Here is a 115,343-nt window from a genome sequence, read left to right as displayed (position 1 = left end):
ATAATTCTAAGCACCTTAGCTAAACACCCTTTGGCAAACTCCTAAAATATATGTGGTTGCCGTCTGGATCGCAAAAGTGCATATTTTTTGCTCCCCATGGCTGTAATTGTGGAGTATCAATAATATGTATTCCTAAATTCAATAATCTTTTATATTCTTCATCTACATCATCAACAGTAAAAGCTAAGCTTATATTTTCATTTTGGCTATTCTTTGCTTTTCCGTTATTGTAAACACTCAAGGTAGTACCTTCTGTAATTATAAATTGATGTACTTCGTCTCTACAATCCGAAGAAATACCTAAGATATTTCTGTAGAAATCAGCAATTTTAATAACGTCATTTGTTTCTATGCAAACTTCTCCCAAATTCATTTTTCATCTTCCTTTACGTATATTTAAATTACACAGTATAGCTTGAATAATTATAACATTGAATGAATTAAATTAATATACATTAAATGCTGTATACATAATAACATGGAGATTTGAAATACAAATTAGCAAACCCGTAAGTGCAACACTCGGAACAATTATATATTTAGTGTATTTATCAAATATTATGTCTATCATTTTAAAATTTCTAAACAATAAAAGGACTAAATGACGATTATAAACATTTTTTGACTTTCACATTACGTAAACTACTCACAGAAAAGTTGTGTAAGCCGCAGTATTTAAAGATATGAAGGCAATATGAATTAAAACTCACATAATGGCAATAATTACGTAAGGGTGAATTATATTTCCTCAGGGCAAAAGTGCAAACCGGTCAGGTTAATATACCTACATAGCTGGGCTGAGACTATTTTCCATGTTAGTAAATTTTAATAACATTGACATGTATTTACACTTTTGATATAATGATTTTTGTGGGATATTCAAAAATTCTCCTCTAGAAAACGGAAGAAGTAGTTTGATTTTCTATAAAGATTTTCGTGAAAATATTTTCCTTACTTTTTAATGGTCTAAATAGTAAAAGATTTTATAAGGTGGTGAATTATGGACCAAATTAATTTACAGTCAAAAACGTTAGAAGATTTGAGATATATTGCAAAAATGCTGGGGATGAAAAATATATCCAAATATAAGAAGAATGAGTTAGTAGAACTGCTTAGTGAAAACTCCAAAAAACTTAAATCTGATGATATTGTGGAAGAAGTTGTTTCTGAAGAAATTAAAACGGCTGAACCAGCTGCGAATACAATAGAAACTCAAGCAAGCGAAGAAAGGTCCAAAGAAGCATCAGAGGAGGTTCCTGTCTTAAGAAAATCCCGGAGAGGAAGGCCGAGCAAGGCATCGAAATCAATGGACAAGCCGGATAATACCGGTGTATCAGATTTACTTACTAGCGTTACAGGTCAGGATAATCAGGTTCAAAATCCAATTTCCGTATCAGAACAAAGTGATAAACCAGACAGATTGTCTGACACATTAAAGCATCTGGAAACAAAAAATATCGAGAAAAAGCCTCATGGAAGAGGACGGAAAAAGGATGTTCAACCTTCTAGCGAACCCCCGGTTACTGAAAATAAGGTATTATCAAACACATCAGAAGTTTCATCACAAGACAAAGGAAACAATTCGGCAGATAACATTCCACACAGGAGAAACAGCAGAGTAAAGCCGGAGCAAACGATAGAACAGCCCAAAAACGTTTCTGATGAAAAGATACCCGGGAAAGCTGAAAAGGATTTGAAACCTCAGATATACAAAAAGGATGATCAGCCTTCAACAAGGCAGGATAATAGACAACAGCACAGGCAAATCAGACCGTATACAAACACAAACGGCAAGTCTGATATCTCACCAGAACCGCAGCGTATGCCATTAAATCAGCAGCCACAGCAGGTTCAGCCTCAGCAACCGGTACCATCCCAGCCTCAGGTTATTTCACCTCAGATTCAACAACCGCAGGGTAGTGAAAAGATAGAAAGTGATGATCCTGTAGAAGGAGTTCTTGAAGTATTACCAGACGGTTATGGTTTTTTAAGAAGTGAAAACTATCTGTCCGGCCCTAAAGATGTTTACGTTTCACCTTCACAAATAAGACGGTTTGGTCTTAAAACCGGTGATAAACTAAGGGGAAAAGGCAGGATTCCAAAAGAAGGCGAAAAATTTCAGGCATTATTGTATGTACAGTCAATTAACGGAGACACTCCGGACGTTGCGTCCAAGAGAGTTGCGTTTGAGTACTTAACACCTATATATCCTGATAACAGAATTACTCTTGAAACTTCACCTAGAGAATTTTCGACAAGACTTATAGATCTTATAGCTCCAATTGGAAAAGGCCAGAGAGGAATGATTGTATCCCCTCCAAAAGCGGGTAAAACGATACTTTTGAAAAAAATTGCAAATGCAATTACAATTAACTACCCCGAAGCCGAGCTAATAGTTCTGCTTATTGACGAAAGACCTGAAGAAGTAACCGATATGCAGCGTTCTATTAAGGGAGAGGTAATTTATTCTACCTTTGACGAGGTTCCCGAACATCATATAAAGGTTGCGGAAATGGTGCTGGAGAGAGCACAGCGTCTTGTAGAACAAAAGAAAGATGTTGTTATTCTTTTGGATAGTATAACAAGATTGGCAAGGGCATATAACCTTACTATTCCTCCAACAGGAAGAACCTTGTCAGGTGGTTTGGACCCGGGTGCACTTCATAAGCCAAAGAGATTTTTCGGAGCGGCAAGAAATATTGAAAATGGCGGCAGCTTGACAATTATGGCCACTGCGCTCATTGAAACAGGAAGCAGAATGGATGATGTTATCTTTGAAGAATTCAAAGGTACAGGTAACATGGAACTACATCTGGATAGAAAGTTATCTGAAAAGAGAATCTTCCCTGCAATCGATATTAATAAGTCAGGGACCAGACGTGAAGAGCTTCTTCTCAGCCAAAAAGAGCTTGAAAGTGTCTGGGCTATAAGGAAAGCAATGAGCAATATGGGAACTGCAGAGGTTACTGAGATTTTAATAAATAAACTTATGCAGACCAGAACAAACGATGATTTTGTAAATAGTATTAAAATATCTTTTTTAGATAAGAATTCGCAGGACAGATAGTAATCCAATATATGGTACTTATTGTAAGTACTAAAAAAGGTATTGCGGTGTATTTGATTTTATGTTAAAATATCACTTGCCTCTTTAATAAGCAACTAAGTACATTTTATTGTACGTTGAATATATAATAATAATGCTGTTCATTGAGGACATTGCAATTATGTTTTGAAAGAAGGTGAAAAGCAATGAAAGAAGGAATTCATCCAGAATATTCTGAAGCAGTAGTAAAGTGTGCTTGCGGTGAAACTTTTACAACTGGTTCTACAAAGAAAGCCCTTCACGTTGAAATTTGTTCAAAGTGTCATCCGTTCTATACAGGTAGACAGAAGCTCATTGATACTGGTGGACGTGTTGATAAGTTTAAGAAGAAATACGGTATTGTTGATAACGCATAATGAAGGTATTATAAAGACTGGGAATGTTTTTTCCCGGTCTTTTGTTTCATATCTGTAAACAAATTGCTATTAATCTTTTCATTTAGTAATATTCGAGTTATAATCTTTTTTAAGGGTTAAGTCATTATAGAGATAAGTCTGTGTATACGGTGGTTTTATCAACTCTGTTTTTTAATATAGGAGGAAAAATGAAAAAGACGACGATTGGTGGTCAAGCTCTACTTGAAGGCCTTCTCATGATAGGGCCGGAGTACAGGGCTACGGCAATTAGGAAGCCGGATGGAGAGATAATTGTTGAAAAACATCCGCAAAAGCCAAAAGGTAAGCTGTCCAAGATTCCAATAGTAAGAGGCGCTGTAAATTTATTTTCCCAAATGGTAATAGGAGTTAAGGCTCTTATGTATTCTGCCGAATTTATAGATATTGAAGATGATGATAAAAGCAATGAGCCTTCAAAATTCGAGCAATTTCTTGAACGAAAATTCGGGGACAAGATAACAGACATAGCCATATATTTTTCAGTAGTGCTATCCATTTTTTTGAGTGTGGGGCTATTTATATTGCTTCCAAACCTGATAGCAGGTTTTATACCTGTAGAAGGAGTTGTAATTAAGAACCTCATTGAAGGAGCCCTTAGAGTAGGTATATTTATAGGATATCTGGCCCTCGTTTCACTGCTGAAAGATATGAAAAGGGTGTGGGAATATCACGGTGCAGAGCATAAGACAATACACTGTTATGAGCACGGTGATGAGCTTACTGTTGATAATGTAAGAAAATATACTACAAAGCACCCCAGATGCGGTACATCACTATTTTTCACCATAATGATAATCAGTATTTTAATATTTTCATTTACCGGATGGCATAATATATTTCTAAATGCTGCAATCAGAATTCTTCTTGTGCCTGTTATAGCAGGAGTATCTCTGGAATTAATAAAATTTGCGGTTAGACATGACAACTGGCTGTTCAAGGTATTCAGTGCTCCCGGCCTTATGTTTCAGAAGTTTACTACCAGAGAGCCTGATGACAGTCAGATTGAAGTAGCAATAGCCGCTTTCAATGAAGTTATTCCAAACAGCGAAATTAGCGATGATTGGGGCAAAGACTAAAGAATATAACGGTGAAATATGAATATAAATGAATTCACACATTATGCGGAAGATAAATTAAAAAATGCAAATATTGAGACCCCGGTACAAGAAGCCGGGGTCATGCTTTGTCAGGTGCTTAACTGCGGGAGGGCATATCTCTATGCCCACGGCGACAGAGAATTAAGCTCTGATGAAAAAGCAATACTTGACCATATGCTGGCTCAACGCGCTAAGAATATCCCACTGCAATATATCATAGGGGATACTGAATTCATGTCATTAAGGTTTATGGTAACTCCAGCGGTGCTTATACCAAGACAGGACACCGAAATTTTAGTGGAAAAGGTTATTGAGTTGGCAAAAAAGCGAGTATTTGAAAGGAAGAATGAAGGTAGTAGTGCCAGATTAAATGTCTTGGATATGTGTACAGGCTCGGGCTGCATAGCTGTGAGTATAGCCTGTTTCTGCTCCCAATGTGACATTATAGCTTGTGATATATCAGAGGAAGCAATTAAGGTAGCAAAAGCTAACAGTGAGTTGAACGGAGTCCAAAACAGAGTGGAGTTTTTTGGAGGAGACTTGTTTAAAGCACTTGAAGCACTTGAAGGCAATTACAAATTTGATTTTATAGTCAGTAATCCGCCATATATAGAAACTGAAATAATTTCAGGGCTACAGAAGGAAGTCAGCAGTTATGAGCCGGGATTAGCACTTGACGGCGGTGCAGACGGACTTGATTTTTACAGAAGAATTACAGCTAAAGCCCCTGAATATCTTAATAAGCTTGGCTGGCTGGCCTTTGAAATCGGTTATAATCAAGGAGAAAGGGTTTCTGCACTAATGAAGGAGTCCTTTACCAATATACAAGTGCTTAAAGACTACGGCGGAAATGACAGAGTTGTAATTGGGCAGCTGTCGAATTAATCATTCCATAATCGCATTGCACCCGAATCCTGAAGCTTCTTTACCACGATAATGCTTATAGGGCCTACAAACATTCCTATTATTCCGAAGAACTTTAGACCTATATACATTGCAAGGAGGGTTACCAGAGGGTGCAGGCCTATCTGGCTGCCCACTATCTTGGGCTCCATTATCTGTCTTATAAGTATGCCGAGAACATATATTATACCAAGACCAAGGGCAAGAGGCATATCTCCCGATATTACGGTCCACAAAATCCACGGAACCATTACAACCCCCGTACCCATGATAGGAATTGCGTCTGATAGACCCACTACCAAAGCTATAAGAAATGCATATTTTACATTTAGAATAAACAAGCCTACGCTTACTTCTATAAAAGTAAAGCCCATAAGGATAAGGATAGCTTTAAAGTAACCCAGAAGTGCCTTAAAGGTATCTTTTTTTAAGCTGGCTATATTTTTTCTCCATGAAAAGGGAAGCTGTCTGTAAAAAAAGGAAGAAATATTTTTTTTGTCGCTGCTTATGAAATATGTACCCAGGATGGTTACGATTACAAAAACCGTCAACCTTGGAATTGAGGACACAGTATTTATTGCGTACTGAATAACTGAAGTTATCATTATTCCGATTTGTTCCGAAAAGGATGTAAGATTTTTGGTTATGGTGCTGGTTACCTGATCCGGAAGCCCGTTATAAAATATTGTTGCTTTGTCTATCAAACCGTTAATTTTAACGGATATATCGCTGGAATATGCGCTTAGATTATCTTGTAAAACAATTAATTCATTATATATTTTTATAATTCCAATGGTTAAACCAAGTCCAAGTACTGACATGGTAAATAACAGGGATATAGCAGCTGCGGCCTTTCTCGATATCTTAAATTTTTGGAGCAGCTTGATAACCGGTTCATTTATATAGGAGACAATTAAAGCTATAACAAATGGGGCAAAAAATGGCAAAAAGTACGATATAGATAGATAAATCACCGCAAAAATAAGCAAAATCAAAAGAATCTTTTTAATTGTAGATTGATACTTGCTCCATAACTCCATTTAGTTATACTCCTTACCTTGTTCCAGAATCCTTATATTTAATTTATACATTATAATAATACAAAAGTACATATTCAAGTTAATTTTATGGGAAATATATATGTACACGGTTGAGAAGCAGTAGAAGACGAGTATAAAACTATCCTGTAAAGGGAAATTGGAACACTATTAGAAGCTTTCTACAATTTTTGTATACAATACACAGCTATAACATATTCAAATGCCTTAAAACATAGGCTTTTAATAAATTTATTTTGAAAAAAATCTGTAAATTGATAAACGGAAGACATTGCAGGAGAATAAGAGACAAAAGTAATAATTGAATATTTTTTTTACCTAATAGCGAGATTGACTAAAGCACTATTTATAACTTATCATGGATAAGGGATTTAGTCTGACTTTATTATTTTTTTGTCTTTTTTAGAATTTTATTATGTAACTAATAATGAGATTCTTAAAAATATGAGGGTTAAAATTACATTTTGAAAGGAGAATAAGCTGTGGATTGGTATTTATTACTGGCAGCTATTCTGCTGCCTGCACTAAGTGCGGCATTATGCATGATTCTGAAAAATCAGAAGGTGCGTATTGCTGTAGTGAGCATTTCTACTCTGCTGCTTTTTGCAGTGGCAGGCGGCTTCATAGCACTTATGATTAACTCTCCTGAAGGAAAACTGGTTTTCCAGATGGATGAGCATGTACTCGAGATTGTCGGTGGGCTGATTAAAGGACTTGATTTTTTACTCTTCTGCTACATCGGGTATATAGGTATAAAGCATAAAAAAGCAATAGTACTTGTTTTAACAGTATTACAATTTATTCCTTGGGTTTTATTTGAGATATCTGGAGCGTTCGGCAAGGTTAACGAGCCTGAACAGGCATTTGTAATTGACCATTTGTCATTAATAATGATAATGCTTGTTTCAATTATCGGTCCGATTGTTACGTTTTTCGGACTTGGCTACATGAAGGAGCATGAACATCACTTGCACCTGAAAGTATCAAGGCAACCAAGATTCTTTATGATACTTTTCATATTCCTTGGTGCAATGAACGCATTGGTAATGACGGATAATCTATCCTGGATGTATTTCTTCTGGGAGGTAACAACACTTTGCTCATTCCTGCTCATATCACATGACGGGACTGAAATAGCCATTAAAAACGGTTTAAGAGCGTTGTGGATTAACTCAGTGGGCGGTGTAGCTTTTATCATCGCTATATTAATGGTAAACACAAGTCTGGATACACTTTCAATACAGGCTATATCAAATTCGGGAATGCAGGGCGCTTTTGCTGGAATGATGCCAGTAGCACTTGGTCTCCTGTGCATAGCAGGTTTTACAAAGTCGGCCCAGTTCCCATTCCAGAGCTGGCTGTTGGGAGCCATGGTTGCACCAACACCTGTATCTGCACTGCTTCACTCAAGTACAATGGTTAAGGCGGGCGTATATCTGGTTGTAAGAATCGCTCCTGCTTTCTCAGGTACAAGACTTGGACAATTGGTTGCTGTTGCAGGAGGATTTACTTTTGTAGCTGCCTCAGCCATAGCAATAAGCCAGAGTAATGCAAAGAAGGTTCTTGCTTATTCAACAATAGCAAACCTTGGATTGATAATATGCTGTGCAGGAATCGGCACGAGAATTTCTCTCGCCGCTGCTGTTCTGCTTATGATTTTCCATGCTGTATCAAAAGGATTGCTCTTCCTTTGCGTGGGTACTATCGAGCTTGGTATTGGCAGCCGTGATATCGAAGATATGCAGGGCTTATTCAAAAAGATGCCATTTACTACAGTTATTACAGTAATCGGTCAGATTTCAATGCTTTTACCACCTTTCGGTGTTTTGATAACAAAGTGGATGGCAATAGAAACTGCTGTACACAACCCGCTGGTATTGTTATTTATAATATTGGGAAGTGCACTTACAGTTGTATTCTGGTCAAAGTGGATTGGTATGATCCTAACAATGTCCTACAAACCTAAATATCATATGGAAAAGCTTGCTTTCTCAATCAAAGCTGCTTTGTCCGTGTTAATTGTTTTGGTAATGGCAGCAAGTATAGGAATCGCTCCTTTGTATAACCAGTTTGTAAAGCCTCAGATAATGGCATTCAATATTGCCGACAAGGAGATGCTTTCCGGAACCGGTATGGGAGTGTGGTTGGAGAAGGTTAATCAGGCTGTATATGGAGGGTTTGCTTCCATAATATTCTTCGGTGTGATTTTGATATTGATGGTTGCAATACCTATCATTGCAAACAAAATCAAGCCTGCAAGATTAAAGCCGCCATATCTTTGTGGCAGTAATGTAGATGAAGATTTAAGAGGGTTAGAGTTTATCAGCCCCGGTGATAAAGTTGAGAAGGTAGTTGTTAGAAACTATTACATGGAGTCTGTTTTTGGTGAAAACAAGCTGACTTTCTGGCTCAACCTTGCTGCAGGTGCAATTATAATAATTTTGTTAGGGGTGGTGATCGGATTATGAGCATAAACAATATTTTAACTGCTGTTATTGCCATAATAGCTGCTCCGATTTTGGGTGGATTACTTTTTGGTATTGACAGAAAGATTACTGCAAGAATGCAGAATAGATTTGGGCCTCCACTGCTTCAGCCTTTCTATGATTTCTTTAAATTGATTGGCAAGCAGGGAATTGCCGTTAACCAGACTCAAATGGTTTATGTCTTAGGACATTTGTTCTTTGCAATAGGTGCGCTGGTTATGCTGGTTTTAAAACAGGATTTGCTAATGCTGATGTTTATTCTGGCATTTTCAGGCATATCACTGATAATGGGTGCAATGAGTGTTCGTTCTCCATACAGTAAGATTGGTGCTCAGAGGGAAATTATGCAGATGATGGCATATGAACCTGTTTTGCTGTTGATGGTTGTTGGGGTGTACAAGGTAACTGGAAGCTTTATGATTTCTGATATTTTCAACCACGACAAACCTCTGTTGTACAGTTTGCCTCTTTTGTTCCTTGCATTCATTTATGTTTTGACAATAAAGCTGAGAAAGTCACCTTTTGACTTTGCAACTTCTCATCATGGTCATCAGGAATTGATAAAGGGTGTAACTACCGAGTTCTCAGGTACTCAGCTGGCATTGCTGGAATTGACAGACTGGATTGATTTGGTACTGCTCATGGGATTAATTTCATTGTTTTTTGCTAAACCTTTATGGGTAGGTATATTAATAGCATTAGTATGTTATTTCTTTGAAATAGTTATTGATAATATCAGTGCCAGAGTTACATGGCAGTGGATGGTTAAAATTACTTGGGTTGCAGGTATCGGTGCGGCTTTGGTAAATATTGTGTGGATGTATCTGATTCCTTAATAGGAACTACTAAATATATTGGAGGTTGCTTGCTGACAAAAGATATTTGCAAGCAGCCTATCCTGTAAGAAAGGTGAATTGTATGGGTATAATAAGCAAATCAAGGAAGAAATCACCCTGGATAATGCATTACGACTGTACAAGCTGCAACGGATGTGATATTGAGACACTTGCATGCCTCACTCCAATGTATGATGCAGAGCGTTTGGGTATTATAAATGTTGGTAACCCAAAACATGCTGACATATTGCTTGTAACCGGTTCTGTAAATAAGAGAAACGAACTTGTATTAAAGAATATATACAATCAAATGCCTGACCCTAAGTGCGTCGTTGCAATTGGAGCATGTGCTTGTACCGGAGGTATTTTTAAAGAATGTTACAATGTACTGGGCGGAGTTGAAAACGTAATTCCGGTTGATGTATTTGTTCCGGGCTGCTGTGCAAGACCTGAAGCCATTATAGACGGTATAGTTCAGGCTATAGGTAAACTTGACGAAAAGGCTGATGCAATGAAGAAGGTAGCTAAATAAGGGCTGTCAAGGCTCATGGAGGTAAGAATAGAATGATTGAAAATTTGGTGGAAATTACAAGTGATCAGCTACTTGCAGAAGTTCAGAAGTGCAAGTATGATGGATACAGATTCGTTACTACAACTAGTGTAGATAACGGTGATGACACTATAGATATTGTATATCATTTTGATATCGACTATAAAATGAAGAACTTAAAGATTACTGTTAAGAAGAACGAAGAAGTCCCAAGTATTTCCAGAATTTATATCAGTGCTTTACTGGTTGAAAATGAGATAAAGGAACTGTTTGGAGTTAATATCACCGGAATTGTAGTAGATTACGGCGGGCATATGCTCCTCTCAGAGGAAGAACTTGGTTCACCAATGTTAAGACAGCAAATAACTATTGAAAAAAGAGGGGGTAATTCATAATGAGTTCAACTATAGTTCCTTTTGGGCCACAGCATCCTGTGCTTCCGGAACCCCTTCACATCAAGCTAGTTATGGAAGATGAAAATATTGTAGATGCAATACCTGCTATTGGGTATGTTCACAGAGGGCTTGAAAAGCTAACTGAAACAAAAGAGTTTACTCAAAACACATTTGTTGTTGAAAGAGTTTGCGGTATATGCAGTGTTATGCATGCAATGGCTTACTGTCAGGGAATCGAAGAATTGATGAATATTGAGATTTCCGACAGAGCAAAGTTTTTGAGAGTTATCTGGGCAGAGCTTCACAGAATGCACAGTCACTTGCTTTGGTTGGGGCTTCTGGCGGATGCCTTTGGTTTCGAGAGTCTTTTCATGCAGACATGGAGAGACAGAGAAAAGGTAATGGATATAATGGAAGAAACAGCCGGAAGCAGGGTTGTTATTTCATGTAATACAATCGGGGGAACAAGAAGAGACCTGACTAAAGAACAAATGGCTAAGATTATTGCTACTGTTGATGATATAAAGCATGATTTGGAACAGGTTGAAGCAGTATTTCTCAACAATTATACAGTTAAGCACAGGTTGGTTGGAGTGGGTGTCCTCACGAAAGCTGATGCAATTGAATATTGTACAGTAGGACCTATGGCAAGAGCAAGCGGTATTGTTACCGATATGAGAACCACAGGATATTCTGCATACGGACAATTGGATTTTGAGCCTATTACTCATAATGATGGTGACTGCTATGCAAGAACTTACGTAAGACTCAAAGAGGTTTATCAGTCTATTGATCTTATAAAACAGGCTATAGCAAAGATACCTGAAGGAGAGCATGTTGTTCCTTTTAAGGGATTCCCGCCAAAGGGTGATGTAATTTCAAGAGTTGAGCAGCCAAGAGGGGAAGTTCTCTATTATTTAAGAGGAAATGGTACAAAGAATTTGGATAGATTGAGACTTAGAACTCCTACATTTGCAAATATTCCGTCACTTCTGAAGATGTTGCCGGGTAGCCAGCTTGCAGATGTTCCTATGCTTATTCTTACCATTGACCCATGTATATCCTGTACCGAGAGATAATAGAAATGTATTTGGTAGATAGGAGGTCATAAGAGATGTTTAAGATGATGGAAAATGTATTTAAGAATCTTGCGTCAAAGCCTGCAACCAGAATGTATCCTTTTGAAAAAAGAGAACCATTCAAGGATTCCAGAGGTCAGATTGAAGGTATTGAAATAGATAAATGTATTTTCTGCGGAATTTGCCAGAGAAAATGTCCGGCTAATGCCATAGTGGTAAATAAAGCTGAAAAGTCCTGGGAGATTAATCAGTTTAAGTGCGTAATATGCAATGCATGTGTTGAAGCTTGTCCAAAGAAATGTATTGTAGCAAGCCCTGAGCATAAAACTGCACAAAGCAAAAAAGAAAATTACAAAGCCGTTCAGCCTCCAAAGGAAGTTGAAAGCGATAACGGCAAGGTTACAGCTTAGGTTATTAATAAGTGAATTTATATATACTACTTAAAATTCAGAGGAAGATAAGGCATCCTCTGAATTTTAGTGTTTGTGGATATAATATTATGTGATAAAACATATATTGAGACACGGAGGTTATGGACGTGCATGAATATGCGGTAACCCAGTCATTGCTAAAGCTTGTTTTAGATGAAGCGAAACGGGTTGAGGCATCAAAAGTACTGGAAATACGGCTTGTAATAGGAGATTTGTCAACTATAGTTGATGACTCGGTACAAATGTATTTTGATATTATGAGCGAAGGCACCATTGCCCATGGAGCAAAACTTGTTTTCAGACGTGTGAAAGCTGAATTTAAGTGCAGAGAATGTGGCGAGGTATTTATAAAGCCCACCACAGGTTTTGACTGCCCCAAATGTGGTGGACTCGGTATGCCAACTGGTGTAGGCAGGGAGTTTTATATAGAAAGTCTTGAAATCGAATAACAAAAACACATTCTTTCAGCATTCTCATATTATAAAGTATAATATGCTGCCGGAGTGGGTTTTAATTTATGCTGAGAGGAAGCTTCATGTTGGTTTTGAGCATAGTTGATATAATAGGTACAGTAGCTTTTGCTGTATCCGGAGTTCTTGTAGGAATCAGGAACAAGCTTGATTTATTCGGTATATATGTGCTGGCTATGGCAACGGCCTCCGGCGGTGGAATTATACGGGATATAGTTATTGGAAGAGAGGTACCTGTTTTTTTTGTACAATGGAGGTATTTTGCTGCCATAACAGCAACGATGATTGCTACATGCCTGCTGTATACCATGGTTAACAGGGTTATGTCCTTTATAGTGTTGGCTGATGCAGTAGGGCTGGGAGTTTTCACCGTAACCGCTACATATAAGGCCATGGAATACGGCCTACCACTTCTCGGCATTGTTTTTGCGGGAGTTATAACCGGGGTTGGCGGAGGCATACTAAGAGATATAATGGTTAATGAGATTCCTTTGATATTTAGAAGTGAAATATATGCCATACCGTCAATTATAGGCTCTCTTTTGTTTTACTTCATGTATGGACGGATTAGCCTTAGTTTAAACATATATCTGTGTGTAGGCATAATTTTTGCCATCAGAATGATATCCGTTAAGCTAAGACTGCATCTGCCTGTTATAAGCAGGAACGATACAGGCAAACCGTCAGGGGGGAACAACCGAAAGAGCTTTAGAATGTGAATTTTGAAAAAACTTGGAGGTACTTATGGAAATAAAAGTAATGAAAAACATAATGCATGCCAATGACAGGCTTGCAGAGGAAAACAGAAATTATTTTAAAGGTAAGGGAATAAAGGCTGTTAATATAATGGCTTCACCGGGTTCGGGGAAAACCAGTACTATTATGAAGCTTATAGAAGCGTTTGGGGACAGAGCAAGTGTTGCTGTAGTTGAAGGTGATATTGCATCTTCTATTGATGCAGAAAAGATAGACAAGCTCGGTAATCCCGTTATTCAGATAAATACCGGCGGAGGATGCCACCTTGACGCAAACATGATAAAGACTGCTGCAGAGAGTCTACAACTAAAAGATGGAACAATCCTTTTTATAGAAAATGTAGGAAATCTTGTGTGTCCGTCTTCCTTTGATCTTGGTGAAGGTATAAAAATGGTTATTGCCAGTGTTCCTGAAGGACATGACAAGCCTTACAAATATACCTCAATGTTTGAACTTGCTGATATTGTGGTACTTAACAAGACAGATTTAATGCCTTATATCGACTTTGATAAGGACAGCTTTTACAAAGGCGTTAAGGCATTAAATGAAAATGCAAAAATTATTGAGGTATCATGTAAAACAGGTGAAGGAATTAGCGAGCTTGCAGATTGGATGCTTAATGTGCAAGTATCTCATAACCCGTCTGTGTAACAGCAATAGTATATTCCCACTGGGCAGATAAAGAACCATCTTTTGTAGTCACGGTCCAATTGTCTTTTCCAATCTGGACTCTATAACTGCCCTCATTTATCATTGGTTCTATTGTAAATACCATACCGGGAAGTATCAGGAATCCCATGTCTTTCCTCTGAAAATGATCGACATGGGGGTCCTCATGGAAGTGAACTCCCACACCATGGCCGCCTAAATCACGCACAACGCTATAGCCGTTTTTATTGGCAAAAGGCTCAATGGCTCTTCCTATATCATTTATTGAACCGAAAGGTTTAACCTGCTTTGTTCCGATATCAAGACACTCTTTTGTTACCTCTACAAGCTTCCTTGCATTGGGTGAAACATCGCCAATCATATACATTCTGCTTGCATCTGAAAAATATCCGTCTAATATGGTAGATACATCAATGTTGACAATATCTCCTGATTTGAGAACGGTTTTATCATTGGGAATTCCGTGGCAGACAACATTGTTTATAGAAGTACATACGCTTTTGGGAAATCCGTTGTAATTCAGTGGTGCAGGAATTGCATTTTGTGCAACTGTGTACTCATACACCATTTTATCTATTTCTGCAGTAGTTATTCCGGGCTTAACTTCCTTCTCCAATAAATCAAGTATCTGAGTAGTAATCTCACCGCTTTTACGGATACCTTCAATCTGCTGTGAATTTTTTAATAAGGATTTATGGGGTATTATATAGCCCATATTTTTAAAATTTTCCAGTTTTTGTGCAATATCATTGATACTCACTAAATACACTTCCTTAATAATGTTTTTAAGTCTTCTATTTAATTATAACAAATATAAACAATATTTATTTCATTTCCAGTAAAGCTATTGTGATATCATCCATAATATCGTGTATACTGCTGCCTGAGAAGGACAAAGCCTTGTCTACAAGCTTTGATATTATACTTGAGGGTTTTAAGTCTTTCCTTAAAAAATGCTCAACAATTCTGTCTTCCCCAAACTGCTCACTGGACTTGTTTTTGATCTCAATTATTCCATCTGTGTAGAACAACAATCTGTCCTTTGGATTAAGTTTTTGTGTTGCTTCAGTATATTCAGGATTATCTACCCAGTTGCTGATTGGTATTCCTCCGATTCTCAGCAGCTTGAAGTCGTCTCCTGAAAATAAAATTGGTGAAACGTTTAATCCCGCATTTGAGTAAGAAAAACTATAATCTGAAATATTTATAATTCCATAAAATACGGAAATATAAAGCTCGTCGTCAAAACCGTTCTTATTAAAGTCGTGATAGAGTTGAGTCAGCACCTTTGACGGTGAAAGAGAGGACTTGTCTATAGCAGCACGTAAAAACATTGTAAGCATGGACGCTGCTACTCCGTGACCGGATACGTCAGCGATATAAATACCTACGTGATCTTCGTCAATTTCAAAAATATCAAGGAAATCACCGCCAATCATTTCGCAGGGTTTATAAATATAGCTGAAATTTATCTTTTCTCCAACAGACTGCTGTTTTGGGAGAAGACTGCATTGCAGTTTCCTTGCTATGGAGAGATCCTCTTTAAGCTGTTCGTTCTGCCTTTCCAGTTCCTGACTTAACGCCTTGAGTTCAGTTATATCATGGAGCACTTCAATAACAGCTTCCACGTTATTTGATTGAAAACTTTTCAGAGGAGAGCTTGTGACTGAAAAAACACGTCCGTTTATTGCTTCTTCCTTAGAATTAGGAAGGTTTTCACCTCTGAGGCTTGATATACAATTTGGGCAAGGGGAGGAACGGCCAAGAACCTCAAAGCACTTTCTGCCCACAGCATCATAGCCCAGACCCTCACGCATTGGTTTATTGACAAATAAAACTTTGCCGTCTCTATCTATGACTCTGACCCAATCCTGCATTCCATCTATTATATCTTCTATGAAATTTGATTCTGATGATGCAAATTCTTTAACAATTTTATTTGACAATAAGTATCAACCTTTCGTATGTCACTGAAAACATACTTTTTTTATATTTACATATATTTTAACATAGTTTGTTAAGAACGTACTATTTAATCTTATTCTTGTCAATACTACTTAATAAATCATATAGAAGGGATTAGATGGTGGTAGCTGTATGAATTCAGGCAGCGTAGTTAAAAATTTAAAATATATTGACTCTAATAATGCAACTGCAATTTTGTCTTTCTCAGATGCTCTGTACCAGACTTTAACAAACTGTAAAACAGAAGGATACCGGGAAATTGTTATTATATGTATCGGAACAGACAGGTCAACCGGAGACAGCCTTGGGCCCATTGTCGGGTACAAACTGAGAGGAATGAATTATAGTAATGTATACGTTTATGGTGACTTGGAAAGCCCGGTTCACGCAAAGAATCTTCAGGAGACAATTGAAAGTATATACAAAAGATATGAAAAACCTTTTCTAATTGCTGTTGATGCGTCACTGGGAAGGGCAGATCATGTTGGCTTTATTTCTGTAGGAAAGGGTTCTATAAGACCTGGTTCTGCATTGAACAAGGAATTGCAGCCGGTGGGACACATGCATGTCACGGGAATTGTTAATGCCGGAGGATTTATGGAATTTATGATTCTTCAGAATACCAGACTTGGGACGGTAATGAAGATAGCGGATATTGTTGCAACCGGATTGAAGTATGTTATGTGGAAGGTTTCAAGGGAAGATATGCTTTCAGAGAAAGGCTCTATAAGAGTAGAAGAGGCATAGATAATTTATTTTATTCTAATTCAGACTTTTTAAAAGTTTATACTTATAATAGTATATAAGAACAAGACAGCCGGATTAACATTCTTATATATGTTATTTAAGGACTTTTAAGGAGGATTTTTATGAATAACAGGCACAGAGGTACCATGATTGTAGGGTTGGTACTTATAATATTAGGGGTACTTTTTCTACTGAGTAATTTCGGTATATTTGAGATTTATTTTGATATTTTTGATATAGGTTTTCTTTTTGCACATTTCTGGCCTATGTTCCTCATAATTCCCGGGGTAGTTTTCCATTACGCATATTTTACGGCAAAAGCACCGGATGCAGGCTTGTTGGTACCGGGAGGCATTTTATTTGTAACAGGTCTTACTTGTCAGATTTCAATGCTGTTTGACTTGTGGTCCTTTATGTGGCCGGGCTTTATACTTGCAGTTGCAGTAGGACTCTTTGAACTTTACCTTTTCGGTACAAGAGAAAAAGGACTTTTGATTCCTGTATTTATTCTGGGAGGCTTATCACTTATTTTCTTTACTTTCTCTCTGGGAAGTTCATGGGTACTTAGAACCTACCTTGTACCGATTATACTCATATTGGGAGGAATTTTAATAGTAACCCGAAATCGAAGAATTTAAGTGCCTGTTTGCTCATTAATTGCATATAATGTATTAGTTATTAAGAAGATTCTTGGGAGTTGCCCTTAAGAATCTTTTTAAAAATAAATACATAGTACTGCTTGGCGAATATTAAGAGCAGGGGACAGAGGTGTGCTTTTATGAGTAGCGGTGATGATATCAGAGTAAGGCTTGAAAATCTTAAATGCTATATGTATAATGAAATACAACATTTGATTTCCCAAAATACGGAGGCTCCAGAAATAAGAGATTTTGTGGATACCCAGAAGTATAAACCGACTAAACACCAAAGGGCTCTAAAAATTGAAAGAAATTTTAAAAAAAGGTGTTATGCGAGATAAAATTTGGGAATATATATTGTAGTAATTACAATACGATGAGCCAGAATCTCTTTTTTGGGCTCGGATTAAATTAGGAGGGTAACTATGGATAAATACGTTTGTACAGTATGCGGGTATGTTTATGACCCTGAAGAAGGAGACCCCGATGGTGGAATTGCACCGGGAACAGCTTTTGAAGATATACCTGAGGATTGGGTTTGTCCACTTTGCGGAGTAGGCAAGGACATGTTTGAGAAACAATAAAGCATATTTACAATAAAAAACGTAAGCTGGAGAGAAACGGTTTTCCCTATAGTCAGAGGAAGACCGTTTTTATTCGCCGACAGAAAATTAAAATATCAAGATGGGGGATGAAAAAATGTATAAGGGCAAGCCTATAATTGGAATTACTGCTGCATTTGATTATGACAAAAATATCAGTACTTTGAAGGATGATTATTATGAGGCAATTATTCAATGCGGTGGTTTACCCGTTATAATCCCTGTAACTGAAGAAAAAAGTGCATGGGTTGAGTACCTGGATATATGCAGTGGATTTATTCTTTCAGGAGGCCCGGATATCGATGCGTCATATTTTGGTAAAGGTAATATGCCATATGCAAACGAAATTTCACCAATCCGGGACAGCATGGAGATTTTTCTCACGCAACAGGCTATAGCTATGGATAAACCTATTCTTGGTATTTGCAGAGGCTGTCAGATAATGAATATTGCAGCGGGTGGAAGCATTTACCAGGACATATACTCCGAGTGCAGCGACGGAAGCACATTGTTAAAGCACAGTCAGCAGGCTCCAAGATGGTTTCAGATACACGATGTTAATATATACAAACCATCTTGCTTATACAATGTTTTTGGCAGAGACAGCCTCAAGGTTAATTCATTTCATCATCAGGCTATCAGTGAAATTGCACCGGGGTTTACGGTAAATGCTTGCTCCCAGGATGGCATTGTTGAAGCAATAAGTAATGAAAATAAGAAATTCGTCCTGAGTGTGCAGTGGCATCCAGAAAATTTGTGGAGAAGAGACAGAACTCATTTAAAGCTATTTGAAAGGCTTGTTTCAGTATGTTAAAATAGTCCGAAGAACTTACTTATAAATTCTAACTTAAAACAAGGAAACGGAGGAAAAGAATTGCTTGGTACTGTAGAAAAAAGGCTTCAAAATCTGCTTGGAGATTTTTACGGCCCTGCCATGATAGTACTTAAAACAGTAGTGGTCCTCATAGTTTCATTCGTTTTAGTAAAAATCGGCAGGGTAATAATAAAGAAGCTTTTTGATAAACAAAAGGAATTAAAGTTTAAGATTAATGATAAAAGAATCGACACTATATCAACGTTGACTATAAGCATATTCAAATATACTGTATATATAGGAGCGTTACTCACAATATTATCAGGGATACTTGACCTTAAGGCAATACTGGCTGCAGCAGGTGTAGGAGGCGTCGCTTTGGGATTCGGCGCCCAGAGTCTTGTGAAGGATACAATTTCTGGGTTTTTTATTCTTCTTGAGGATCAGTACGCTGTCGGGGATACGGTAACTATTGAAGGTCTCACGGGTACCGTTGAACATATGGAGCTTAGAGTTACGAGGCTGAAAAATTTTACCGGAGATTTGTATATTATCCCCAACGGCGAAATAAGAAAGGTTATTAACCATACCAGAGACAATAAACTGGTTATTGTGGATATTCCAATAGCATATTCAACCAATATGGCTAAGGTTACTGAAATTGCAAGAAAGATATGTGATGAGGTTAAAGAGGAATTTGACAAATTTACAGAAGACCCGACCGTACTGGGAATAACCAGTCTTGGTGAACAAAGCATGAATCTGAGGATTACGGCACGTACACTTCCAAATGAACAGTGGGAGATTGAACGGCACATACGTCTTAAAATAAAGGAAGAGTTTGAGAAAAACGGGCTTGAGTTTTTTGACAGAACGCGACTCATAAGGCCGGAATGAAAGGAATAATGGAACTATGCCTGATAAATTTTCAGTTGGAGATATAGTTGAAATGAAAAAACAGCATCCCTGTGGCAGTAAGCAATGGGAGATAATTCGTACCGGAGCTGATTTCAGGATAAAATGCGTCGGCTGTGCCCATCAGGTAATGCTGGCAAGGACAAAATTCGAAAAAAGCGTAAAGAAGATTATTAAAAGCGTAGTATCGGATGAAGCCAATGTATAGGAAATCCATGTCATGGAAACACTTAGTAATATTATTAAATATTACAAAAGTACCGCTATCTGAGGTATTGAGACATGGAGGCTAAAATGGCAGATACTAACAAGGTGCAACCATCACAAACATTTGAAACCATCATAAAAGATTACCTGCATCAGGGAAAAGAAAAACTTGAAAAGGATCTGGCAGGTACGAGAGAGGCTATAAAGCTTATTGCCCGGGATAAAACCAGAAATTTTATGCGGACAATGGATATGGGTCTTAATGAAGAAGAAAGAGAGTGCCTGCATTCATTAATAGTAACAAGTATGTACCAATCTTTTTGCTACGGTTACGGTATTGGAAAAATTGAAGGAGAAACAAAACAAAAGGTATGTCTTTAATCCTTAAAGGATAGAGGCCGCTAAAAGCAATCTGAGATTTGCTTTTAACGGCTGTTTTTATTTTCGCGAACATTAATAATAATGTATAAATATGGAAATAATGAATACATATTAATGGTTTTTATAGAATGGAAGTAGGTGCTTATTATGTCAAAAGTACTTGATTTATCAAAATCCGTACATGATATCTGCAAGGAATTTCCGGAAATGATAGTTGTTCTTAAGGAAATGGGATTTGAGAATATTGCTGCACCGGGTATGTTAAATACTGCAGGGCGTATTATGACAATACCCAAGGGAGCTGCTATGAAGGGTATAGAGTTGCAAAAACTTAAAGAAACACTTGCAGGAAAGGGCTTTAGCATTAAAGAGTGAAAGGTTGGTATTTATGAGCGAAGTAATCAATAACAGGGAATACAGGCAAAAGGTTTTAAAAGAACTTATTTCAGAATTGCACAGCGGTAAAAGTGTAGATGAAGTCAAAGAGCGGTTTGAAAAGCTTATCGAAGGAGTTTCTCCTACTGAAATATCTGAAATGGAACATTCTCTTATGATGGACGGAATGCCTGTGGAAGAGGTACAAAGGCTTTGTGATGTTCATGCGGCAGTTTTTAAGGGTTCAATCGAAGAAATTCACAGGCCCCAAAAGCCGGAGGATGTGCCGGGACACCCTGTCCACACCTTTAGGCTTGAGAATAAAAAAATAGAAATTTTGATTGATAAAATCAAGACTGACATTGAAAAGTTCCGAAGTCAGGATACACATGAGAATATACAGAATCTCAGAAATGACTTTGAAAATCTTTGGGAAATAGACAAGCACTATTCAAGAAAAGAGAATCTTTTGTTTCCGTTTATGGAGAAGTACCAAATCACAGCACCTCCAAAGGTAATGTGGGGAGTTGATGACGAAATACGAGATGCATTAAAGGATGTAAAGGCACTTTTGTCAGACTACAGCAGCGTGAACAGGGAGCAGTTGGCAGACAAGGCGGAAGAGACGGCAGTAAGAGTAAAAGAGATGATTTTCAAGGAAGAGAATATACTTTTTCCAATGGTTATGGAAACATTGTCTGAAGACGAATGGTTCATTATTGAAGAGGGCAGCAGTGAAATCGGTTACTGTCTTTTAGATAATGTTATTAAATGGAAGCCGGTTAGGGTGAACGTGGAAAAAAAGGTTGAAAAAGAAGGTGAGGAGCCTTCAAATAACGGCTATATAAAGTTTGATGCGGGAATTATGTCTCCCGATGAAATTAATGCAGTTTTGAATACACTTCCGTTGGATATGACCTTTGTAGACAAGGATGGTATCGTAAAATACTTTACACAAGGTAAGGAAAGGATATTTGCAAGAACAAAGGCCATCATAGGCAGGGAAGTGAAAAACTGTCATCCACCGGCAAGTGTTCATATTGTAGAAAAAATTGTAGAGGATCTCAGCTCCGGTAAGAAGGATCATGAGGACTTCTGGATAAGGATGGGAGACAAATTTGCGTATATCCGGTATTTTGCAGTTAGAAATGCAAAAGGTGAATATCTGGGAACTATTGAGGTTACACAGGATATCAAGCCAATACAGGATATTACCGGTGAGAAGAGGCTTGCATCCTCCACATGATAAAAGGCTGTAAAATCCACTTTGGTGGGTTCTACAGCCTTTTTGAGTAACTTAATCGTTTATGCCTTCGAATTGCATATTATAATACTTAGCATACAAGCCGTCCTGTTTTAGCAAAGTATCATGAGTACCTCTTTCCTGAATTCCACTTTGGTCTATAACTATTATTTCATCGGCATTACGGATTGTACTAAGTCTGTGAGCTATTACTATTGTTGTACGGTTCTTTGCAAGATGTTCAAGTGAAACCTGTATATGGCGCTCGCTTTCATTATCCAGCGCAGAGGTGGCTTCGTCCAGAATAAGAATAGGCGGATTCTTTAAGAATACACGGGCAATGGCTATTCTCTGCTTCTGTCCCCCTGAAAGGCGTGTACCACGTTCTCCCACATAGGTATCATATCCATCCTCAAGGCTCATGACAAAGTCATGTATATTGGCATTTTGGGCAGCCTGGATTATTTCTTCATCAGATGCACCCGGTTTACCGTATGCAATGTTTTCGCGGATGCTTCCTACAAATAAATATACATCCTGCTGAACAATTCCGATACAATTCCTAAGTGACTTAAGAGTTACATCCCTGATGTCTTTACCGTCGATTGTAATTTGTCCTTCGGTAACATCGTAAAACCTTGGGAGAAGAGAGCATAAAGTAGTTTTTCCTCCACCGGAAGGCCCTACAAAAGCCACGGTTTTTCCTGCATTTATGGATATGTTTACATTATCCAGCACCTCTGAGTCCTTCTCATACCTGAAGGATACATTATTGTAGCTGATATCCCCCCGTGGGTTAACTAAAGGTTTTGCACCTTTTCTGTCCACTATCTCAGGCTTGGTCTCCACTACATCAAGAAAACGCCTGAAGCCTGAAAATCCTTTCTGAAAGGCTTCAGTAAAGTTTATGAGGACATCAAGGGGATTAAGGAAAATACCTATATATAGTGCATAAATAGCAAGGTCTGCTGCTCTCAGAGTACCTTTGGCTATAAAGAAACCTCCACTGACAAGTACTACCGCGTATAGGAGCCCTTGGAAGAAGGAGTTTCCGGCATGAAAGCTTCCCATTATAAGATAGCTGTCTTTTTTGGAATCCAGAAATTTCAGATTACTTTCTCCAAATTTGTCCCTTTCGATTTCTTCATTTGCAAAGGATTGAACAACTCTGATTCCTGAAAGGCTGTCCTGCAAACGTGTATTTACGGTTGCAATCTTTTTTCTGTTATCAAAGAATACGGAACGCATTTTTCTGTTTTTGAAGAGGCTGAAAATACCCATTACTAACGTAATAACAAGCAAAATCAGCGTCATCGGGACATTAATCATTGACAGAAGTATAAACGAACCTATTATCTTTATAGCAGATATGAAAAAATTTTCAGGGCCGTGATGGGCCAGCTCGGTTATATCAAATAAATCAGAAATGAGCTTTGACATCATTTCTCCCGTATTATTTTTATCATAGTATGAAAAAGACAGCTTTTGATAGTGGTCAAATAATTCTTGCCTCATGTCGCTTTCCATACGAGCACCCATTATGTGCCCCCAAGAGGTTATAAAATATTGACAGTAATACCTGACTATATACATTACGATTAACCCTGTCCCGATAATCCACAGTGACCGTAGTATATGAGCAGAGCTACCTGTGAATACACCTTTTGTCAGCAGATTCAATATCTGTGGGAAAGCAAGGTCTATGGCAGAGGCAATAAGAGCACAGAGCATATCAACGAAGAACAGTTTTTATAAGGTTTATAAAACCTGATAAATTTTTTAAAAGTTTGCATACGACCTCCCGAAAAATATTTGATGTTCTTTTATTATTAATTTATATGTATTTTACCACATCAGTGGCTTTATATGGGCAAAAAATACTATAACAACCCCCTTTTACTGCATAAAAATCCATAATGTTGATAATATTAAACTTGATAAAGGGATAAAAAAGGAGAAATACCGATGAAAAAGAGATTGTTGTCTTTAATATTGGCTTTTGTTCTGGCTGTAAGTATGATGGCAGGATGTAAGAAGGAGGAACCGTCGCCTAAGATGCCTTCACAAGGTACTTCCTCAAAAACATCAAAGGCATCCAATACAAAATCAGCGGATATCAACATTTTTGTTAATAATCCGGAGTATGTTGATGCAATTAATGAGTATCTTAAGGAATACAAAAAGAACAAACCAAACTTAACAGTAAACTTAAAAACAGTTCAGTCGGATTATTCTCAAATGCTTAAAACAAAGATTAAGTCAGGTGATATGCCGGATGTTTTTACAACTTCCGCAGGAAGTGAAATCAAGGAATACGCAAAATACTCCTATGACCTTACAGGACAACCCCTTGCAAAAGCCATGACAGACGAGGTAAGAATGAATATGTCCTATAAAGGAAAGGTTTATGGCTTTCCTATCAAGGAAAATGTGTACGGCTTGGTATACAACAAGGATTTGTTTGATAAGAACAAGATACCTGTACCAAAAACATTGGTTGAGCTTGAAGCTGCGGCTCAGAAGTTGAAATCTAAGGGTATACAGCCTTTTTCAACGGGATATAAGGAGGTATGGGTGTTCAGGCATGTTTTCATGCATTTCATAGATGCTTCAAAGCCTGATGACGTTGAAGGGCTTGTGAAGAATTTTACTTCCGGGAAAGATAAATTTGAAACGTATCCCTTTATTAATGATAATTTCTTCAAATTTATTGATTTAACAGTAAAGTATGGAGACATAAAACCTCTCGAAACAGACCTTGCAGCAGAACTGGCTGACTTTGCCATGGGAAAGGCAGCTATGATTATAGGACAGGGTTCATGGGCTGAATCCGATATTTTAAATATTAATCCCAAAATGAAGCTGGGAGTTACAGGGTATCCGGTAGATGATAAAACCTCAAATGCATTTATTGTGGCGGGAACCGAGCAGGCTACGAGGATATATAAGGATTCACCGGCATTGTCTGAGGTTTTGGATTTGTATAACTGGCTTTTTACTTCTGACTACGGTAAGAAGTGGTTTTCTAAAATTGCCAAGGTAATGCCGCCTGTAAATGGCGCAGATATGTCGAAAATGCAGATTGCGAAGGAGTTTGAGACCTATAAAAAGGACAATATGGTTGGAGATATGTATATAAACTATGTAAAAGACGATTTGCATCAGAAGTTTGGAGAGATAATGCAAGGATATATTGCGAAAACTTATACCAAGGAACAGGCGGTTAAGGAGATCGAAAATACCTTTAAGAAAACAGGAAAAGAAAAATAATACTCATAATAGTATTCTTTTAATCATATTATGTAAGTAATACAACAAATATGAAAGAAGGGATCGTATTATGTCAACCGTTGTAGTGGATATTCCAAGCACGACATTTGTGTCTTCTGCACAGCCGACTATTAACTTCTCGGTATATCCCACCATTTATTCAGGTACGGACACACAGTACCAGAACTGTATAAGTCTGATGCAAATAGCATTGCCGTCGTTGCCCGTAAATTTTGTCGACAGTGCTGTGCTTCAGTTGGCTGTTATTGTAAAAAGCGGTACCAATCCCAGTACCGTTGTTGTAAATACAGTAATGGAACCTTTCAACAGAACAGCAGTGACCTATAATACACAGCCGGCTTATACACCTACGCAATCACAGGTCAATGTTACCACAAACGACCTTTACAAAACAGTTGAGATAGACATAACAGCTCTGGTAAACAGTTGGCTCAACGGAACCGTAGCAAACAATGGCTTAGCATTAACCAATTCTGACGGGACTACTGTTGTTCAGTTTGGCACGGATAATATCTCATGGGAGCCATACTTTCCCAAACTAATGCTTACATATACCGGCACTCCGTCAGAAAATTCAGCAACAAACTTCTGTTATTCACAGCTGGCACACATAATACAGCAGATTATAATCTTCTATCCTACCAATACGGTAACTGTGTTTACTAAAGGATTAACTGCTTCTTCCATAACAGGTACACCTTATCAGCTGTTTGCTTCTCCTGTTGCAAAAAACGGAGCATTATTCATAGTAATGGACAACGGACAAGAGCAAACAATTCCCCTTAATTCCATTACAGCTATATACACCGGGGATGGTACAGTATACAGTCCTTCTTTTACATATCTGCCGGTACCTACTTTCACCCCAGGATACGATACGGATATTGTAACGACATATTATGAATATTTAAACAGTAAAACTGATGTTGATATATATACAGGTTCAAATGTACATGCTACAGGGACAATATATAAAAATGAATACGGAATAATTGTACTGTCTGATGGCAGTGGAAATACTCCGGTATTTATTCCCGTTTTGCCTATAACTGCCATAATCCCTGCAGCAAGCCCTTCTTTGGCAAAAGCAGAAAGTAGCAAAAGTCAGGTTTCCATCAATGTGGAAAATCAAATAGAAAAGGAAGTTACCCCGAAATAAACCAAGAGCCCGGCCTTATGGCCGGGTTCTGACTATTTTGTTGAACATATTTCGTATTATGGGTAAGGCATTAACAGACAAATAAGCAGCTGCAATTCCCAGAATCAAGCCGGCAGCTACATCGGAAGGATAATGAACATAGAGATAAAGCCTTGAAAAGGAAATCAAAGCCGCCACAATTAAGGCCCATATTCCCAACTTTTTGTTTCTCAAGAAAAGAACAACAGCGGCTGCAAAGGAAGACATGGTATGCCCTGAAGGAAAAGAGTAATCCTTTGGGGATGACACCAGCAAATGTACACTTGTGTTAACCCAACAGGGGCGTGCCCTCGCAATAACAGGCTTTAAGGTAAGGTTACCTATAATCAGGCAGATTACTAATGCACCTATAAGCATAAGGCCTGTTGTTCTATATTTTTTTGAAATTACAAGTAAAATAGCAATAACAATCCAAACCATACCGTTGTTGCCCAGAAAAGTAACTACCGGCATGATTCTATCCATAAAAGTTGAGTGCAGATTGTTTTGTATAAAGTTCAATATAAATGTGTCTATATTTTGAATGGCAGAAATCATTTTATCACCTCATCAGAACCATTTTAACATATCAGGGTACGAAAAACACTTTTTTGAAAGTGTATGTTTCAGACAATTATACCTTAACTTGTAAAGCTTTGATTTTAAACTTATGACACAGACAATGAAAGACAACCTGAATAAATGCAAAAAGATTGCAAAAAGGAAAAGCTCCCTATAGAGGGAGCTTGAAGGTTCTTTATGTATTATTTAAAAAATGCAGCAACGACTTTTGTAAGCAACTCTTTTTCAATGCTGTTTAATTGTTTGGTCTTCATGAAATCTATAATTTCAGAGTATTCCTTCAGCACATCAAAATCTGAAACCAAATCTGCTTTGGCTGACTGGCTGTCGGCACCGTCCAGAGTTTCTGTAATATAAAGCATTTCGTTGGATAAATCAATGATTACAGTTTTGCTAAAGCAGGAATTGTTATCAACTTCCCATGTGGTAACACATTCATACGCACCTTTTTTAATTTCTCTCATGGAAATAATATTTAATACTTCATCTATACCTTTGTTGGAAATAGCATTCATGATTTCAGATGAATGTTTATAAAAAGAATACTCTATGTAGCCTTCGGTTTCCTTGAGATATGCAATAAGTTCAAAAATATCCATATTGGCACCCCTTAAAATAATTGTGTTTTCATTTTATTTATCGGCTAAATGTACCCAAGCTATTAGTAACATTATACCTGAAATTTCCTGTTACTTATCTACAATTTCCAATCTTCCTTCATCAATATACTTTTGTATATGGGATACGTTTATTTCGAGAGAAGTTGCTACCATACTGACCGATGACTTTGGATTGTCCTTTAAAAATTCTTTAATCCTCCGAAATTCTGACTCGTTTTTCTGACTGCAGCTCAAACATAATTGTTCACTGGTTACATATTGGAAGGTGCAGTTACACTCTTTGCAGCGTTTAGGTTCAGCCACCGAATTTCCCCCCTGATAGAATAAATTAAACTATGCATCTTCCGAGCTTAGCAGATTGTTTTTGGCTTTTACGCCCGGAATTTCATTTAATTTGCTTTCCAGCCTCTCTATTTCATCATCAGAGCCTGTCAGATGAAGTATTATAAGGCCCTCATTTGAACAGTTGTCTTCGCTTGCATCATGTATTCCAAGTCGGGTTTTAATTATACAGCCGGACTCAGTAAGAACATTTTGCATTAGATTTACATTTTGTACTCTTTTATTTGTCAGAACAGACATAACATTGTATTTTGCCATTGTATTGCCTCCTATTGTTTTTTTATATAATAAGGAAAGTATACCCCATTAATTGTTGTTTGAATCCGATGTAGAGGATGTGGCATCAGGATTTTTAACTTCCAGAACATCAAGTATAAATATAAAAATCGGAATACCTATAATAAGCCCCCATATTCCAAGTATATGCTCTGAAACTATTAATACCACAAATGTATAGAACACAGGCAGTTTTGTTTTTTGGGACATGAGCTTGGGGTTAAGAATATAGCTTTCAAGAGCATGGAGTATTATAACCAGTACCAAAACATAAAGAATCATTGTAGGCCCGCCGATTCTAAGTGCTATCATGGCAAGGGGAAGAAGTGATATTACGACGCCAGCCACAGGTACCAGTCCAAGAACAAAAATCATAAATCCAAGTCCGAAAATCTGAGGAAACTTGAGTATATAAAGCATTATCATGGATAAAATGGCATTTATAAATGAAATAGTTATCTGAGTCTGAATTACCTTTCCAAAAGACTGGAGAAATTTACGTCCGAAGAATGAAAGCTCATCATAAACTACAGACAGTTTGCTGTTTTTAAAGCCTGATGTAAATCTGACAATTCTGTTTTTCTCCAATATAAAGAACAGGCTTAGTACAATTGCCATAAAAAAGTCAAATCCTATTTTACCTATATTTGAAATTGATTTGTAGAGAACTTCAAAATTATCCCGTATATAGGAAGAAATCTTGATTTCTTTTGATAATGAAATAATATAGTTCAGAGTCTCGTTTTCGTAAGTCATATTATAAAAGGTTGTTACTTGCACTATGAGGGTTTTAAGCTCCGATATAATTACGGGAATATACTTGTAAAGTACCAGAACAGCCAATGTTAAAGCCACAAGATAAAAGGTTATTATAATTGCTTTCAGCAGTCTTGAATTAATGATTTTAGTCCGTTTAAATACATAGCTTTGTGCTGTATACCCCAGATATGCAAATATGAAGGTCAGCAGAAACATGTTCGCCATACCCCGCAAGAGGTATATCAGAAGTGCGAATGCTGCAAGGATAAGAACTCTCCTGGTTATTTTCTTGGACAAAATGGATTTAAAGTCTGTCATAGTGTTGTTTCCTTATCGTTTATATTTGGAAATACATAGAAACTTTCGCAGATTTTTTCTGTGCAAAAGTGATGTACTAACTTATATAAATTATATATAAAGATTATCAAGTAATAAAGTACTATAGTGTTAATTTTAAAATAAAAGGATGCACGTCAGAAAAGACGTGCATCCTTTTATTTATTTATTACTCAGCATAAAATTCATTCTTACTGATTCTGGTGTTGATCCCTGAATACCTGGAATACTCTTTTAGTGATATTTCCACCGACTTTACCAGCTTCTCTTGAAGTTAAATCACCATTATAGCCCTCTTTGAGGTTTACACCAACCTGAGAAGCTATTTCATATTTCAAATTTTCAAATCCTGAAGGTCTGTTATTACTATTGTTATTAGCCATAATTAAATTCCTCCTTTGTGATTTTCACCTGTGATTTACCGGTGTACTAATATAATTTGCAATATTACTTAAAATATAACGGAAATTTATGTCTACTTGCTGTCTCTTCCCAAAACTAAGTGGCGCAAGTACGCCACTTAGTTTGTTTATTGCTGCCGTACAGCCTGATCACTTTCTCTGAAAAGAAGACTTATACTGTACAGTCCAGCAATACCGACAATAACAAAAATTGCTCTTGTAATTAGTGAAGCGTGTCCAAAAATTGCACTTACAAGATCATAGCGGAATAACCCTACAGAAAGCCAGTTAAGAGCTCCGATTATAATGAGTACTAATGCAACTCTATCCAATGGTGTTCTCATATTACCAACTCCCTTCTTTTTTAAAATTTAATTAGATTCTGTTACAGTTCTATATTATTATTAAATAAACAGATTTTATTCAGTGGAAAAAAGATACCATAAATAAAATAACCGCATCTCCGTTTTTGGAAATGCGGTGTATTTGAATAACTGTCCGCTTTCGCAGAACAGTTAGTACTGGAATATGAAGATTTTTGATTTTCAAGATTCTTTCTTTAGTATAATATGAAATATTAAAAATATGTGTGATACTAAAATTTAACTTGATAGAAAAGTGCATAAGAGGAAAAAATATGAAAACTGTTAAAATACCTAACCTGCCGGAGGGAAATGTTTCCTGCGTTTTATTGGATATGAGAGCTCCCAAAAAACTGATTGATGAATTAAAAAATAGAAATATAGAGATAATCCCGATATTTGCTCATCCTGACGTTTATCCTGCCGTAGCATGCCATCCTGATATTATGTTTCACCATATCTCGGGAAATATTATTGTATATGCACCTAACACGCCGTTACAAATAATAGAATCTCTTTGCAAAAAAGGTTTTGAAATGATAAAGGGAGAAACTTTCCTTCAAAACAAGTATCCGGGAACTATTGCTTACAATGTTGCAAGGGTGGGAAGTTATGCATTTCACAATACTAAATACACTGATCCTGTTGTCAAAAAGCTGCTGGAGGAAAAGGAAATCAACCTTATACATGTAAAACAGGGGTACTCCAAGTGTCTTACCTGTGTTGTTGACAGTAAAAGCGTTATAACCTCAGACCGGGAGATTTACAGGAAAGCAGCAGGAGCGGGACTGGATGTGCTTTTAATTGAGCCGGATATATCTATTAAGCTTGAACCTTTTGACATGGGATTTATCGGAGGAGCAACGGGACTGATAGCAAAAAATAAACTTCTTTTTACGGGGGATATAGCACTTCACAAAAATTATAAAGAAATAAATGATTTTTTAAGTTTAAAAGCTGTGGACATGGTTATTATTAAAGATGAACATTTGATTGATTTAGGGACAATCATTCCCGTTACTCAGGAATAGTTACCATACAAATAATCTTAATGTGTGTAGTACCTATAAAATATGCGATGCATATAATGTAACATAACTTAGAATAAACTGTTAAACGCCAATTGAATACAACATTATACGAAAACATATACTACACACGAAGGGAAGTGAAGTTGATGCAGTATCAATACCTCTCAATCGGAGTTAATGATAGCGCAGAAAACGTTATACAGCATATAGATAAAGAACTTCAGCAGTTAAAGGAAAAAAGAATTAATTACTCAATAAAAATGGTTGATATTGAAGGTGCAACTTCCGTCCTATGTAATTTGGAGGAGGAGGGACTGTTTTCAAAAAAAACAAGTCAGTATGAGCTGTTAAAATACCACATATCCAATGCACTTGCGGATTATATAATACAGCAGTACGAGGAACGTCTTCTAATCAGAATAATAAACAGCAACTATGGTTATTTTAATTCTGGGGACAAACGGGAAATATTGGAAATATGTAAAAAGATTATTAGAAATGATGACAAGGTTTTTTTTAATACACTTTTTCAAATACGCAGAAGGAATCTCATTGTAAAGAAGTTATTAGAATACTTTGAAGGTTCTAATAGTATTATACTTGACGGATTTGTAAATTTCAGATTAAAAGATTATAACAAAGAGCTGGAAGAAATTATTGATAATGCAGTTGATGATTTTTTAATTGAACGTGAATACAAGGAGTTTATAAGGCTTTTGAAATATTTCGTTGAAATACAGGATTCCAAATTCAATGTTGTTCATGTTGTTATGGAGTATGATGATAACTACATGCTTTTAGATGAAAAAAAGCATGAAATAACCAATGAATGTATTCAGGAGTTTGTAACTGAGTTGTCTGAGGCGGATATAAGCCATGACGATCTTTTGGTTAGTTCTCTGATAACACTTGCTCCCAAAAACATTATAGTTCATAACTGGGAGAGGTTTAAAAATAAGAAACTTCTTGATACTATAAAAAACGTTTTTTCAGGAAAAGTTGTTTTATGTAATGGATGCGACATATGCTCCATTGTAATGGTAAAAACAGACAGTAAAGAATAATATTTACAAACGTCGGGAAAAATAGTAATATAGTACTAGACCTTTTAAGGTCATTATATATTGACAAAAAGTCGGTATATAAATACAATATATTGTGTAATTACAATATATTGATAATAAATAACATGTATTGGCAATATGCTAATATAGCTTATTTTAAATGTACAAATGACAAAATATAACTTACTTACTAAAGACAAAATAACAAAATTACAAATGAAGAATGTCCGGGGAAAAGAAAAGAGAGTCTTGTGACTCTCTTTTCCCTTTTTACGGATTTTGTGCTATATTAATATAACAAGGATACACTAAGTAAGTATAAAATAATAAAATAAACGGGAAATTCTTAGGAGGAGTACTTTTTGAAAGTAATAGGATTTGTAGGCCCGAGTGGGACAGGCAAAAGCCACAGAGCATCATGGGTTGCCAGAGAACGCGGAACTGATTTTATTATAGATGACGGGCTTCTTATAAAGGGCAATCAGATTATTGCAGGTGTTTCAGCCAAAAAGGAAAGCACTAAGATTGCCTCAATAAAAAGGGCTTTATTTACTGACAAAAAACATACGGAAGATGTAGCAAACGCACTTGTTCTGTACAATGCACAAGCACTTCTCATTCTGGGAACCTCCGACGGGATGGTAGAAACCATAGCTGAAAGGCTTGGGATAGGCCCTGTAGATGAGAAAGTATATATTACCGATGTTGCCAGCGAATATGAAATTAAACAGGCTTTGGCAACAAGACGGGAACAGGGAAAGCATGTCATACCTGTTCCAACCTTCGAAATTAAGAAAGATTTCTCGGGTTATTTTCTTGACCCGCTTCAGATATTTAGACGAAAAGGAAAAGGCAGCTATCAGCTGGTAGGAGAAAAATCCGTTGTTCGTCCTACATTCAGTTATATGGGAAATTATACTATATCGGATTATACAATTTACCAGATAGTTGAGTATGTAACTGCAAATATTCCGGGTGTGTCAAAGATATCCAGATTTAGGGCAGAGAACAGGCCGGATGGAATATATATTGAGATGGATCTGGTTCTGATTTATGGTTATATGATTAAGCCTCTTTTAAGAGAGGTTCAGGAAAAAGTAAGTGAACAGATAAAGCATCTGACTGCACTTAATATCCAGAGAATGAATGTTGTGGCTAAGAGCCTTGTAGTTGAGAATAAGAAATAAAGGATATATTTGTCGTATGAGTGAAGAATTTAAGCGTATTACTCCTGAAGAGGCATTAAAGCAATGTAATCATGAAAACAGGGGTAAGCTGAAAATATTTATTGGTTACGCACCGGGAGTCGGTAAGACCTACTCTATGCTCAACGAAGGCAACAGAAGGGCAAAGAGAGGAAAGGATATTGTCATCGGCTATGTTGAATCTCATCAAAGAGAAGAGACAGATAAACAAATCGGAAGCCTGGAAATAATACCTAGAAGGAAGATTGAATATAATGGTGTTGTTATGGAAGAAATGGACACAGGCTCCATAATAGCGCGAAGACCACAAATAGTTCTTGTTGATGAACTTGCACATACAAATGTCCCTGGTTCAAAAAATCAGAAGCGTTATGAGGATGTAGAAGAAATTCTTTGTCACGGAATTAATGTTATAGCAACCTTAAATATTCAGCACATGGAAAGCCTTAACGATGTGGTAAGGCAAATAACCGGCATAGCCGTAAGGGAGACTATTCCCGACTATATCGTAGAAAAAGCTGACGAAGTCGTCGTTGTTGACATAACTCCCGATGCCCTTCAGAACAGGCTTAAAAGGGGAAATGTATATAACCTGGAAAAGGTACCTCAAGCCCTTAAAAACTTTTTCAGAAAAGGAAACCTTAATGCTCTCAGGGAATTGGCCCTGCGTCAGACCGCCGAAGAGGTAGACGAGGAACTTGAAGAGTACATGAAGGAGCACGGCATAAAGGATAACTGGCGCATTGTTGAAAGGGTAATGGTATGTATCGGTTCAAGTCCTTCTGCCAAGAAGCTTATACGTAGAGGGGCCAGAATAGCAAGAAGGTACAAGTGTGAATGGATGGTGGTTAGTGTAGATTGTACTAATACCTTTGCCCCTAAAACCACGCCTAAACAGCTTGAAATTCTTGAAAATTACCATAAGCTTGCAAGACAGCTTGGAGCAGAGGTTGAGAGACTAAAAGGCAAAAGTGTATCTGGCGAGCTTGCCAAGTTTGCACATGAAAGGCATATAACTCAGATAATTATAGGGCATTCCAGAAGGACGAAGTTGCAAACATTACTACGTGGCTCAACAGTTTCAAAATTGCTAAAACAGACAAAGAATATAGAAGTTCATGTGATTCCCAATGATTTATAGTATACAGACAAAAACTGCCCGGAGATTATATATCCACGGACAGTTTTTTTATATTATTTTATTTTCTCTGATATTTCAATATTTGCTTTGAGAACGTTGAACCTCGGTTCGCCGAATACGCCAAGAGTCCTTCCCGTAGTATACTTCTCTACAATTTTCTCCAAATCGCTTATACTAATACCTGTAGATTTTGAAATTGCAGGTATCTGAATTTTAGCTGCCTCGGGACTTATATCCGGGTCAAGGCCGGAACCGGAACTTGTCAGAAGGTCTGCGGGAATGTCATCTTTTCTTACTTCCGGGTTGGCCTTTAAAAAAGCGTCAATATCCTTTTTTACACGTTTTTCAAGTTCAGGGTTGGATGGCGCAAGGTTGGCAGACCCTGAACCGGGCCCCGAATAAGCAGTTTTATCCCTTGAATTATAAGTATTGTAGTTAACTGCGGAAATTCTCCCGTGAAAGAATCTGGAATCGGTAAAACTCTGACCCAGCAGCTCGGAACCAACCTGTTTACCGTTGGTTTCCTCCATGATACTCCCGTTTGCCTCATGGTGGAACAGCAGCTGGCTAATCCCGGTCATAGCAAGGGGATATATTAATCCGCAAATTATAAATAAAGCAATAGTTATTGTTACAGCTCGTAAAAGTACTTTCATAAATTGCCTCCTTAACATATTAACCCAAATTTAAAGCTTTCAGAATAGGGCTTATTAAAACATCTATTAATTTAATTCCTATAAACGGTACTGCCATCCCGCCCAATCCGTAAATCAACATATTTTTAGCTAGCATGGCTTCAGCGCTCATAGGCTTGTATTTTACACCCTTCATGGCAATTGGAATTAATGCCGGTATAATAACTGCATTAAATATCAGTGCCGACAGAATTGCACTATTGGGAGTGGAAAGCCCCATTACATTCAATACTCTCATTTGGGGAATTGATAATGTAAACATAGCCGGAATTATTGCAAAATACTTTGCAACATCATTTGCAATACTGAAGGTCGTCAATGAACCCCGGGTAATAAGGAGCTGCTTACCGATTTCCACAACTTCAATAATCTTTGTGGGATCAGAGTCTAAGTCCACCATGTTGGCGGCTTCCTTTGCAGCTACAGTACCGCTGTTCATGGCAAGACCTACATCAGCCTGTGCCAGCGCAGGGGCATCGTTTGTTCCGTCACCCGTCATTGCCACAAGCCGGCCCAGAGCCTGCTCACGCTTAATTACGTCTATTTTGTCCTCGGGCTTACATTCTGCAATAAAGTCATCAACTCCGGCTTCTTTTGCAATTGTCTCCGCAGTAAGGGGATTATCCCCGGTACACATAATTGTTTTTATACCGATTTGGCGCAAACGCTGGAACCTTTCAACAAGGCCGGGCTTAACAGTATCCTTAAGGTATATGACTCCTATTATCTCCTTGTCAACGCATACAACAAGAGGTGTTCCCCCAAGCTTTGAAATTTTATCTACGTTTGGCTGAAGGTCATCAGGCACAATTCCTCCATGCTCCAAAATATACTTTTGGATAGTATCGGAGGCACCTTTTCTCACCCGGGCCCCATTGGATAAATTAAGACCACTCATCCGTGTCTGACTTGTAAATTCTATATTTTCTGATGTATGATATTCTGATTTATCAATAATGACTCCCTGCTTAGCTGCCAATTCTACAACAGAACGACCTTCAGGAGTTTCATCCTTAAGTGAGGCTATTACAGCAAACCTTGCAATGTTTTCCTGAGTAAACTTGCCTACGGGAATGAACTCCGCTGCCAGCCTGTTTCCATAGGTAATGGTTCCGGTTTTATCCAGTATCATTGTGTCAACGTCTCCGCAGGCTTCAACGGCTTTTCCTGACATAGCAATAACATTAAAACGGGTTACCCTGTCCATTCCGGCAATACCTATGGCAGATAACAGACCTCCGATGGTAGTGGGTATCAGGCAGACAAGCAAGGCAATTAGTGAGGAAACTGAGATTGTTACACCTGTATAATGAGCCATAGGGTAAAGGGTGATAACTACTATCAAAAAAATTACTGTGAGGCTTATAAGGATTGTTGATAAGGCTATTTCATTGGGTGTTTTCTGCCTTGAAGCACCTTCTACAAGGCTAATCATCTTATCAAGAAAGGATTCTCCGGGGGTTGCCGTTATTTTGATTTTCAACCAATCGCTGTTTACCTTGGTTCCGCCGGTTACAGAGCTAAAGTCCCCGCCGGCTTCTTTAAGTACGGGAGCGGATTCCCCTGTAATGGCTGATTCATCAACAAATGCAAGGCCTTCCACAACCTCACCGTCGTTTGGAATGATATCCCCCGGTTCACATAAAACAATATCTCCTTTTTTTATTTCATTTGAACTTAAAATTTTAATGTTGCCGTCCTTTTCCACGAGCTTTGCCTGGGTGTCTTTTTTAGTCTTTTTCATACTATCAGCCTGAGCCTTCCCTCTGCCTTCAGCAACGGCTTCGGCAAAGTTGGCAAAAAGCAAGGTTATAAATAAGATTGCAGAAACTATTCCGTTATACAAAGAATTTCCATTTTTCTCAAGCAGGTTCGGAAAAACAGTTAGAAGCAACGTAATAATAAATCCAACTTCTACTACAAACATGACCGGGTTTTTTACCATATCTTTAGGATTAAGCTTTTTAAATGAATCCTTTACCGCATTTTTTAAAATGTCCTTTGTTATCCAGTTCTTATTTTTCTTTAATTTTTCATTCATAAACTCCATCCTCCTACTTTCCCAACGTTAGTTGCTCGGCTATGGGGCCTAAAGCCAGTGCCGGAAAAAATGTCAATGCTCCTACAATAAGTACCACAGCCACAAGAATAAAAGCGAAAATAGCTTTATCTGTTCTGAAAGTACCGACTCCGGCAGGTATAAGCCTTTTTGAGGCCAGAGAACCTGCAACTGCAAGTAATATAATAATTGACAGATAACGACCTGCAAACATGACAATGGCTGTTAAGATGTTCCAAAACGGTGTATTGTCTACAAGACCTTCAAACCCCGAACCGTTGTTAGCCGCAGATGACGTAAACTCATAAAGAACCTGAGATAGTCCATGAAATCCGGGGTTTGTTATCGCCGACAGGCCCTGATGTGAAATAAGTGAAATTGCAGTAGGCATAAGTATTATAAAAGGATGAATAAGAATGGCTATTGCAATTAATTTCATTTCCCGGCCTTCTATTTTCTTTCCCAGAAATTCCGGAGTTCTTCCTACCATTAACCCGGAAAGGAAAACAGCTAGTATCGCATACATAATAATATTCATAAAGCCAACGCCTTCACCGCCGAACACAACGTTAAGCATCATTTGAAACAGTGGTACCAGTCCCCCCAGCGGTGTAAGGGAGTCGTGCATGTTGTTAACTGAACCCGTGGTAAATGCTGTAGTTACTGTAGTAAAAAGTGAGGATTGGGCTATTCCAAACCTTACCTCTTTCCCTTCCATATTACCCATTGACTGGGAGAGACCTGCGCCGGCAAGAATCGGGTTACCCCCTGCTTCGGATAAATAGCATATTGGCAAAGATATCAGAAATAAAATAGACATTGCAGCAAATAATACCCACGCCTGCTTTTTGTTTTTAAGCATTATACCAAAGGCATAAACCAGTGATGCAGGAATTAGCATCATAGATATAATTTCAATCAAATTGGAAAGAGGAGTTGGGTTCTCAAATGGATGTGCGGAATTTGCCCCGAAGAATCCGCCTCCGTTTGTACCTATATGCTTAATGGATTCCATACTGGCAACCGGGCCAAGGGGAATATCCTGATAACTTCCCTGCAAGGTGGTTATGGTTTTAGTTCCCTCTAATGTCTGGGGTACGCCCTGCCACACAAGAATCAATGTTACTATAATTGAAAGGGGCAAAAGAACTCTCGTGATGACACGTACCATATCTACGAAAAAATTACCCACAGTTTCTGACTTACCTGTAATACCCCGAATAAATGCAGCCGCAACTGAAAACCCGGACGCAGCTGATGTGAACATTAAAAAGGTGACCGCTGCCATTTGAGTAAAGTAAGTCATTCCCCATTCACCGCTGTAATGCTGGAGGTTTGTATTTGTAATAAAACTAATGGCTGTATTAAAAGCAAGCAGCGGATTCATGCTTTTATTTCCGTCAGGATTCAGTACAAGGACTCCCTGAAGCCTGAAAAGTAAATACACAAGTAATGCCATTATCAGATTTGTTGCAACAAAGGAAACAGCGTACTGCTTCCAGCTCATTTCAGACTTTTTAATCCCCGTAAGCTTGTATATAACCCCGTCAACTCTGTCGAAGCATGGGTCTATAAAGGATTTTTCACCTGATATAACCTTGAAAAGATATTTTCCCATAGGTATAACCAGAATCATAAGTATACCTAGTGTTATTAATATTTGAATAATTTCCAAAGAATTAACCCCCCTTAAAATTAAGATTTCTACCGTTTTCCATTTTCTGATGTCTGTTAGATTATAATTCTAAAAGGCTGTATTACTAAAGCTTGAGAATTTTCAATTCAGTCTTTTGCTCACACCTTTAAGGGGGTTCAAATTGATTTAGCACACTTACTCACAGCTTTATCTCGTATTTTTAACATAAAGCGGTAGTATGGTTTGTTGATAAAAAACAGTCCAGACAATATACTAAATAAAAGATATTTAATCAGGGGATAAAAATAAATGACCAAAACACTTAAAGGTAAGGTTTCGCTATTATATTTAAGTCTCGTTATACTTATTGCTGTAGTCGGGATAACTGCTTCGGTGAATCTGTTTAAGTTAAGCAGAGCCATCGACGGCCTGATGATATCCAACTATAAGAGTATAAATGCTGCCAATATGATGATGGAAGCTATAGAACGGCAGGACAGCGCAGCGCTGTTATATATAAATGTTGATACCCAGAAGGGTAAAGAGCTTTTTACAAACAATAGTGAAGCATTTTTTAAATGGTACAATGTAGATTCCAATAATATTACTGAAAAAGGCGAAAAAGACATAGTAAATGCCATTAAGACATCCTACACAAGATATATGAAGCTTTTCCTTGATTTAGAAGAAATACGCAGTCAACAGGGTATATCAAAAGCAAATGAATTCTTTAGTACCGAAATGAGCAGAGAGTTTATCAATACTAAAAATGAGCTTAGACAACTGAGCGTTCTAAATGAAAAGTCAATGTTTAAAAGCAAGGATGAAGCTACTAAAAATGCTCAGGATTCAATGTACCTTGTACTTGGAATATCTACCGTGGCTTTTATAGGAGGATTTGCAGTATCAAGATATTTTACAGATAGATTTTTAAAACCGATAACCTTTCTGACTCAGACAATGAAGATGGTAAAAGCCGGAGACCTTAAACAGGAGGCAGATATACTTGTAAAAGATGAAATCGGAGAGCTTTCGGCAGAGTTTAATAATATGACTAAACGACTTCAACAATATGAACAGAGCACCATGGGAAATCTGCTTGCCGAAAAAAACAAGTCTGTGGCAATTGTTAAATGTATTTCAGACCCTCTGGTGTTTCTTGACACAGAGTACAGAATAATTTTACTGAATGATGCTTTTGAAAAAATTTTCAATGTCAGCGAGGAAGTACTCACAAACAAGCATTTTCTTGAAGGAATAAGAAATGGAGAGATATTTGATTTTATTTCCGGCACCTTCAAGTCAGGGAGTGAGACGGAGCAAAAAATATTTGCGGTGAAAGCAAACCGGGAGGATTACTACTTTAATATTATTGTTACAACCGTTAAAGATAATAATGCCAATCTTTCAGGTATAATAGCAGTCTTTCAGAATGTTACTCATCTAAAAGAACTTGAAAAAATAAGAACTGATTTTATTGCCACAATATCTCATGAGTTTAAGACACCTTTAACATCTATTGTTATGGGAACGGATATATTGTCCGATGAGGGAGTAGGGCATTTGAATGATGACCAGAAGCAAATTATCAAGGCCATACGTGAAGATAGTGACAGGCTTACAAAGCTTGTGAATGATTTGCTTGAACTAACAAGAATTGAGTCGGGAAAAGCAATATTTAAAATTAAGGAATATGCAATTGATGATATTATCGAATGTGCCGTAAAACCTTTTTATCAAATTGCAGAGCAACAGGATAAAACACTTTATTTTAAATGTAAAGAAGATATGCCTCATGTTATTGCAGATTTTGAAAAAATAACCTGGGTTTTGAATAACCTGATTTCAAATGCATTAAAGTATACCAATGCAGGCGATGAAATAAGCGTAACAGCCCGGGTAGATAAGGATAATATGATGTGCGTTACAGTAAAAGACACAGGACTGGGTATTCCTGAGGAGTACATTGATAATATATTTGAAAAGTTTGTACAGGTTAAGGACGCAGATTTTGAGGTTAGGGGAACAGGATTGGGGCTTGCAGTAGTGAGAGAAATAATCGAGGCACACCATGGAAGGATATGGTGCGAAAGTCGTCTTGACGTTGGAAGTAGTTTCAGCTTCACACTGAATATGGCAGGAAGGAACAAATATTAAATGAAGAAAGTTCTTGTAGTTGATGATACAAAGAATATCAGGATGATATTAACAAAGTGCCTTGAACTTGAAGGATATGAGGTTTTGACTGCAAGCGATGGAACACAGGCTCTAGAGTTATTTATGACCAATACCTTTGATTTGGCCTTCCTTGATATAAAACTTCCGGGGGTAAGAGGAACTGAGGTTTTAAAGAGAATAAGGGAAAACGGTATAAAAACACCTGTAATAATTATCACAGCATATGCAACCGTCAAGAATGCCGTGGACTGTACCAATTTAGGTGCTGTTGCATATGTCCAGAAACCGTTTTCGGCAGACAAAATTAGGAATGTACTAATGGAATTTGAAAACTCCCGTTTAAATAGTAAAAATGAAGAGAATTCAGAAAATTTTATTTTAAGAGCAAAGGCTTTTCTTGATGCTAACAACTATGAAAAATCACTGGAATTGGCCCAAAAAGCTCTTGTAAAGGATATTGAAAATCCGGAGGTATATTTGCTGATAAGCAGGGCTTACAGAGGACTCGGAAATGAAAAGAGTGCAGAGAGGTTTTATCAGTTTTATAAGACATTTACGTAGAAAATAAAAGAACAAAACAGAAAGGTGAAAAAATGAATTGCAGATATTTTGAAAAGGCAAAACTTATAAAACGAGTAAAAGGTGTTCAAGGCTATTGCAGTTTGCATAAAATAGATATCCTGAACTATCATAAAATAAACTATTCTCCGTATTTTAAATGCAAAAGTAAAAACGGAAAAATTTATGAGGGTTGTTCGGGTGAAATTATAAATTAATTTCACCCTTCTCTTCATATATCCAAGCTTGCAAAGTAAAAAACGTATAATCAAATAAACGGTTTACTGAAATAACCTCTAAAAGGCCGGTAATTCAAGCTTTTCGGGGTTTTATTTTTTTATGTGAAAGTAAATTTATTTTAAATTTGTAACAATTATATCTCTGAAGCCGTTATTGTATTTCCACATTAATAAATTCAATTGACACTTGAGACAAAAAAATAGTAGAATGTGGGTATAAATGTAGAATAATGAAGAAATTTGAAGTATTCGAAATTGCAATTGAGGGTATAGTTCGGGTATTATCAAATACAATACATTAATAATGCAGTGAAATAATAACCCAGTGAAATAATAACCCAGGAATATTGGGAGAAACATATAACTAGCCTGTTCAATTCGAAAATGGACTGGCAGAAGTCTTAGAAGATAATCATGATCTATTCTTTAGCTTGGTCCAATGTACCCCATGCACATTTGCACAATAACATACCAAAAGAAAACGAAGTCAGACTTTTATAAACCTTAGGAGGAATCCGATGAAAGAACAATTTAAAAAAACATATTTAAAATTAAAAGAAAATGAATTGGTTCAGGATATGTTTGAATATAATGCACTGTCAAGTCCGGAAAAGATCGCACTTATCACATCAAATGGAAAGGAATATACATATCGGGAACTGAATGAGAGAGCGAATCAGCTGGCGTGGAAACTAATTGAATCCGGGGTCAAAGAGAATGATTTGGTTGGTATTATGCCAAATAGAGACGAAAAAATGATCGTTGCTATATTTGCTGTTTTAAAGGCAGGAGGAGCATATGTACCCATTGATCCCAGCTATCCCGCAGAGAGAATAGATTCGGTGATTAAGGAGTGTCAGTTGCAATTTCTCATTGGCAACAAAGTTTTTGACGGATTTCGAAACTGTTTTATAAACCTTGATTTCGATGAAACTGATTTAACGGTCGGAACTAATAATCCCGAGTATAGAGGCAGCAGGAATTCCTTAGCATATGTTATTTTTACTTCGGGATCTACAGGAAAACCAAAGGGTGTGATGATAAAGCAGGATTCACTTCTGAATTTTATTTACGATACTAAAAAGAGAAAACTGTTTCAAAGGAAGGATGACAGGACTATTTCTTTAACAACCATATCATTTGATGTATTTGCTTTTGAAACAATTGTACCTTTATGTCTGGGGTTATCGGTATATTTGGCGGATGAGAAGGAACAGTTGGATGTATCGATTGTTTCAAACAAAATTGTAAAGCATAAGATTACACATCTTGTAAGTACCATATCAAGATTGAAGGCGTTTGTTGAACACTCTGATTTTGCACCTGCTCTTATCCAATTAAGATGTATTATGGGCGGTGGAGAAAACTATCCGGTAGAATTAATGAAGTATCTACAGATGCACACTGACGCGAAGCTTTATAATCTTTATGGGCCGACAGAGACAACAGTATGGTCTACGGTGAAGGATATTACCAGGGAAAATAGTATTACGGTAGGCAAACCTATAGCAAATACACAAATATTTATAATAAATCCAACCGGAAAGATACAGCCCTATGGTGTGTATGGAGAGGTTTGTATTGCAGGATGTGGCCTTGCAGCAGGCTATCTGAATAACCCCGGGGAAACCAACAGCAAATTTATCAAAACGGAAGAACTGCCGGGAATTACCTTATATAGAACCGGTGACAGAGGACGTTTGTTGGAAAACGGTGAAGTGGATTTATCCGGAAGGTTGGATGATCAGGTAAAAATTCGAGGGTATCGGATAGAATTTGGTGAGATTGAAAACCAAGTTTTACAAATAGAACAAATAGGAATGGCAGCAGTAAAGGATTATACAGATTCCAACGGAAATAAGCAGTTAGCTCTATTTTATTCTTTAAGAAAGAGTCATGAGCAGTCAAAATGTGATCAGATGTATGTGAGAGCTTGCTTAAGAAAAAAACTTCCTGATTATATGATACCCACATATATTGAAATGTTGGAGCAGATGCCATGTCTGATCAGCGGAAAAATTGACCGCAGCAGACTGGAAATAAAAAAAACAAAACAACGGTGGCAAGAAATTGAAGGTTGTGATTCAAATCTGTCAACAAGTTTACTTGCCATCTGGAAAGATGTAGTGGATTCACAGGAAGTATCCATTAGGGACAATTTTTTTGATATAGGCGGTAATTCCCTGGCACTAATGGAAGTAAAAAAACGAATCTATGAGTTATTGGGCTATAATGTTTCCATAATTCAATTATTTGAATATCCCACTATTGAAGCGTTAACTGACATGTTGAATAAAAAAAATAAAAACAATAGGTCAACTATAGATAATAATCCAGCTGATAAAGAAAATGAAGCAATAGCGGTTATAGGATTAGATTGCAGATTTCCGGGAGCTGATTGTCCTGATGAATTCTGGCTCAATCTTGTATCAGGAATAGAAAATATTACATTCTTTACGGATGAGGAACTTGAAGAAGCAGGAGTACCGCGGAATATTTATACTCAGAATAATTACGTAAAGGCAAAAGGCTATCTTGAGAATGTTGAATATTTTGATGCAGATTTCTTTGGTTATTCATATAAAGAAGCCAATAGGATGGATCCACAACATAGGATATTTCATCAATGTATTTGGAGGGTGTTGGAAAATGCCGGTTACAATCCGTACGAATATGAGGGAAGGATTGGGTTATTTGCAGGCAGCAGTTCCAATTTACAATGGATGAGCCGTTTTTTTCAAAGTGATTCCATGGACTATTTTGAAATGATGACATTAAATGATAGGGATTTTCTAACCACCAGAATTTCGTATAAATTAAACTTAAAAGGTCCAAGCTTTAATGTACAAACAGCTTGTTCCACTTCTTTAGTAGCGATTCACCAGGCCGTTGAATCAATTCGAAGAGGTGAGTCGGATATGGCCATTGCAGGGGGAGTCTCCATCACCTACCCAAGAAAAAGCGGATATCTGTGGCATAATGGAATGATATTTTCAAAAAACGGGCATTGTCGCCCGTTCACACAAGAAGCATCAGGAACGGTTATGGGCAACGGGTGTGGTGCAGTTTTGCTTAAACCTCTTGGAAAGGCACTTATAGATGGAGATCATATCTATTCTGTTATAAAAGGTTCCGCAATAAACAATGACGGAAGTGATAAAATCGGATACACTGCACCGGGAATATCAGGTCAGAGAAATGTTATAGAGAGTGCACTTGCACAAGCCGGAGTGACTTCTGACCAGATCAGGTATGTTGAGGCACATGGAACTGGAACGCTGTTGGGCGATCAAGTAGAATTTGAAGCATTAAGACAAGCCTTTCATAGTGAGAAGGCAGAGTATTGCGCCATCGGATCCGTGAAAGGAAATATAGGACATTTAGAGGTGGCGTCAGGTGTAGCAGGTTTTATTAAGACATCACTTATGTTACGTAATAGAGTAATCCTTCCATTTATTAACTTCTCGAGTATTAATCCTCAGATTGATTTGATAGAAAGTCCCTTTTATATCAATACAGAATTAAAATCATTAGATGCAAATGAGGGAGTTTTACGGGCAGGAGTAAGTTCATTCGGTATTGGTGGGACTAATGCCCACATCATTCTGGAAGAACCACCTCATTATTTGGAAACTGACAGGGATGACGATTTTAATCTCCTTTTATTTTCTGCCAGAAGTGAGACTGCCTTGATGAATACATCAAAAGCTGTTATTGATTATCTTGTTGAAAATCATAAATTAAATTTATCTGATGCCGCATGGACTTTACAAATTGGCAGAATGCATTTTGAACATAGAAAGGCTGTTGTAGTCTGCAAACGGGATTTCTATGGAAAGAACCCGGACAATCTTATTTACCATACAGGGTATAAAGCAGGTAATTCAATGCAGACAGTTGTTGTGACAGTGCCGGATATGCAAAGCTATTATAAATCCATGGGGAAAGGTTTTATCGATTCAGGAAATGACAGTATACCGAAAATATACCGGATATATTTTAAGGAAGTGGTTTCATACCTTGAATGCGGGCTTAGAGAAGATTTTATGGCTTTTATTCAAGAAGATAAAGAGTTTGAGTCAGATATAAGCAAGATTTTTCAACGGTTATCGGTATTTGCCTATGGATATTCTCTTACCAAAACCCTGCTTGAGTTGAGCGATATGCCGGCAGCCTTTTTGACAGCAGATATTGGCAGACTAAGTGTCTTGGCGGTACTTGATGTGGTTCCTGTGAAAGAGGCCATAGCGATGATATTAAGCGATGAACTGCCAGCTGTCCCGGAAAATGTCACTTCAATCCCTGTATTTTATGATATAAGTGAGTGTGAGAGGAAGTATGGAAAATGTCTTTATATAGCATTAGATGGCAGTATACGGGATGAATATAGCTCTTTTTATAATGTCCTTGCGCAAATGTGGTGTTCTGGTATTGAGTTGGACTGGTATAGACTGAAAGGAAATGAGAGAAGATTAAGGGTTGCATTGCCTGGTTATGTGTTTGATAAAAAAAGTTTTGATAGTGAGGCATTGTTGCAGGACGCAAGTTTGAAGCCCGATAATACTGCTGTGGACAGTCAGAAGGAACCCCATGAGCTTACACGGGAAGACATTAGAAATGTTCTAAAGGATATTTGGTTAGAGACATTAGGAGTACAAGAGCTAAAGGATTCGGATGATTTTTTTGAATTAGGGGGACATTCATTAAATGCCATCATGTTAATATCAAAGCTACAGCATGAGATAGGTATCGAGCTGACACTGAAAGAAATGTTTGAATATTCCGAATTTCAGAAGATGGTAGACCGGATTTATTCTAATCTTGAGAGGATGGGAACAATACGGACATTAAAGCCTGCTGAGGAAAGGAACTATTATCCTGCTTCTTTTGCTCAGGAACGTATATATGCGGTTAATGGACTCTTAGGTGATGAGCTCCCATATAACGTATCTTCAGCATACCTTCTCAATGGAAGCTTAGACGTAAAAAGGCTGGAAACGGCTTTTGCAAGATTAGTACAAAGACATGAAGCCCTTAGAACAAGATTTAATATACTGAATGGCGAAGTGGTGCAAATCATTGATGACCAGTCCAGGTTGGATATCGAGTTTATAGCTTCAAAAGAGGAAGAGGCAGAGGGAGAACTTTATAAGGGTATACAAAAGTTTGATCTAGCAAAGGGGCCTTTGTTCAGGGTCAAAGTCATTTGTGTCTCCCCGGTAAAATATATCCTTTTGATGGATATGCATCATATCATCGGCGATCAAACTTCGGTTGATATATTGCTGAAGGATTTGGGGAATTTATATTCCGGGAGAAATCCGGAACCGCTGCCGATTCAATATAGAGATTTCTCACAATGGCAGAGAAAGCAGGCTGAAATGCAAAGTTTTGCAACTCAGCTTGAATATTGGAAAAACGAATATCTTGACGGAATACCGGTTGCGGAACTCTTTAGTGATTTTCAAAGGCCGGCTGTTATGGGATATGCCGGAGCGTCAATTTCATATAAATTTGATGAGAATTTTTCTGAAAAGATAAGCTGGTTTATAAATAATCATAAAATTACACCTTATATGCTGATGTTTTCTGCATTTAGCCTGATGCTCTCCATATATACGGGGCAATCGGATATGGTTATTGGTACCGCTGTTTCAGGACGCCGTGACCTTGAATTAGAAGCTGTAGTTGGTATGTTTGTAAATATATTGGCCGTTCGGGTTAAAATTGATGATACCATGACAATCAAAGCTTATTTACAATATATGAAAGAAAAATTAATAGGGGCATATGAAAATCAGGACTGCCAGTATGATGAACTGCTCAATGAGCTTGATGATAGACGGGATTTATCCAGGAACGGCTTATATAATGTATTGATTAACTATATTACTGTAGATGTGGACGCTGTAGCAATTGACGGTTTATCTGTCATTCCAAAGTACCTGAATGAGAAATTTACAAAAACAGATCTGGCTTGCGATATCATTGACGAGAACGGGAGATACACGGCGGTATTTGAATATTCAACAGCATTATATAAACGGGAAACGATTGAGGCCTTATCTCAAAAATTTAAATATATGTTAATGTGTTTAATAGATAATGAGGATCAAAAAATAGAACAATTAACTTTAATCAGTTCAGAAGAATCGGATTGGCTTGTACACCAATTAAATAATACCAACAGTAAGGCCCCTCTGGAGAAAACGGTAATTGATATCTTCGAAGAATGCGTGGAGCAAAATAGTACAAATACTGCGATTGCGTGGAATAGCCGACATATAAGTTATTCAGAATTAAACAGTATGGCAAATAAGATGGCAGAAAGGCTATGGGAGAGAAATGTCAGACACATGGATAGAGTGGCTGTCTTACTGGAACAAGGCCTTTTACAGCTTGTAAGTATTCTGGGAATCCTTAAGTGTGGTGCGGCTTATGTTCCGTTGGATACTGGTAATCCGGACAGCCGTATACAATATATGATAGAGGACAGTGGCTGTAATCTGCTCATCTCCAGTTCGAAATGGATTAATAAAGTTGACGGCAAAGTATCATATATTCTGGCGGATAATGATTACTATGAGTCAGACGGAAAGATGGATTTGCCAATAAAATTCTGTCATGCTCCAAAAGAGGCAAATGGTGATGACACCATCTATATTATTTATACCTCAGGTACAACAGGTAATCCAAAAGGCACCTTGATTTGCCATAAAGGTATAGTCCGACTGGTGAAGGATTGTAACCAGATGTCCTTTGAGCCCACGGACAGATGTTTAAGATTATTGAATTATGCGTTTGATTCTTCCGCTCTGGAAATCTTCGGAACTCTTCTCAATGGGGCAAGCCTGTTTATAAGTGATAAAGAAGGAGTCTCGGATGTCTCAAACTTGATAAAGATAATAAAGGAACAGAAAATATCGGTACTTATCATAACTGCTACATTGTTTCAAATGATTGTGGATCAGGATGTAACAGTGCTAAAAGGTCTTCGTAAAGTACTCATCGGGGGTGAGGCATTATCAGTGAGCCATATACGGCGAGCCTTAGAGGCTACCGGAAGCGGAAAACTGATTAACTCATACGGCCCGACGGAAACATCTGTTGCCGCATGCAGTTATACGATTGATTCCGTACCGGATAATACAGTATCTATTCCAATCGGTAAAGCTATTTCTGGTACCACAATCTACCTGATGGACAGGCTTGGACGTTTGGTTCCACCCAATGCACCGGGAGAAATCTATATAGGCGGTGAAGGTGTTGCCTCCGGGTATTTAAACAATATGGAATTGACAGTTAAAAAATTTGTTGCCAATCCATACGGAGATGGCTTGCTATACAGGTCAGGAGATCTTGCAAGAAGGCTTCCTGACGGAAATCTGGAATATTTGGGACGAATTGATGAACAGGTGAAAATTCGTGGATACCGCATTGAAACAGGTGAAATTGAAGCTGCAATCAAAGAGGTTGACGGTGTCACAGATGCTGCGGTAGTTGTCCGGGAAGATGGCGATGATAAAAAGATTTGTGCATATTATGTATCAAGTAAAGATATTGAAAATAATGAAATGTTACATAATTTAGCCGGCGTGTTGCCCCATTACATGATGCCGCAATCATTGATGCGGCTGGATACACTGCCTCTTACCCGAAATGGAAAACTTGACAAAAAGGCATTGCCGGATATAAAAATTGTCAATACACGTTTATACGAGGCCCCAGGAACACGTATGGAAGAGTTGATTGCCGGAATGTTCAAAGACATACTGGGAATAGAACAGATAGGTGTTAACGATAACTTCTTTGAATTAGGAGGTCATTCTTTAAAGGCTACAAAACTGGTAAACCGTATTGAATCGGAAACCGGAATACGTATTGGCTTGATGGAAGCGATCAAAAGTGCAACGGTGAAGTCCATTGCGGCTTTATTGGAAACCAAGTATAAATCAGAGGTAGGTCATGAAGTGGGAGCTTCCATGCAAGAGGCAGAAGAAAAAGGAGCATACCCCATGTCATCGGCACAGAAACGCATTTATTTCATACAGATGATGGAACGTGGAACGGTATATAATATTTCTCAGTGCCTGCGAATATACGGAGAAGTTTCCCCTGATAAGATGGAAGAAGCCTTAATGAAAATGACAGAGCGCCATGAAATACTAAGAACCAGCTTTATGATGAATGAAGGAGAACCGGTGCAATATATTCTTCAGGAGTACTCCTCGGATTTTGAATATATTAAAGACTTGGAGACAGAGGAATCAACCCTGATTAATCAGCTTATACAGCCCTTCGAACTTGAAAACCCGCCATTAATAAGAGTTAGACTTATAAAGAGAGACAGTCACCATATTTTGTTTATAGATATGCATCATATAATAGGAGATGGAATGAGTATTACAACATTCATTGATGAGTTCTGTTCTTTTTATAACGGGTGGGAATTGGAGTATCCGGCCCGGCAGTACAAGGATTACAGTGAATGGATGATTACCAAGGATATCAGCAAGCAGAAGGAGTATTGGATTAATGAATTCCGGGATGAAGTAACCGTGCTGGATATGCCGATAGATTATCCAAGGCCGCATAAACAAAGCTATAACGGAGCAACGGTGTTCAGAAAGACAGGGAACGTTCTGGGAGAGGGTATAAAGAAACTAGCGAAAGATACAGGAAGTACAGAGTATATGGTATTCCTTGCAACGGTAATGATAGTACTAAGCAAGTACAGCCGACAGGAAGATATTGTAGTTGGAAGTCCCATTAGCGGGAGAACTCATCATGATACAGAGCATATGCTGGGTATGTTTGTAAATACCCTGGCAATGAGGGGAAAGCCTGAGCAGAACAAGAAATTTTTTACGTTTATGGAAGGAATCAAGGAAAAGTGCCTAAAGGCATATGAGAATCAGGAATATCCCTTTGAAGAACTTTTAGAGAATATAGATATAAAAAAAGATATGTCAAGAAATCCACTGTTTGATGTAATGCTTGTACTACAGAATAATGAAACAAGGGAATATCATTTAGGAGAAGCAAAGATAGAGAATGTAGATATAGAGAGCAAAGTGGCAAAATTTGATTTGTCGTTCTCTATAAGTGAGGGAACAGAAGGATTTGATATATTTGTTAATTACTGCACGGATATATACAGCAAGGAAACGGCTGACGGTATCATAGATCATTATTTGGTGGTTCTTGAACAGGTAACGAAGAAAAATGATATGCTTCTGGGAGAAATTGAAATGATTACAGAGGCAGAACAGAAGAAAATCTCGGGGTTTAATGATTCTTCAATACCTTATACAGTCAAAAAGACCGTGATTCAGTTATTCGAAGAACAAGTGGAAAGAACACCAGATAATATCGCTTTAGAATATGGGAACCGGACATTGACCTATAATGAGCTTAATGAAAAAGCCAATAGCCTTGCATGGAAGTTAAGAGATATTGGAGTTGAGAAAGGTGATTTTATAGCAGTGATAATGGAAAGAAGTATTGAAATGATACAGGGAATCTACGGTATATTAAAAGCTGGCGGTGCATATGTTCCAATTGACCCTGCTTATCCGGATGATAGAATTTCTTATATCTTGGAGGACTGTAAACCCAAGGTAATTCTGACGGGTGAAGATGAGAAACTCATCAATTCTCGGTTTAGTGATTCGGTTATAATAAATTTAAAAGACGAAAGTATATGGGATGCAGATAAATGTAATCCTGATAATCAAAATACACTTACAAATGCGATCTACTGCATTTACACATCGGGAACAACCGGAAATCCTAAAGGTGTTGTTATTAAACATGGAGGTTTGGCAAATTTGCTTCAATGGATGCAGCACCAATACAGATTAAGTAAAGATGAAACAATTCTTTTTAAGACTCCATATGTATTTGACGTATCTGCAAGTGAAATATTTTGGTGGAGCGTTGCCGGAGCAAAACTTGTAATTCTGAAGCCCGGCGAAGAAAAAGAGATACCTGAAATTATCAATACAATTCATGAAAAAAGTGTTACAGTAGTTAACTTTGTTCCCTCTATGTTATCGGTTTTTGTTTCAGAACTGGAAGCAAATCAATTAAATATTAAACGCATAAGTAGTTTAAAATATATTATTTCAGCTGGAGAAGAACTAAATGTTGAGTTGGTTAATACATTTTATGAAATTTGTAATTCAAATAGCATTAATATCAGACTCGAAAATTTATATGGTCCCACAGAGTCCAGTATCTATACTACATATTACAGCTGTATTCCAGATTGCAGTAGAGTACCAATAGGTAAGCCTATCGGAAATACACAGGTTTATATTTTAGAAGGAACCAAACAATGCGGTATAGGTATCCCCGGTGAGTTATGTATTGCAGGTTCCGGTCTGGCTAAGGGTTATTTGAATCTGACTGAAATGACAGGGGATAAGTTTGTTCAAAATCCATATGATGAAGGAATAATATATCGTACAGGGGATTTGGCCAGATGGTTGCATGACGGTAATATCTGCTATATGGGAAGAATTGACGATCAAATAAAGATTAGAGGATTGCGGGTCGAATTAGGCGAAATAGAAACCGAAATAAGAAAAATTAACTATATTCAGGAAGCAGCAGTAGTAGCTCGTAAGGATAATACCGGTAGTGAGGCGATATTTGCATATTTAGTATCCAACCAGACGGTTAATATGCAGAACGTAAAGGAAGCACTAAGTAAAAGATTGCCGGATTACATGATACCCGCGTATATGTTACAAATTGAATCAATTCCAGTAACCGGGAATGGAAAACTTGACAAGAAAGCGTTACCGGATATTACGAAACCCAGTGATAAGGGATATAAAGAACCTGAAAATGATAAGGAAAAATTACTATGTTATTTATTCGGGGATGTTTTGGAGATCGAAAAAATTGGAATAAATGATGACTTTTTTGAACTTGGAGGAGATTCCATTAAGGCAATGAAAATAGCATCAATGCTACGGAAATTTAATTATACCGTGACCATAGCTGATATTCTTGCAGGTAAAAATGTCCGAAGGATAAGTAAAAGGATTACCATTGTGAATAAAGATATTGATGTAAAAGACAGTGCAGATAGTTCTCATAAAATTAATAGTATAGAAGAATTAGCTGACTATTTGGAACTAAAAAAAGAGTTGCATGAGCGTAGAGTCATGAATGGTGATGTACAAAGTACTTACAGACTTTCGCCGGTTCAGATGAGTACTTTGCATAGACAAATGCTGTGCAGTGGTACTGATTTTGTTATAAATCAACACATGGATGCGGATTTGCTTAAAACGAGCATACTTAATTTGATTAATACACAAAGTGTTTTAAGAAGCATTGCTGAAAAACAAAAAGATGGTATCCTGATAAAAGAGTTTGGTCAAATTGAATTACTAGATATCCCATTTATTGATATCAGCAGTTCCAATATTGATTTTAAGAACATGGTAACGAAATATATACTCGATACAATCTACCGGGAAAATGAAAGTATGAGATACGATAGCTTATTATATCGTATCATTGTAGTAAAATATGAAAGTGAGTTACTACGTGTGTTTATACCGTGCAATCATCTCATTTTTGATGCCATGAGTGGAGAAATTGCAAAAAGTAACATACTACAAGGGTATTATTCATGTAGTTCAATAAATAAATTGGAAAATCCGAGATACTCAAGCTATGCTCGGCAGATTTATAAGGGCCCGATTGGAATAAGTGACAAAGAGCTTGTTGATAGATTCGAGCTGAGACAATTTCATGAAGTTATTTTTAATTTAGCCGAAAAACATAAGCAAATGGATATTGTTCGAACAAAGATTTATTTGGATATACCCGATAAAATAACTCGGCTAAATGAACAAATGATATGGAATGTATCATATAAATTATTTTCTAAAATTATATGCTTGATTTTTTCTTTGGAAGTATTTCCGTTTTCATTATTAATTTTACAACGAAGATACGGGAATGAGGAGTATTATAATACCATGGGGGAATTTGTTGATATACTTCCTTTAATTGATACTTCAGAATGTCGGATTTCATTTGATGATATAAAAGAGAATATTAACTTTATGAGTGAGAAAAATATTAATTTTACATTATTATTTAGCGGAATCAAGATTACCGATAAATTTACGGAATCATATTCCCTCTGTGATAGCTTGGTAAAAGAGATGAATAATATGCCAGCATTTAATTTCTTAGGATTATATACGGAACAAGAAAATGCGGAGGAAGAGGAATCCGATGAAATGACAGATAAGAAATCACTTCTCATTAATATAGGTACTCGGAATCACAAATTTACTATTAATACATTTTGTTTCAAAGATAAAAGAGAATGGCTCATTAAGGAGTTACAGGATTATTTAAACAATCTTGATGAGTGGAAATAATGGGGCTCCACAAAAATGCCTATCACCTACCTGAATACTCCTCATACTGGGAAGTAAAATACTCTATTTTATGAGTAACTTTTTTCAGATGGTTATGCATTTCCTCAATTTGACTTTCAACGGTCTTTTTATGCTCTATGAGCAAATCACAACGCTGCTTCAGGGTTCCCTTTCCCTGAGCGCTCAGTGCGACGAATTCTCTGATTTGCTTAATGGACATTCCGGTATTCTTGAGGCAGCAGATAAGACCCAGCCATTCAAGGTCTTCTTCTGAATACCGACGTATTCCGCTTTCACTTCTGGATACATTAGGAAGCAGTCCTTCTCTTTCATAATAGCGTAAAACATGGGCCTTTAAATTTGTTTTTTCTGATACTTGCTTTATAGAATAGTCCATAAAAGATTCTCCTGTATTTTTAAATTACTATTGACTTAAAGTTTACGTTAAGGTTTACAATTTTATTATACTTAAAATATTAAGCTTCATCAACATGCTAATTGAAGATGGGGCCAAATAATTAAGTAAAAAATTAATATAATAATACTTGGGAAAATAACAGTAAGTGAGAAAGGAAAACGACTATGCTAAACTTTGATATGCACATACCTACCAGAATTATATTCGGTAAGGATACTCAAAAAGAGATAGGAAATTTGATTAAACCATATACGAAAAAAGCACTTTTACATTATGGCGGAAGTAGTATCAAGAAAAGCGGGCTATACGATCAGGTGGTTGCTTCTCTGAAGGAAAATAACATAGAATTTGTTGAGTTGGGTGGTGTAGTTCCCAATCCAAGGTTGTCATTAGCTGAGGAAGGGGCCGAACTTTGTAAAAAAGAAGGCGTAGACCTGATACTTGCAGTAGGCGGCGGAAGTGTAATAGATTCTGCAAAGGCGATAGCACTAGGCGCATGCAATGATGATATATGGAAGTTTTATGAAGAGGGTGGTGCGATTCAGGCTGCTCTGCCGGTGGCCACTATTCTGACAATACCGGCAGCAGGAAGTGAATCCAGCCCCCATACAGTAATTACCAACGAAGAAAAACAGATTAAAAAGGGATATGGTAGTAATTTCCTCAAACCTATTCTTAGTATAGTAAATCCGGAATTGTTTTTTACACTTCCTAAAAATCAAATCGCTAACGGAGTAGCGGATATGATGAGCCATATTTTTGAGAGATATTTCACAAATACCACTCATACAGACCTTACAGATGGATTGTGTGAAACAACTCTTAAAACCATTATGAAAAATGCATTAATAGTTTCGCAAAACCCTGAAAACTATGATGAGTGGTGCCAGGTTGGTTTTGGAGGTACTATAGCACACAATGACATACTTGGTCTCGGAAGAGCACAGGATTGGGCTTGTCATGATATGGAACATGAGCTGAGTGCCATATATGATATTGCACATGGTGCGGGCCTCGCAATATTAACTCCCGCATGGATGCAGTATGTTTATAAGACTAACATTAATATGTTTGTACAGTTTGCTGTTAATGTAATGGGCGTAGAGGGGAGCTATCGTGACCCTGATGCCATTGTAATGGAAGGAATCGCAAGACTCCGTGAATTTTATAAAAAAATGGGTCTTCCATCCACTCTCACAGAAATCGGTATAGAGGAAAGCAAATACGAGCTTATGGCCCAAAAAGCGACCGGTGAGGCATATGGTAGAGAACATTCAATCGGAGGCCTTAAAAAACTATACTGGCAGGATGTACTTGAAATATACAAGCTTGCAAAATAAAATTTAACTACTGTAAATAAACCTCAAACGGCTTGATAATCAGGCTTTTTGGGGTTTTATTTTATTTGTAGCCAAAATATTATAAAAATTGTTTATTTTATCGCTAAATTGCAAATAACTATTGCTAATATTAAAAATTTGATCGGTGATGATTTTATGTATAAAAAAGGCTCAAAAAAGTATAAGATGAACCATCCTGAAAATAGTGTTGGGCAAGCTGGTACTTCTCCTCAAACAAAAAATTTAACGGCATCTTTGGAGGAGAACATATCACTGTTCAAAAACATATTTAAGGATGATCAGACCCTTGTAACAAGGGAATTCCAGAATAAATGTGTTAAGGAAGCGAAGTGCTGTATTGTTTATATATCGGGAATGATTAATACAGAGGTTGTAAATGAAAATATCATTCAGCCTGTTCTACGTGATAATCTGTCGGAAGATATTGATGTTAAAAATCTGTTGGAAGCCCTAATGAAAAAGGTCATTGTGTCAAACAATGTTAAAATTGAAACAGATATCAATAAGATGGTGAGCTCTATAATTTCAGGGGATACCCTTTTTATTTTAGAGGGGTATGACAAATGTTTGGTCATTGGGTCCCAGGGCTGGGAAAAAAGGTCAATTATGGAGCCTGAATCCTCAAAAGTTGTGCGGGGCCCCAGAGAGGGTTTTACGGAATCGCTGATGGTAAACCTTTCGTTAATACGTAGAAAAATTCAAAACCCTGATTTGAAGTTCAAGTTCAGGGAAATGGGAGAAAGAACGCATACTTCCACCTGTATATGTTATGTGGAAGGTTTGGCAATAGAAGAAGTATTAACTGAACTTGAACAACGTTTAAATAAAATTAAAATTGATGGGATTTTGGATTCGGGTTATATTCAGGAGCTCATTAAGGACGCCCCATATTCTCCCTTTGAGACTGTAGGAGCATTTGAAAGACCTGATGTTGTAGCGTCTAAACTTCTTGAAGGGCGAGTTGCTTTATTTGTAGACGGAAGCCCGTTTGTATTAACAGTGCCATTTCTTGGCGTAGAGAATTTTCAGGCCAGTGAGGACTATTACAACAATTATATTTTCGCAAACATAAATCGTTTAATCAGAGGATTTACAGCTGTAACTTCCACTACTATACCGGCAATATTTTTGGCTCTTGTGACCTATCATCAGGAGATGCTCCCAACTCCCTTGCTGATAAGCATTTCTTCTTCCAGACAGGGTGTTCCATTTCCGACATCTCTTTCACTTTTTATTATGCTATTTATATTTGATATTTTAAGGGAAGTTGGTACAAGAATGCCCGGACCTGTAGGTCAGGCAGTAAACATTGTGGGAACACTGGTTTTAGGTCAGGCTGCAGTTCAGGCAAAACTGGTCAGTGCTCCGGTAATTATAGTAACCGCACTTACCGGAATTACAACATTGATAAACATGAACATAATTGGTTCCACTATTGTATTCCGTACGTTTTATTTGCTGGGAGCATCATTTCTTGGGATATACGGAGTACTGATGTGTATTATTGTCATGTACCTTCACATGATGAGTATTCGTTCTTTTGGGATTCCATACATGATGAATAGCACCCGGGCTAAAAACCATGACGGACAAGATGCCTGGATTCGTGCACCCTGGTGGGATATGACCCTAAGACCCAAAATTTACTCAAAGGATTTAACAAGACAAGTTTCTAATAAAAAAAATGGAAAAAATAAATGAAAAAATTTAAAAGAGTTGTTATGTCGATAATTATTTTCATAAATTTATTATTTACTGCCGGATGTTGGAATTACAGGGAATTGGATGACCTTGCCATTGTTGCGGGAGCAGCTATAGATAAAGGAGCTGACGGACAATATACAATAACAACCGAAATAGTTGAGGTCGATGGTAGTAATGATACAAAATCAACATCCAAACTGGTCTCCATGCGAGGAAAAACCATACTGGATGCTATAAGGAACGGAATATCAGTTACGGGAAAGAAGCTTTATTGGAGCCATTGCAAAGTCGCAATTTTAAGCAAAGAGGTAGCAGAAGAAGGAGTCACAACGGTACTTGATATTTTTATCCGGGATGCTGAAATAAGGAATGTTGTAAATATACTGTACTCACAGCAGGATACAGCCAGAGAAATACTTGAGGGACAGCAGACAACCGAAAGCATAAAATCATTTGCACTTGATAAAATATTAAAAAATGAGACCAGGCTAAGTAAGGCACCAAAAACAGATTTGCTGGATTTTAGTATAGAATTACAGACTAAAGGGACTTCAACGGTAATTCCTGCGGTACATCTTGAGGATGTAAAGGGGAGTATGATTCCTCGTGTAGCAGGTGCTGCTATCATGAAAAATGATAAAATGGTCGGTGAACTAGGTGAGGAAGAAACAAAAGACCTGCTTTTTGTAAGGAACGAAGTGAAGGGCGGAGTTCTGGTTAGAGATAAGGAAGTAGGCTTATCGGCTCCTATATCTTTGGAAATATTCGGAAACAAAACAAAGGTGAAACCGGTTGTCGAATCCGGAAAGCTTAAATTCAAGGTAGAAATAGATGCAACTGTGGGAATCGATGAAATCGAAGGAAATGAAAACTTTATTGACGATAACGCAGTGAAAAGACTGGAAGCAAGTACTTCTAAAGAAACACAAAAAAATGTGGAAGAATTAATTAAGAAAATTCAGTCAGAATATGGTACTGACATATTTAAGTTTGGCGAGAAGCTCAGAGAAAAGGACATAAATAAATGGAAAAGCGTATCAGATAAGTGGGAAGAGGTTTTCAGAAATTCAGAAGTAGATGTTGATGCCAGAGTGCATGTAAAAAACAGTGCTTTATTATACAAAACGTTAAAAAAAGGTGGGTAAAGTATTGATTATTTTTGTAATTATCGGTTATACGTTTTTGGTTATTTTTAGTTTTATTCCGTTGTATAAAAAGAAGTTATGGTCCGACTTTTGGGTAAACAGTATATTGGGTGTATTGTCATTTACTATAGCCGTTTTAATATCATTTAATGTTAAAATACCCAGTCCTGCCAAGCCTATTGCGAATTTAATTACATCAATATTTGGAAAGTAGGTTATAAAATGAGAAAAGAGCAAATATCGGATAAAGAAGCAATAATTTTAATAATGATGTTTATAATCGGGACTACGCTGATTGTAGGTACAGGGGGAAATGCTAAGAATGATGCATGGATTTCAGGGATACTTGCCACATTTTCTTTTATTCCGCTGCTTCTTATATTTTCGAGATTACTGTCGCTTTTTCCGGGAAAAGATTTATTTGATATTTTTAGTATGGTATTTGGGAAAGTACCGGGTAAAATTTTATCTGCCATATACATATGGTATAGCTTTCATCTGGGAGGGCTTGTACTGAGGAATTTCGGGGAATTTGTAAATGTAGTGGCTTTTCCCGAAACGCCTTTGTTTATACCCATGCTATGCCTGGGAATTGTGTGCATTGCTGCTGTCTATCTGGGGATTGAGGTAATGAGCAGAACTACGGCTATTTTTGTACCGTTAATTATTTCTATTGTATTTGTTGTTCTGATATTGGGAATACCTCAGCTCCGAATGGATTACATTCAGCCAATACTAGGAAATGGTTTTACCACGATTCTGGTAGGTGCATTCTCAACTTTTTCCTTTCCTATGGCTGAAACTGTCATTTTTCTTTGTATTTTTACATCCCTTCAAACAAAAAAATCACCTAAAAGGGTGTACATATGGGGAACCTTTATTGCAGCCAGTATGATTATCATAATCACAATAAGGAATATAGCCGTACTAGGGAATTTGGCGGGCAACTTCTATTTTCCGTCTTATGTAGCTGCAAGTAGAATTAGAGTTGGTAATTTTATACAGGGAGTAGAAGTAACCGTATCCTTTGTATTTATATTGGGTGTTTTTGTAAAATGTACGGTATGTCTGCTGGCGGCTTGCAAAGGAATAGCTAAAGTTTTCAATTTAAAGGATTACAGGTCAATTGTAGTTCAAACAGGATTGCTGATGATTTATTTTTCGTATACTGTTTATTATACTATAATAGAAATGAACTACTGGATCAACAAAATCTATCCCTACTATGCTTTTCCAATGCAGGTGATAATACCCGTTATTACTTGGATTATCGCAGAGATAAAAAAATCCAGACAACCTCTTACTAACAAGTGAAAAAGCAGATATTGACTAAATTTTAACACAATGCTACTATTTGGATATAAAAACCTAGGAGGTTGGATATGAAAAAGATATTAGCATTGGTATTGAGTGTGTGTCTTGTGTTATCTGTATTTGCTGTTCCCGTAACGGCGGCATCAACAAAATTGACATCTTCAGAGATTAACATCATAAAGGCATATCAAAAAACCCTTGAAACAAAAAATCTTCAGTATATCAACAGTTACAAGTATAGCGGTGTTACCTACAAAATGTTGAGTATACCAAACGGCTCAACTGCAAGGATACTTACTCCCCAGTATTCAAAGGGATACGATTCAAAACAGAAGCTGTATACGGCTAACCTGAAAGGCTTGCTGGTAATCAGCAGTAAGACTACATTGAGTGTTTCTAATGTCAGCGGCGGTGTTTATCTTAAAACAAAAAACAAGAAGACATACGCCTATAATGCAGTTGCAACAACCACAAAGGCGATTCAGGTAAAGAGCCTTACCAGTAGTCAGAAAACTGAAGTCAAGAAATATTTAAGCTCCATGTACGGGGAAAAGACCGCAAATAATCTTATTAATCCGTCTACAGTTCTTGGAACGATTAATAATCCCGTTCCATTGAATCAAAAATATACTTGGAGTGAAACAAAGGACTTCCTAAGTGACAAAATATCAGCTACCTTCTCAATGACTGTTAAAAGTTTTAAAAAGGTGACATTGGATGAACTGGAGCAAATGGGAATAACTGCTAAGGATAGAGCTGACCATGAGTATGCCATAATAGATGTTCTATGGGAAGTTCAAAATGCTCAGCTTACCAAGGTTAAAGGAGAAGGGTCAGCTTATCTTAGTGTAGGATGGGACCCATACATATGGGGAATAAAAACCTCTGACAATGCATCAATAATCGGGACTATGGATTATGGCTTTGATGGAAGTCTGGATGATGCTATGGATGAAGCTACAGACTTTAGAAAAGTTACTCCCGGCATAACAGAATCATTTACTGCGGAAGGCAAAGTCATCATTGACCTGTATAAGAATAAAACAAACTATCTCGTTATGCAGAATGAACAAGTACGAGATATAGATTATGATGGGAGCTTTATATATTTTAAATTGCAATAAACCAGTCAAAAAAATTGATGAGTAAAAGGGGTACTTCACAAAAGAGGTACTCCTTTTTTATACTGACAAATTATTGATTTAATACTTGAAAACTAAAAAACATAATTCTGGCATACAAACTAAACATAGTATATAATTCTTATAAAAACAAATAAATTAATTTAATATTTTATAAAAAAGGTATTGACTAAAATTAAATTTGGTTTTATTATATTAATATAATAAAACCTATAAACTTACTAGCATATAAAGGGGGATACCATATATGAGCAGAAAACTTAGTTTTGACACATTACAGGTTCACGCAGGGCAGGAAGTAGATCCGACCACAAGGTCAAGGGCAGTGCCTATATACCAGACAACATCATATGTATTCAAAGATGCAGACAATGCAGCAGATTTATTTGGTCTGAAGGACTCGGGAAATATTTACACAAGAATTATGAACCCTACAACAGACGTATTTGAAAAAAGAATTGCAGCACTAGAAGGCGGTTCGGCAGCCCTTGCAGTTTCATCAGGTTCAGCAGCAATAACATATTCAGTGCTGAATGTTGCCGGAGCCGGAGACGAGATAGTAGCTGCGAACACCTTGTATGGAGGAACTTATAACCTTTTTGCGGCAACCTTGCCAAGATACGGAGTAAATACAACCTTTGTAGATCCTGATAACACCCAAAACTTTGAAGTTGCTATTACTGACAAAACAAAAGCTCTGTACATTGAATCAATAGGTAACCCAAATGCAAATCTAATCGATATTCAAGCTGTAGCAGACATTGCACATAAGCATGGCATCCCCCTTATAGTTGATAACACCTTTGGCTCACCATATCTTGTGAAACCCATCGACTTCGGAGCAGACGTAGTAGTTCATTCTGCAACAAAATTCATAGGAGGACATGGAACTTCTATCGGTGGAGTAATCATTGACGGAGGTAAATTTGATTATTCTGCTGGAGATAAATTCCCCGGTTTTACAACACCTGATGAAAGCTACCACGGCGTTGTATTCAGTCAGTTGGGAGAGGTGGCATTTGTAACAAAAGCCAGAGTTCAGCTGCTTAGAGACACAGGCGCAGCTATCAGCCCTTTTAATTCATTTTTATTTATACAGGGACTTGAGACATTATCTCTAAGGTTGGAAAGACATGTAAGCAATTCTAAAAAGATAGCAGAATATTTGGAAAAACACCCCTTAGTGGAGAAAGTAAATTACCCAAGCCTGAAAGGAAATAAATACTATGAACTGGCTCAAAAATATTTTCCAAAAGGTTCAGGCTCAATATTTACTTTTGAAATAAAAGGAGGCCTTGGAGTTGCAAAGAAATTTATAGACAGTTTGGAAATATTCTCATTACTGGCAAATGTGGCAGATGCTAAATCTCTGGTAATACATCCTGCAAGCACTACACACTCCCAGCTTTCGGAAAATGAACTTTTAGAATCAGGAATAACACCCGGAACAATTAGACTTTCCATAGGTATTGAAGATCCGGATGACCTGATATATGACATAGAACAGGCACTTGAGAAGAGCAGGTAAAAAACCCATATTGGCTGGCAGTTGACTTTTCGTTAATGAATAATATAATTTATATTATGCACTTTTTTTACATTATTTTATTTATTTAGTTGATGGAGGTCAATATGCCAATCAGAATCCCTGACAATCTGCCTGCGGTGGAAACCCTGAATAGTGAGAACATATTTGTCATGTCTGAGGACAGGGCATACCATCAGGATATACGACCGCTTAAAATTGCAATTTTAAATATAATGCCGACCAAAATAACCACGGAGACGCAGCTGCTCAGACTTCTTGGAAACACACCTCTTCAGGTGGAAATCGTACTGCTGCATCCCGCGTCCCACATGTCAAAAAATACTCCTGAGGAGCACCTTGAAACTTTTTATAAAACTTTTGACGAGATACAAGGAGAGCATTTCGACGGACTGATTATCACAGGAGCGCCTGTTGAACAAATGCCCTTTGAAGATGTAAATTACTGGGAAGAACTTAAAAGGATAATGGATTGGAGTAAGAAAAACGTATACTCTACACTCCACATATGCTGGGGAGCTCAGGCAGGTCTGTATTATCATTACGGTATACCAAAACGTGATTTGCCTAAGAAAATGTTTGGTGTGTTTGAACACACTAAAATAAAAGAGCATGTCAAACTACTCAGAGGCTTTGACGATGTGTTTTTTGTACCCCATTCCAGGCATACGGAGATTACCCATGAGGATGTAGCAATGATTGATAAACTGGAAATACTGGCTGAGTCCAAAGAAGCAGGGGTATATCTGGTAGCATCAAAAGACGGACGTCACATTTTTGCTACAGGACATTCTGAATACGATCCCTACACACTTAAATTTGAGTACGAGAGAGATGTGGAAAAGGGGTTGGATATAGAAGTTCCCAAGAATTACTATCCAGGAGATGATCCGACAGAGGAGCCTATTGTAAGATGGCGAGGCCATGGAAACCTTTTGTTTTTAAATTGGCTCAACTATTATGTATATCAGGAAACACCTTACGATTTAACTAACTTAGGAAAGTAATAAAATGAATTAAATGCCTTGAGCACCTGAAAGGGTGATAAATCATAACCTTTTTGAGGGGTATAGCATGTTACGACTCGATAACTGTGCCAGGGGGAGGGCCGGTACAGGACTGGTGGTAGTCATACGGTGCTCAAGGCTGAATAGACATTTGTCTATCTACTTTACATAATATTATTTTTGCATAAAATGTTACTGTTTTAAATTGCAATTTCCTCTTATTTTTTGAATACTTCTTAAAACAGCATCCTTTGAGTTCCCCCAAGGGGCATCGTTATATCTGTAGTCAAATTTCTTTGTGAACCAATCAACTTCCTTTTCTACTCTATCAAGGTTGGAGATTTGCATTTCCATGAGTTTTTTAGTAAATATTGCTGTCTCGCTTGTATTAAGATATTTTTTTGTTGATACAAGCAATTGTTTAAGGTGTTTCAGGCAAAAACCTTTTTTTGAATCAAAAACTTCCCTGAAATCAGGTTCCCTGAAATACAAATAAAAAATAACATCAATATATCTGTCCATTGTGTGTTCAAGCTTACTGCATATTGAACAGCTGTGTTCTATTTTATCAAGCTCGCCTACAAGTTCCTGTACCATCTTGTCAGTTTCAGTCTGCTTTGACGATATTTTATTTGAAATATTCTTCATAAGCCCGGCATTAGCATCCTTTTCCAATGAGCCTGCACGTGTTTCAAATATGTTTTGAAACTTTTTGTTTTTCTCCTGCATAAAAGTATCAATCATAAGGGCAAGGCCAAGGCGGTTGGCCTGACTATTGAACATAGCTTCAAAATGGTCTTTGCAAAACCCTTTTTCATTTGTCTCCTGTCTCATATCAGGTTCCATCAGGGATGGTCCCAGAGCATACTCTATACATTCATTCTCCAGCTTCTTTTCCAGAACGCAAAGGGGACACTCACAGTCCTCTGCAAAAGCATCTGACACAGGTATTGTATATATTTTCTCCTTCATTGTAACCTCCGATATAATATGAAAAGTGAATACACCATATTTTCAAATTATATCATTGAAACAATACGCTTTAAAGAAATATTTCTCCCACACATAACCATTGATATTCCCGGTCGTAATTAATATTCTTAATATATTGTTTTTATGGATAGAACATATTGTTTTGCCGGTCATATGACGGGTACTATTGTAATGAGGAGGAATAAAAATGGAATATAAAGGCTATACCTTGGAAACCGCAGATGGAAACCTTTACGTAAAAAATATTAAGGACTTCAATCTAACACACATATTTGACTGCGGGCAGTGTTTCAGATGGATAAGACAGGAGGACGGAAGCTATAGAGGAATAGCCGGAGGCCGACTGGTAAATGTAAGATATGATAACGAGATTCTATGTATAACCAACTCCGGAGAGCAGGATTTTATAAACATTTGGTATGAATATTTTGACCTTGGTACTGATTATTCAAAAATCAAGTCTATCCTTGAACAGGATGAAATAATGAAAGAAGCAATAAAAACAGGCTGGGGCATACGTCTTCTGAAACAGGATTTCTGGGAAATACTAATCTCATTTATAATATCTGCAAATAACATGATACCAAGAATAATGAAAACCGTAGACACTCTTTCTGTTTTAAGAGGCAAGTGTATTGACCCGGTGATGAACGCATACAGCTTTCCTGATGTTGAAACACTTGCGAATACTTCATTAGAGGATATACAGCAGTGTAAGGCAGGATTCAGATGCAAATATATTCACAAGACATCTGCCTTGATGTCACAGGGCATTGTAACCGAAGATATTCTCAGGAATATGGATACAGATGCAGCACGTAAGGAGCTTATGAAGCTTCCCGGTGTGGGGCCTAAGGTTGCCGACTGTATATTGCTTTTCAGCGGATTGAAATATGATGTTTTCCCAATTGACGTTTGGGTAAAACGTGTTATGGAGGAACTTTATCTCAAAAAGGAATCAGGTCTCAAAGAAATACAGCAATTTGCCTCAAAGCAGTTCGGAGACCTTACAGGGTACGCCCAACAGTATTTATTTTATCATGCAAGGTTAAATAAAATAGGTATGTCGAAATAAAAACATTTGCGGAACTTTTTAAAAGCCATTTCAATATTATGTAATGTAGAGCAACTAAGTGTGGGTATAGGATATTATGAATTGGAGTGGATTTTATGAAGTGTATTGCAATATTAGAATCTGGGAATTATGTTTACAAGCTAAATTCTGAGCTTGAAAAAAAAGGATACGATTTTGAAGTTATGTCTACTCCGTGCAGCATTGCTAAAGGAGGGTGCGGGCTTTGTCTGAAATTTCCAGAAGAATTTCTGGGGGTAATAAAGGCGGAAGCCGCTCGTATCAACACTCCCGTAAAGGAAGTATATAGAGTTGTTTCGGGGTTTTCTAAGAATAAGTATGAAAGATTAAATTAGACAAATTATAAGGGAGAAAACAGTCGCTATTAAAGGATATATTATTCAGATTCTGTTTTACATGGATAAGAACCGATGTTATAATAAATCCATCGAAAGCAGTCAGATATAGGACTGGTGAACTTTCAAAATTGGATAACAGTTATCCTGAAATGAGCGAAAGAAACCTTTATTTTGAACCTACATCTTTCATAAGGGAGTCTGCTGTCTGGTATACGATGTCAGGCCTTATGTAATTCCGACACACGGCGTGAACGTTGTGCAACGGCGAAGGAAGGCTGAAGATACCACCGGGACACCCACCTAGCTTTGGGCTAGGTGTCAAAATACTGGGGACGCCATTTTGGGACTAACTTAAAGTGACGAGGGGCATTTAGATGCCCCTTTTACTTATTCTTTTTTCTTTGTAATTTCCATACCCCTTTGAAATTTTTAAGTAAACGTACCTTTTTCTTGACCCTGTCTGCAAATAGACGCTTCAATTCCTCTCTGGATTTTGGGAGATTGGAAAAGGATTGAGTATAGGGATTGGTAGTGTGTTTTAAATTATTTTGGGGGGCTTCCGGGTAAGTGCTTCTATTTGCATGAATCGGCTCGACATCCGATTTCACCGGCTTTATGCCTATTAGTATTTTAGATATTTCTTTCATAAGAGAGAGTTCCATATTCTGCTGATTTGACTCAAGGGATTTAATATTGTTAAAAATGATATTCTGAGCTTCTTTTAAATCTGCTACCTGTCTTTTCAATATTTTAAGTTCCGTTGTTATAATAGCTCTCATTTCATCAGTATTAAGGCCGCTTTCCAAGTCCATAGAATCATGTGTAAACATTAGCTTGAAGCCATTTACAAATGAAGCTGGTATTTCATCAGCTTGAACATGCTCATATGGGCTATTGGATTTATATCTGACACAAATATGCTGCCTTGAAAGAGAGGTGCTTTTGGAGGATTTTGTGAAACTGGCTCCGAAATCATTTGATATAAATGAATAAAGTGCATCATCCTTCAGGTAATATATCACCAGGCTGCTCTTTACGGATAGTATTGAAAAATTGGAAATAGGAGTACCCGAACCTGCCAGAATACTTTCAGATGTCCACATGTTTCTGTCCGGTATTTTTTGTTGATATACCAGTTGGAACTGTTTATCCTGTTTTCTTACATAACAGATATGGAAGATACCGTTCCGGTCAACGACTACCCTGGGATTCTGACTGTTGGAGGAGAACATAGTAATTTGTGAGTACTCACTCCAGATTTTGTTTACCATAGAATACTTCTTGTAACCTATTTGGTTATTCTTTCCGTCTGATATATGATAAAAGACATATATGTCATCATTCAAGTCATAAACAACCGTGTAAGGATTTGGAAGTAAGGTTATATTATCAACTTTTTTTGGCGCAACAGGAACACCGGCGGTTATTGTCTGATAGGACAGCATATATATTCCGTTATGTTCAATTATAAAGAAAATATGTACGGAACTATTTGCGACAATCAACGATAAATGTTTGTTGAATACAGAGTGTGATTTACTGGTAAGGACGGGTAATGCCTTAACGGTTTCATTTTGCTGCATAAAACAATAAATAATATTGCCTTTCTTATCCTGATATATGATATGGAAGCAATCCTTTTCATCAATTTCCACATAGAATTGCTCATAGGCTTCTGACTGCACTACTCTGGGCTCCGACCAGGCGAATCTTTTGGAAAATATGCTGTAGCATATTCCCTGATTGGTATCATAGTAAAAATTCCAAAGCTTGCCCTCGGAATCTTTAAATACAAATTGTTTGTTGTTGGGATTGTACATTTTTATCGGCCTCCAATCATTAATATATATGCTTAAAATTAGCTATTTAGTAACAAAACAAAGTAATCACACATTTGTTCAAATAACATAATATGTAATTAAGGGAAATCATTAAACAACTGCAATTAAGGGGGATTTTTATGGGTCAAGATAATGACAGAGTTGTCTCGGGGCTTATCAGTGAGAGAGATCTCAGTAGAATAAGAGAAGCCGTCGGTGTACATGCTGAAAAAATATACGATTCATGTAAAGACAGGGATTGTATAGAAAATGCAAGAGTATATTTTGAACGTCTTACGGATGCTGAAGTTCGTGCTATCAATGATTCCTTTAACGTTAAAATCAGAACGGCAGAGGTAAATGATGTTATAACGGATATAGAAGCAGTTCCATTTAAGAGAGGCTTTTATGCTGTAGATGTCAAATTTATTATAGCTGTAACACTTGATTTCTTTACCAGAATAACTATGGGAGGCAGGGAAAGAATTCAGATAACCACAGTAGAAGGCAACATATCCTATGACAAGAAAATAATATTATTCGGTTCAGAAGGCGGAGTTAAGATATTTAAGTCACTTTACAAGCCAAGGGCACTGGACATCCAATCAAACGCCGAGCTGCAGCAAAGTAACCTTCCTTTCTGTAAGATAGAAGTTGCTGAGCCTATTCCGTTAACTGCAAGAACAAGGAGCTGTTTAGACAAACAGGATGATGACAGGGAAATGGAGAGAGGGCCCGGTCCCCAGTCTGGACCTGTACTTACAAGAAGAGTGTACGTTACAGTAGGATTATTCTCAATAGTTAGTCTTGCAAGAGTTGTACCACTCTTAATACCTGCTTTCGATTTTTCATATCCACATAAGCACTGTCCTGCAGGAACAGATGACAATGCATGTGAATTGTTTGATACCTTTGATTTTCCATATGATGAGTTCTATCCACCTCAAAAATTTGATTTCCCCGGTGCGACAGATCAAGAAAGGCTTTTGCTTGAAGATGTGAATGAATGCGAGGACTAGCATAGCAACTGTAAGGCGAAAGAGGAAGGATTCAGTTCCTTCCTTTTTTTGTTACGCTTTATACTGTAAATGTATCCTTATTTACATAGAAAATTAAAACTGTTAAAATTACTATAGCTGTACAGGATTGTTTTTTTGAAATAGGAATATAATGATTTAGAATTTAATTTATAGTATAAAGGATAAAGTATGAAAAAAGGTCTGATGTATGATGCCAAATCAATAGCGAGCCGTGATCCTGCTGCTAAAAGCACTCTGGAGGTCGTTTTGCTGTATCCGGGTTTTCATGCTCTCGTATATCACAGGATAGCTCATTGGTTTTATAAAAAGAAAAGGTTCTTTATAGCAAGGTTTATATCGCAGTTTGGCAGACATTTTACAGGTATAGAGATACATCCCGGTGCCAAAATAGGCAGCGGTTTGTTTATAGATCACGGAATGGGTGTTGTTATAGGAGAGTCAGCCGTAATAGGGGATAACTGTACAATATACCATGGCGTTACCCTTGGTGGAACAGGTAAGGACAAGGGCAGAAAGCGTCACCCCACAGTTGGGAATAATGTACTTATAGGGGCAGGAGCCAAGGTTTTAGGGCCCTTCAATATTGGAGATAATTCAACCATAGGAGCAAATACTTTTGTGTCCTTTGAGGTTGAGCCATATTCCACAGTGGTAGGAGTGAAAGGGAGAACTGTTAAAAAGGCAGGTAAGAGAGTTGATTGTCCGTCAGAGTCTCTGGATCAGATACACATGCCGGATCCATTGTCACAGGAGATATGTAAACTCGCAAATCGTTTGCAGCATTTTGAAAATATGATATGCGACAGTGAAAGGGTGTCAGGTGGGAATTCTAAGCCCTTGAATAAAAAGAATGATAATAATACAATTAATAAATAGATGTACATGAGAGGAGAAGAAAATGAAGGTCTACAATACACTTTCAAGGCAAAAAGAAGATTTTAAGCCTATTGATGATAAAGAGGTACGTATATATTCCTGTGGTCCCACGGTTTACAATTATGCACATATTGGAAACCTACGCACATATGTGTTTATGGATATACTTAGGAGGGTTCTGGAATATAACGGATACAGCCTTAAACATGTTATGAATATTACAGATGTAGGTCATCTTGTTTCCGATGAGGACGAGGGCGAGGACAAAATGTTAAAGGGTGCCCGTGAACAGAAAAAGACACCTTGGGAAATCGCTGAATACTATACTGACATTTTTATGAAAGATATAAAAGCTCTTAATATACAGGTTCCTGAAATAGTACCAAAAGCAACTGAGCATATTCCGGAAATGCTGGATTTTGTACATGGCCTTGTTGACAAGGGCTATGGATATGAAACCAGTGATGGTATATATTTTGACATACAAAAATTTGACGGATACGGAAAGCTTTCAAGGGCCAACCTTGAAGACCAGATTGCAGGAGCAAGAGTTGAGGTAAATGAGGAAAAGCATCATCCTGCGGACTTTGCTATCTGGAAAAAAGCTCCAAAGGAACACATCATGCAGTGGCCAAGCGAATGGGGAATGGGATATCCCGGTTGGCATATTGAGTGTTCTGCAATGGGGAAAAAATATCTTGGAGATACCTTTGACATTCACACAGGTGGAGTTGACCATATACCCGTTCATCATGAAAATGAAATTGCTCAGTCAGAGGCACTTCTTGAAAAACCGGCAGTAAATTACTGGATGCACGGTGAATTTATGATGGTTAACAACGGTAAAATGTCAAAGAGCCTTGGTAATACTTATACCATAGACAATTTAAAGGAAAAGGGTTATGACCCTATGGCCTTCAGATATATGTGTCTGAACGCCCACTACAGAAACAAGCTGAACTTTACATGGGATGTTATGCAGTCGGCACAGGTTTCATATGACAGGTTTGTGGAAGGTGTACTTTCTCACAAGGATGGAAAGGAACAGATTGACAGTGCCGTTGTAAAAGAATTCCTCAGTGATTTTGAAGATGCCATAAATGATGACCTGAATATTCCAAAGGCTCTGGGAGTTGCTTGGAACGCAATCAGATACGGCAAAAAGTCACAGGAGATATATGAGCTTCTTACTAAAATGAACAAAATATTCGGATTTAATCTGGAGAAAAAGAAGGATGGCACAGGTGAAGCAGAAGTAAGTCCCGAAGTTCAGAAACTGCTGGAAGAAAGACAAGAAGCCAGAGCCCAAAAGAACTGGAAACGTTCAGATGAGATAAGAGACGAGTTAAAGGCTATGGGGTTTGCAGTGGAAGATACTGCAAATGGGCCTAAATTAAAGCTTTTGTAAATTTGATAACAAGTAAAATTTATATATTTCTCAAATCCTTTCACACCTTGGGTAAAACCAAGGTGTGTTTTTTTGCTCCTTCCTTCATATTATGTTAATAGACATTTTTAAATAGTATATGAAGGAGTGATTTAATGAACAGGTTGCAGGAATTTATAGGAATTATAAGGTCAAAGCTTGGCAGTGGCTATGTTTTTGGAGGACAGAACGATAAGCCTTTGACAAGGGAAGCCTTGGCAGAACTGGTTAAACGATTTGGAAAATCCCATTACTATTTCAACAGCTACTCCGCTGAAAGATGGTTGGGAAAAGAATATTATGACTGTTCAGGACTAATTGTTCATACTCTGAGGAAAATGGGGCTTATTGCAAATACAGCTGATTATACTGCACAGGCAATCTTTTCTCAGCTATGCAAGCCCATAGAAGCAAAGGATTTACAGGCAGGAGATTTGTGCTTTAATAAAACGGGATCAGGTATTGTTCATGTAGGTGTATTCATGGGTAACGGCAGAATTGTTCACGCAAGAGGGACTTTTTATGGGGTGGTTGAAACACAGGTATTCTCAACATTCAATACTTTTGGCAGAATGAACTTCTTTGCAGACGAAAAGCCCGAAGCAGTAATTAAGCCTGAAAATTCTATTAAAAAAGCCAAAGTTAAAACTACGGTAAACGAACAGCCCTTTGACAATACAGCAGGCTTAGGAAGCCTAAATGTGGGGAGCCTTGTACATGTGACAGGGAAAACCGACAATGGATGGTATCAGATAAATTTAAACGGAAAAACCGGTTTTGTAAAGGTGGCTGTACTTGATGACTATAATGAACTGGTGAAGGCTATTGCTTTTTTGAGCCAAAATGCAGGTATTGACAATGTTTACTGGTATAATCATGCCGGGGATATTAAATGGCTGGATGTCTGCTTTATTAAAATTGCAAAGGCCTTCGGGGCAAATCTCAACTAGAAGAAATTTTTTTACGTTTATGATATACTTGATTTAATTTATTTTACAACAGGAGAAAATACTTATGACAAAGCTGGTTTCATGGAATGTCAATGGACTTAGGTCGTGTATTGGCAAGGGCTTTTGGCATTTTTTCAAAGAGGTAGATGCGGATATATTCTGCGTTCAGGAAACAAAGCTTCAGGAAGGACAGCTTGAACTGGAGCTTGAAGGTTATGAACATTACTGGAATTATGCTGTTAAAAAAGGATACTCAGGTACGGCTATTTTCACAAAAATAAAGCCTGTATCATCTTCTTGCGGAATCGGTATAGAGGAACACGACAATGAAGGAAGGGTTATAACTCTGGAGTTTGAAGAGTACTTTCTTGTAAACGTGTATACCCCAAACTCCAAGAGAGAGCTTGAAAGATTGGAATATCGTATGAAGTGGGAAGATGATTTCAGGGTGTACCTGAAGCAGCTGGAGCAAACAAAACCTGTTATAATTTGCGGGGACATGAATGTAGCTCACCAGGAGATCGATATAAAGAATCCGCGTTCAAATAAAAGAAGTGCAGGCTTTACCATGGAGGAAAGAGAAAAATTCTCCGAGCTTATGGCGCAGGGGTTTGTGGACTCTTTCAGAACTCTGTATCCGGATAAAACAGGAGCCTATACATGGTGGTCATATATGTTTAAAGCCAGAGAAAAGAATGTAGGCTGGAGAATAGACTATTTCTGCGTATCGGAAGCATTAAAGGATAGAATTGAAGCTGCTGAAATATACTCTGACATTATGGGCTCCGACCATTGCCCTGTAGGACTGACAATTACATGTGAATAAATTAATGATTTATCCCGGAATTATTCACATGGCGGATAAGCCTATTTTAAAGATATACACAGATTTATACACACTATCCACAGAAAAACATGTCCACAACATAAACACATTGTGGATAACGTGTTAAATATCACTCTATTTACGTTTTAGCTGTGGATAAGTAAGCAAAAAGGAATGACGGATAAAAATTGTTTTAACATATGCCACTTTCGTGTATAATAAATATGCATAAAAAGGCATATTAGAGTTGGAGAAAATGAATGTTTGAAGAAACTATACAAAACATGCGTAAAGATTTTGATATTAAACCGATGGATGTGATGAATCTTCAGCCATTGGTTTTAGCTTATATAGGGGATGCGGTTTATGAAGTTTATATACGTACTATGCTTGTAGTAAACAACAAGTCAAATGTAAATATGCTTCATAAGATGTCTGTCAAGTATGTTAAAGCAAAGTCTCAGGCAGATATAGTTCACCGTGTTAACGACAGACTGACTGCGGACGAGCAGGATATTGTCAGAAGAGGCCGCAATGCCAAATCAGCCACTGTCCCAAAACATGCAGATGTTACAGATTACAGGTATTCTACCGGCTTTGAGGCATTGATAGGATATTTATACCTTACAAACAACTATGAGCGGCTTATGGAAATTTTAAGACTGGCAGTTGAAGAATAACAAATAACGATGAAAGCGTGGAATTAAGAATATGGCAGAATCAAGAAACAGGAGACCAGGTAATGCCCGTTATGATAAAAAGGGCCCCACTTCTGACTTTGGAAGGAAGAATTTTCAGGGAGACAGTAAAAAACGCGGGGTAAAGCCGGAAGAGCGCAAGGGGGTCAAGGGTGAGCCTGCAAAGAGAGCGACCTATGCGGCACCTGTAAAAGATACCGAGTTTGAAAACGTTGAAAAAGAAAATGTTGTTCCAGAGGAAACTGACAAGCTCGAGGGAAGAAACTCCGTAATGGAGGCTCTTAAAGCTAACAGGACAATAAACAAGTTGTTTATATCCAAGGGTGAAAAGGAAGGCTCTATTCGCCAGATTATAGCTATGGCAAGGCAAAAAGGAATTATTACAACTGAGGTTGATAAGAGTATACTGGACGGAATGTCCACTTCCAGATCCCATCAGGGAGTTATAGCTTATGTGGCAGTCAAGGATTATGTAGAGGTAGACGACATACTTGCAGCTGCTCAGGAGAAGGGCCAGCCTCCGTTTATTATCATATTGGATGAGATTTCCGACCCCCATAATTTCGGTGCAATCTTAAGAACAGCCAATGCGGTTGGAGCTCATGGTGTAATTATTCCTAAGAGAAGGGCCATAGGACTGACTTCAGCAGTCTCAAAGGCATCAGCCGGAGCGGTAGAGTACGTACCTGTATCCAGAGTAACAAATATTTCCCAGACTATAGAATATCTAAAGAAAAATAATGTCTGGGTTGTTGGAACAGATTCTACTGGAGAAAAAGCTTTTTACGAAAGCGACTTGAAAGGCCCTATGGCTCTCGTCGTGGGAAGTGAAGGCGAAGGAATGGGTAAACTTGTAAGAGAGAAATGTGATTTTGTTGTTAATATCCCTATGCAGGGGGAAATCAGCTCATTAAATGCATCTGTTGCAGCAGCTATAGTTATGTATGAGATACTAAAACAGAGAGGTAAATAAAAGTACATACTTTAAAAAAAGTAAACCCCATAAAAACACAATAAAAAGGATATTTTGTTAGGAAAACTAACTTTTTCGGAGGCCTGATAAATTCGGTAAAGTAAAGTAACTTGACATATGGGACATAGACACTTATAATTTTAAATGAGTGTCTATATCTTTATTTAGTTGTAATTCTTACCATACTTATGTAAGCCAAAATGGGGGCAACTGTATTGAAAACAAACTTAAAGGCTGAGGTCTATCAAACATATTCTGGTATGGTTGACGAAGATGTAATATTGGAGGCTAGAGCAGGTGACCAACAAGCTCTGGAATATCTTATTAACAAGTATAAAAGCTTTGTTCGGGCAAAGGCCAGAACATACTTCCTGATAGGTGCAGACAGGGAAGACATTATTCAGGAAGGTATGATTGGACTTTTTAAGGCTATCCGGGACTATAAAGGGGACAAGCTTTCATCCTTCAGAGCATTTGCAGAACTCTGTATTACCAGACAAATAATTACCGCGATTAAAACTGCTACCAGACAAAAACATATTCCGTTAAATTCCTATGTATCTCTGAACAAACCTATTTTTGACGAAGAATCTGACCGTACCTTGATGGACATAATCAGTGAGGAGAGTATAAGCGACCCCGAAGAACTGATTATAAACAGGGAAGAATTCCGTGGCATAGAAAATAAGATGGGTGAGATTCTGAGCTCTCTTGAATGGGAAGTTTTGACTTCATACCTTGACGGTAAATCCTATCAGGAGATTGCGGAAGATTTGGACAGGCATGTAAAATCCATCGACAATGCGTTACAGCGTGTAAAACGTAAATTGGAGAAATATCTAGAAGAACAGAAAGCCTAATTTAGTTAAATTGGCGTTTTCAGCACTGGACTATATAGTTCATAACATGCTATAATACGTTCGTTCTAGTGTCCCGCAAGTATGCGGGTGTAGTTCAATGGTAGAACATCAGCTTCCCAAGCTGACAGCGTGGGTTCGATTCCCATCACCCGCTCCAATTAATGCTCCCATAGCTCAGTTGGCAGAGCGCATCCATGGTAAGGATGAGGTCATCGGTCCGATTCCGATTGGGAGCTCCAAAAAGAAATACCTTCGACAAAGTCGGAGGTATTTCTTTTTGTGTGTGCTCTGACTGGCGATTCAAGACTGACCTCAATTCATAATGTGTGTGCGCTCTGCCGGATGCAAAAAGCGAGCAATACTGGGAAAGCGAGCTGCGAGGAGCGGGAGAATAAGAAATATGTGAGCACCGGAAGAGTGTTCGCTCTTTATAATATATAGAAAATTCAAGTAGTTCATGGTATGATAATCGCATATAATCAGCTCCAATTAAACCCTATAATATTGTAAACTTGGGGCAGCCATTAAAAAGTATTAGGTGGTCCAAAATGGATAAAAAAGCATGGGGATCTCAACAGAATTTATTAAGAAGCATAATTTTAAAATCAGGCAAATTTGACGAGGCTATTGAATTATGTCTGAATCAACATGAAATGGTACACTCTTCTGAGATGTCACAAAAAAATATTACAACATGTGAAGATGAATTGTGGCAAGGATTAGATGAATCAACATTTCGTACTATGTTGGCAAGAGACAATACAACTATTGCATGGTGTATATGGCATTCAACAAGAATAGAAGATATTACAATGAATATATTGGTGGCTGATGGAGTTCAGGTAATCAATACAGGGCAATGGATTCCAAAAATGAATAATGTAATTTGTGATACCGGCAATGCTATGACAAACGAAGAAATCGTCAACTTTAGTACTAATATAAATATGAATGAGTTACGTAAATATAGAATCGCAGTAGGAAAAAGGACTTGTGAGATTATAAGAGACTTTAGTCCCGAAGATTTAAAAAGAAAAATTGAAAAGAAAAAACTCAAGAGGGTTATAGATGAAGGTGCCGTGTTGGATGTAGAAGGTGCAAATTGGTTAATTGATTTCTGGGGTAAGAAAAATGTAGCAGGTATTTTATTAATGCCTGTAACTCGTCATCATATGGTGCATCTAAATGAGTCATTAAGAATAAAAAAGAGGTGCCAGTTATCCCATAGATAATGTTAGCTTAACTTATTGCAAAGGGCTAGTTAAAATGGATATTAGACCCAAACTAGTAATATACATCTGACTTTCCCGTGCATGAAATGCAAGGTTTGTTAATCTTAAAGGTGCTATATTTATCTTGAAGGGAGGGAAAATCTATGGATTGGATTGTCAGAATGAATAATGCAATGGATTATATTGAAGGTAATCTGGCTGATGAAATTTCCTATGAAAAGGTTGCTCAAATTGCCTGCTGTTCAACATATCATTTTCAAAGAATGTTTTCATATATAACAAATGTACCATTATCAGAATATATAAGACGTAGGCGCTTGACCTTGGCTGCTTTTGAGTTGCAGACAAGTGATATTAAAGTGATTGATACAGCTATTAAATACGGCTATGAATCACCGGAGGCATTTTCCAGAGCATTTAAAAATCTACATGGTGTGATGCCATCATCTGCGCGCGATATGGGCATTTCCCTTAAAGCTTATCCTCGGATGACCTTTTCAATATCAATTAAGGGAGATATCAAGATGGATTACCGCATTGAAAAGAGAGAACCTTTTGAGATGTTCGGAGTTTCCGGGCTCATTAGCAGGGACATGGAAAAGGCATTTGCCGAAGTTCCGCAGTTTTGTATCAAGTGCGACGAAGATGGTACTGTTGACCTTATGAATGAACTGTTAGGTCGTTTTCACGATACCATGTTGCACGCGGCACTTTATGATCATACCGAAACAAGCTTCAAATACATGATTTGTTATAACTTGCCAAAGGGACTTGAAATTCCGGATAGATTAACGAAGCTGTCTGTCCCGGAGCTGACTTGGGCTATATTTCAGGAACCTCATTGCGAAATTCAGAATCTGTGGAGACGGATTTATACCGAATGGTTTCCAACATCTGAATATGAACAGGTTGAGGGACCGAGTTTTGAAATGTATTATGGCATGAGCGGGTATTGTATGGGTGAAATATGGATACCGGTAAAGAAAAAATGATTTTATTAAGTTAAATATTTTATAAACTTAAAATCCCCCAGGCTCCGTGACAAGCTGTGGGATTTTAATGTTTTAGGAATATTCTTAGGAGAGAAGCATTTCAAATAAAGCAGGCCGTGTCTGATTTGAGGGGCATTGGTTAAATGGCTGAAATCGGACTATAAATTGGTGTATTAACAGACAGATGTTCGTTTTACTCAATTATTTTCAAACTACTGCCTATAGGATGCTATGAGCAGAAAAAGTGTGACGCTCACACTTTTAATACACACTATCTAGTAAAAAGAAAACTGTTTTGTGATTTAAGGGGAGCGTCACGTAAAAATATAAAAACCTAGCTTCATTTTATATATGCACAGATAGCTGTACCATAAAAGTAATCATCACCATTATCTGAAGTCACCCGTCCGGCTGCATTACCATTCGTATACCCAGAAGTGACCCTCATCTGCGTTGCTGAAGAGCCATCGAGATTACATGCAAAATCACATTCCAAGTCAACCATTAGTTTAGCACCTACCCGTAAATCCATTTCCGCATCACTGCATACCAACAGAAATGAACCATCAGATTTATGCCCAATAAATGTTCTCCTGTACAGTGATTTCCCTGAGTAGTTACAATTTTTATCATTGTAGTGACAAGTGTCGTCATTCAGATTGCTCCAATTAGCAATTTGTATCCCATCTGCAGCCTTTATTGCTGATTCAAATACTGATGAACCTTCGTATACAAGTGGATTAGATGCAGCGATTATTACACTACAGGCTTCAACAGTGGCTTTAATATCACTTGTTGTAGGCCATTTAATAGTCACTGTTCCATTATTTCTAAGGCAGAAACATGGAAAGTCACGAGGACCTAAATTCTGCATAGAAGTACTGGAGTATGTAACTTGCGCACCACTCTTATAAAGAGTACCATTTACGTAATAGATGCCCATAAATGCTTGACCCGATTCATAGTAACCCCCCATCACACTGGCATTGGTTTTTGCAATAACTTTCGAACTGGTTACTCCAGGTGGAACCATATCCACAAGATGCTGCTTTGTTCCATCTGTACGGACAGCAGGTGCAATTGTCTGAGTGGAAGGGTTTGTTTTAAAAATACTGATTCCACTGTATGTTGTTCCTCCAAGAGTATAAGATCTTTTGTTATAATGATTTACAATAGCTGAACTTAAAGTACCATAACCCATATTAACAATCCTTTCATATTTTTATTTTTTAAGAACTAACTAGTTTGTTCTATACTGTATGGAATATTTTTACATAGGTTAACAACTTAAAATAGGAAAGTTTTTACATATATTTTTTAGATTTAGAGATTTTTAACGTAGGTAAACTTTCACATTATACGCAAGAAATTTCAAAATTAAGACGTATATCAATCTTTAAAGTTTACTTTATTATTAAGATAATCTTTAGGGGGAAAGCAAAATGCAGACCAAAATGTCTGGGATATAAGCTGACTGAATATAGGGCAGATGGCAAGTATACTATTAAAGTTCCATATCCCGGTAGCTATGATAATAAAATAGTTGTATTTGGAAGTCTTACGACACCAGAAGAATATTCAATTAATGGAGCACGACCGATAAATGTGATGATAACTAAATTTGAGCCTATACAAGAGGCGAATTGGTACTTTTATGAGGGAAAATAGCTGTGTAGTAAGAGGATTTGTGGTAAGAACAATTAGTACAGTAAATGGGGGCAAGTACTGCTGGAGTAATTTAATTGAGAGCGGACAAAATGATTTAACATTAGAAAATCCCACAGGCATAAGTTAGCCTGAAGGATTTATTACGCTGTAAAAGAATACTTCATCTCCTCAAAAAATTATAAACCATCCGACAATCAAAAAATCCTTGCTTATAAAAGTAAGTTTGATTGTCGGAGGATAGTTTTCCATTTAAGCTGTCAAGCTCCAAAACCAGTGCAAAGGTTTCAGAAGGCAATAAATTTGCCAACTTCTTTAAGGTGTCTTGATACTTAGCGGAAAATTCCAAATATGCAGCGGAATTAATAAATTCGTCGCTCAAATTATCAATTCTGCTGTCCATACAGGACAGAATGAAATTTTCTCTGCTCTTAAAACCATCGTCATTTTTAAAAAACATATAATTCCCTCCAAAGAAAAAATGGAGGGAAAATTAAAAAGTGCGGATAGGTGTGACCCTACACGCACTTGTTTGATTGCAAAAAGAAATAAAACCAAGTATAATAAAAACTGGTTGCTGTGGTGGACAAAGTCCATACGTGTTGGTGCTCTAACACCTGCATGAGTTTCTAAGTGCGCCAACACTTAGAAATCACGGCAACTATTTAATTTTCCCTAAAAAGATTATATCTATTATGGCAGAATTTTGCAACAAGTTTATAAGATGAATTTGATAACGTATAATAGTCTGACTTTTGTGCATGAAATGCAAGGCTAGTTAGCAACTCTCATAGCAATTAGTAAATCGCTAAATAAATCATAGTCCGATTTTTGCAGAGCTTTGCACTTTTCTTTTATTTTGTTCAATAAGTTTTTATCAGGATTGTAGTTATACTTTAACACCATATTTCTTAATAAGACTGCACTGCTAATTAATGAATCATTTCGAGAATTAATTTGTTCAAGCATACTTTTATCAAATGTACCAATATTAATTAAGTAATCTATTCGTATCTTCATCATTGTTTTATGATCATACAATATATGAAAAGGTCTTATATCAATAATTTCATCTTTACAAAAAACATCTATAATATAATCATAAAAATTCAATCCATACAATATATCCCTATTATAATTCTTATTTGTAAATTCAAAACTCCGTAAACTATCTTTACAGTTAATATAATCCTCAACGGATAATTTAAGAAGATGAAGGTTTATTTTATAGTCAGTATCTTCATATTTGTATAGGTTAATAAAATAATCTATCCCTTCGATACTTTTATTTATCTCTTTATAGCTAACGGATTTTCTTACATACTTGCCATAATCATAAAAGTCGGCTATAAATACTTGTCTATTTTTTCTATCATAACCATAAATAAAAGTCTGGTGTATAAAGTGATTTTTATTAAATTGATGAGAGCAACTCAGATAAAAATTATCAAGACAGGCGTCGAGATAATAGCCATTATTAATTTGATGTTCTATATAATCTGTGAATTTTTTAAAATTTGCTGTTGTTTGATTATTCCTTAACCAGCCAATAAATGGACAATGGTTTACACGAATTATATAATTATCTGTATCAGCATTATCATAAAAGTCAGATCTTGTTACCGGATGGTGTGGTCTAATTATTAGTTGTATATAACGTTCACTTACCCATGGAAGAATTTTATCTTTCTTCGTCCATAGTATGGATAAAGTGTTTGCTATAGCTGGGAAAGAAGTTATTGGGGGATTTTCAATAGGAAGACACATTTTCATAATATCAAACCCTCTCTTTCTATATATACAAAAATACGCTAAACATCCAGCACGAATTTAGTTGATATATAAACACATTTTAACATTTGTTACGTTATATTATAATATATAGGATTATTTGACATTTACTATCTTTTTATAACACTTTATCTTTTTAGTCAGTGCATTTTTTGTCGAACTTAAATAAAACCGATTTCATACATGGATATGGTGCTAAAATGGCTGGTGTGTATTATAATGGTAATTATAACACGTGGGAAATTGAGGTAAACCATAATGTTAAAAACGAAAAAGCACATTATACTACTTCTAATGTTTGTCATAATCATATTAAGTTATAGTACAGTCAACGCGGATTCCGGGCCAAAGCCTACACTAGAGATAACAGTTATAAATCCTCAGGATAGTAGCTACTATCTGGACCTTCTTGGCAAGGAGGGTGAATATGGATACTTCGATGCAACCAACGGTAATGAAAAATACGACAATATGCACGACCAGCCGATTTATATATATAACAAGGATGGCTGGAAAGCTATTCATATGAGAACTTGGGTTCTGAACGGAAAACTTACGGGAGACCCTGTAGATATAGATAAAAATGGGAAAGTCCTTACAATGAAACATTCCTTTGGTTATGTTGGTGTTCCACATAAATTTAAAATAATAATCCAGAAGTCTGACGGGACAATACAGGTATCGGATATTATACGGAATGAGCACTTCAATGCTCATGTGAAATATGATATGAAGACTAATCAGGTATTGTCTGTAAGCGGAAACATACTTAAAAAAGGTATAAAATTAGATAAAGAGTTTTTCAAAGACTATTTAATAAGGCTCCTGTTAACTTTGATAATCGAGATATTTTTGGCTGTTCCGTTCTTCTATCACAAAGCCAAGAGATTGCTTATCATAGCCGGAGTTAACATTGTCACCCAAACCTTTCTCACCTTTGGAATGATATTTAACTACCCGGTTCTACATAAAATGCCTTTTAATACAGGTTATCTTGTAGTCTTGCTTATAGGAGAGGTTCTGGTGTTTTTAGCAGAGTATACAGCGTATCTCAGGCTGTTCGGAAAAGCAGAAAAAAGACAAATTGCAGCTTACACCTTTATTGCCAATGTGGCATCAATCTCAGCCGGATTTATTATAATATAAAAAATAAAGGCTACAGGCAAACGCCTATAGCCTTTATTACAAGGTTTTATAGTTTAAAATTTTTGATAAGGCCCGATAGTTCTTCAGACATTTCTGCCATTGCCTTTGAAGCAGAGACGATTTCTTCTGTCAAAGCAATTTGTTCTTCACTGGCTGCTGATACCCCTTCGGCATTAGCGGCAAACTCATGACTTGTCTCATTTATATGCTGCATTGTATGCTCAAAGTCACGGCTGCTTTCAGTCATTATTTTTACACTTTCAGTAACACTAGTTACAATATTCTTTAGTTGTTCTGCTTGTCCGTAAATTACGGAGAAAGTATCACCATTTTCCTGAATGGCTTTTACACTTGAATTTACAGATTTAATACTGCTATCCATCTTGGTAACGGCTGTGTCAACTCCACTTCTTACTTCTACAATTAACTTTGCTATTCTTCCGCTGGCATCAGCAGATTCCTCAGCCAGTTTTCTGATTTCATCGGCCACTACGCTGAAGCCTCTACCGGCTTCTCCCGCTCTTGCTGCCTCAATAGCTGCATTTAAAGCAAGTAAGTTGGTCTGTTCAGCTATACCGGTGATTAATTCAATAATCTGTCCTATCTGATTAGAAGTGTTCCCCAAGTTGAAAATAACCTTTGAAACACCCTCTGTATCAGCTTTAAGGTTATTGATGCTATTAATGGATTCACTAGCCGTCTTGCTTCCTCTTGTAATATCATCTATCATATGCACAGTAGTTTTTTGCATGTTATGTGTACTTGTATTTACTTCATTGATTTGGTTGACTAAATTTCTCAGGTTTGACAACGCCGAATCAATATTAGTAGATTGTTCTTCAGCACCTGTGGAAATACCAAGAATTGTGTTGCCTACATCCTCGGCTGCCGTACCAACCTGCTCGCCGGATGCATACAATTCCTGACTGGATGCAGCCACTTTGTCAGACGTTTCGATTATCTGAGTTATTATTGTTTTAAAATTCTGAATCATAGCGGAGAAAGAATTCGCCAGCATACCAAGCTCATCCTTCCTTTTCAGAGAAGCTTCCGGAATATAAACCGTCAAATCTCCATTTGCCAAACGTTCTGCTTGGTTGGCAGCTACAAGTATAGGTTTAGTTATTTTTCTGGTTATTAAATAAATAATAATTGAGGACAGTATAACACTTATTAAAATAACACCAAATAATATTAATTTCAGTTTATCTATCATTTCCGTATGAGCTGAAACCGGCTTGTAGGATAATATGTACATGCCGTACTTGTCACTGTTGCTGTAAGCAGCAATATATTTATTCCCATCCAGGGTAAAATTACCAATACCTGATTTGTCTGATTTTATTTTATTATAAAAATCCTGCAACCCTACTGCTTTATCCTGAAAATTTAAAGATAAAACTTGTTTTTGGTCTATTGATGAAATAACAAGTCCTTCCGAATTTAAAATAAGTGTTTTGAAATCACTCTTAGAAGAATTACTATCAATGATATTTTTAGATACATTGTTCAATTCTATTGCCATTGCTATTGTACCCAGGTGTTTGTCATTGTTCTTTATAGGGGTAACTATTGTAATAACAGGACGTCCGGTAGTAGGTGATGCTTTAGCTTCGCGTATCAATAACTTATCCGTACTGCCCATTGCTTCATTTTCCCAACCGACAGATTTGCCCCCGATACCATCAGCTATATCTTTGTTTTTGTACATTAAGAAGATGTTTTCAAAAAGCCCGTTTGACAGTTTGAAATTATCCTGCAAATTCTTTGAAATCTTCTGCACATCTGTTGCGATTGGATTAATAGAATTAATTTTGGCCTCGGTTAGCGGATCAACTATACTAGGTTGCATTGCAATTGATTGGGCCTGCTTTTCAAGGTCAGACAAGGCCAATTCAATTTGGTTCGTCTTTTCGACAGCAAGATTTAATAGCGAGTTACTTGCTGAGTCCCCTAAATACTTTTCGGAAAAATAACTGGCTATAAACAAACTTATCAGCATAGGTATTAACATACACAGCACAGATACTGTGAATATCTTCCAGCTCAACCCTCTAAATTTAATTGCATCTTTGATACGCATTTGTTACCTCCTGTTAATTGAAGAATATTGTATAATTTACACCTGATAAGCAAAGTATTAATTTGATTATAGGCGTTACATTATCCTGGTACAGCTTTACCGAACAATTTCATATTCGAAGCAATTGAATTCATAACATCATATTATCTGCTATTGTGGTGTACTTACCAAGTATTTAAATTTTAAGGAACAAATTAAGTAGAAGATTAGCTTTAAGATTATATCATTTATTATTCGACAAAATTCCTTTAATTCCTTCAAATATTTACAAGACTCTCAAATTTTATACCCCCAAAAACTAAAGTTTAAGAAATACCTGGGAACCTCGCTTTTATATCTCTCATAATCCTTACCAAACACAGTTGACAGGTGCTTTTCTTCTTGCAGAATGAGTAAATGAAAAGCGATCATATTAATAAACCATATGCTTAAGGTAATAATGTTGGAATAAGTGAGAAAAACGCCAAAAAACATTAGATTGAAGCCAACAAAAGCAGGATTCCTGCTGAATTTATAAATGCCGGTGGTAATAAGAGCTGTCTGTGTATTTTTGTCTATGCCTACTCTCCATGAAGTTTTCATAAAAACAATTGCCAGAATAAAAACGCCTGCACCTAAAGCCGTGATACAAATACCTGTATATGTAATAAACATACTTTTAAAGATATTACCTGTAATTTGTGAAATCTTATTATGAAATACAATTTCAGATATCCAGGTCAGCACCCACAGCATACTAGAAGTCCTGACAGACAGTTCCGTAAAATAAATTGAAAATTCCTTTTTGCCTTTAGCAAGTACATTGGCTTTAATACTGTTGTTTTTATTTAATAATACCAGCTTTAGGATATAGCTTAATCCAAAAATAATGAGCAACATCAAAGAAATAAAATCAGTTATCTGCATAGTAAAATCCTCCTATAATTGAATATATGAACAATCATTCATATATCAATGATATATTAAACATGGGAAAAAGCAAGAAAATACTAAACTGCATGTTATAATATTACAAAAATGGTTACACAAGGAGGAGTTATGAAAAAAAGACTATTATATCTATTGTCTGTTATTGTTTTGGTAACGGGCTTGAATCTGGGTGCCCTTACAACAAATGTAGCAGAAGCTACCCAAAAAGTTACTATCACTGACAAGGGGTCACACTATGAAGTAATACTGAATTTAAAAGGTGAAAAATCTCATGAAAAGATCGGAAAGGAATACGGCTCCAAAATTCTGAAGGCCGTTCCGGAATATGAAGCCATTGTAGACTCATACTTGGCGGAGATTACCTCAAATGATGAAGTATATAACTTAATGCTGCAAAGGGTAAATGACATTATACCTCAAATAGATAAAGACTATGTTGATGAAATAAAAGGAGTTGCATCAAATTTCACAGGGAAGAATGATAATGTAAGAGGGGACGGAAAACTCTCAACAGGCGAGATGTTTTTAATGAATTTATGTCCCGATGTAGTTAGGCCTTCACAGTGCTGTGCGGCAGGAGTATATGGAGACAAATCTGAAAACAATGATAATATAAGCATGAGAATATTGGATTGGCATGCAGGGTCTGAAAATCAACTGGCACGGATTCAATCAGTAGTTACATTTAAAAATTTAAAAAAATCAATCTGTACTATAGGGTATTTGGGATATATGGGATGTATATCGGCATTCAATGATAATAAGGTTTTTGGTGCAATTCTGGACTCGCATACAGGAGAACCTTATACTTCACAGGGAAAACGATCATATCCCTTTGACTTAAGACATGCACTTGAGAATTACACAACACTTAATGGAGTTGCAGCGTATCTTAAATCCCCGGTGAGAAATTATACATATAGTCATTTAATATTTTTAAGTGATGCCAAAGTAACAAAGGTATTGGAAAATAATATAAGTGACAAAGAAAACAGCCTTAGAGAGGTCAGAACTGAAAAATCACAATTAAATGAAGGTATTTCATGGGATATCAACAATGCAATAGGTTGTGTAAATTCGTTTATTTTAAAGGGGAATTTGGATAACCATTCTGATAATCCTTCTAATACCAATAGGCTTTACAGTATGAAAAAAGTTCTAAAGGAACAAGGTGAAAAGGTTACATTTGATAACATGAAAGCTGTAGCATCATATTATCAAGGTGAGGAACCGGGGCCTCAGATAGAGGGAGATTTGTATAACACAAGTACTCAACAAATAATGGTTTTTGAGCCCGCAAAAAACAGATATGAGGTATTTTTCAGGCCTGCCACCGGGAATCTGCCCAAAGTACCGGCTTTTGAGAAAATACCTGTTTTATTTTAAGTAACTATAGCCCTTTTGTTTAATGAAAGAGAGGGTATTGTCAACTGATGCGAATTTTGCGGTTGACAATACCCTCTCTTAAGTATATACTCATATTGCTTGGTAATAAATATAACATTCATAAAGCGTTTCGGAGGAGAGCTATGGAAAAGAATATGAACATACGTCAAATAGCAATTATAGGGGTTATAACGGCTGTAATCTGTATTTTGGGGCCATTATCCATACCGATTGGTGTAGTGCCCATTTCCTTTACAAACCTTGCAATATACTTTGCACTTTATACCCTTGGTATGAGAAAGGGGACTCTCAGCTACATAGTTTATATGTTGATAGGATTGGTAGGTATTCCTGTGTTTTCAGGTTTTTCAGGAGGCCTGTCAAAACTCGTTGGTCCAACGGGAGGCTATATTATAGGGTTCATTTTTATGGCTGTAATTGGAGGTTGGTTTATAGACAGGTTTTGGGATAAATGGTACTTGTCTTTAATAGGAATGGTGGTGGGTACAGCAGTTTGCTACTTGTTCGGTACCGTATGGTTGGCATATCAGGCTCATATGTCTTTGGGGGCAGCATTTTCGGCAGGTGTGATTCCTTTTATTCCGGGAGATATGGTGAAAATTCTGATAGCTGCTTTTGCAGGCCCTCAGATTCGCAGGGGATTGATTAAGGCTAATTTATTCAAAGTATCTCTTTAAAATAACGCTCCGCCAGCATTTTCCAATCATTAAGAAAGGTAGGGTATAAGTTGGGGCGTCTTCTTATGGCAAGAGGATGATAGGTAGTGAATGTGGTATATCCTCTCACGGTATGCCATGTACCTCTCAGGTTTTTGACTTCTGCATTCTTTTCCTTAAAAAACCACTGTACCGCTATATTGCCCAGACAAAACACAAACATTGGCTTTTGTCGGTCAATTTGTCCATCAAGATATCCAATGCAGGCATTTCTTGCTGTTTCTTTGTCATAGCGACGTAAAGGATGGCATTTTAAAACATATGTTACATATAAATCCTTCATTTGAAGGCCAGTTTCAAAAACTGCACGTTGAAGGGACTGTCTGGTGCCGCAGACGAATTCAATACCGGATTTATCCTCACGCGCTCCCGGGTTATCCAGCAATACTAGTATTGGAGCTTTTGGGTTGCCTTCTCCCCATATAATGCGGGACCTCTGGCAGTGTAATTCACATTTCTGACAGTTGGCTGCGTGTTCCGGTATGTTTTCTTCCGGCCATATTACAGGTGAAAAATCTTGCTTCATATATCTTTTCTCCTTATATATTCAGTATTACCATAACAGTTTTTATATAAACGGTAAAAACCGGGAAGAGAAGCCTCTTCCCGGTTTTTAGTATAACTTACAACTGAACAATCTTTGTGGCAATATTATTGCAAAACTCAATATCATGTTCTACAAAAAAAATAGTTGGTTGATGCTCCAATAGCAGTTCTTCAATCTGCATACGTGAAATTACGTCAATAAAATTCAGCGGTTCATCCCATAAATGCAGGTGGGCCTTATCACAAAGGCTTTTAGCAATCAATACCTTTTTCTTTTGTCCTCCGCTGAAATCAGAGATATCCTTCTCAAACTGAACTCTGGAAAAATCAAGCTTTCTTAAAATAGCCTTGAAAAGGCTCTCGTCGATTTCGTTGGCTCTGGCATAGTCACTTAAATTCCCATAAAGATGGGCGGTATTCTGGGATACATAGGAAAGCTTCAATTGGTTCGACTTCCTGATAGCCCCGGTATAATTAATGTCTTCACCGCAAATAAGCTTTATAATACTTGATTTGCCTGAACCGTTTTTACCCATCAGGGCTATCCTGTCCCCTTGTTCTATGGTGAAGGTCACATTATCACAAGCTGTTTTATCACCATAGAAGATAGAGACATTTTCCAACTCAACAAGTCTGTCTGTATGAAAATTGAGTTGTGTAATTTTAAGCTTTTCAGAGCTTTCTATGTTCTTGAGAAGATTGGATTTATCCTCAATTGCAGACTGCTGTCTTTCTTGAATGGTTTTTGAACGGCTCATCATTTTTTTTGCTTTAGCACCCTGGTAAGGCCTGCGACCTATACTTTTTTCTGTTTGGGTAGGGTCAAAGCCAATCTTTTTTGCTTCTGCTTTATTGGACCATTCAGATGTCCGTTTTGCCGCTTCTGACAACCTTTTGATATCTTTTTTGAGCTTGTCGTTTTCGGCACGTTCATAGTTATCCTGCATCTCTTTATTTTCCCACCATGAAGAAAAATCTCCCTTCTGAATTTCAATATTGGTTTTATTTATTGAAAGGACATGATCAATACAATTATCAAGGAAAGCTCTGTCGTGGGATACTAAAATAAAACCGTGCTTTGTACGAAGATAATCGCTGACAACTTTTCTGGCGTTTATATCCAGATGGTTTGTAGGTTCATCAATAAGCAAAAAACTGTTCTCTTTCAGAAAAAGAGCTGCAAGCAAAACCTTTGTCTGTTCTCCGTTGGACAGAGTATCAAAAGGCCTGTATAAAACATCGTCGTCAACCTCCAATAAGGACAGCTCGCGCATAACCTCCCATAGAACATAATCTGGAAAAACTTCTTCAATAACATCAATGGTATTGTTTTCTTTGCTTTTTACCTCATAAGGGAAATATTCAAAGAGAACTTTTGATGAAATACTACCGCTGTATTCATACTTGCTCAACAGGAGATTAAGAAATGTAGTCTTTCCCCTACCATTCCTCCCTGTAAAGCCCAGCTTCCAATCAGTATCTATCTGGAAGCTTACATTTTCAAATATATTATCATAACTGCCGTCATAGGCAAAAGTCAGATTAGTAACGTTAATTAAAGACATAAAAAACACCCTCCTGTACAAAAAAATATGAGCCGCAAGAAAATTAGTTTTCCGCAGCTCATAAAAATACAGCAAGGCCCTGTCTATTGGAGACAGGGAACAAAGATATACCGAATGAGCCAAAAAGAATAAGTAACTTTCTTGCGTACATAACAAAACAAGGGATTAATCCCATTAAAAATATTGTTTGGTTATGTTTTAAAATCAGCAAGAATAATTACTTCATCTTTTCAACTCCAATCATTTATTTGTAAATAATATACCACACACACGGCAGTAATTCAATAAATTAACAACTTTAAATTGCAGGCAGATAATTGCTTTGGAGGATTTATTGCACCAAAAATAGAATATGTAAATAAATACATTTAACGTATATGGGACAAAGAATTAACAAAATTGCAAAAAGGACGTGGATATCATGAAAAAAACAAGTCAAAAGTTTCTTGTCTTTTTAACAGTTCTCGCTCTTATCTGCTCTATCACAAGTAATATCTCCGTTTCCAAGGCCGCTGTATCAACGGATATTTATGGGGATTTGAACAGCGATGGCAGTGTTGACGGACTTGACTTCGCAGCATTTAAAATTTATTTATTGGATAACGACAGGGGTTTCCCGGGAGATGATCGCTTTAAGTATGCTGATTTAAACGGGGATGGGGTTGTTGATGTTCTGGATTATGCTTTGTTGAAAAGCTATTTACTTGGAATCATTAATAAATTTCCCGTGGAATCAATTAGCAATGTAAAAATCCCTTGGGACTGGGCTGGGATTGTGGGTACGGGACAAAGCCTTTCGGTTGGTGCCGAAGGGAACCCACCGGTTACAACCCAACAGCCCTTTAACAATCTGAAACTTTCACTGGAAAAGGTTATGGTTCCGCCGTTTGAACCTAATAATAGCCTGTTTAAGATGATTCCTCTGGTTGAACCCGTAAGAGAATACGGCTATTACTATGGAGGCGCTTATCCGGGAAACATATTCGGAGAAACTCCACATTCAGCAATGGCTAACCAAATAACATCTCTGGTCAGAAATGCTTCGGGAAAAGACTATGTTTCAGTACACACTGCGGTTGGAGAAACAGGACAGGGTATTGATGCCCTCAGCAAGGGTGCACCCGAAACAACTTATTCAGGACGTGCATATGCAGCCACTTTATTTGAAGTCAAAGCAATAAAACGCCTTGCACAACAGGCGGGTAAGAACTATGGAGTAGGTGCTGTTATAATGACTCATGGTGAAAGAGATGCAGGCAACACAAACTATGAAAATCAGCTGCGCACACTATGGGCGGACTACAATCAGGATATTAAGGCTATTACCGGACAGACTCAGAATATACCTATGTTCATTGTTCAGCAGAACTCATGCGGAAGTGCGGGAACTGCTACATCTACACTGGTGCAATGGAAGGCAGGCTTGGATTACCCCGGTGATATGGTTTGCGTGGGGCCAAACTATCAAAGACAATATGCCGCTGACGGGGTACATTTGACAGCAAACGGCTATCAGCAGTTAGGAGAGCAGTATGCCAAGGTTTATTACGAAAGGGTAGTCCTTGGTCATGACTGGCAACCTCTACAACCTACAGGAGTAGAAAGAAACGGAAATGTTATAACGGTAAGATTTCATGTTCCGGTGGGGCCTTTAGTTTGGGATACTTCACTGCCTGAACCAAATCAAAGCACCCTGACAGAATGGAAAAACGGAAAAGGTTTTGAAGTATATACACAAAGTAAGAGAATAACCATACAATCAGTTGAGATAACAGGTGATTCAGTTAAAATAACCTGTGACCAAGATGTGCCGTCAACTGAAGTTAAGGTCGGATATGCTTTCACAGCCGGAACAAACAGAACAGGAGGAACCTGCAGATGGGGACTTCTGCGGGATTCAGACCCATTTGTGGGATATAACAGCGGAAAGCCCCTTCCAAACTTCTGTGTAGCATTTGAAATGGCAATACCCTAAGGATATCATGCTTAATTTATTTATTAATATATTTTTCGGTAAAGTCCTTTACCTTGGCAATATAACCATCGGGGTCTGCATCTAATGCAGCTCCGTGGCCGGCACCGGGAACGATGAAAAGTTCTTTTTCACTGCTGCATGCCTCAAACAACTCGTTTACCATACTGGTAGGAACGAATTCATCATTACCGCCATGAATAAAAAGTGTAGGAGTCTTGCTTTTTTTAACCTGTTTGAGAGCTGATGCTTCCTCAAAGGTAAACCCTGCCTTTATTTTGGTAATAATACTTGTGACATTAAGCAGAGGAAAAGACGGAAGGTGATACATCCTTTCCATTTGATATGAGAGTTCATCCTTAACCGACGTATAAGCACAATCAGAAACAATAGCCTTTACATTGGAGGGGAGGTTCTCTCCGCCGGTCATGAGAACCGTTGCTCCTCCCATGGAAACCCCATGAAGAACTATATTGGTATCAGGTCCTGATTTTTTAATAACGAAATCAATCCATTTTAAATAATCCTTTCTGTCTACCCAGCCAAACCCAATGTAGTTGCCTTCGCTGCTGCCATGCCCTCTGCTGTCAGGCATAAGAACGTTATAACCCAACATATTATACAGCTTGGCATATAAGCCCATCCATAGACCTTTTGAGGAATAACCGTGAGACAATATAACTGTATTTATAGATGGAGATTCAGCGCTAAGATAATATCCCTGTAGGTTCAACCCGTCGTAAGATACAATATCAACTATCTCATAGGCTTGTCTGCTCAACCAGTCAACGTCATCTGTAAATTCTGATGACGTTTTTTTAAGTTCAATTTCGGCGTTTACCATAACAGACTTTTTAAGAGCTGCGTCTTCAGCCAGAAATGCCTTTTTTGTACGAGTAACGGAAATATCATAAAAATAAAAACCGGTAGCCATAACTACAACAAAAGCTATCAATACAATTATAATGCATGCTTTAACAAAATATTTCATAGATATCTCCCACTATATCTCCACCAATATCAGATAAATTTATTAAAAAGTGATTAAAATTATGACTTGCAAGTATTTCTGAAAGTTAAAAAAATATAAATCTTGGTATACATAATTATACCTGAAAATCCCGGAAATGTGCAATAAACATACCTTTCCAGTTATGATAAGGGAATATTGAGGTACTATTGACAATGTGTTCCTGAGGAGTTATAATGAGTGAGTAGTCAATGAGTTGCAAGTCAATAAAATTACCGGAAGTGATTTAGTGAAAGAAAATAAGAGACAGCTACAAAAAAATACAACGAGAAAAAAGATTATTGAATCAGCGGTCAAACAGTTTGCCATAAACGGTCTGACAACCACGCGTACTTCAGACGTTGCCGGAGAAGCAGGTGTGTCCCACGGAACAATATTTGCACACTTTCATACTCAGGAAGAGCTTCTGACTGCGGTCATAGAAGACGTAGGAGAAAGAATCAACACACGTCTCCACGAGGTTGCAGGTGGTCAAAAGGGTTTTAACCTGGCTCTTAAAGCTCATATAGAAGTACTGACGGAATTTGAGCCATTTTATACAAGACTGGTGATAGAAAACAGATTGCTGCCGAAAGAGGCCAGGGATACTTTTTTAATGCTTCAGTCAACAGTATCCTTTCACCTTAGTCAGGCGATTCAAAAGGAAGTTGAGGCAGGAAGTATGAAAAAGCTTCCTGAAGATATGGTTTTTAACGGATGGATTGGGCTTGTCCATTATTATATTGCAAACAGTGACTTGTTTGCGCCGGAGAGTTCTGTTTTAAAGACTTGTGGTGAAAAAATGATTCACTTTTACCTCAATATGGTAAATTACAACAAATAAAAGAGAGGATGATTTAAAAATGAAAAAATGTATAGCATGCGGAATGCCTATGCAAGAAGTTTCCGATTACGCATCAGGTGATGAGTCAAAAGATTACTGCAAATTTTGTGCAAGACCAGACGGCACAATGCAGTCATATGAGGAAAAATTGGATTCCTTGACAAATTTTATAATCAAAACACAGGGATTGGACAAAAAGGCCGCCGGTTCTGCCGCAGAAGCAATGATGAAGAAACTTCCTGCGTGGAAAAACATGTAGTTTATTAAAAATATTCATATTTTTTTCATACATATTTAACTTTGTACCGATATAATATAAGTGGATGCACTTTTGTCCAATAATGTACGGATGGTATAGGTAACTAGCCTATCCAATACAAAGGAGAGTACAATTAAGCATGATAATGAAAAAAACCGCAACTATCAGCTCCTTAAACGGTCTGGAGCAATTATTTACGGGAGAGGATATTAACAGCCTTAAAAATAGTTTTTTTGAGATGCAGCATTTGTATCAATCGGCGATACGTGAGATAAGTACAAAATTAGAAATTTTGGATGATGAGTTTCAGGTTATACATAAAAGAAACCCCATACATCATATGCAAAGCCGAATAAAATCCATAAAAAGTATTTTTGGAAAGCTAAGCAGAAGAGAACACGAAATAAGTCTGGAGTCGGCTAAAGCAAACCTTCATGATATAGCCGGAATAAGAGTAGTATGTTATTACATTGATGATATATATATGATTGCAAAAATGCTTACCCAGCAGGATGATATTGTTTTGCTGCGTGTAACAGACTATATACAAAACCCAAAAGAGAATGGCTACAGAAGCTTACACTTGGTTGTATCAGTACCGGTGTTCTTCTCGGACAGGAAGGAAATAGTACCTGTAGAGATACAAATAAGAACAATGGCAATGGATTTCTGGGCCAGTCTTGAGCATCAGCTGAGATACAAAACCAATGACACTGTACCCCTTTCTGTTGCACAGGAACTTCAGGAATGTGCAGATACCATTGCAAAAACTGATCTTAAAATGCAAAGCATATATAAATCAATCGAAGAATTAAATAAGGGCGATTTATAGAAAAATCATATCTAAGAGGTGAAGCAGCTCGCATAGGGCTGCTTTTTTTATTTTTAGAATAATGTTTTAATTTTAATGTCAGAATTTTTTTAGAATCTACGAACTAATAAATGAACCGGTTTGAATTTTGAAGGGAAGGTACAAGATTTGGATAAAAAAATACTGGATTTATTAAAAGAAAAACCCGAAAAAGGTCTGGAAAAGCTTATTAATACTTATTCGGGCCTGGTTTATACAATAATTTATAACAAGCTGAATCAATACTTTTCGGTAGAGGATATAGAAGAATGTGTCAGCTCGGTTTTCTATGAGGTATATAAGAACAGAAGTGTAATAGACCTTTCAAAAGGAACGCTGAAGGCTTATATTGCTGTTCTTTCTAAACGCAGGGCAATAGACTTGTTTAGAAAAAACTCCAAGCATGTGATAAATCAGATTTCTCTTGAAACACAAGACTTGGAGGATTGTGCTGTGAACCGGCTTTTCAATGTTGAAGATGAAGTGGATGCCGAGACCAAAGATATGCTTATTCAGGCTATAAAAGCCTTAGGTGAACCTGATAGTGAAATATTTACCCGAAAATACTACCTTGGCCAGAACTCCAAGGAAATATCCGGGCTGATGGGAATCAAACAAAATACTGTAGACAAAAGGCTGTCAAGAGGGCTTTTAAAGCTAAGGGCAATAGTGGACAAAATGGAAAAGCCCCAAGAAATGGAGGGAAAATGACATGGATAAAAAAATATCACACACATTGGATTTACTTGACATAGAGGAAACGGACCGGCTTCTTGAAAAGGATATAAAATTTAAACTTGATTCCAACAGCATTGAAAGGATTAAAAAATCCACTTACTCAAAAGCAGGAATTTCGAGGCAGAAAACTTTTGTGACCAGAGGATTATCAGCCATAGTGGCAGCAATGATAATAATTGTAGTTTCAATATTTTCAATAGGTTTTGACAATGTCGTAAGTGCTATGGGGAGGCTGTTTGGATTTATACCGGGATACGGGATTATGGAAGACAACCAAAGTATCCAATATATCATAGACGGACACAATATAAGTTCCGAAAACAGTCAGGCGATTCTTACAATAAATAGTGTAATTGCAACGAAGAATAATCTTACTCTAAATTGTTATATTAAATTGAAGGATTTCCAAGAGGAAAAGAACTTATCGAATATTGAAAATGATATAAAGACTGATAAAAACAATTTAGTTATGGCTGTAAACGGAAAAGAGTATCGTCCTTCAGGATGTAGCATTGGAAGTGGCGGCAAAATAAAATATATTTCGGCAGCTTACCAAATTGAACAGGATAATTTAAGTACAAGAAATATCTATACATTTAACTATAAAAAATATAACCTTTCGGCAGAGTTCAGATTAAAAGTTCCGGAGGGCTATGACTCTTTGGAAGAGATAGGGCCAACAGATACCAAAAATAATATATCCATAACAGCAGTATCCAGCCTCCAGGACAATAAACTGCTTGTAGAGTTGTACCCTGTTAATAAAAGCGGCTTGACAATAACCTCCTTTACAAAGGAATATGATTTCGGCTATGAAAAAAAGGACCTGACACTTGAAACAGACCAAACAAGTCACTCATACACACTGCCCGAGGGCTTTATGGGTGTAAATAACAGATTTTATTTTAATGTGTTGCCTCAAGAAAAAAACCTGACACTGAAAATACCTTATTTAGTTGTAAAGAGTCAGGAAAAAATGAAAAAAATTACTTTAAAGATACCGGAAGAGGGGGAACGGGTCACAATAAATAAAAAGGTGAACTTCAAAAATTCAACTATGGTTATAAGTGATGTTCAAAGGATAAAAAATGGAACCCTTAACGGAGCTTTGAGAATATATTTTAAATTTGAAAACGAGAATAAAAACATGGTAATGTTCAATGCACAATTCAGAAGGGTGAATATTCTCGGTATGGAGCAGGGGGGCGGATACTCTACAAATCTCAAAGATGGAATTCCACAGTCAATAGATTATGGTTTGGATGAACCAGATGGGGATGTATTGAGGCTGGGAGTAAAAGATCCGGAGTATTTTCTTCTTGGGGAGTACAATTTAAAACTGAGTAACATCTTAATTGGAAGATAATTCCGCATGTTTACCTATAATGTTACCATAAATTATAAAAAAATAATAAAACTGGTATTTTTAGACAAAAAAATAATCTGACAAAATCTTTGGATTTGTTAATATATGACTAAAGTACTTGATAAAATACCTTTGGTGAAGTATGATAGAATTGTAAAAATTAATGAGTATTCTGATATTTTTGGCTTTTTTGAATACTCTGCTAATGTTCCACAGGTCACATTATGTAATTATGGTACCAGAGACAAAGACAAAGTAATTGTAGAAGACTTAAAATTGTTATAATACAAGTTTAATTGTGGAGGTAAGCATATGAAAATGAACGGTATCGGTAAGAAAATCACATCCTTTCTTTCTTCGGCTATATCGGCTGTGACATCAACTGTTAAGAAGTTCATGAAAAAAAGTCCAGTAGGAAAAGTAAATAAAAACAGGGGGACTTTAGTTTTAGGGGCTTCCGGGAAGTCGGTTTTTTTGAGACGATTCAAGATAAAGAATAGATTAATAATGTCTTTCAATTTACTCCTGATGGTTATGCTTTTGGTTACAGGTATATTTTCTTATACGAGTTCAACCAATACAATTGACACTAATGTTAAAACATATTCTTTAGAAACAATTAAACAGACTGGTGTTGTACTAAACAGTCAAATAAAAAGTATGGAAAGTTATATAAATGATATTGGTATGAGTAGTGCAGTGCAAAGTTTACTTAACAACTACGAGAAAGGGGAACAATATGATAAGTTAATTGCAGATAGAGAATTAGCTACAACACTAATAAATAAGTTCACCCTTACTGCGGATGTATTGAACTGTACATTGATGTATGGCAATGGTTTTTCCAAATCTCAGGTATATACAAGTAACAGTCAAGAAGTAAACAAAGAAAAAACATTAAAACTGGTGGAACCTAAGTTGAAGTGGGCAGAAATAGAAGTTAATAGTAGTTCAAATATCAGTACCTGCTTGGGAATAGTAGGCAGTGTAAAATCAACGATTTTTGGTAACGAGATTGCAAAGATGGTTGTTATACCTAAAGTAAATTTCCTTGCAGACAGCTATAAAGATATGGACACCGGAAAAGATGACAAGGGTAAGGGTTTCCCGATTTTAATTGTAGACTCAAACGGTAAAATCATATCCTCAAGAATGGAAGACAAGTATCCCGTAAATAAATCGAATGATGACTCCAAAAAGCTGGCTACTAACATTAGCAAGGCTATAAAGGGTGATGAAAAGTCAGGACATATTGATTTGAAGGTAGGCGGAAGTAAAAGTTTGATTACATATACGAAGATAGGCACTAAAGACTGGTACCTTGCGTCAGTTGTGCCTTATTCATATTTAAACAAAGAAGCAAACAGCCTTAAAAATAAGACAATTATAATCGGAATTATTTGCTTCCTGATAGCTATACTCTTATGCATTGTTATAGCAAGAAGTGTTTCAACACCTTTGGAAAAGCTTACAGCTGCAATGAAAAGAGCAAAAGACGGAGATTTGACAGGCACTATAAATGACAATGAAAACGACGAAATTTCAGATGTATGTCTCAATTTTAATGAAATGATAACCAATATAAACAAGCTGGTAGCGAGTGTAAGAAGTTCTTCGCAGGGTGTACTTAATTCTGCACAGAAGATAGCAACTGCATCTGAAGCAGCCTACAGTTCTTCGGAACAGGTAGCTCTTACAATAGAGCAGATTGCAAAGGGTTCTACAGATCAGGCAGAAGAGATAAACGAAAGTGTAAGCCATATGGACAAACTGGCTCAAGGTATTGTATATGTTGAAGAGGATGTATCCAAGGTTACATCAATTGCACGTGAAATCAGCGGGTTGAACAAAACAGCAACTTCTACTATTAAGGAACTTAACACTAAGTCAAGTCAGGTAAGCAATACTACAGCTAAAGTTTCTGAAAATATTAATGATTTAAGTTCCAGCATGAAGGAAATACAAAAAATACTAAAAATGATGGTAAATATATCTGAGCAAACAAACCTTTTATCACTTAATGCTGCTATTGAAGCTGCACGTGCAGGCGAGGCAGGTAAGGGCTTTGCGGTTGTAGCTAACGAAGTTAAAAAGCTTGCTGACCAGTCAAAAGAGTTTACCGGAAGTATTAACAGTATAATAGCCGATATTGAACAAAAAACAAATGATACTGTACAGGAAGTTCTTAAATCAAATGAGGTTGTGAGTGAGCAGATAAATGCAGTAAGTAATACTCAGGAATTGTTTAAAACTGTATTTAGTGCTATGGATGAAGTTATTGAAAATATTGAAAGAACTGAAAAATCAGTTGGGAATATAATGGTTTCGAAAGAAAAAGTAATGGAATCCATGGAGAATATTTCAGCTGTGGCTGAAGAATCAGCAGCTACCACCGAAGAAATTTCGGCAAGCACTCAAGAACAGATGGCATCTGCGGAAGATCTGGCAAACCATGCCAAGACTCTTAATGATCTGTCAGTTAATTTAAGAAGCCAGATTTCCAAATTTAAGACTGAGTAAATTGTTCAAAAATAGTACAAAATTAACTTAATATTATAAATATAAAGAGCCAATCACTGATGTGATTGGCTCTTTATATTTTAAGGCTTTAGAAAACAGTTTTCGCAGCCGTCAGTACACAGTATTTTACTAATTAAGGGGAAAAGTGACAAATTTTTTATACTAAAATAAAATTATATACTAAAATGCCTTGACAATTGTCGAATTTTATAGATAATGTACCTAGAAAACAGGTTTAGGAAAAACGTTTCTTAGTGAGGAGTAGTTAATGAATATTAAGGAAATAGCACAACTATCAGGTGTTTCTGTATCTACTGTCTCAAAAATTATAAACAAAAAAGATAGTAATATAAGTAAAGAAACAAGAGAACGCGTAATGAAGGTAGTAAAGGAGTGCAACTATATCCCTTACGCCGGAGTACATAATGTTAAAAGCATGAAATCTTTTTTGGTTGGTGTAATTACTAGCAAACAGGCTGGGCATGAAAAGCTTCTTTCAGGTGTTGTTGAAACGGCGAAAAGGAATGGGTATGCTACTGTCCTAAGTTATGCAGAGACACCGGAGGATGAATACACAAGTATTGCCATGCTTTGTACTCATAATGTAGATGGAATATTGTGGGATAAACTGCAGGATTCTTATGCAAAATCCGAAACTCAGTTAATGGAGCGAAACATACCATATTGTGTAATTGATTGTTATAATACCCCAACACCTGACAGATTTGCTTTTGATTATTCACGACTGGCATATAACTTAACAAAAGCATTAGTAAAAAATAAACACCTAAAAATAGGATGCTTGGTTAAAAATAACGATTTTAGAGGACGTAGATTTCAAAAGGGCTTTGAACAATGTCTCTTTGATAATAAGCTCCCTTTTGATGCAAATATGCTTTGTATCGCAAAGGAAGATGCTTTTAATATTCTGACTCATATGCATAATTTTACAGGGGTTGTATGCTTTAATGCAAATTTGGCAGGGAAAATTTATGAGCAGGCAGCACATAACAATTTAAAAATTCCCAGGGATATTTCAGTAGTAAGTTTGGTTAATGATGCAAAGGAAATTTATTTGCTTCCTCAATTATCCTCAATACAATTACCTTTTTTTGAGCTTGGAGAATGTGCTTGCAGCAGGTTGGTAGCTAAGATTGAAGAAACACGGGTTCCTGAACTCATTTTCAAGAGCGATAAAAAGGTTGAAGATTTTAGCAGTATTGATATCCCCATAACAGTACGAAATAAAAAAATTGTAGTTGTTGGTGCAATAAATATGGATACAATTTTAAACCTTGGACAAGTTCCGAATATAGGAGAAACCATTACTACAAAAAAACGTGCAGCTATCCCCGGGGGCAAAGGTGTAAATCAAGCTATTGGTGCCGCAAAGCTGGGAGCAGAGGTGTACCTGATAGGAAAATTGGGAAAGGACTATGAAGGAAGCGTACTATATGATTTTCTTAAAGTCAATAATGTAAATATCGAAGGAGTTTCTACCAGTTCCGAAGTAGCTACAGGCCACGCATATGTTTACGTTAAAGAAAATGGAGAAAGCGGAATAGTTGTTTATGAAGGTGCGAATACCCAACTATCTCCAAATGATATTGATGTATACAGAAATATGTTTGAAAATGCAAGCTTTTGTTTACTGCAGACAGAGATAAATATAGATACAGTTGAAAGTGCTGCAAAGACAGCAAAGAGGTATGGTGCAAAAGTTATACTAAAGCCGTGTGCAGTAACTGAGATAAGCGATGGCCTTATTAGAAATGTTGATATATTTATGCCAAACCGTAACGAAATACAGCTACTTTGTCCTGATAGACCAACTTTTGAAGAAAAAGCACAGTACTTTTTAGATCGTGGTGCAAAAAGCGTAATTATTACCTTGGATCGTGACGGATGCTATTTAAAGGACAGTGAACATTCAATGTACTTTAAGGCCGCTGATTTTACAGCTGTTGACACTACGGGGGCGGCAGATGCATTTGCTTCAACGTTGGCAGTCTATCTCTCCAAAAATTATGATATATGCACTGCAATTAAATATGCCATATATGCATCGGGCTTTTCCATAACTACACAGGGAGTACCCCCTGCTTTGGTAGATAAAAGCACATTGGATTTATTAGATGTGTAATTAAAGAAAGGAGATAATTTTCTATGAGTATAAATAATGAAAATATGATGAAACGGTTGCAAAAACCAAAAGGAAAAGTAGATGTTGTCTTTGATACGGATACATTTAATGAAATAGATGATCAGTATGCACTGGCTTATCTTATTAAGAACCCGGAAAAGCTTAATATAAAAGCGATATATGCAGCACCATTCTTTAATGATAAAAGTTCAGGCCCTGACGAGGGTATGAATAAAAGCTACCAAGAGATAATGAATATATTGTCCTTAATGGACAGAGATGAGCTTAAACAATTGGTATATAAGGGCTCTGAGCAATTTTTGCATGATGAAAATACACCTGTGTCTTCAAATGCAGCCAACGATCTTGTGAAACGTGCTATGGAGTATAGTCAAGAAGAACCGCTATATGTTATTGCAGTAGGTGCAATTACCAATATAGCATCTGCACTGCTTATTAAGCCTGAAATAAAAGACAGAATAGTACTTATATGGCTTGGCGGGAATGCACACCACTGGCCTGATAACAAAGAGTTTAACTTGTATCAGGATATTGCAGCTGCGAGAATTGTTTTCGGGTGTGGTGTTCCATTGGTGCAGTTACCATGCATGGGAGTTGTTTCTGCTTTTACTACAGGAGGGCCTGAACTGGAACATTGGTTGCGTGGAAAAAACAAATTATGTGATTATTTGGTTGACGTAACAACAGCAGAGGCTAAAAGATGTAATGGCGGCGAATTCTGGACACGTCCTATTTGGGATGTTACTGCAGTAGCATGGCTTCTGGAGGGGGATTTTATGCTGGAACGTTTTGAAACAAGCCCTATACCTGAATATGATGATACATACTCTTTTAACAAAGACAGACATCTTATTAAATACATTTATCATATAAACCGGGATAAATTGTTCGGAGATTTATTTTCCAAACTTGTTAAGTAAACATTTGTAAACAGCAGCGCAGCTGTTAAATAAAACCAAAAAAAGGAGCAGACGTTATGAAAAAATTAAGTGCAATTATTCTTCTAATGGCAATGGTAACTACGATGTTTGGATGTTCAGGCGGTTCGGGAGATACAGGAACAACAGCGTCCCAAACATCCGGAACTGACAGTACGGGAAAAGCTGAGAAAAAAGAGATTGTCTGGATGACTGAAACTACAAAGGAAAACCAGGAAATACTTGAGGCATTTGAAGCTAAAACAGGTATTAAAGTAAAAGGTGAGTATCTGGCATTTAATGACTTGTTTGAATCCATTGAGATAAAAATTGCTTCCGGTTCAGAAGACTATGATGTAATCAGTGTAGATGGGCCGATGGTAGCAGCGTATGCAAACCGAGGCTACATACTGCCGCTGGACAAGTATTTTACTGATGACGAAAAGGGTCAGTTTATAGATTCCAGTCGTGATGCCGGTATTTGGGATGGTAAATTCTATGCACCTGCACAGGCTACATCTGCTCAACTCCTGTGGTACAACAAGGCTTTACTTAAGCAAGCAGGCGTAACCATTCGTGATAACGACGAAAACAACCGCCTTACATGGGAAGAAATAGAGGATATGGCAAAGAAAACAGTTGCCGCAGTTGACCCCGACAAGTCCAAGGGTATTTCAGGGATACAGTTCCAACAGGTTAGCCGTACATATCAGATGTGTGCCCTTGCAAACAGTATGGGCGGTAAAAATATCGGAGATGACGGGTATACCGTTGACGGAGTTATAAACAATGATGCGTGGATAAAATCAATGACTTGGATGCAGAACCTTTATAATAGCGGCCTTTCACAAAAGGGTATTACAGCTGATGAAGTTCCCAACTATTTCAATTCAGGAAAAATTGTATTCATGGCAGGCGGTACATGGACTGCTGCTGCATGTGATACTGCAGGCATGAAGGATTATGGGTGGACTTATGCTCCTGCATTTAAAGGATTTGAAAAGAATGTGGGTACAGGTACGGGTAGTTGGCATTTTGGTGTTAATGCAGCATCCAAAAATGTTGATGCAGCGGTTGAGTTCATCAAATACATGAGCATCGGTGAAGGCAGTGATAAGTATCTCAAGTGGAGCGGCGATATGCCTGCAAGAAAGTCAAAGATACAAGAACTCATTGACGATAAGAACACTGCCGGATATTTGAAGGTTGGTGCTTACGAAGCGTCAAATACAGCTGTACCAAGAGCTTTAACACCGGGATATTCCGAATACAGTTCAGTAATGGATGCAACCTTTGAAAATATCCGTAACGGTTCAACTGTTAAGGATAGCCTTAACAGTGCGGTAGAACAGATCAACAGTGCTATGGCAAAATATAAGAAGTAAGAACAAATTAGAACTATACCTTAGGATTGGCGGTAATATCATTTTACCGCCGATTCTCTGAATATTACATATATACCAAGCATGTACACAACTACTGTAAATACAAAACTACGTGATTTTGTTATTGATTAGAAATTTGTATCTAATAATTTTCAGTATAGTATATAATTGGGCATTTATTGAGGTGAAAAAATGAATAACATGTTTGGGAAGTTTAAGGCTTTACCATATATATTTATATTACCTGCGTTTTTACTTATAATAGTTTTTAAAATCTATCCTATAATTTCAACCCTCCTAGAAAGTTTGATGGTAAAAGGTACATTTACACTAGACACGTATGAAACGCTTTTCAAAGACAAGATATTTTGGAAATCACTATGGGTCACAATGAAAATTAATATTGTTATGATTCCATTGCAGATATTTATAGCTTTTTGTCTGGCACTGTTGGTTAATACAACAGTTAAGGGTATAGGTATGTTTCGTACCATATTCTATTTGCCTGTAACTATTTCACTTACGGTTGCAACCATTGTTTGGAATCTTATGCTAAGTCCAAACGGTGGTGTTATAAATAGTATTCTCGGTATTTTCGGAATTTCGCAACAGGACTTCCTGGTTAGCAAAACTCAGGCACTCTGGTGCATCGTATTAATTGCTACCTGGAAAGGTGTAGGCTACTGGATGATGTTTATTCTGGCGGGATTAAAGAATGTGGATGCCAGTATTTATGAGTCAGCAAAAATAGATGGAGCTAATTGGTTGAAAACTGTAGTTAGTATAACAATACCATTAATTAAAAAAGTACTGCTGTTCGTATTTGTTGCTAATACCTCTATCAATATACTGCTTTTTGTCCCTATGCAGATTGTTACACAGGGAGGACCGGAAGGCAGCACGAATGTTTTAATGTATGAAGCATATAAATCGGCCTTCAAAATGGCTGACCGGCCAAGATCAGCTGCTATTGTCACTGTTTTGCTTGTAATTATTGCAATTGTATGTACTCTTCAGTTCAGGCTTATGTCAGAAAAAAAGGAGGCGTAAGATATGAATAAAAATATGATTATAAAAAATTTCTTCATATATATCGGTCTGATCATAATAACTATATTAACAATATTTCCATTACTTTGGTGTCTTTCAGCCTCATTAAGAAGTGATACTGAATTTTATAAATATGTAACACCATTTTCCATTAATACTCTTGTACCTGTGGATTTTACAATGGACTCATATATAAAATTATTTACAAAATTTAATTTTGCACGTCCAATTATTAATACAATTTTCGTATCATTTGTATCAATAGTAGCCGGCTGTCTTTTGAACAGCATAGCGGCTTTTGCCTTTGCATGCTTCAAATTTAAGTTCAAAGAGGTTTTGTTTGGTATCTTTCTAGTATCATTTATGGTTCCTTTTGAATCTATATCTCTTCCTTTATACAAAGTTGTGAGTAATCTGGGATGGGTCAATACTTACGCTGGTTTAATTGTTCCTACAATCGCAAGCGGGTTGGTATTATTTTTATTCACACAGTTCTTTAAAGATATTCCGCCTAGCATAATAGAAGCCGCAAGAGTTGATGGAGCAAATTGGACTCAAATATTTCTAAAGATAATATTACCTTCATCGGTAACTGTATTTGTTACTGCTTCCTTAATAATATTTATGGATCAGTGGAACTCGTATTTATGGCCATTACTTGTTGCACGCTCAAAAGAAATACAAACTATTCAAATTGCATTGTCTTCATTTAAAATGGAAAGGGTTACACTATGGTCGTGCCTCTATGCTGGTTCAATGATATCTGCACTTGTACCTCTGGGCTTGTTCCTGCCTACACAAAAGTACTTTGTACAAGGAATTACAAGTAGTGGTGTCAAAGGATAATTAATACTAGAAAAGCGGGTGTATAAATGGGCAAAATATTAGTTGTAGGAAGTCTTAATATGGACTTTGTTGTTAATGTAAAACATATGCCGCAAGTTGGAGAAACACTATTGGCGGATAGTCTGGAATTTATACCGGGAGGGAAAGGTGCTAATCAGGCATATGCTTTAGGCAAGTTGGGGGCAGACGTAACAATGCTGGGTGCTGTAGGAAATGATTCCTACGGTGACATTCAAATAGGAGGCTTAAAGGCCGTGGGTGTAGATACAACTCACATTGCAAGAATAGAAGGGGTTAATACAGGAATAGCTCTGATAAATGTCAATCAAAGGGGCGACAACAGCATCATAGTTGTCCAAGGCGCTAATAAGTATGTCAGTCGTGAATACATTGATAAAAACCTTAAAGTAATTGAAGAAAGTGATATAGTTATTTTTCAGTTAGAGATACCTATTGATACTGTTACATATGCGGCAAAGAAGGCGAAAGGGCTTGGGAAAACGGTTATATTAGACCCTGCTCCGGCACCGGATAGTATACCGGAAGAACTTCTAGCTAACGTTGATATAATCAAGCCTAATGAAACAGAATTGGTTAAACTCACTGGTATAGAAGAGGTTGACGGCTGTATGAATAAAGCTGTCGATACTATAAAAAAACAAGGTGTTAAAACCGTAATAGTGACTCTTGGTGGAAAAGGTTCATTTGTTTCCAGTCAAAACAACGTTGTAAAGCATATCAGTACTCAGGATGTAAAGGTAATAGATACTACTGCAGCAGGTGATAGCTTTATAGCTTCCATGGCACTGTACCTGTCAAAAGGAAAAGATATTATGTCTGCAGTTGAATTTGCAAATCATGTGGCTTCTATTTCAGTGACCAGAAAAGGTGCTCAGTCATCAATGCCATCAATGGAAGAAGTAGAGAAATATATTTCAGAATTAGGATTAGGAAAACAACGGTAGTAATTATTTATAAATATTACTTGAAAGGTGGGTTTATATGAGTATTCCAAAGACAATGAAGGCATTAGTTGCATACAATAAAGGAGATTATCGTTTTGAACATGAATATCCTACTCCTGAGTGCGGGCCGGATGATATTATAATAAAAACCGAAGGCTGTGGTATTTGTGCAGGTGATTTAAAGTGCATGCACGGGGCCGGCCGTTTTTGGGGCAACAATAACCAAGAATCCTGGGTAAAGCCTCCTTTTATACCTGGTCACGAATTCCTTGGCATTGTAGTAGAAATAGGTAAAAATGTAAAAGGTTATAAAATAGGAGATAGAGTTACTGCCGACCAGATTGTTCCCTGTGGGGAATGTAAGTTCTGTAAAACGGGCCGCTACTGGATGTGCCAGCCACATGCCACATTTGGTTTTCAGAAAGATAATAACGGGGGAATGGCTGAATATGTTCGATTTCCTAAAACAGCAGTAATACATAAAGTCCCAAAAGACTTACCTCTTGAAAAGGCTCTCCTGATAGAACCATACGCATGTTCCAAGCATTGTGTAGACCGAGCACAAATCACTAACGAGGATGTAGTAGTAATATCAGGTGCAGGTACCTTGGGACTTGGTATGATAACTTATGCACGTATGAAAAACCCTGAGAAACTAATCGTCCTTGATATGATGGATTCTCGCTTGGAAAAGGCTAAAGAATTTGGTGCAGACATTGTGATTAACCCAGGAAAAGAGGATGTTGTAAAAACAATCATGGATTTAACCGAAGGTTACGGCTGTGATATTTATATTGAAGCTACAGGACACCCTTCCAGTGTAACTCAGGGTTTGGAGATGATTCGTAAATTGGGACGTTTTGTGGAGTTCTCAGTTTTTGGCTCTGAAACTACAGTGGACTGGTCCATAATAGGAGACGGCAAGGAACTTGATGTGCTTGGAGCTCATCTCTCACCGTATTGCTACCCCTATGTAATAGACCATATTGCTGATGGGACGTTAAAAACCGATGGAATAATCGGAAGAGCCTTTAAACTGGAAGAGTGGGAAAAAGCTTTTGAATATGCTACCGGAAAACATGGAGATTTCAAGGTGATATTCACATTTTAACTTTGAAAAGTAAAGCTGAACGTAAAATCAAAAAGGGGCTGTTGCAAACAAATAAGTTTTGCTAAAGCCCCTAAGATTATGTTTAAGGCTATTTATCATTACCGCACTTGTTGCGGTGAAGCTAACTGTATTATGTTATTAAGCTTAGAAGACATACTATAAAGCGTTTCGGCAATAGAATGAATCTCTTCTATGGTTGCGTTTTCTTCCTCTGAAACTGCTGCAACCTCCTGTGATGCTTTGGAAATTGCATCAGAGGCTTCTTTTGTTTTGCTGATTGATGTCTATTAATAATTGATGCCATTGTATGCTCGGATGTTTTATTATCCTCAATTAGCCCGTCACTAAGATTCTTGGCTATATCGTATATAGTTTTAGAACTCTCTGCCGCTTTGTTAATTGATTTATTCAATAAATCGGTAAGTGCTTCGCTTTCAATTTTTTTGTTTTCGATATCTACAATCATGTTTTTAGATCTTTTGGATTGTAAAGTAGAAATGCAAACAGAAATACAAAATGAAAGGCCGTAACAAATCCAGCAAACAATATTCTTACCAACGCCCCCCATAGAATTGATTTGGAAAAACAAAAATTGCAATTGTATAAAGAAGAAAAGTAGTACCGGAATACAATAAAACAATTTTTGTATTATAATACATAATTGCTATAAATATACACACAAAACTAAAGCTAATTGAAGGTAGTCCGGAACCTCCTGCTACTTCTGACATATAAAAAACAGCGGGTGGAACAAAGGCGAATACCATTAAGTATATGTGCTTGGAAATATTGGATAATACACTTGTGCTCCTCTCTAAAAGTTTTCCTATAGTAATGATAATACATGCTAAAAATATCATACTAACCAGATAATTCTTAGCCAATACTAAAAAACATACACCAACACCTACACCTTTAATTAATGCGCTGTAAAATGCTACTGAGTTAGCAAATTTCTCTTGCTTTTTCAAAATTGAATTCATACAGAAATCTCCCTTTTAAGCAATATTTAATTTTAAACTGAGATAAGAAAACAAAACATAGATGTTCATACTTGGAAGACAGTCGTATTTTATCAAAAAAATGACGAATTTTGCAATGTAGTTTCATAATATCTTATTAATATAATAAAATAAGATAAAAATACAAAAACTAACCATTATACTAAAAAAATAACAGGGAGCTTATATAATGAAGAATATAAAATTATACGTAATAGCCCTAGCTGTGTCTATAGTTTTAGGATATTGGGTTGCCAATAGTGTTGGCACAAATCGGAGTTTTACACATGAAGCAGGTAAAGAGGTTCAGACCGTTAGCAGTACTCAACTTAAAGACCTTACTGTGTGTATTGATCCGGGACATGGCAAAACCTCAGAATCAAATAGGGAAACTGAACCTATAGCTCCCGGAGTAGAAATTCAAAAAGCAGCGATTGCAAGCGGTACAGAGGGAGTAGCTACTGGGATATCAGAAGCAAGTCTTAATCTTACGGTAGCAAAAAAGCTCAGAGATTCCTTGAAACAAAACGGCGCAAATGTAATTATGGTTAGAGAAACTGAAGTATGCGGCCTTACAAATGTAGAACGGGCAAAATTCTGGAATTCCTCTAAAGTGGATCTTACCATACGTATACATGGGAACGGCTCAAATGATAGCAGTGTGTCCGGAGTACTGATGATGATACCCGGAAGTAAGTATATAAAGGATACACAGATTCTGAGAAACAGTAGAAAGGCCGGGGAACTGGTTCTAGCAGGGGTAATAGAACACACAAAAGCCAATTCAAGAGGTATCCAAGAGACATCAGAATTGACAGGGTTTAATTGGTCAAAGGTACCTGTAATTCTTCTGGAAATGGGATTTATGACTAACCCGGAGGAAGATAGACGTCTTAATACAGATGAATATCAGAACAAAATGGTAGCGGGTATTACAGAGGGGCTTATAAAATACGTAAAGGAAAAATAACGGACATATTTTTTTGTTTTACAAATATTATATAATTTTGTACAATTATACTTACGGGGAATTTTTTAATCCCGGCTGTAAAAGGAGTGGAGATATGTTTTATACCGATGGGTCAAATGCAAAAGACTTTATTGAGAATGATATAGAACTTCTTAAAAGTGAATATGAGGAATATTATAATATTCTGACTCAGGCTGAACTCAGCCCTGTCAATATATTAATGTGTTCCTCTCTTACAAACGAAAAGCATAATGCATTTGAAAAATTTTTATTACTATATGAAAATAGAATTGTCGTTTTAAAAAAAGTAAACGGGAGCATATCGAAATATACCATTGAATATAACGATATTAATTACATAGTTATAGAAGGACTTCCCAAGCCTGTTTGTCTTAATATTTACTATATGGAAGAAGGCAGGGAAAGAATATTCTTTGATTCTTTTGCAGAAGAAATTATGAACCGATTGGTAAAGGAAATGAGGGAGCTTATCATACACGGGAGAGGCTCTGATGAGGCCGGTAAGTTGGGTGAGTACAATAGCGATGAGCCGGGGTATATAGGCAAAGCCTTGACAACCGAAGCATTATTTGAAAATCAGGTACCTGTCTGCGAACTTTATCAAAGGAGAGTTTATGACAGATACTGGTCAATATTCAGGAAAATCATTACTCAAACACACTATTCTATTGTAAGCAATAATGAGATGGTAGTTTTCAAAGAAAAGTATGAACCAATGGATGATAAGGATATATGTGGAGATTTGATATTTATACCTTTAAATTCCGTAAGAAGCGTATCCCTTGAATCCACGGATAAAGGAATGGTACTGAAATATATGTTTTGCACTATGAAAACCTTTGAGCTATTTTACCAAAATGAGAAAACGGATGAACTTCTCAGGGCAATGTCATATATAAATGGAGTAATTCAAGCTTGACCGCATTCAAGAGTTAAAATACAATCAGTTTAATAATTAAAATATATATTTGAGAGGTGCGTAATGGGGTTCAAATCTGAAATAATACAAAATGTTATTAATGATTTTGAGGTTGACAGAGAAAGTATGCTGCGTATAGCAACATTGTTTAAGGAAACTATGGAAAAAAGTCTGAAAGGTGAAAAAACCTGTCTTAAAATGATTCCTTCATACATTGGGAAGCCTACAGGAAAAGAACAGGGTACTTTTATGGCCATCGACATGGGAGGTACTAACTTTAGATGTACGAAGTATAAAATTAGCAACGGAAGCTTTGAGAAAGTTGCTGAAATAAAGCATAAACTTATTAATAAGGAAGAAAATTATGACCTTACAAAGTCAGATATAGATGAAAAGCAGCTTTTTGGCTTTATGGCCGAGTGTATAGGAAAATTGCTTGAGCCGGGAGAATCTTTGTATCTAGGAAACACATTTTCATTTCCATGCAGGCAGGAAGGAATAAATGATGCTTACCTCATTCAGTGGACCAAGGAAATAACAACCTCCGGAGTTGAGGGCAACAATATAAACAAGCTGCTTGAACAGGCATTGAGGGCGAAAAACGTAAATGTTAAGCCGGTTGCCATACTCAATGATACTGTAGGTACCTTACTGGTAGCCATGTACGGTTATCAGACTGCGGATATTGGCTCAATAATGGGGACAGGACATAATACATGTTATCTGGAAAACAACCATCCTCTTACTGGCAAACAGATGATAGTAAATACTGAATCAGCTAGCTACAATGTGGGACTACCTGTAACAAAGTACGATGAGATAATAGATAAAAACAGTCAGATGCCGGGAACACAGCTTCTTGAAAAAATGGTTTCAGGGTACTATATGGGAAGTCTTTTAAAAGAGGCTTGTCTGGATTTATATAAAAACAAAGCAATATTTACATCAGAAGGTGTTGATACAGATGCATTTTTCAGCCAGAGCATTAATGCATTAATGGTTGAGAATTTTATTTTATATCCATCCAATACAAAAGAACAATATAATTGCACATTAGAAGATGCTGAGGTAATAAAGAAGGTGTCTGAGGTCATTTTAAAAAGGGCAGTAAGGCTTGTGGCGGTGTCGCATATGGGGATACTGTTCCATCAGGAAAATAGAGGTACTTCGGTCAAAAATAAGCATGTAATTGCAATAGACGGAACTATATATGAAAAGATGCCTAACGCTCCGAAGCTTATGGAGGAGGCATTTAAAGATGCACTTGGAGATGACGCATCCAATATTGAAATAAGACTTGTAAAGGACGGTTCAGGTTTAGGTGCTGCAATAGCTGCTGCATTTGCAGTAACACAATAATATATAAAATTTAAGTTGAAAGTAGCTGCTTCAAAGCCAGAAAGAAAACAGGTTTTGTGGCAGCTATTTTTTGTACATAATAGTAGTATTGACTTAAAGTTTACTTTAAGGTGTAGAATTCAGTTATTGATTTATTACATCAGGAGGATGATAATATGAGACGAATTAGTATTGGGAACGGAGCACTTACTGCTTCTGAAATTTCTTTAGGCTGTATGAGGATAAGCGAGATGTCTAAAAATGATGCAGCCAACCTTATTAATACTGCTTTGGAAGAGGGAATAGATTTTTTTGATCATGCTGATATCTACGGCGGCGGAAAATCAGAAGAAGTATTTGCACAGGCAGTTGATATGAGTCCAAGCGTAAGAGAGAAGTTTATAATTCAGACTAAATGCGGCATAAGGCAAGGGTATTTTGATTTTTCCAAAGAGCATATTTTAGAAGCTGTTGACGGAAGCCTTAAACGCTTAAAGACCGATTATATAGATGTTCTGCTGCTGCACCGTCCGGATGCACTTGTTGAACCGGAAGAAGTTGCTGAGGCCTTTTCAATTCTTCAAAGTAACGGAAAGGTAAGAAATTTTGGAGTAAGCAATCAGAACCCAATGCAGATTGAATTGCTGAAAAAATACCTTAACCAGAAAGTAGTTGTGAACCAGTTACAGCTTAGCATTACAAATACCGGAATGATAGATGCAGGAATCAATGTAAACATGAAAGTGGAAGGTTCTATTGACAGAGACGGAAGTATATTGGACTATTGCAGACTAAATGACATTACAATCCAGCCATGGTCACCTTTCCAGTACGGTTTTTTTGAGGGAGTATTTCTCAATAATGAAAAATTCCCTGAACTCAATAAAAAAATAGATGAGCTGGCACAGGAAAAAGGTGTTGAAAATACAGCAATAGCCATTGCTTGGCTTTTGAGGCACCCTGCTAAAATGCAGCCAATTGTGGGCACAACCAATGTACCCCGTCTCAAGGATATCTGCAAGGCATCGAAAATTGAGCTTACAAGACAGGAGTGGTACGAGATATACTTGGCAGCAGGAAATAAACTCCCTTAAAAATAGACCATATTAACCAATATAACAAAACAGCTGTTGCAATACGGGCAACAGCTGTTTTGCCTATGGCTTGATCCTGCCTTCTTCTATCATTTTTGCAAACAGTTCTTTGTTGTACAAAACGCTGGAGTCTGACGGTCTGTACTCTGCAGCAGTTTCATTATGTTCATAGGCCTTTTGCATATCCCCTATATTGTAGTAACATACGCATAGCTGCAAATGCGGATACCAGGTGTAATATGCCATATATATAAAGCTCCACCTGTCAGGGTCAGGAACTTGCTGTGTTGCAAGCTCATACCAGAAAATAGCCGTTTTATACTGACGGTTACGATGAAAATTATACCCTATACGGCAGCAGGCCTCTGCCCTTGGAGGTGCAAATTGAAATGATTGAAATATAGCCGTTAGCTCATTCTCTTTATCATTTAAATACCGATAACAGTCTCCTTTAAATATACATGCAAAAATTTTGTCTTCAATCCAACCTTGTTTTAAAGAAAGGTTTTGGTTATAACTCTCGATAGCTTCCTGATAACGCCCATTTTCTCTTAATTCATTTCCATAATAAAAATAGTCTCTGGCACTAAAGGCATCCCCACGCTGTTTTTTTGTCTCAAATATGGATACAGTACGTCCGACTGAATGACGTATCTTTTTATGGGTTATAGCTACTTCTGAATTAATAATTTTTCCGCTGACTTCTATATAGTTATGGCAATCTCCATACCAACGAAAATTTTTCTCTCTCTTAACAAGACGGTTACGTCTATATCTTAAAGTAACATTACCAAATTCGTCCGTTCCAGCATCATAATACATTGATACTGAGTCTACGGACGGGTCAAGACTTTCCTTTAAATCTTTAAATTTAACCTGATCAGCCTCCAATATCACATCATCTGCGTCCAGGTATAGGATATAGTCTTTTGTAGCATATTTATATGATTCATTCCGAGCATCCGCAAAGCTGTTAGTCCAGGGAAAGTCAAAAATTCGGTCGGTGTATTTAGCGGCTATTTCCTTTGTCTTATCGGTTGAACCCGTATCAACAATGTTAATCTCATCCACTATCTCCTTTATTGTGTCCAGACATCGAGCAAGAGTTTCTTCCTCATTTTTTACAATCATACACAGACTGATACTTATCATTTTGTAAATCCTTTCCTGAGCAAAGTTATAATATTATATTCAGTCAGAACAGATATGTTGCTAAATTAGTAAAGCAAAAACCGCAGGATACCCCACGGGTATCCTGCGGTAAATTAAGTCGTTACGGGAAAACAATAGTATTTATATCACTGTTGGCTGCTGTTGCTGTAGTAATTAATGTGGCTGTGGTTACTAAAACTCTTACAGAATAAGTGTTGGTACCTGTATCTACCGCCGTATCTATCTGCGTACTTGCCAATTGCATAGATTGAGTTCCAACTTGAACCACAGAATTGCTGAATATTCTGGTATCAATAAGTGTAGAATTTCTGTACAATCTAATTTCAAAGTCGAAAACTCCTAAAGCTGATGCAGTTGCATTTATAGTTGTGGTATAGTCAACTTTAATTTCTTCGCCAATTGTAACTGGAACTGTTACCGATACCAACGTTATTTCCGTACCTGCCGGTAAAACTGATACCGGACCAGTAGATTCACTAAAGAATAGAGTAGGTGCCGGCCCTGTAGGTCCAGTAGCTCCAGTAGCACCAGTGGCGCCCGTTGCGCCAGTTGGGCCGGTAGCCCCCGTGGCACCCGTAGCTCCAGTGGCTCCAGTAGCACCAGTGGCGCCAGTTGCGCCAGTTGGGCCGGTAGCCCCCGTGGCACCCGTAGCTCCAGTGGCTCCAGTAGCCCCAGTAGCGCCAGTGGCACCAGTTGCGCCAGTAGCTCCAGTAGCACCAGTGGCGCCAGTTGCGCCAGTGGCTCC

102 protein-coding genes, 2 tRNA genes, 1 other RNA gene and 2 pseudogenes are annotated in these 115,343 nt (G+C 37.2%); 77 read left to right on the top strand and 30 right to left on the bottom strand.

The features are described 5' to 3' along the window. Positions 1–19 precede the first annotated feature (19 nt). On the bottom strand, positions 20–373 hold the full coding sequence (locus L323_RS36500; RefSeq protein WP_020816635.1) for a VOC family protein: 354 nt from the start codon (positions 371–373) through the stop codon (positions 20–22). Between the two features lie 627 nt (positions 374–1,000). Between L323_RS36500 and rho the strand changes: the two genes are divergently transcribed. The 4 genes from rho (at position 1,001) to prmC (ending at position 5,483) form a co-directional block, all read left to right on the top strand. Further along, the gene (gene rho / locus L323_RS36495) at positions 1,001–3,067 is read left to right on the top strand and encodes a transcription termination factor Rho (protein WP_020816634.1); all 2,067 of its coding nucleotides are present in this window, start codon (positions 1,001–1,003) and stop codon (positions 3,065–3,067) included. Between the two features lie 185 nt (positions 3,068–3,252). Beyond that, positions 3,253–3,462, top strand: coding sequence for a 50S ribosomal protein L31 (rpmE, locus tag L323_RS36490; protein ID WP_020816633.1), 210 nt, complete (start codon positions 3,253–3,255; stop codon positions 3,460–3,462). A gap of 188 nt (positions 3,463–3,650) precedes the next feature. Beyond that, a complete protein-coding gene (locus tag L323_RS36485) occupies positions 3,651–4,577 on the top strand; it encodes a DUF1385 domain-containing protein (RefSeq protein ID WP_020816632.1) in 927 nt (308 codons plus the stop codon). A gap of 18 nt (positions 4,578–4,595) precedes the next feature. Continuing rightward, a complete protein-coding gene (gene prmC, locus L323_RS36480) occupies positions 4,596–5,483 on the top strand; it encodes a peptide chain release factor N(5)-glutamine methyltransferase (protein WP_020816631.1) in 888 nt (295 codons plus the stop codon). Here prmC and ytvI read toward each other — a convergent pair. Beyond that, the gene (gene ytvI, locus L323_RS36475; protein ID WP_020816630.1) at positions 5,480–6,541 is read right to left on the bottom strand and encodes a sporulation integral membrane protein YtvI; all 1,062 of its coding nucleotides are present in this window, start codon (positions 6,539–6,541) and stop codon (positions 5,480–5,482) included. The genes prmC and ytvI overlap by 4 nt on opposite strands. A 500-nt stretch (positions 6,542–7,041) precedes the next feature. Here ytvI and L323_RS36470 point away from each other — a divergent pair, with 500 nt between their 5' ends. The 9 genes from L323_RS36470 to hypB all read left to right on the top strand — a co-directional run bounded on the left by L323_RS36470 (position 7,042) and on the right by hypB (position 14,213). Beyond that, positions 7,042–9,027: an NADH-quinone oxidoreductase subunit 5 family protein gene (locus L323_RS36470; RefSeq protein ID WP_020816629.1), complete on the top strand. Its 1,986-nt coding sequence runs from the start codon at positions 7,042–7,044 to the stop codon at positions 9,025–9,027. After that, on the top strand, positions 9,024–9,881 hold the full coding sequence (locus tag L323_RS36465; RefSeq protein WP_020816628.1) for a respiratory chain complex I subunit 1 family protein: 858 nt from the start codon (positions 9,024–9,026) through the stop codon (positions 9,879–9,881). Before L323_RS36470 ends, L323_RS36465 begins: the two co-directional genes overlap by 4 nt. 82 nt (positions 9,882–9,963) lie before the next feature. Beyond that, entirely contained in the window at positions 9,964–10,413 is a 450-nt protein-coding gene (locus L323_RS36460; RefSeq protein WP_014315423.1) for an NADH-quinone oxidoreductase subunit B family protein, read from the top strand. A gap of 32 nt (positions 10,414–10,445) precedes the next feature. Beyond that, the gene (locus L323_RS36455) at positions 10,446–10,826 is read left to right on the top strand and encodes an NADH-quinone oxidoreductase subunit C (protein ID WP_020816626.1); all 381 of its coding nucleotides are present in this window, start codon (positions 10,446–10,448) and stop codon (positions 10,824–10,826) included. Then, on the top strand, positions 10,826–11,905 hold the full coding sequence (locus L323_RS36450) for a nickel-dependent hydrogenase large subunit (protein WP_014315421.1): 1,080 nt from the start codon (positions 10,826–10,828) through the stop codon (positions 11,903–11,905). Before L323_RS36455 ends, L323_RS36450 begins: the two co-directional genes overlap by 1 nt. A gap of 35 nt (positions 11,906–11,940) precedes the next feature. Beyond that, complete coding sequence (locus L323_RS36445; RefSeq protein ID WP_020816625.1) at positions 11,941–12,315, top strand: 4Fe-4S dicluster domain-containing protein; 375 nt, start codon at positions 11,941–11,943, stop codon at positions 12,313–12,315. Positions 12,316–12,437: 122 nt separating this feature from the next. Further along, positions 12,438–12,785, top strand: coding sequence for a hydrogenase maturation nickel metallochaperone HypA (gene hypA / locus L323_RS36440; protein ID WP_242835318.1), 348 nt, complete (start codon positions 12,438–12,440; stop codon positions 12,783–12,785). 68 nt (positions 12,786–12,853) lie between these two features. Then, positions 12,854–13,525, top strand: coding sequence for a trimeric intracellular cation channel family protein (locus L323_RS36435; protein WP_242835317.1), 672 nt, complete (start codon positions 12,854–12,856; stop codon positions 13,523–13,525). 25 nt (positions 13,526–13,550) lie between these two features. Then, a complete protein-coding gene (gene hypB, locus L323_RS36430; RefSeq protein WP_020816622.1) occupies positions 13,551–14,213 on the top strand; it encodes a hydrogenase nickel incorporation protein HypB in 663 nt (220 codons plus the stop codon). Here hypB and map read toward each other — a convergent pair. Together map and L323_RS36420 are read right to left on the bottom strand one after the other, a co-directional pair. After that, the gene (gene map / locus L323_RS36425) at positions 14,179–14,991 is read right to left on the bottom strand and encodes a type I methionyl aminopeptidase (protein WP_020816621.1); all 813 of its coding nucleotides are present in this window, start codon (positions 14,989–14,991) and stop codon (positions 14,179–14,181) included. The genes hypB and map overlap by 35 nt on opposite strands. Before the next feature lie 64 nt (positions 14,992–15,055). Next, positions 15,056–16,177 carry a SpoIIE family protein phosphatase gene (locus tag L323_RS36420; protein ID WP_020816620.1) on the bottom strand — a complete coding sequence of 374 codons (1,122 nt, stop codon included), beginning with the start codon at positions 16,175–16,177 and terminating at the stop codon, positions 15,056–15,058. A gap of 151 nt (positions 16,178–16,328) precedes the next feature. Between L323_RS36420 and yyaC the strand changes: the two genes are divergently transcribed. From yyaC to L323_RS36370, 10 genes are all read left to right on the top strand, one after another. Then, positions 16,329–16,943, top strand: a complete 615-nt coding sequence (yyaC, locus tag L323_RS36415; protein WP_020816619.1) for a spore protease YyaC — start codon at positions 16,329–16,331, stop codon at positions 16,941–16,943. Positions 16,944–17,065: 122 nt separating this feature from the next. Then, on the top strand, positions 17,066–17,581 hold the full coding sequence (locus L323_RS36410; protein ID WP_020816618.1) for a LiaI-LiaF-like domain-containing protein: 516 nt from the start codon (positions 17,066–17,068) through the stop codon (positions 17,579–17,581). Positions 17,582–17,721: 140 nt separating this feature from the next. Continuing rightward, positions 17,722–17,922 (top strand): hypothetical protein, encoded by a 201-nt coding sequence (locus tag L323_RS36405; protein ID WP_014315412.1) that lies wholly within the window; start codon positions 17,722–17,724, stop codon positions 17,920–17,922. A gap of 84 nt (positions 17,923–18,006) precedes the next feature. Then, on the top strand, positions 18,007–18,165 hold the full coding sequence (rd, locus tag L323_RS36400) for a rubredoxin (RefSeq protein WP_014315411.1): 159 nt from the start codon (positions 18,007–18,009) through the stop codon (positions 18,163–18,165). A gap of 115 nt (positions 18,166–18,280) precedes the next feature. After that, positions 18,281–18,997: a gamma-glutamyl-gamma-aminobutyrate hydrolase family protein gene (locus tag L323_RS36395; RefSeq protein ID WP_020816617.1), complete on the top strand. Its 717-nt coding sequence runs from the start codon at positions 18,281–18,283 to the stop codon at positions 18,995–18,997. A gap of 60 nt (positions 18,998–19,057) precedes the next feature. Then, positions 19,058–19,894, top strand: a complete 837-nt coding sequence (locus L323_RS36390) for a mechanosensitive ion channel family protein (protein WP_020816616.1) — start codon at positions 19,058–19,060, stop codon at positions 19,892–19,894. 16 nt (positions 19,895–19,910) lie between these two features. Further along, the gene (locus L323_RS36385; RefSeq protein WP_020816615.1) at positions 19,911–20,120 is read left to right on the top strand and encodes a DUF951 domain-containing protein; all 210 of its coding nucleotides are present in this window, start codon (positions 19,911–19,913) and stop codon (positions 20,118–20,120) included. 86 nt (positions 20,121–20,206) lie between these two features. Next, entirely contained in the window at positions 20,207–20,500 is a 294-nt protein-coding gene (locus L323_RS36380; protein ID WP_020816614.1) for a hypothetical protein, read from the top strand. Between the two features lie 147 nt (positions 20,501–20,647). Next, positions 20,648–20,875 (top strand): DUF1858 domain-containing protein, encoded by a 228-nt coding sequence (locus L323_RS36375; RefSeq protein WP_020816613.1) that lies wholly within the window; start codon positions 20,648–20,650, stop codon positions 20,873–20,875. A gap of 13 nt (positions 20,876–20,888) precedes the next feature. Continuing rightward, on the top strand, positions 20,889–22,121 hold the full coding sequence (locus tag L323_RS36370) for a DUF438 domain-containing protein (RefSeq protein WP_020816612.1): 1,233 nt from the start codon (positions 20,889–20,891) through the stop codon (positions 22,119–22,121). Positions 22,122–22,172: 51 nt separating this feature from the next. Here the strand turns inward: L323_RS36370 and L323_RS36365 are convergent. Then, positions 22,173–23,911: pseudogene (locus tag L323_RS36365) on the bottom strand (ABC transporter ATP-binding protein). Positions 23,912–24,083: 172 nt separating this feature from the next. Here L323_RS36365 and L323_RS36360 point away from each other — a divergent pair. Both L323_RS36360 and L323_RS36355 read left to right on the top strand, forming a co-directional pair. Next, the gene (locus L323_RS36360) at positions 24,084–25,388 is read left to right on the top strand and encodes an ABC transporter substrate-binding protein (RefSeq protein ID WP_020816611.1); all 1,305 of its coding nucleotides are present in this window, start codon (positions 24,084–24,086) and stop codon (positions 25,386–25,388) included. 70 nt (positions 25,389–25,458) lie between these two features. Next, complete coding sequence (locus L323_RS36355; protein ID WP_020816610.1) at positions 25,459–26,568, top strand: DNRLRE domain-containing protein; 1,110 nt, start codon at positions 25,459–25,461, stop codon at positions 26,566–26,568. 15 nt (positions 26,569–26,583) lie between these two features. On the opposite strand, the gene L323_RS36350 is transcribed toward L323_RS36355, so the two are convergent. The 7 genes from L323_RS36350 to L323_RS36320 all read right to left on the bottom strand — a co-directional run bounded on the left by L323_RS36350 (position 26,584) and on the right by L323_RS36320 (position 30,246). Next, complete coding sequence (locus L323_RS36350; protein ID WP_020816609.1) at positions 26,584–27,144, bottom strand: phosphatase PAP2 family protein; 561 nt, start codon at positions 27,142–27,144, stop codon at positions 26,584–26,586. A 206-nt stretch (positions 27,145–27,350) separates the two neighbouring features. After that, positions 27,351–27,767 (bottom strand): hypothetical protein, encoded by a 417-nt coding sequence (locus L323_RS36345; RefSeq protein WP_020816608.1) that lies wholly within the window; start codon positions 27,765–27,767, stop codon positions 27,351–27,353. Positions 27,768–27,857: 90 nt separating this feature from the next. Next, the gene (locus tag L323_RS36340) at positions 27,858–28,091 is read right to left on the bottom strand and encodes a MerR family transcriptional regulator (RefSeq protein WP_020816607.1); all 234 of its coding nucleotides are present in this window, start codon (positions 28,089–28,091) and stop codon (positions 27,858–27,860) included. A 30-nt stretch (positions 28,092–28,121) separates the two neighbouring features. Next, positions 28,122–28,388, bottom strand: a complete 267-nt coding sequence (locus L323_RS36335) for a hypothetical protein (RefSeq protein WP_020816606.1) — start codon at positions 28,386–28,388, stop codon at positions 28,122–28,124. A gap of 48 nt (positions 28,389–28,436) precedes the next feature. Next, positions 28,437–29,483, bottom strand: a complete 1,047-nt coding sequence (locus L323_RS36330) for an AI-2E family transporter (protein WP_020816605.1) — start codon at positions 29,481–29,483, stop codon at positions 28,437–28,439. Positions 29,484–29,692: 209 nt separating this feature from the next. After that, positions 29,693–29,884, bottom strand: a complete 192-nt coding sequence (locus L323_RS36325; protein ID WP_004618309.1) for an alpha/beta-type small acid-soluble spore protein — start codon at positions 29,882–29,884, stop codon at positions 29,693–29,695. Positions 29,885–30,030: 146 nt separating this feature from the next. Further along, positions 30,031–30,246, bottom strand: coding sequence for a DUF378 domain-containing protein (locus tag L323_RS36320; RefSeq protein WP_020816604.1), 216 nt, complete (start codon positions 30,244–30,246; stop codon positions 30,031–30,033). Between the two features lie 293 nt (positions 30,247–30,539). Between L323_RS36320 and L323_RS36315 the strand changes: the two genes are divergently transcribed. The 4 genes from L323_RS36315 to L323_RS36300 all read left to right on the top strand — a co-directional run bounded on the left by L323_RS36315 (position 30,540) and on the right by L323_RS36300 (position 34,705). Further along, complete coding sequence (locus L323_RS36315; RefSeq protein WP_020816603.1) at positions 30,540–31,295, top strand: DUF6873 family GME fold protein; 756 nt, start codon at positions 30,540–30,542, stop codon at positions 31,293–31,295. Between the two features lie 146 nt (positions 31,296–31,441). Beyond that, positions 31,442–32,359 carry a putative sporulation protein YtxC gene (gene ytxC, locus L323_RS36310; RefSeq protein ID WP_020816602.1) on the top strand — a complete coding sequence of 306 codons (918 nt, stop codon included), beginning with the start codon at positions 31,442–31,444 and terminating at the stop codon, positions 32,357–32,359. A gap of 362 nt (positions 32,360–32,721) precedes the next feature. Continuing rightward, positions 32,722–33,546, top strand: coding sequence for an Asp23/Gls24 family envelope stress response protein (locus L323_RS36305; protein ID WP_020816601.1), 825 nt, complete (start codon positions 32,722–32,724; stop codon positions 33,544–33,546). Positions 33,547–33,562: 16 nt separating this feature from the next. Continuing rightward, a complete protein-coding gene (locus tag L323_RS36300; protein WP_031342376.1) occupies positions 33,563–34,705 on the top strand; it encodes a universal stress protein in 1,143 nt (380 codons plus the stop codon). Between the two features lie 53 nt (positions 34,706–34,758). On the opposite strand, the gene kdpC is transcribed toward L323_RS36300, so the two are convergent. Genes kdpC through kdpA form a run of 3 tightly spaced genes read right to left on the bottom strand, consistent with a single transcriptional unit; the run spans position 34,759 to position 39,134 of the window. Continuing rightward, entirely contained in the window at positions 34,759–35,361 is a 603-nt protein-coding gene (kdpC, locus tag L323_RS36295; protein WP_020816599.1) for a potassium-transporting ATPase subunit KdpC, read from the bottom strand. Positions 35,362–35,380: 19 nt separating this feature from the next. Beyond that, the gene (kdpB, locus tag L323_RS36290) at positions 35,381–37,441 is read right to left on the bottom strand and encodes a potassium-transporting ATPase subunit KdpB (RefSeq protein WP_020816598.1); all 2,061 of its coding nucleotides are present in this window, start codon (positions 37,439–37,441) and stop codon (positions 35,381–35,383) included. A gap of 13 nt (positions 37,442–37,454) precedes the next feature. Further along, positions 37,455–39,134 (bottom strand): potassium-transporting ATPase subunit KdpA, encoded by a 1,680-nt coding sequence (kdpA, locus tag L323_RS36285; protein WP_020816597.1) that lies wholly within the window; start codon positions 39,132–39,134, stop codon positions 37,455–37,457. A 270-nt stretch (positions 39,135–39,404) separates the two neighbouring features. Here kdpA and L323_RS36280 point away from each other — a divergent pair, with 270 nt between their 5' ends. The 3 genes from L323_RS36280 (at position 39,405) to L323_RS40620 (ending at position 54,483) form a co-directional block, all read left to right on the top strand. Further along, positions 39,405–41,252, top strand: coding sequence for a HAMP domain-containing sensor histidine kinase (locus L323_RS36280; RefSeq protein WP_020816596.1), 1,848 nt, complete (start codon positions 39,405–39,407; stop codon positions 41,250–41,252). Then, entirely contained in the window at positions 41,253–41,834 is a 582-nt protein-coding gene (locus L323_RS36275) for a response regulator (protein WP_020816595.1), read from the top strand. It abuts the gene before it with no gap. Positions 41,835–42,588: 754 nt separating this feature from the next. Next, complete coding sequence (locus L323_RS40620; RefSeq protein ID WP_020816593.1) at positions 42,589–54,483, top strand: non-ribosomal peptide synthetase; 11,895 nt, start codon at positions 42,589–42,591, stop codon at positions 54,481–54,483. 22 nt (positions 54,484–54,505) lie between these two features. Here L323_RS40620 and L323_RS36265 read toward each other — a convergent pair whose 3' ends face one another. Continuing rightward, positions 54,506–54,880, bottom strand: a complete 375-nt coding sequence (locus L323_RS36265) for a MerR family transcriptional regulator (protein WP_020816592.1) — start codon at positions 54,878–54,880, stop codon at positions 54,506–54,508. Between the two features lie 185 nt (positions 54,881–55,065). On the opposite strand from L323_RS36265, the gene L323_RS36260 reads away from it, so the two are divergent. The 8 genes from L323_RS36260 to metA all read left to right on the top strand — a co-directional run bounded on the left by L323_RS36260 (position 55,066) and on the right by metA (position 64,120). Further along, entirely contained in the window at positions 55,066–56,241 is a 1,176-nt protein-coding gene (locus L323_RS36260; RefSeq protein ID WP_020816591.1) for an iron-containing alcohol dehydrogenase, read from the top strand. Between the two features lie 156 nt (positions 56,242–56,397). After that, positions 56,398–57,963, top strand: coding sequence for a spore germination protein (locus L323_RS36255; protein ID WP_038276068.1), 1,566 nt, complete (start codon positions 56,398–56,400; stop codon positions 57,961–57,963). Beyond that, positions 57,960–59,111: a Ger(x)C family spore germination protein gene (locus L323_RS36250; RefSeq protein WP_020816589.1), complete on the top strand. Its 1,152-nt coding sequence runs from the start codon at positions 57,960–57,962 to the stop codon at positions 59,109–59,111. The genes L323_RS36255 and L323_RS36250 overlap by 4 nt, the downstream gene beginning before the upstream one ends. A 4-nt stretch (positions 59,112–59,115) precedes the next feature. Continuing rightward, positions 59,116–59,325 carry a hypothetical protein gene (locus L323_RS42170; protein WP_020816588.1) on the top strand — a complete coding sequence of 70 codons (210 nt, stop codon included), beginning with the start codon at positions 59,116–59,118 and terminating at the stop codon, positions 59,323–59,325. Positions 59,326–59,333: 8 nt separating this feature from the next. Beyond that, positions 59,334–60,425 (top strand): GerAB/ArcD/ProY family transporter, encoded by a 1,092-nt coding sequence (locus L323_RS36240; RefSeq protein ID WP_020816587.1) that lies wholly within the window; start codon positions 59,334–59,336, stop codon positions 60,423–60,425. A gap of 68 nt (positions 60,426–60,493) precedes the next feature. Beyond that, complete coding sequence (locus L323_RS36235) at positions 60,494–61,549, top strand: hypothetical protein (RefSeq protein WP_020816586.1); 1,056 nt, start codon at positions 60,494–60,496, stop codon at positions 61,547–61,549. Positions 61,550–61,814: 265 nt separating this feature from the next. Next, the gene (locus L323_RS36230; RefSeq protein WP_020816585.1) at positions 61,815–63,095 is read left to right on the top strand and encodes an O-acetylhomoserine aminocarboxypropyltransferase/cysteine synthase family protein; all 1,281 of its coding nucleotides are present in this window, start codon (positions 61,815–61,817) and stop codon (positions 63,093–63,095) included. Positions 63,096–63,199: 104 nt separating this feature from the next. After that, positions 63,200–64,120 (top strand): homoserine O-acetyltransferase MetA, encoded by a 921-nt coding sequence (gene metA / locus L323_RS36225; RefSeq protein ID WP_020816584.1) that lies wholly within the window; start codon positions 63,200–63,202, stop codon positions 64,118–64,120. Positions 64,121–64,312: 192 nt separating this feature from the next. Here the strand turns inward: metA and L323_RS36220 are convergent, their stop codons facing one another. Next, entirely contained in the window at positions 64,313–65,092 is a 780-nt protein-coding gene (locus L323_RS36220) for a DUF6062 family protein (protein WP_020816583.1), read from the bottom strand. 208 nt (positions 65,093–65,300) lie between these two features. Between L323_RS36220 and L323_RS36215 the strand changes: the two genes are divergently transcribed. The 3 genes from L323_RS36215 (at position 65,301) to ssrS (ending at position 66,895) form a co-directional block, all read left to right on the top strand. After that, on the top strand, positions 65,301–66,188 hold the full coding sequence (locus L323_RS36215) for a DNA-3-methyladenine glycosylase family protein (protein ID WP_020816582.1): 888 nt from the start codon (positions 65,301–65,303) through the stop codon (positions 66,186–66,188). A 95-nt stretch (positions 66,189–66,283) separates the two neighbouring features. Continuing rightward, positions 66,284–66,541 carry a DUF3343 domain-containing protein gene (locus L323_RS36210; RefSeq protein ID WP_020816581.1) on the top strand — a complete coding sequence of 86 codons (258 nt, stop codon included), beginning with the start codon at positions 66,284–66,286 and terminating at the stop codon, positions 66,539–66,541. 141 nt (positions 66,542–66,682) lie between these two features. Then, positions 66,683–66,895: non-coding RNA, 6S RNA (gene ssrS / locus L323_RS40935), on the top strand. A gap of 32 nt (positions 66,896–66,927) precedes the next feature. Here ssrS and L323_RS36205 read toward each other — a convergent pair. Next, the gene (locus L323_RS36205) at positions 66,928–68,364 is read right to left on the bottom strand and encodes a hypothetical protein (RefSeq protein WP_020816580.1); all 1,437 of its coding nucleotides are present in this window, start codon (positions 68,362–68,364) and stop codon (positions 66,928–66,930) included. Positions 68,365–68,504: 140 nt separating this feature from the next. Between L323_RS36205 and L323_RS36200 the strand changes: the two genes are divergently transcribed. The 12 genes from L323_RS36200 to L323_RS36140 all read left to right on the top strand — a co-directional run bounded on the left by L323_RS36200 (position 68,505) and on the right by L323_RS36140 (position 78,237). Further along, complete coding sequence (locus tag L323_RS36200; protein WP_020816579.1) at positions 68,505–69,383, top strand: hypothetical protein; 879 nt, start codon at positions 68,505–68,507, stop codon at positions 69,381–69,383. Positions 69,384–69,572: 189 nt separating this feature from the next. Continuing rightward, the gene (epsC, locus tag L323_RS36195; RefSeq protein WP_020816578.1) at positions 69,573–70,280 is read left to right on the top strand and encodes a serine O-acetyltransferase EpsC; all 708 of its coding nucleotides are present in this window, start codon (positions 69,573–69,575) and stop codon (positions 70,278–70,280) included. 22 nt (positions 70,281–70,302) lie between these two features. Further along, positions 70,303–71,688 carry a cysteine--tRNA ligase gene (gene cysS / locus L323_RS36190; protein WP_020816577.1) on the top strand — a complete coding sequence of 462 codons (1,386 nt, stop codon included), beginning with the start codon at positions 70,303–70,305 and terminating at the stop codon, positions 71,686–71,688. A gap of 134 nt (positions 71,689–71,822) precedes the next feature. Further along, complete coding sequence (locus L323_RS36185; protein ID WP_020816576.1) at positions 71,823–72,656, top strand: NlpC/P60 family protein; 834 nt, start codon at positions 71,823–71,825, stop codon at positions 72,654–72,656. 64 nt (positions 72,657–72,720) lie between these two features. Continuing rightward, a complete protein-coding gene (locus L323_RS36180; protein ID WP_020816575.1) occupies positions 72,721–73,482 on the top strand; it encodes an exodeoxyribonuclease III in 762 nt (253 codons plus the stop codon). Between the two features lie 260 nt (positions 73,483–73,742). Then, on the top strand, positions 73,743–74,162 hold the full coding sequence (locus L323_RS36175; protein ID WP_020816574.1) for a Mini-ribonuclease 3: 420 nt from the start codon (positions 73,743–73,745) through the stop codon (positions 74,160–74,162). A gap of 31 nt (positions 74,163–74,193) precedes the next feature. Next, the gene (gene rlmB, locus L323_RS36170; RefSeq protein ID WP_020816573.1) at positions 74,194–75,153 is read left to right on the top strand and encodes a 23S rRNA (guanosine(2251)-2'-O)-methyltransferase RlmB; all 960 of its coding nucleotides are present in this window, start codon (positions 74,194–74,196) and stop codon (positions 75,151–75,153) included. Positions 75,154–75,368: 215 nt separating this feature from the next. Continuing rightward, complete coding sequence (sigH, locus tag L323_RS36165) at positions 75,369–76,013, top strand: RNA polymerase sporulation sigma factor SigH (protein WP_004618389.1); 645 nt, start codon at positions 75,369–75,371, stop codon at positions 76,011–76,013. An 83-nt stretch (positions 76,014–76,096) separates the two neighbouring features. After that, positions 76,097–76,170: transfer RNA gene (locus L323_RS36160), tRNA-Gly, on the top strand. Positions 76,171–76,176: 6 nt separating this feature from the next. After that, positions 76,177–76,252, top strand: a tRNA-Thr gene (locus tag L323_RS36155). Between the two features lie 309 nt (positions 76,253–76,561). Then, the gene (locus L323_RS36145) at positions 76,562–77,245 is read left to right on the top strand and encodes a DinB family protein (RefSeq protein WP_020816572.1); all 684 of its coding nucleotides are present in this window, start codon (positions 76,562–76,564) and stop codon (positions 77,243–77,245) included. 143 nt (positions 77,246–77,388) lie between these two features. Further along, positions 77,389–78,237 carry an AraC family transcriptional regulator gene (locus L323_RS36140; RefSeq protein WP_020816571.1) on the top strand — a complete coding sequence of 283 codons (849 nt, stop codon included), beginning with the start codon at positions 77,389–77,391 and terminating at the stop codon, positions 78,235–78,237. Positions 78,238–78,577: 340 nt separating this feature from the next. Here the strand turns inward: L323_RS36140 and L323_RS36135 are convergent, their stop codons facing one another. The 3 genes from L323_RS36135 to L323_RS36125 all read right to left on the bottom strand — a co-directional run bounded on the left by L323_RS36135 (position 78,578) and on the right by L323_RS36125 (position 81,675). Then, the gene (locus tag L323_RS36135) at positions 78,578–79,438 is read right to left on the bottom strand and encodes a phosphodiester glycosidase family protein (RefSeq protein WP_020816570.1); all 861 of its coding nucleotides are present in this window, start codon (positions 79,436–79,438) and stop codon (positions 78,578–78,580) included. A 627-nt stretch (positions 79,439–80,065) separates the two neighbouring features. Next, positions 80,066–80,362: a hypothetical protein gene (locus tag L323_RS36130; protein ID WP_020816568.1), complete on the bottom strand. Its 297-nt coding sequence runs from the start codon at positions 80,360–80,362 to the stop codon at positions 80,066–80,068. A 314-nt stretch (positions 80,363–80,676) separates the two neighbouring features. Continuing rightward, positions 80,677–81,675, bottom strand: coding sequence for a hypothetical protein (locus tag L323_RS36125; protein WP_020816567.1), 999 nt, complete (start codon positions 81,673–81,675; stop codon positions 80,677–80,679). 276 nt (positions 81,676–81,951) lie between these two features. Here L323_RS36125 and L323_RS36120 point away from each other — a divergent pair, with 276 nt between their 5' ends. Continuing rightward, the gene (locus L323_RS36120; RefSeq protein ID WP_020816566.1) at positions 81,952–82,839 is read left to right on the top strand and encodes a hypothetical protein; all 888 of its coding nucleotides are present in this window, start codon (positions 81,952–81,954) and stop codon (positions 82,837–82,839) included. Between the two features lie 46 nt (positions 82,840–82,885). Here L323_RS36120 and L323_RS36115 read toward each other — a convergent pair whose 3' ends face one another. Both L323_RS36115 and L323_RS0121075 read right to left on the bottom strand, forming a co-directional pair. Further along, positions 82,886–84,922: a methyl-accepting chemotaxis protein gene (locus tag L323_RS36115; protein WP_020816565.1), complete on the bottom strand. Its 2,037-nt coding sequence runs from the start codon at positions 84,920–84,922 to the stop codon at positions 82,886–82,888. Positions 84,923–85,198: 276 nt separating this feature from the next. Continuing rightward, on the bottom strand, positions 85,199–85,828 hold the full coding sequence (locus L323_RS0121075) for a methyltransferase family protein (protein ID WP_031342366.1): 630 nt from the start codon (positions 85,826–85,828) through the stop codon (positions 85,199–85,201). Between the two features lie 132 nt (positions 85,829–85,960). On the opposite strand from L323_RS0121075, the gene L323_RS36110 reads away from it, so the two are divergent. Then, positions 85,961–87,238 carry a C45 family autoproteolytic acyltransferase/hydolase gene (locus L323_RS36110; RefSeq protein ID WP_020816564.1) on the top strand — a complete coding sequence of 426 codons (1,278 nt, stop codon included), beginning with the start codon at positions 85,961–85,963 and terminating at the stop codon, positions 87,236–87,238. A 143-nt stretch (positions 87,239–87,381) separates the two neighbouring features. Continuing rightward, positions 87,382–87,936, top strand: a complete 555-nt coding sequence (locus tag L323_RS36105; RefSeq protein ID WP_020816563.1) for a biotin transporter BioY — start codon at positions 87,382–87,384, stop codon at positions 87,934–87,936. Here L323_RS36105 and L323_RS36100 read toward each other — a convergent pair. Continuing rightward, positions 87,920–88,501, bottom strand: a complete 582-nt coding sequence (locus L323_RS36100; protein ID WP_020816562.1) for a uracil-DNA glycosylase — start codon at positions 88,499–88,501, stop codon at positions 87,920–87,922. The genes L323_RS36105 and L323_RS36100 overlap by 17 nt on opposite strands. 97 nt (positions 88,502–88,598) lie before the next feature. Further along, the gene (gene abc-f, locus L323_RS36095) at positions 88,599–90,086 is read right to left on the bottom strand and encodes a ribosomal protection-like ABC-F family protein (protein WP_020816561.1); all 1,488 of its coding nucleotides are present in this window, start codon (positions 90,084–90,086) and stop codon (positions 88,599–88,601) included. Positions 90,087–90,507: 421 nt separating this feature from the next. On the opposite strand from abc-f, the gene L323_RS36090 reads away from it, so the two are divergent. Then, on the top strand, positions 90,508–92,061 hold the full coding sequence (locus L323_RS36090; protein WP_020816560.1) for a dockerin type I repeat-containing protein: 1,554 nt from the start codon (positions 90,508–90,510) through the stop codon (positions 92,059–92,061). A gap of 16 nt (positions 92,062–92,077) precedes the next feature. On the opposite strand, the gene L323_RS36085 is transcribed toward L323_RS36090, so the two are convergent. Beyond that, positions 92,078–93,049, bottom strand: coding sequence for an alpha/beta hydrolase (locus L323_RS36085; RefSeq protein WP_020816559.1), 972 nt, complete (start codon positions 93,047–93,049; stop codon positions 92,078–92,080). Between the two features lie 268 nt (positions 93,050–93,317). On the opposite strand from L323_RS36085, the gene L323_RS36080 reads away from it, so the two are divergent. From L323_RS36080 to L323_RS36025, 14 genes are all read left to right on the top strand, one after another. Continuing rightward, positions 93,318–93,911, top strand: coding sequence for a TetR/AcrR family transcriptional regulator (locus L323_RS36080; RefSeq protein WP_020816558.1), 594 nt, complete (start codon positions 93,318–93,320; stop codon positions 93,909–93,911). Positions 93,912–93,930: 19 nt separating this feature from the next. Next, entirely contained in the window at positions 93,931–94,170 is a 240-nt protein-coding gene (locus L323_RS36075) for a zinc ribbon domain-containing protein (RefSeq protein ID WP_020816557.1), read from the top strand. A 139-nt stretch (positions 94,171–94,309) separates the two neighbouring features. Next, positions 94,310–95,002: a GTP pyrophosphokinase gene (locus L323_RS36070; protein WP_020816556.1), complete on the top strand. Its 693-nt coding sequence runs from the start codon at positions 94,310–94,312 to the stop codon at positions 95,000–95,002. A gap of 147 nt (positions 95,003–95,149) precedes the next feature. Continuing rightward, the gene (locus L323_RS36065) at positions 95,150–95,731 is read left to right on the top strand and encodes a sigma-70 family RNA polymerase sigma factor (protein WP_020816555.1); all 582 of its coding nucleotides are present in this window, start codon (positions 95,150–95,152) and stop codon (positions 95,729–95,731) included. A gap of 1 nt (position 95,732) precedes the next feature. Beyond that, complete coding sequence (locus tag L323_RS36060) at positions 95,733–97,124, top strand: hypothetical protein (protein ID WP_020816554.1); 1,392 nt, start codon at positions 95,733–95,735, stop codon at positions 97,122–97,124. Between the two features lie 105 nt (positions 97,125–97,229). Continuing rightward, entirely contained in the window at positions 97,230–97,409 is a 180-nt protein-coding gene (locus tag L323_RS0121070; RefSeq protein WP_031342362.1) for a hypothetical protein, read from the top strand. Between the two features lie 27 nt (positions 97,410–97,436). After that, positions 97,437–99,644: a methyl-accepting chemotaxis protein gene (locus L323_RS0121065; protein ID WP_031342360.1), complete on the top strand. Its 2,208-nt coding sequence runs from the start codon at positions 97,437–97,439 to the stop codon at positions 99,642–99,644. 268 nt (positions 99,645–99,912) lie between these two features. Then, positions 99,913–101,787, top strand: coding sequence for a PfkB family carbohydrate kinase (locus L323_RS36055; protein WP_020816553.1), 1,875 nt, complete (start codon positions 99,913–99,915; stop codon positions 101,785–101,787). Positions 101,788–101,810: 23 nt separating this feature from the next. Further along, positions 101,811–102,728: a nucleoside hydrolase gene (locus L323_RS36050; protein ID WP_020816552.1), complete on the top strand. Its 918-nt coding sequence runs from the start codon at positions 101,811–101,813 to the stop codon at positions 102,726–102,728. A 56-nt stretch (positions 102,729–102,784) separates the two neighbouring features. Next, positions 102,785–104,110: a sugar ABC transporter substrate-binding protein gene (locus L323_RS36045; RefSeq protein WP_020816551.1), complete on the top strand. Its 1,326-nt coding sequence runs from the start codon at positions 102,785–102,787 to the stop codon at positions 104,108–104,110. A gap of 192 nt (positions 104,111–104,302) precedes the next feature. Then, positions 104,303–105,160 carry a carbohydrate ABC transporter permease gene (locus L323_RS36040; protein WP_020816550.1) on the top strand — a complete coding sequence of 286 codons (858 nt, stop codon included), beginning with the start codon at positions 104,303–104,305 and terminating at the stop codon, positions 105,158–105,160. Between the two features lie 3 nt (positions 105,161–105,163). Next, the gene (locus tag L323_RS36035; protein ID WP_020816549.1) at positions 105,164–106,006 is read left to right on the top strand and encodes a carbohydrate ABC transporter permease; all 843 of its coding nucleotides are present in this window, start codon (positions 105,164–105,166) and stop codon (positions 106,004–106,006) included. A gap of 26 nt (positions 106,007–106,032) precedes the next feature. Then, entirely contained in the window at positions 106,033–106,971 is a 939-nt protein-coding gene (rbsK, locus tag L323_RS36030) for a ribokinase (RefSeq protein ID WP_020816548.1), read from the top strand. A gap of 37 nt (positions 106,972–107,008) precedes the next feature. Then, entirely contained in the window at positions 107,009–108,082 is a 1,074-nt protein-coding gene (locus tag L323_RS36025) for an erythritol/L-threitol dehydrogenase (protein ID WP_020816547.1), read from the top strand. Positions 108,083–108,272: 190 nt separating this feature from the next. Here the strand turns inward: L323_RS36025 and L323_RS36020 are convergent, their stop codons facing one another. Both L323_RS36020 and L323_RS36015 read right to left on the bottom strand, forming a co-directional pair. Then, on the bottom strand, positions 108,273–108,548 hold the full coding sequence (locus L323_RS36020; RefSeq protein WP_020816546.1) for a hypothetical protein: 276 nt from the start codon (positions 108,546–108,548) through the stop codon (positions 108,273–108,275). A gap of 85 nt (positions 108,549–108,633) precedes the next feature. Further along, entirely contained in the window at positions 108,634–109,065 is a 432-nt protein-coding gene (locus L323_RS36015) for a hypothetical protein (RefSeq protein WP_020816544.1), read from the bottom strand. A gap of 208 nt (positions 109,066–109,273) precedes the next feature. Between L323_RS36015 and L323_RS36010 the strand changes: the two genes are divergently transcribed. From L323_RS36010 to L323_RS35995, 4 genes are all read left to right on the top strand, one after another. Then, positions 109,274–110,053 carry an N-acetylmuramoyl-L-alanine amidase family protein gene (locus L323_RS36010; RefSeq protein ID WP_020816543.1) on the top strand — a complete coding sequence of 260 codons (780 nt, stop codon included), beginning with the start codon at positions 109,274–109,276 and terminating at the stop codon, positions 110,051–110,053. Positions 110,054–110,147: 94 nt separating this feature from the next. Further along, positions 110,148–110,993, top strand: coding sequence for a hypothetical protein (locus L323_RS36005; RefSeq protein WP_020816542.1), 846 nt, complete (start codon positions 110,148–110,150; stop codon positions 110,991–110,993). Between the two features lie 63 nt (positions 110,994–111,056). Next, positions 111,057–112,352 (top strand): hexokinase family protein, encoded by a 1,296-nt coding sequence (locus L323_RS36000; RefSeq protein ID WP_020816541.1) that lies wholly within the window; start codon positions 111,057–111,059, stop codon positions 112,350–112,352. Between the two features lie 155 nt (positions 112,353–112,507). Then, positions 112,508–113,425: an aldo/keto reductase gene (locus L323_RS35995; RefSeq protein ID WP_020816540.1), complete on the top strand. Its 918-nt coding sequence runs from the start codon at positions 112,508–112,510 to the stop codon at positions 113,423–113,425. Positions 113,426–113,488: 63 nt separating this feature from the next. Here the strand turns inward: L323_RS35995 and L323_RS35990 are convergent, their stop codons facing one another. Together L323_RS35990 and L323_RS35985 are read right to left on the bottom strand one after the other, a co-directional pair. After that, entirely contained in the window at positions 113,489–114,577 is a 1,089-nt protein-coding gene (locus tag L323_RS35990) for a glycosyltransferase (protein WP_020816539.1), read from the bottom strand. A gap of 121 nt (positions 114,578–114,698) precedes the next feature. Further along, positions 114,699–115,343 (bottom strand): annotated as a pseudogene (locus L323_RS35985) (collagen-like protein); the annotation flags it as partial.

Source organism: Ruminiclostridium papyrosolvens C7, from assembly GCF_000421965.1.
GTDB classification, from domain to species: domain Bacteria; phylum Bacillota; class Clostridia; order Acetivibrionales; family DSM-1351; genus Ruminiclostridium; species Ruminiclostridium papyrosolvens_A.
This window is presented reverse-complemented; position numbering and strand designations above follow the sequence as displayed.

Coding starts and splice junctions, on each gene's coding strand:
- L323_RS36005 (WP_020816542.1), top strand. CDS start 110,148: ATGTTTTATACCGATGGGTCAAATGCAAAAGACTTTATTGAGAATGAT.
- hypB (WP_020816622.1), top strand. CDS start 13,551: ATGGAAATAAAAGTAATGAAAAACATAATGCATGCCAATGACAGGCTT.
- L323_RS36045 (WP_020816551.1), top strand. CDS start 102,785: ATGAAAAAATTAAGTGCAATTATTCTTCTAATGGCAATGGTAACTACG.
- L323_RS36375 (WP_020816613.1), top strand. CDS start 20,648: ATGTCAAAAGTACTTGATTTATCAAAATCCGTACATGATATCTGCAAG.
- L323_RS36485 (WP_020816632.1), top strand. CDS start 3,651: ATGAAAAAGACGACGATTGGTGGTCAAGCTCTACTTGAAGGCCTTCTC.
- L323_RS36070 (WP_020816556.1), top strand. CDS start 94,310: ATGATAATGAAAAAAACCGCAACTATCAGCTCCTTAAACGGTCTGGAG.
- L323_RS36445 (WP_020816625.1), top strand. CDS start 11,941: ATGTTTAAGATGATGGAAAATGTATTTAAGAATCTTGCGTCAAAGCCT.
- L323_RS36405 (WP_014315412.1), top strand. CDS start 17,722: ATGAGTAGCGGTGATGATATCAGAGTAAGGCTTGAAAATCTTAAATGC.
- L323_RS36380 (WP_020816614.1), top strand. CDS start 20,207: ATGGCAGATACTAACAAGGTGCAACCATCACAAACATTTGAAACCATC.
- L323_RS36025 (WP_020816547.1), top strand. CDS start 107,009: ATGAGTATTCCAAAGACAATGAAGGCATTAGTTGCATACAATAAAGGA.
- L323_RS36175 (WP_020816574.1), top strand. CDS start 73,743: ATGTTTGAAGAAACTATACAAAACATGCGTAAAGATTTTGATATTAAA.
- cysS (WP_020816577.1), top strand. CDS start 70,303: ATGAAGGTCTACAATACACTTTCAAGGCAAAAAGAAGATTTTAAGCCT.
- L323_RS36240 (WP_020816587.1), top strand. CDS start 59,334: ATGAGAAAAGAGCAAATATCGGATAAAGAAGCAATAATTTTAATAATG.
- L323_RS36355 (WP_020816610.1), top strand. CDS start 25,459: ATGTCAACCGTTGTAGTGGATATTCCAAGCACGACATTTGTGTCTTCT.
- L323_RS36220 (WP_020816583.1), bottom strand. CDS start 65,092: ATGAAGGAGAAAATATATACAATACCTGTGTCAGATGCTTTTGCAGAG.
- L323_RS36115 (WP_020816565.1), bottom strand. CDS start 84,922: ATGCGTATCAAAGATGCAATTAAATTTAGAGGGTTGAGCTGGAAGATA.
- L323_RS36315 (WP_020816603.1), top strand. CDS start 30,540: ATGAAAACTGTTAAAATACCTAACCTGCCGGAGGGAAATGTTTCCTGC.
- L323_RS35990 (WP_020816539.1), bottom strand. CDS start 114,577: ATGATAAGTATCAGTCTGTGTATGATTGTAAAAAATGAGGAAGAAACT.
- L323_RS36010 (WP_020816543.1), top strand. CDS start 109,274: ATGAAGAATATAAAATTATACGTAATAGCCCTAGCTGTGTCTATAGTT.
- L323_RS36090 (WP_020816560.1), top strand. CDS start 90,508: ATGAAAAAAACAAGTCAAAAGTTTCTTGTCTTTTTAACAGTTCTCGCT.
- ytxC (WP_020816602.1), top strand. CDS start 31,442: ATGCAGTATCAATACCTCTCAATCGGAGTTAATGATAGCGCAGAAAAC.
- hypA (WP_242835318.1), top strand. CDS start 12,438: ATGGACGTGCATGAATATGCGGTAACCCAGTCATTGCTAAAGCTTGTT.
- L323_RS36255 (WP_038276068.1), top strand. CDS start 56,398: ATGTATAAAAAAGGCTCAAAAAAGTATAAGATGAACCATCCTGAAAAT.
- L323_RS36370 (WP_020816612.1), top strand. CDS start 20,889: ATGAGCGAAGTAATCAATAACAGGGAATACAGGCAAAAGGTTTTAAAA.
- L323_RS36250 (WP_020816589.1), top strand. CDS start 57,960: ATGAAAAAATTTAAAAGAGTTGTTATGTCGATAATTATTTTCATAAAT.
- ytvI (WP_020816630.1), bottom strand. CDS start 6,541: ATGGAGTTATGGAGCAAGTATCAATCTACAATTAAAAAGATTCTTTTG.
- L323_RS36265 (WP_020816592.1), bottom strand. CDS start 54,880: ATGGACTATTCTATAAAGCAAGTATCAGAAAAAACAAATTTAAAGGCC.
- L323_RS36235 (WP_020816586.1), top strand. CDS start 60,494: ATGAAAAAGATATTAGCATTGGTATTGAGTGTGTGTCTTGTGTTATCT.
- L323_RS36275 (WP_020816595.1), top strand. CDS start 41,253: ATGAAGAAAGTTCTTGTAGTTGATGATACAAAGAATATCAGGATGATA.
- L323_RS36335 (WP_020816606.1), bottom strand. CDS start 28,388: ATGGCAAAATACAATGTTATGTCTGTTCTGACAAATAAAAGAGTACAA.
- L323_RS40620 (WP_020816593.1), top strand. CDS start 42,589: ATGAAAGAACAATTTAAAAAAACATATTTAAAATTAAAAGAAAATGAA.
- L323_RS36200 (WP_020816579.1), top strand. CDS start 68,505: ATGGGTCAAGATAATGACAGAGTTGTCTCGGGGCTTATCAGTGAGAGA.
- L323_RS36455 (WP_020816626.1), top strand. CDS start 10,446: ATGATTGAAAATTTGGTGGAAATTACAAGTGATCAGCTACTTGCAGAA.
- L323_RS36100 (WP_020816562.1), bottom strand. CDS start 88,501: ATGAAGCAAGATTTTTCACCTGTAATATGGCCGGAAGAAAACATACCG.
- L323_RS36345 (WP_020816608.1), bottom strand. CDS start 27,767: ATGGATATTTTTGAACTTATTGCATATCTCAAGGAAACCGAAGGCTAC.
- kdpB (WP_020816598.1), bottom strand. CDS start 37,441: ATGAATGAAAAATTAAAGAAAAATAAGAACTGGATAACAAAGGACATT.
- L323_RS36385 (WP_020816615.1), top strand. CDS start 19,911: ATGCCTGATAAATTTTCAGTTGGAGATATAGTTGAAATGAAAAAACAG.
- L323_RS36280 (WP_020816596.1), top strand. CDS start 39,405: ATGACCAAAACACTTAAAGGTAAGGTTTCGCTATTATATTTAAGTCTC.
- L323_RS36130 (WP_020816568.1), bottom strand. CDS start 80,362: ATGTTTTTTAAAAATGACGATGGTTTTAAGAGCAGAGAAAATTTCATT.
- L323_RS36300 (WP_031342376.1), top strand. CDS start 33,563: ATGAGTGAAGAATTTAAGCGTATTACTCCTGAAGAGGCATTAAAGCAA.
- L323_RS36140 (WP_020816571.1), top strand. CDS start 77,389: ATGGATTGGATTGTCAGAATGAATAATGCAATGGATTATATTGAAGGT.
- L323_RS0121075 (WP_031342366.1), bottom strand. CDS start 85,828: ATGCAGATAACTGATTTTATTTCTTTGATGTTGCTCATTATTTTTGGA.
- L323_RS36075 (WP_020816557.1), top strand. CDS start 93,931: ATGAAAAAATGTATAGCATGCGGAATGCCTATGCAAGAAGTTTCCGAT.
- L323_RS36185 (WP_020816576.1), top strand. CDS start 71,823: ATGAACAGGTTGCAGGAATTTATAGGAATTATAAGGTCAAAGCTTGGC.
- L323_RS36180 (WP_020816575.1), top strand. CDS start 72,721: ATGACAAAGCTGGTTTCATGGAATGTCAATGGACTTAGGTCGTGTATT.
- L323_RS36395 (WP_020816617.1), top strand. CDS start 18,281: ATGTATAAGGGCAAGCCTATAATTGGAATTACTGCTGCATTTGATTAT.
- L323_RS36105 (WP_020816563.1), top strand. CDS start 87,382: ATGGAAAAGAATATGAACATACGTCAAATAGCAATTATAGGGGTTATA.
- L323_RS36060 (WP_020816554.1), top strand. CDS start 95,733: ATGGATAAAAAAATATCACACACATTGGATTTACTTGACATAGAGGAA.
- L323_RS36260 (WP_020816591.1), top strand. CDS start 55,066: ATGCTAAACTTTGATATGCACATACCTACCAGAATTATATTCGGTAAG.
- rd (WP_014315411.1), top strand. CDS start 18,007: ATGGATAAATACGTTTGTACAGTATGCGGGTATGTTTATGACCCTGAA.
- L323_RS36330 (WP_020816605.1), bottom strand. CDS start 29,483: ATGACAGACTTTAAATCCATTTTGTCCAAGAAAATAACCAGGAGAGTT.
- L323_RS36460 (WP_014315423.1), top strand. CDS start 9,964: ATGGGTATAATAAGCAAATCAAGGAAGAAATCACCCTGGATAATGCAT.
- L323_RS36040 (WP_020816550.1), top strand. CDS start 104,303: ATGAATAACATGTTTGGGAAGTTTAAGGCTTTACCATATATATTTATA.
- L323_RS0121065 (WP_031342360.1), top strand. CDS start 97,437: ATGAAAATGAACGGTATCGGTAAGAAAATCACATCCTTTCTTTCTTCG.
- rbsK (WP_020816548.1), top strand. CDS start 106,033: ATGGGCAAAATATTAGTTGTAGGAAGTCTTAATATGGACTTTGTTGTT.
- L323_RS36015 (WP_020816544.1), bottom strand. CDS start 109,065: ATGAATTCAATTTTGAAAAAGCAAGAGAAATTTGCTAACTCAGTAGCA.
- L323_RS36410 (WP_020816618.1), top strand. CDS start 17,066: ATGAATAACAGGCACAGAGGTACCATGATTGTAGGGTTGGTACTTATA.
- L323_RS36325 (WP_004618309.1), bottom strand. CDS start 29,884: ATGGCTAATAACAATAGTAATAACAGACCTTCAGGATTTGAAAATTTG.
- abc-f (WP_020816561.1), bottom strand. CDS start 90,086: ATGTCTTTAATTAACGTTACTAATCTGACTTTTGCCTATGACGGCAGT.
- L323_RS36000 (WP_020816541.1), top strand. CDS start 111,057: ATGGGGTTCAAATCTGAAATAATACAAAATGTTATTAATGATTTTGAG.
- L323_RS36435 (WP_242835317.1), top strand. CDS start 12,854: ATGCTGAGAGGAAGCTTCATGTTGGTTTTGAGCATAGTTGATATAATA.
- rho (WP_020816634.1), top strand. CDS start 1,001: ATGGACCAAATTAATTTACAGTCAAAAACGTTAGAAGATTTGAGATAT.
- L323_RS36110 (WP_020816564.1), top strand. CDS start 85,961: ATGAAAAAAAGACTATTATATCTATTGTCTGTTATTGTTTTGGTAACG.
- L323_RS36210 (WP_020816581.1), top strand. CDS start 66,284: ATGAAGTGTATTGCAATATTAGAATCTGGGAATTATGTTTACAAGCTA.
- L323_RS36360 (WP_020816611.1), top strand. CDS start 24,084: ATGAAAAAGAGATTGTTGTCTTTAATATTGGCTTTTGTTCTGGCTGTA.
- L323_RS36050 (WP_020816552.1), top strand. CDS start 101,811: ATGAGTATAAATAATGAAAATATGATGAAACGGTTGCAAAAACCAAAA.
- L323_RS36125 (WP_020816567.1), bottom strand. CDS start 81,675: ATGAAAATGTGTCTTCCTATTGAAAATCCCCCAATAACTTCTTTCCCA.
- L323_RS0121070 (WP_031342362.1), top strand. CDS start 97,230: ATGACTAAAGTACTTGATAAAATACCTTTGGTGAAGTATGATAGAATT.
- L323_RS36215 (WP_020816582.1), top strand. CDS start 65,301: ATGGAATATAAAGGCTATACCTTGGAAACCGCAGATGGAAACCTTTAC.
- prmC (WP_020816631.1), top strand. CDS start 4,596: ATGAATATAAATGAATTCACACATTATGCGGAAGATAAATTAAAAAAT.
- L323_RS36055 (WP_020816553.1), top strand. CDS start 99,913: ATGAATATTAAGGAAATAGCACAACTATCAGGTGTTTCTGTATCTACT.
- L323_RS36500 (WP_020816635.1), bottom strand. CDS start 373: ATGAATTTGGGAGAAGTTTGCATAGAAACAAATGACGTTATTAAAATT.
- yyaC (WP_020816619.1), top strand. CDS start 16,329: ATGAATTCAGGCAGCGTAGTTAAAAATTTAAAATATATTGACTCTAAT.
- L323_RS36230 (WP_020816585.1), top strand. CDS start 61,815: ATGAGCAGAAAACTTAGTTTTGACACATTACAGGTTCACGCAGGGCAG.
- L323_RS35995 (WP_020816540.1), top strand. CDS start 112,508: ATGAGACGAATTAGTATTGGGAACGGAGCACTTACTGCTTCTGAAATT.
- L323_RS36145 (WP_020816572.1), top strand. CDS start 76,562: ATGGATAAAAAAGCATGGGGATCTCAACAGAATTTATTAAGAAGCATA.
- L323_RS36135 (WP_020816570.1), bottom strand. CDS start 79,438: ATGGGTTATGGTACTTTAAGTTCAGCTATTGTAAATCATTATAACAAA.
- L323_RS36320 (WP_020816604.1), bottom strand. CDS start 30,246: ATGAGAACACCATTGGATAGAGTTGCATTAGTACTCATTATAATCGGA.
- L323_RS36465 (WP_020816628.1), top strand. CDS start 9,024: ATGAGCATAAACAATATTTTAACTGCTGTTATTGCCATAATAGCTGCT.
- L323_RS36350 (WP_020816609.1), bottom strand. CDS start 27,144: ATGATTTCTGCCATTCAAAATATAGACACATTTATATTGAACTTTATA.
- L323_RS36020 (WP_020816546.1), bottom strand. CDS start 108,548: ATGATTGTAGATATCGAAAACAAAAAAATTGAAAGCGAAGCACTTACC.
- metA (WP_020816584.1), top strand. CDS start 63,200: ATGCCAATCAGAATCCCTGACAATCTGCCTGCGGTGGAAACCCTGAAT.
- L323_RS36085 (WP_020816559.1), bottom strand. CDS start 93,049: ATGAAATATTTTGTTAAAGCATGCATTATAATTGTATTGATAGCTTTT.
- epsC (WP_020816578.1), top strand. CDS start 69,573: ATGAAAAAAGGTCTGATGTATGATGCCAAATCAATAGCGAGCCGTGAT.
- rlmB (WP_020816573.1), top strand. CDS start 74,194: ATGGCAGAATCAAGAAACAGGAGACCAGGTAATGCCCGTTATGATAAA.
- L323_RS36205 (WP_020816580.1), bottom strand. CDS start 68,364: ATGTACAATCCCAACAACAAACAATTTGTATTTAAAGATTCCGAGGGC.
- L323_RS36450 (WP_014315421.1), top strand. CDS start 10,826: ATGAGTTCAACTATAGTTCCTTTTGGGCCACAGCATCCTGTGCTTCCG.
- kdpC (WP_020816599.1), bottom strand. CDS start 35,361: ATGAAAGTACTTTTACGAGCTGTAACAATAACTATTGCTTTATTTATA.
- L323_RS36120 (WP_020816566.1), top strand. CDS start 81,952: ATGTTAAAAACGAAAAAGCACATTATACTACTTCTAATGTTTGTCATA.
- L323_RS36035 (WP_020816549.1), top strand. CDS start 105,164: ATGAATAAAAATATGATTATAAAAAATTTCTTCATATATATCGGTCTG.
- rpmE (WP_020816633.1), top strand. CDS start 3,253: ATGAAAGAAGGAATTCATCCAGAATATTCTGAAGCAGTAGTAAAGTGT.